Source organism: Pedomonas sp. V897 (genome assembly GCF_051304405.1).
In the GTDB taxonomy this organism is placed as follows: Bacteria; Pseudomonadota; Alphaproteobacteria; order Sphingomonadales; family Sphingomonadaceae; genus Pedomonas.
Genome location: NZ_JBPPGG010000001.1, coordinates 53,514 through 162,680, shown reverse-complemented (window position 1 = coordinate 162,680; position 109,167 = coordinate 53,514). Strand labels below are relative to the sequence as shown.

Annotated in this window: 109 protein-coding genes, 2 tRNA genes and 1 pseudogene (2 of these 112 running past the window's edge); 60 read left to right on the top strand and 52 right to left on the bottom strand. The window is 67.4% G+C overall.

Annotation, left to right across the window (positions count from 1 at the left end; translation table 11 throughout):
• Positions 1-249, bottom strand: the 5' end (the start) of a protein-coding gene (locus ACSJJU_RS00875; RefSeq protein ID WP_435913244.1) for a head GIN domain-containing protein. The gene continues 444 nt to the left of window position 1, outside the view; only the first 249 of its 693 coding nucleotides appear in the window; it begins with the start codon at positions 247-249; its stop codon lies off the left edge, out of view.
• 81 nt (positions 250-330) lie between these two features.
• On the opposite strand from ACSJJU_RS00875, the gene ACSJJU_RS00870 reads away from it, so the two are divergent.
• Positions 331-603, top strand: a complete 273-nt coding sequence (locus tag ACSJJU_RS00870) for a hypothetical protein (RefSeq protein WP_435913243.1) — start codon at positions 331-333, stop codon at positions 601-603.
• Positions 604-630: 27 nt separating this feature from the next.
• Here the strand turns inward: ACSJJU_RS00870 and ACSJJU_RS00865 are convergent, their stop codons facing one another.
• The 5 genes from ACSJJU_RS00865 to ACSJJU_RS00845 all read right to left on the bottom strand — a co-directional run bounded on the left by ACSJJU_RS00865 (position 631) and on the right by ACSJJU_RS00845 (position 5,119).
• Positions 631-1,470 (bottom strand): MOSC domain-containing protein, encoded by an 840-nt coding sequence (locus ACSJJU_RS00865; RefSeq protein ID WP_435913242.1) that lies wholly within the window; start codon positions 1,468-1,470, stop codon positions 631-633.
• A gap of 43 nt (positions 1,471-1,513) precedes the next feature.
• Positions 1,514-2,716, bottom strand: coding sequence for an acyl-CoA dehydrogenase family protein (locus ACSJJU_RS00860; protein WP_435913241.1), 1,203 nt, complete (start codon positions 2,714-2,716; stop codon positions 1,514-1,516).
• 130 nt (positions 2,717-2,846) lie between these two features.
• Positions 2,847-3,836: a 2OG-Fe(II) oxygenase gene (locus tag ACSJJU_RS00855; RefSeq protein ID WP_435913240.1), complete on the bottom strand. Its 990-nt coding sequence runs from the start codon at positions 3,834-3,836 to the stop codon at positions 2,847-2,849.
• A 10-nt stretch (positions 3,837-3,846) separates the two neighbouring features.
• Positions 3,847-4,224, bottom strand: a complete 378-nt coding sequence (locus ACSJJU_RS00850) for a response regulator (RefSeq protein ID WP_435913239.1) — start codon at positions 4,222-4,224, stop codon at positions 3,847-3,849.
• 7 nt (positions 4,225-4,231) lie between these two features.
• Complete coding sequence (locus tag ACSJJU_RS00845; protein ID WP_435913238.1) at positions 4,232-5,119, bottom strand: zinc-ribbon domain-containing protein; 888 nt, start codon at positions 5,117-5,119, stop codon at positions 4,232-4,234.
• Positions 5,120-5,413: 294 nt separating this feature from the next.
• Here ACSJJU_RS00845 and ftsE point away from each other — a divergent pair, with 294 nt between their 5' ends.
• Genes ftsE through ACSJJU_RS00820 form a run of 5 tightly spaced genes read left to right on the top strand, consistent with a single transcriptional unit; the run spans position 5,414 to position 9,373 of the window.
• Positions 5,414-6,151 (top strand): cell division ATP-binding protein FtsE, encoded by a 738-nt coding sequence (gene ftsE, locus ACSJJU_RS00840; protein ID WP_435913237.1) that lies wholly within the window; start codon positions 5,414-5,416, stop codon positions 6,149-6,151.
• Positions 6,148-7,059, top strand: a complete 912-nt coding sequence (locus ACSJJU_RS00835) for a cell division protein FtsX (protein WP_435913236.1) — start codon at positions 6,148-6,150, stop codon at positions 7,057-7,059. The genes ftsE and ACSJJU_RS00835 overlap by 4 nt, the downstream gene beginning before the upstream one ends.
• A 3-nt stretch (positions 7,060-7,062) precedes the next feature.
• Positions 7,063-7,608 (top strand): YdcF family protein, encoded by a 546-nt coding sequence (locus ACSJJU_RS00830; protein ID WP_435913234.1) that lies wholly within the window; start codon positions 7,063-7,065, stop codon positions 7,606-7,608.
• The gene (locus ACSJJU_RS00825) at positions 7,605-8,309 is read left to right on the top strand and encodes a lysophospholipid acyltransferase family protein (RefSeq protein ID WP_435913233.1); all 705 of its coding nucleotides are present in this window, start codon (positions 7,605-7,607) and stop codon (positions 8,307-8,309) included. Before ACSJJU_RS00830 ends, ACSJJU_RS00825 begins: the two co-directional genes overlap by 4 nt.
• A complete protein-coding gene (locus tag ACSJJU_RS00820; protein WP_435913232.1) occupies positions 8,306-9,373 on the top strand; it encodes a DUF2125 domain-containing protein in 1,068 nt (355 codons plus the stop codon). The genes ACSJJU_RS00825 and ACSJJU_RS00820 overlap by 4 nt, the downstream gene beginning before the upstream one ends.
• Here ACSJJU_RS00820 and ACSJJU_RS00815 read toward each other — a convergent pair.
• The 5 genes from ACSJJU_RS00815 to ACSJJU_RS00795 form a co-directional block, all read right to left on the bottom strand.
• Positions 9,294-10,244 (bottom strand): prephenate/arogenate dehydrogenase family protein, encoded by a 951-nt coding sequence (locus ACSJJU_RS00815; protein ID WP_435913231.1) that lies wholly within the window; start codon positions 10,242-10,244, stop codon positions 9,294-9,296. The two genes, ACSJJU_RS00820 and ACSJJU_RS00815, sit on opposite strands and share 80 nt — an antisense overlap.
• A complete protein-coding gene (hisC, locus tag ACSJJU_RS00810; RefSeq protein ID WP_435913230.1) occupies positions 10,241-11,356 on the bottom strand; it encodes a histidinol-phosphate transaminase in 1,116 nt (371 codons plus the stop codon). The genes ACSJJU_RS00815 and hisC overlap by 4 nt, the downstream gene beginning before the upstream one ends.
• Before the next feature lie 154 nt (positions 11,357-11,510).
• A complete protein-coding gene (locus ACSJJU_RS00805; protein WP_435913229.1) occupies positions 11,511-12,245 on the bottom strand; it encodes a class I SAM-dependent methyltransferase in 735 nt (244 codons plus the stop codon).
• A 46-nt stretch (positions 12,246-12,291) separates the two neighbouring features.
• A complete protein-coding gene (locus ACSJJU_RS00800; protein WP_435913228.1) occupies positions 12,292-12,927 on the bottom strand; it encodes a hypothetical protein in 636 nt (211 codons plus the stop codon).
• A gap of 184 nt (positions 12,928-13,111) precedes the next feature.
• Positions 13,112-14,140, bottom strand: coding sequence for an alpha/beta fold hydrolase (locus tag ACSJJU_RS00795; protein ID WP_435913227.1), 1,029 nt, complete (start codon positions 14,138-14,140; stop codon positions 13,112-13,114).
• 118 nt (positions 14,141-14,258) lie between these two features.
• Between ACSJJU_RS00795 and phaR the strand changes: the two genes are divergently transcribed.
• Positions 14,259-14,879, top strand: coding sequence for a polyhydroxyalkanoate synthesis repressor PhaR (gene phaR, locus ACSJJU_RS00790; RefSeq protein WP_435913226.1), 621 nt, complete (start codon positions 14,259-14,261; stop codon positions 14,877-14,879).
• A gap of 61 nt (positions 14,880-14,940) precedes the next feature.
• Here phaR and ACSJJU_RS00785 read toward each other — a convergent pair whose 3' ends face one another.
• The 4 genes from ACSJJU_RS00785 to ACSJJU_RS00770 are packed head-to-tail and all read right to left on the bottom strand — an operon-like array spanning position 14,941 to position 18,560.
• Positions 14,941-15,669, bottom strand: a complete 729-nt coding sequence (locus ACSJJU_RS00785) for an ABC-type transport auxiliary lipoprotein family protein (RefSeq protein WP_435913225.1) — start codon at positions 15,667-15,669, stop codon at positions 14,941-14,943.
• Positions 15,647-16,600: an MlaD family protein gene (locus ACSJJU_RS00780; RefSeq protein ID WP_435913224.1), complete on the bottom strand. Its 954-nt coding sequence runs from the start codon at positions 16,598-16,600 to the stop codon at positions 15,647-15,649. Before ACSJJU_RS00780 ends, ACSJJU_RS00785 begins: the two co-directional genes overlap by 23 nt.
• A 20-nt stretch (positions 16,601-16,620) precedes the next feature.
• Complete coding sequence (locus ACSJJU_RS00775) at positions 16,621-17,421, bottom strand: ABC transporter ATP-binding protein (RefSeq protein WP_435913223.1); 801 nt, start codon at positions 17,419-17,421, stop codon at positions 16,621-16,623.
• A 2-nt stretch (positions 17,422-17,423) separates the two neighbouring features.
• Positions 17,424-18,560: an MlaE family lipid ABC transporter permease subunit gene (locus tag ACSJJU_RS00770; protein WP_435913222.1), complete on the bottom strand. Its 1,137-nt coding sequence runs from the start codon at positions 18,558-18,560 to the stop codon at positions 17,424-17,426.
• A 209-nt stretch (positions 18,561-18,769) separates the two neighbouring features.
• Between ACSJJU_RS00770 and ACSJJU_RS00765 the strand changes: the two genes are divergently transcribed.
• Genes ACSJJU_RS00765 through ACSJJU_RS00755 form a run of 3 tightly spaced genes read left to right on the top strand, consistent with a single transcriptional unit; the run spans position 18,770 to position 21,266 of the window.
• The gene (locus tag ACSJJU_RS00765) at positions 18,770-19,786 is read left to right on the top strand and encodes a CDP-alcohol phosphatidyltransferase family protein (RefSeq protein ID WP_435913221.1); all 1,017 of its coding nucleotides are present in this window, start codon (positions 18,770-18,772) and stop codon (positions 19,784-19,786) included.
• Positions 19,786-20,583 carry an NTP transferase domain-containing protein gene (locus tag ACSJJU_RS00760; protein WP_435913220.1) on the top strand — a complete coding sequence of 266 codons (798 nt, stop codon included), beginning with the start codon at positions 19,786-19,788 and terminating at the stop codon, positions 20,581-20,583. The genes ACSJJU_RS00765 and ACSJJU_RS00760 overlap by 1 nt, the downstream gene beginning before the upstream one ends.
• On the top strand, positions 20,580-21,266 hold the full coding sequence (locus tag ACSJJU_RS00755) for an HAD family hydrolase (RefSeq protein ID WP_435913219.1): 687 nt from the start codon (positions 20,580-20,582) through the stop codon (positions 21,264-21,266). The genes ACSJJU_RS00760 and ACSJJU_RS00755 overlap by 4 nt, the downstream gene beginning before the upstream one ends.
• 85 nt (positions 21,267-21,351) lie before the next feature.
• Here ACSJJU_RS00755 and ACSJJU_RS00750 read toward each other — a convergent pair whose 3' ends face one another.
• Positions 21,352-22,641: a glycosyltransferase gene (locus ACSJJU_RS00750; protein WP_435913218.1), complete on the bottom strand. Its 1,290-nt coding sequence runs from the start codon at positions 22,639-22,641 to the stop codon at positions 21,352-21,354.
• A gap of 256 nt (positions 22,642-22,897) precedes the next feature.
• Here ACSJJU_RS00750 and ACSJJU_RS00745 point away from each other — a divergent pair, with 256 nt between their 5' ends.
• On the top strand, positions 22,898-24,979 hold the full coding sequence (locus ACSJJU_RS00745; protein ID WP_435913217.1) for a TonB-dependent receptor: 2,082 nt from the start codon (positions 22,898-22,900) through the stop codon (positions 24,977-24,979).
• Between the two features lie 293 nt (positions 24,980-25,272).
• Here ACSJJU_RS00745 and ACSJJU_RS00740 read toward each other — a convergent pair whose 3' ends face one another.
• Complete coding sequence (locus ACSJJU_RS00740) at positions 25,273-26,175, bottom strand: N-formylglutamate amidohydrolase (protein WP_435914350.1); 903 nt, start codon at positions 26,173-26,175, stop codon at positions 25,273-25,275.
• Between the two features lie 119 nt (positions 26,176-26,294).
• Between ACSJJU_RS00740 and cpdR the strand changes: the two genes are divergently transcribed.
• From cpdR to ACSJJU_RS00720, 4 genes are all read left to right on the top strand, one after another.
• Positions 26,295-26,654, top strand: a complete 360-nt coding sequence (gene cpdR, locus ACSJJU_RS00735; protein WP_435913216.1) for a cell cycle two-component system response regulator CpdR — start codon at positions 26,295-26,297, stop codon at positions 26,652-26,654.
• Between the two features lie 100 nt (positions 26,655-26,754).
• Positions 26,755-27,792 carry a glycerophosphodiester phosphodiesterase gene (locus ACSJJU_RS00730; protein WP_435913215.1) on the top strand — a complete coding sequence of 346 codons (1,038 nt, stop codon included), beginning with the start codon at positions 26,755-26,757 and terminating at the stop codon, positions 27,790-27,792.
• 124 nt (positions 27,793-27,916) lie between these two features.
• Positions 27,917-27,991: transfer RNA gene (locus ACSJJU_RS00725), tRNA-Val, on the top strand.
• A gap of 436 nt (positions 27,992-28,427) precedes the next feature.
• Positions 28,428-29,201 carry a hypothetical protein gene (locus ACSJJU_RS00720; protein ID WP_435913214.1) on the top strand — a complete coding sequence of 258 codons (774 nt, stop codon included), beginning with the start codon at positions 28,428-28,430 and terminating at the stop codon, positions 29,199-29,201.
• Positions 29,202-29,498: 297 nt separating this feature from the next.
• Here ACSJJU_RS00720 and ACSJJU_RS00715 read toward each other — a convergent pair whose 3' ends face one another.
• From ACSJJU_RS00715 to ACSJJU_RS00705, 3 genes are all read right to left on the bottom strand, one after another.
• Positions 29,499-31,892 (bottom strand): TonB-dependent receptor, encoded by a 2,394-nt coding sequence (locus ACSJJU_RS00715; RefSeq protein ID WP_435913213.1) that lies wholly within the window; start codon positions 31,890-31,892, stop codon positions 29,499-29,501.
• 164 nt (positions 31,893-32,056) lie between these two features.
• Complete coding sequence (locus tag ACSJJU_RS00710) at positions 32,057-32,731, bottom strand: TetR/AcrR family transcriptional regulator (RefSeq protein WP_435913212.1); 675 nt, start codon at positions 32,729-32,731, stop codon at positions 32,057-32,059.
• Between the two features lie 122 nt (positions 32,732-32,853).
• Complete coding sequence (locus ACSJJU_RS00705; protein ID WP_435913211.1) at positions 32,854-33,714, bottom strand: metallophosphoesterase family protein; 861 nt, start codon at positions 33,712-33,714, stop codon at positions 32,854-32,856.
• A gap of 76 nt (positions 33,715-33,790) precedes the next feature.
• Here ACSJJU_RS00705 and ACSJJU_RS00700 point away from each other — a divergent pair, with 76 nt between their 5' ends.
• Both ACSJJU_RS00700 and ACSJJU_RS00695 read left to right on the top strand, forming a co-directional pair.
• On the top strand, positions 33,791-34,711 hold the full coding sequence (locus ACSJJU_RS00700) for a YegS/Rv2252/BmrU family lipid kinase (RefSeq protein ID WP_435913210.1): 921 nt from the start codon (positions 33,791-33,793) through the stop codon (positions 34,709-34,711).
• 3 nt (positions 34,712-34,714) lie between these two features.
• Positions 34,715-35,347: a phosphatase PAP2 family protein gene (locus tag ACSJJU_RS00695; protein WP_435913209.1), complete on the top strand. Its 633-nt coding sequence runs from the start codon at positions 34,715-34,717 to the stop codon at positions 35,345-35,347.
• Here the strand turns inward: ACSJJU_RS00695 and ACSJJU_RS00690 are convergent.
• The 3 genes from ACSJJU_RS00690 to ACSJJU_RS00680 all read right to left on the bottom strand — a co-directional run bounded on the left by ACSJJU_RS00690 (position 35,337) and on the right by ACSJJU_RS00680 (position 38,431).
• A complete protein-coding gene (locus ACSJJU_RS00690) occupies positions 35,337-35,735 on the bottom strand; it encodes a response regulator (RefSeq protein WP_435913208.1) in 399 nt (132 codons plus the stop codon). The genes ACSJJU_RS00695 and ACSJJU_RS00690 overlap by 11 nt on opposite strands.
• Positions 35,735-37,204, bottom strand: a complete 1,470-nt coding sequence (locus tag ACSJJU_RS00685; protein ID WP_435913207.1) for a sensor histidine kinase — start codon at positions 37,202-37,204, stop codon at positions 35,735-35,737. Before ACSJJU_RS00685 ends, ACSJJU_RS00690 begins: the two co-directional genes overlap by 1 nt.
• Before the next feature lie 291 nt (positions 37,205-37,495).
• Positions 37,496-38,431: a LysR family transcriptional regulator gene (locus ACSJJU_RS00680; protein WP_435913206.1), complete on the bottom strand. Its 936-nt coding sequence runs from the start codon at positions 38,429-38,431 to the stop codon at positions 37,496-37,498.
• 101 nt (positions 38,432-38,532) lie between these two features.
• On the opposite strand from ACSJJU_RS00680, the gene ACSJJU_RS00675 reads away from it, so the two are divergent.
• From ACSJJU_RS00675 to mmsB, 3 genes are all read left to right on the top strand, one after another.
• On the top strand, positions 38,533-40,029 hold the full coding sequence (locus tag ACSJJU_RS00675) for a CoA-acylating methylmalonate-semialdehyde dehydrogenase (RefSeq protein ID WP_435913205.1): 1,497 nt from the start codon (positions 38,533-38,535) through the stop codon (positions 40,027-40,029).
• A gap of 118 nt (positions 40,030-40,147) precedes the next feature.
• Complete coding sequence (locus ACSJJU_RS00670; protein ID WP_435913204.1) at positions 40,148-41,287, top strand: acyl-CoA dehydrogenase family protein; 1,140 nt, start codon at positions 40,148-40,150, stop codon at positions 41,285-41,287.
• A 6-nt stretch (positions 41,288-41,293) separates the two neighbouring features.
• Positions 41,294-42,184 carry a 3-hydroxyisobutyrate dehydrogenase gene (gene mmsB / locus ACSJJU_RS00665; protein WP_435913202.1) on the top strand — a complete coding sequence of 297 codons (891 nt, stop codon included), beginning with the start codon at positions 41,294-41,296 and terminating at the stop codon, positions 42,182-42,184.
• A 296-nt stretch (positions 42,185-42,480) separates the two neighbouring features.
• Here mmsB and ACSJJU_RS00660 read toward each other — a convergent pair.
• Positions 42,481-42,555: transfer RNA gene (locus tag ACSJJU_RS00660), tRNA-Asn, on the bottom strand.
• Positions 42,556-42,753: 198 nt separating this feature from the next.
• Entirely contained in the window at positions 42,754-43,206 is a 453-nt protein-coding gene (locus ACSJJU_RS00655; RefSeq protein WP_435913201.1) for an outer membrane protein assembly factor BamE, read from the bottom strand.
• Between the two features lie 130 nt (positions 43,207-43,336).
• Here ACSJJU_RS00655 and ACSJJU_RS00650 point away from each other — a divergent pair, with 130 nt between their 5' ends.
• The 7 genes from ACSJJU_RS00650 (at position 43,337) to ACSJJU_RS00620 (ending at position 47,939) form a co-directional block, all read left to right on the top strand.
• Positions 43,337-43,873 (top strand): ubiquinol-cytochrome C chaperone family protein, encoded by a 537-nt coding sequence (locus tag ACSJJU_RS00650; protein ID WP_435913200.1) that lies wholly within the window; start codon positions 43,337-43,339, stop codon positions 43,871-43,873.
• Positions 43,870-44,424: a YceD family protein gene (locus ACSJJU_RS00645; protein WP_435913199.1), complete on the top strand. Its 555-nt coding sequence runs from the start codon at positions 43,870-43,872 to the stop codon at positions 44,422-44,424. The genes ACSJJU_RS00650 and ACSJJU_RS00645 overlap by 4 nt, the downstream gene beginning before the upstream one ends.
• A gap of 81 nt (positions 44,425-44,505) precedes the next feature.
• Positions 44,506-44,688, top strand: coding sequence for a 50S ribosomal protein L32 (gene rpmF, locus ACSJJU_RS00640; RefSeq protein ID WP_435913198.1), 183 nt, complete (start codon positions 44,506-44,508; stop codon positions 44,686-44,688).
• A 30-nt stretch (positions 44,689-44,718) separates the two neighbouring features.
• A complete protein-coding gene (gene plsX / locus ACSJJU_RS00635; protein WP_435913197.1) occupies positions 44,719-45,762 on the top strand; it encodes a phosphate acyltransferase PlsX in 1,044 nt (347 codons plus the stop codon).
• Entirely contained in the window at positions 45,759-46,742 is a 984-nt protein-coding gene (locus ACSJJU_RS00630) for a beta-ketoacyl-ACP synthase III (protein ID WP_435913195.1), read from the top strand. The genes plsX and ACSJJU_RS00630 overlap by 4 nt, the downstream gene beginning before the upstream one ends.
• A 112-nt stretch (positions 46,743-46,854) precedes the next feature.
• Positions 46,855-47,163: an integration host factor subunit alpha gene (locus tag ACSJJU_RS00625; RefSeq protein WP_435913194.1), complete on the top strand. Its 309-nt coding sequence runs from the start codon at positions 46,855-46,857 to the stop codon at positions 47,161-47,163.
• Between the two features lie 122 nt (positions 47,164-47,285).
• Complete coding sequence (locus ACSJJU_RS00620; protein WP_435913193.1) at positions 47,286-47,939, top strand: MerR family transcriptional regulator; 654 nt, start codon at positions 47,286-47,288, stop codon at positions 47,937-47,939.
• Positions 47,940-48,298: 359 nt separating this feature from the next.
• Here the strand turns inward: ACSJJU_RS00620 and ACSJJU_RS00615 are convergent, their stop codons facing one another.
• Both ACSJJU_RS00615 and ACSJJU_RS00610 read right to left on the bottom strand, forming a co-directional pair.
• On the bottom strand, positions 48,299-49,927 hold the full coding sequence (locus tag ACSJJU_RS00615) for a hypothetical protein (RefSeq protein WP_435913192.1): 1,629 nt from the start codon (positions 49,925-49,927) through the stop codon (positions 48,299-48,301).
• Positions 49,928-50,588: 661 nt separating this feature from the next.
• On the bottom strand, positions 50,589-52,373 hold the full coding sequence (locus ACSJJU_RS00610) for an ABC transporter transmembrane domain-containing protein (protein ID WP_435913191.1): 1,785 nt from the start codon (positions 52,371-52,373) through the stop codon (positions 50,589-50,591).
• Between the two features lie 254 nt (positions 52,374-52,627).
• On the opposite strand from ACSJJU_RS00610, the gene rpmE reads away from it, so the two are divergent.
• Together rpmE and ACSJJU_RS00600 are read left to right on the top strand one after the other, a co-directional pair.
• Positions 52,628-52,855 (top strand): 50S ribosomal protein L31, encoded by a 228-nt coding sequence (gene rpmE, locus ACSJJU_RS00605; protein WP_435913190.1) that lies wholly within the window; start codon positions 52,628-52,630, stop codon positions 52,853-52,855.
• A gap of 426 nt (positions 52,856-53,281) precedes the next feature.
• Positions 53,282-53,545 carry a hypothetical protein gene (locus ACSJJU_RS00600; protein ID WP_435913189.1) on the top strand — a complete coding sequence of 88 codons (264 nt, stop codon included), beginning with the start codon at positions 53,282-53,284 and terminating at the stop codon, positions 53,543-53,545.
• Positions 53,546-54,287: 742 nt separating this feature from the next.
• On the opposite strand, the gene ACSJJU_RS00595 is transcribed toward ACSJJU_RS00600, so the two are convergent.
• Positions 54,288-55,169, bottom strand: a complete 882-nt coding sequence (locus ACSJJU_RS00595; protein WP_435913188.1) for a LysR family transcriptional regulator ArgP — start codon at positions 55,167-55,169, stop codon at positions 54,288-54,290.
• A gap of 86 nt (positions 55,170-55,255) precedes the next feature.
• Here ACSJJU_RS00595 and ACSJJU_RS00590 point away from each other — a divergent pair, with 86 nt between their 5' ends.
• Entirely contained in the window at positions 55,256-55,966 is a 711-nt protein-coding gene (locus tag ACSJJU_RS00590; protein WP_435913187.1) for a LysE/ArgO family amino acid transporter, read from the top strand.
• A 1,283-nt stretch (positions 55,967-57,249) separates the two neighbouring features.
• On the opposite strand, the gene ACSJJU_RS00585 is transcribed toward ACSJJU_RS00590, so the two are convergent.
• Positions 57,250-58,101, bottom strand: a complete 852-nt coding sequence (locus tag ACSJJU_RS00585; protein ID WP_435913186.1) for an ATP-binding protein — start codon at positions 58,099-58,101, stop codon at positions 57,250-57,252.
• 166 nt (positions 58,102-58,267) lie between these two features.
• Here ACSJJU_RS00585 and yajC point away from each other — a divergent pair, with 166 nt between their 5' ends.
• The 5 genes from yajC to bla all read left to right on the top strand — a co-directional run bounded on the left by yajC (position 58,268) and on the right by bla (position 62,663).
• Positions 58,268-58,609 (top strand): preprotein translocase subunit YajC, encoded by a 342-nt coding sequence (yajC, locus tag ACSJJU_RS00580; protein ID WP_435913185.1) that lies wholly within the window; start codon positions 58,268-58,270, stop codon positions 58,607-58,609.
• Between the two features lie 20 nt (positions 58,610-58,629).
• Positions 58,630-60,240 carry a protein translocase subunit SecD gene (gene secD / locus ACSJJU_RS00575; RefSeq protein WP_435913184.1) on the top strand — a complete coding sequence of 537 codons (1,611 nt, stop codon included), beginning with the start codon at positions 58,630-58,632 and terminating at the stop codon, positions 60,238-60,240.
• A 15-nt stretch (positions 60,241-60,255) separates the two neighbouring features.
• Positions 60,256-61,227 (top strand): protein translocase subunit SecF, encoded by a 972-nt coding sequence (gene secF, locus ACSJJU_RS00570; RefSeq protein WP_435913183.1) that lies wholly within the window; start codon positions 60,256-60,258, stop codon positions 61,225-61,227.
• Positions 61,227-61,610, top strand: coding sequence for an Mth938-like domain-containing protein (locus ACSJJU_RS00565; protein WP_435913182.1), 384 nt, complete (start codon positions 61,227-61,229; stop codon positions 61,608-61,610). Before secF ends, ACSJJU_RS00565 begins: the two co-directional genes overlap by 1 nt.
• 195 nt (positions 61,611-61,805) lie before the next feature.
• Positions 61,806-62,663, top strand: a complete 858-nt coding sequence (bla, locus tag ACSJJU_RS00560) for a subclass B3 metallo-beta-lactamase (RefSeq protein WP_435913181.1) — start codon at positions 61,806-61,808, stop codon at positions 62,661-62,663.
• A gap of 108 nt (positions 62,664-62,771) precedes the next feature.
• Here the strand turns inward: bla and ACSJJU_RS00555 are convergent, their stop codons facing one another.
• Both ACSJJU_RS00555 and ACSJJU_RS00550 read right to left on the bottom strand, forming a co-directional pair.
• Positions 62,772-63,326, bottom strand: coding sequence for an outer membrane protein (locus ACSJJU_RS00555; protein WP_435913180.1), 555 nt, complete (start codon positions 63,324-63,326; stop codon positions 62,772-62,774).
• Positions 63,327-63,666: 340 nt separating this feature from the next.
• A complete protein-coding gene (locus tag ACSJJU_RS00550; RefSeq protein ID WP_435913179.1) occupies positions 63,667-64,206 on the bottom strand; it encodes an outer membrane protein in 540 nt (179 codons plus the stop codon).
• 293 nt (positions 64,207-64,499) lie between these two features.
• Here ACSJJU_RS00550 and ACSJJU_RS00545 point away from each other — a divergent pair, with 293 nt between their 5' ends.
• The 4 genes from ACSJJU_RS00545 to ACSJJU_RS00530 all read left to right on the top strand — a co-directional run bounded on the left by ACSJJU_RS00545 (position 64,500) and on the right by ACSJJU_RS00530 (position 67,866).
• Positions 64,500-65,348, top strand: coding sequence for a phytoene/squalene synthase family protein (locus tag ACSJJU_RS00545; RefSeq protein WP_435913178.1), 849 nt, complete (start codon positions 64,500-64,502; stop codon positions 65,346-65,348).
• A gap of 201 nt (positions 65,349-65,549) precedes the next feature.
• Positions 65,550-66,281, top strand: coding sequence for an EF-hand domain-containing protein (locus ACSJJU_RS00540; protein WP_435913177.1), 732 nt, complete (start codon positions 65,550-65,552; stop codon positions 66,279-66,281).
• 506 nt (positions 66,282-66,787) lie between these two features.
• Positions 66,788-67,312, top strand: a complete 525-nt coding sequence (locus tag ACSJJU_RS00535; protein ID WP_435913176.1) for a VOC family protein — start codon at positions 66,788-66,790, stop codon at positions 67,310-67,312.
• A complete protein-coding gene (locus ACSJJU_RS00530) occupies positions 67,309-67,866 on the top strand; it encodes a hypothetical protein (protein ID WP_435913175.1) in 558 nt (185 codons plus the stop codon). Before ACSJJU_RS00535 ends, ACSJJU_RS00530 begins: the two co-directional genes overlap by 4 nt.
• 34 nt (positions 67,867-67,900) lie before the next feature.
• Here the strand turns inward: ACSJJU_RS00530 and ACSJJU_RS00525 are convergent, their stop codons facing one another.
• Both ACSJJU_RS00525 and mobA read right to left on the bottom strand, forming a co-directional pair.
• A complete protein-coding gene (locus ACSJJU_RS00525; protein WP_435913174.1) occupies positions 67,901-68,536 on the bottom strand; it encodes a glutathione S-transferase family protein in 636 nt (211 codons plus the stop codon).
• Between the two features lie 95 nt (positions 68,537-68,631).
• On the bottom strand, positions 68,632-69,291 hold the full coding sequence (gene mobA / locus ACSJJU_RS00520; protein WP_435913173.1) for a molybdenum cofactor guanylyltransferase: 660 nt from the start codon (positions 69,289-69,291) through the stop codon (positions 68,632-68,634).
• 387 nt (positions 69,292-69,678) lie between these two features.
• Here mobA and ACSJJU_RS00515 point away from each other — a divergent pair, with 387 nt between their 5' ends.
• Complete coding sequence (locus tag ACSJJU_RS00515; protein ID WP_435913172.1) at positions 69,679-70,215, top strand: hypothetical protein; 537 nt, start codon at positions 69,679-69,681, stop codon at positions 70,213-70,215.
• A gap of 245 nt (positions 70,216-70,460) precedes the next feature.
• The gene (trpS, locus tag ACSJJU_RS00510) at positions 70,461-71,507 is read left to right on the top strand and encodes a tryptophan--tRNA ligase (RefSeq protein ID WP_435913171.1); all 1,047 of its coding nucleotides are present in this window, start codon (positions 70,461-70,463) and stop codon (positions 71,505-71,507) included.
• Between the two features lie 67 nt (positions 71,508-71,574).
• On the opposite strand, the gene ACSJJU_RS00505 is transcribed toward trpS, so the two are convergent.
• The 3 genes from ACSJJU_RS00505 to soxR form a co-directional block, all read right to left on the bottom strand.
• Positions 71,575-72,456, bottom strand: a complete 882-nt coding sequence (locus ACSJJU_RS00505; RefSeq protein WP_435913170.1) for a GIY-YIG nuclease family protein — start codon at positions 72,454-72,456, stop codon at positions 71,575-71,577.
• Between the two features lie 127 nt (positions 72,457-72,583).
• Entirely contained in the window at positions 72,584-73,996 is a 1,413-nt protein-coding gene (locus ACSJJU_RS00500) for an amino acid permease (RefSeq protein WP_435913169.1), read from the bottom strand.
• Between the two features lie 175 nt (positions 73,997-74,171).
• A complete protein-coding gene (gene soxR / locus ACSJJU_RS00495; RefSeq protein ID WP_435913168.1) occupies positions 74,172-74,690 on the bottom strand; it encodes a redox-sensitive transcriptional activator SoxR in 519 nt (172 codons plus the stop codon).
• A gap of 85 nt (positions 74,691-74,775) precedes the next feature.
• On the opposite strand from soxR, the gene ACSJJU_RS00490 reads away from it, so the two are divergent.
• Complete coding sequence (locus ACSJJU_RS00490) at positions 74,776-75,369, top strand: NADPH-dependent FMN reductase (RefSeq protein ID WP_435913167.1); 594 nt, start codon at positions 74,776-74,778, stop codon at positions 75,367-75,369.
• Positions 75,366-75,785 carry a hypothetical protein gene (locus ACSJJU_RS00485; RefSeq protein ID WP_435913166.1) on the top strand — a complete coding sequence of 140 codons (420 nt, stop codon included), beginning with the start codon at positions 75,366-75,368 and terminating at the stop codon, positions 75,783-75,785. The genes ACSJJU_RS00490 and ACSJJU_RS00485 overlap by 4 nt, the downstream gene beginning before the upstream one ends.
• A gap of 129 nt (positions 75,786-75,914) precedes the next feature.
• On the opposite strand, the gene ACSJJU_RS00480 is transcribed toward ACSJJU_RS00485, so the two are convergent.
• From ACSJJU_RS00480 to ACSJJU_RS00465, 4 genes are all read right to left on the bottom strand, one after another.
• Positions 75,915-77,072, bottom strand: a complete 1,158-nt coding sequence (locus ACSJJU_RS00480; protein WP_435914348.1) for an isovaleryl-CoA dehydrogenase — start codon at positions 77,070-77,072, stop codon at positions 75,915-75,917.
• A 122-nt stretch (positions 77,073-77,194) separates the two neighbouring features.
• Positions 77,195-79,192, bottom strand: coding sequence for an acetyl/propionyl/methylcrotonyl-CoA carboxylase subunit alpha (locus tag ACSJJU_RS00475; protein ID WP_435913165.1), 1,998 nt, complete (start codon positions 79,190-79,192; stop codon positions 77,195-77,197).
• Complete coding sequence (locus ACSJJU_RS00470; protein WP_435913164.1) at positions 79,192-79,977, bottom strand: enoyl-CoA hydratase/isomerase family protein; 786 nt, start codon at positions 79,975-79,977, stop codon at positions 79,192-79,194. Before ACSJJU_RS00470 ends, ACSJJU_RS00475 begins: the two co-directional genes overlap by 1 nt.
• 21 nt (positions 79,978-79,998) lie before the next feature.
• Positions 79,999-81,543, bottom strand: coding sequence for a carboxyl transferase domain-containing protein (locus ACSJJU_RS00465; protein WP_435914347.1), 1,545 nt, complete (start codon positions 81,541-81,543; stop codon positions 79,999-80,001).
• Between the two features lie 249 nt (positions 81,544-81,792).
• Between ACSJJU_RS00465 and ACSJJU_RS00460 the strand changes: the two genes are divergently transcribed.
• Entirely contained in the window at positions 81,793-82,701 is a 909-nt protein-coding gene (locus ACSJJU_RS00460; protein ID WP_435913163.1) for a LysR family transcriptional regulator, read from the top strand.
• Between the two features lie 70 nt (positions 82,702-82,771).
• Here ACSJJU_RS00460 and ACSJJU_RS00455 read toward each other — a convergent pair whose 3' ends face one another.
• The 3 genes from ACSJJU_RS00455 to ACSJJU_RS00445 form a co-directional block, all read right to left on the bottom strand.
• Positions 82,772-83,542, bottom strand: coding sequence for an adenosylcobinamide-GDP ribazoletransferase (locus ACSJJU_RS00455; protein ID WP_435913162.1), 771 nt, complete (start codon positions 83,540-83,542; stop codon positions 82,772-82,774).
• Positions 83,543-83,692: 150 nt separating this feature from the next.
• Positions 83,693-83,968 (bottom strand): hypothetical protein, encoded by a 276-nt coding sequence (locus ACSJJU_RS00450; RefSeq protein WP_435913161.1) that lies wholly within the window; start codon positions 83,966-83,968, stop codon positions 83,693-83,695.
• 91 nt (positions 83,969-84,059) lie between these two features.
• Positions 84,060-84,875: a 3-hydroxybutyrate dehydrogenase gene (locus tag ACSJJU_RS00445; RefSeq protein ID WP_435913159.1), complete on the bottom strand. Its 816-nt coding sequence runs from the start codon at positions 84,873-84,875 to the stop codon at positions 84,060-84,062.
• A 204-nt stretch (positions 84,876-85,079) separates the two neighbouring features.
• Between ACSJJU_RS00445 and ACSJJU_RS00440 the strand changes: the two genes are divergently transcribed.
• Together ACSJJU_RS00440 and yaaA are read left to right on the top strand one after the other, a co-directional pair.
• Positions 85,080-86,303 (top strand): polyhydroxyalkanoate depolymerase, encoded by a 1,224-nt coding sequence (locus ACSJJU_RS00440; protein WP_435913158.1) that lies wholly within the window; start codon positions 85,080-85,082, stop codon positions 86,301-86,303.
• A 262-nt stretch (positions 86,304-86,565) separates the two neighbouring features.
• Positions 86,566-87,333, top strand: a complete 768-nt coding sequence (gene yaaA / locus ACSJJU_RS00435; protein ID WP_435913157.1) for a peroxide stress protein YaaA — start codon at positions 86,566-86,568, stop codon at positions 87,331-87,333.
• A gap of 162 nt (positions 87,334-87,495) precedes the next feature.
• On the opposite strand, the gene ACSJJU_RS00430 is transcribed toward yaaA, so the two are convergent.
• Positions 87,496-89,298: an ATP-binding cassette domain-containing protein gene (locus tag ACSJJU_RS00430; protein WP_435913156.1), complete on the bottom strand. Its 1,803-nt coding sequence runs from the start codon at positions 89,296-89,298 to the stop codon at positions 87,496-87,498.
• Positions 89,299-89,408: 110 nt separating this feature from the next.
• On the opposite strand from ACSJJU_RS00430, the gene ACSJJU_RS00425 reads away from it, so the two are divergent.
• From ACSJJU_RS00425 to ACSJJU_RS00405, 5 genes are all read left to right on the top strand, one after another.
• A complete protein-coding gene (locus ACSJJU_RS00425) occupies positions 89,409-89,753 on the top strand; it encodes a PepSY domain-containing protein (RefSeq protein WP_435913155.1) in 345 nt (114 codons plus the stop codon).
• A gap of 25 nt (positions 89,754-89,778) precedes the next feature.
• Positions 89,779-90,447, top strand: coding sequence for a response regulator transcription factor (locus ACSJJU_RS00420; RefSeq protein WP_435913154.1), 669 nt, complete (start codon positions 89,779-89,781; stop codon positions 90,445-90,447).
• Between the two features lie 13 nt (positions 90,448-90,460).
• Positions 90,461-91,867, top strand: coding sequence for a sensor histidine kinase (locus tag ACSJJU_RS00415; RefSeq protein ID WP_435913153.1), 1,407 nt, complete (start codon positions 90,461-90,463; stop codon positions 91,865-91,867).
• Positions 91,868-91,968: 101 nt separating this feature from the next.
• Positions 91,969-92,457 carry an RT0821/Lpp0805 family surface protein gene (locus tag ACSJJU_RS00410; RefSeq protein WP_435913152.1) on the top strand — a complete coding sequence of 163 codons (489 nt, stop codon included), beginning with the start codon at positions 91,969-91,971 and terminating at the stop codon, positions 92,455-92,457.
• Between the two features lie 331 nt (positions 92,458-92,788).
• Positions 92,789-93,856, top strand: coding sequence for a CobW family GTP-binding protein (locus ACSJJU_RS00405; RefSeq protein WP_435913151.1), 1,068 nt, complete (start codon positions 92,789-92,791; stop codon positions 93,854-93,856).
• A 315-nt stretch (positions 93,857-94,171) separates the two neighbouring features.
• On the opposite strand, the gene ACSJJU_RS00400 is transcribed toward ACSJJU_RS00405, so the two are convergent.
• The 3 genes from ACSJJU_RS00400 to ACSJJU_RS00390 are packed head-to-tail and all read right to left on the bottom strand — an operon-like array spanning position 94,172 to position 97,406.
• Positions 94,172-95,398 (bottom strand): ABC transporter permease, encoded by a 1,227-nt coding sequence (locus tag ACSJJU_RS00400; protein ID WP_435913150.1) that lies wholly within the window; start codon positions 95,396-95,398, stop codon positions 94,172-94,174.
• Entirely contained in the window at positions 95,395-96,135 is a 741-nt protein-coding gene (locus tag ACSJJU_RS00395; protein WP_435913149.1) for an ABC transporter ATP-binding protein, read from the bottom strand. Before ACSJJU_RS00395 ends, ACSJJU_RS00400 begins: the two co-directional genes overlap by 4 nt.
• Positions 96,132-97,406 carry an efflux RND transporter periplasmic adaptor subunit gene (locus ACSJJU_RS00390; RefSeq protein ID WP_435913148.1) on the bottom strand — a complete coding sequence of 425 codons (1,275 nt, stop codon included), beginning with the start codon at positions 97,404-97,406 and terminating at the stop codon, positions 96,132-96,134. Before ACSJJU_RS00390 ends, ACSJJU_RS00395 begins: the two co-directional genes overlap by 4 nt.
• A 320-nt stretch (positions 97,407-97,726) precedes the next feature.
• On the opposite strand from ACSJJU_RS00390, the gene ACSJJU_RS00385 reads away from it, so the two are divergent.
• Together ACSJJU_RS00385 and ACSJJU_RS00380 are read left to right on the top strand one after the other, a co-directional pair.
• Complete coding sequence (locus ACSJJU_RS00385; protein WP_435913146.1) at positions 97,727-98,788, top strand: CobW family GTP-binding protein; 1,062 nt, start codon at positions 97,727-97,729, stop codon at positions 98,786-98,788.
• 4 nt (positions 98,789-98,792) lie between these two features.
• Positions 98,793-99,779, top strand: a complete 987-nt coding sequence (locus ACSJJU_RS00380; RefSeq protein WP_435913144.1) for a WD40 repeat domain-containing protein — start codon at positions 98,793-98,795, stop codon at positions 99,777-99,779.
• 94 nt (positions 99,780-99,873) lie between these two features.
• Here ACSJJU_RS00380 and ACSJJU_RS00375 read toward each other — a convergent pair whose 3' ends face one another.
• From ACSJJU_RS00375 to ACSJJU_RS00365, 3 genes are all read right to left on the bottom strand, one after another.
• Positions 99,874-100,458, bottom strand: coding sequence for a hypothetical protein (locus ACSJJU_RS00375; protein WP_435913143.1), 585 nt, complete (start codon positions 100,456-100,458; stop codon positions 99,874-99,876).
• Between the two features lie 129 nt (positions 100,459-100,587).
• Positions 100,588-100,812 carry a helix-turn-helix domain-containing protein gene (locus ACSJJU_RS00370; RefSeq protein WP_435913141.1) on the bottom strand — a complete coding sequence of 75 codons (225 nt, stop codon included), beginning with the start codon at positions 100,810-100,812 and terminating at the stop codon, positions 100,588-100,590.
• Between the two features lie 3 nt (positions 100,813-100,815).
• Positions 100,816-101,346, bottom strand: coding sequence for a DUF2975 domain-containing protein (locus tag ACSJJU_RS00365; RefSeq protein ID WP_435913139.1), 531 nt, complete (start codon positions 101,344-101,346; stop codon positions 100,816-100,818).
• Positions 101,347-101,428: 82 nt separating this feature from the next.
• Between ACSJJU_RS00365 and ACSJJU_RS00360 the strand changes: the two genes are divergently transcribed.
• The 5 genes and pseudogenes from ACSJJU_RS00360 to ACSJJU_RS00340 form a co-directional block, all read left to right on the top strand.
• Positions 101,429-101,752, top strand: a complete 324-nt coding sequence (locus tag ACSJJU_RS00360) for a hypothetical protein (RefSeq protein WP_435913137.1) — start codon at positions 101,429-101,431, stop codon at positions 101,750-101,752.
• Positions 101,749-103,113: an aspartyl protease family protein gene (locus ACSJJU_RS00355; protein WP_435913135.1), complete on the top strand. Its 1,365-nt coding sequence runs from the start codon at positions 101,749-101,751 to the stop codon at positions 103,111-103,113. Before ACSJJU_RS00360 ends, ACSJJU_RS00355 begins: the two co-directional genes overlap by 4 nt.
• Positions 103,114-103,291: 178 nt before the next feature.
• Complete coding sequence (locus tag ACSJJU_RS00350) at positions 103,292-104,215, top strand: CPBP family intramembrane glutamic endopeptidase (RefSeq protein WP_435913133.1); 924 nt, start codon at positions 103,292-103,294, stop codon at positions 104,213-104,215.
• A 22-nt stretch (positions 104,216-104,237) separates the two neighbouring features.
• Positions 104,238-104,693, top strand: a complete 456-nt coding sequence (locus tag ACSJJU_RS00345) for a nuclear transport factor 2 family protein (protein WP_435913131.1) — start codon at positions 104,238-104,240, stop codon at positions 104,691-104,693.
• A 330-nt stretch (positions 104,694-105,023) separates the two neighbouring features.
• Positions 105,024-105,323, top strand: a pseudogene (locus tag ACSJJU_RS00340) (AprI/Inh family metalloprotease inhibitor); the annotation flags it as partial.
• A gap of 75 nt (positions 105,324-105,398) precedes the next feature.
• Here the strand turns inward: ACSJJU_RS00340 and ACSJJU_RS00335 are convergent.
• Both ACSJJU_RS00335 and ACSJJU_RS00330 read right to left on the bottom strand, forming a co-directional pair.
• On the bottom strand, positions 105,399-107,054 hold the full coding sequence (locus ACSJJU_RS00335) for a M20/M25/M40 family metallo-hydrolase (protein ID WP_435913129.1): 1,656 nt from the start codon (positions 107,052-107,054) through the stop codon (positions 105,399-105,401).
• A 38-nt stretch (positions 107,055-107,092) separates the two neighbouring features.
• Positions 107,093-108,049, bottom strand: a complete 957-nt coding sequence (locus ACSJJU_RS00330) for a LysR family transcriptional regulator (protein WP_435913127.1) — start codon at positions 108,047-108,049, stop codon at positions 107,093-107,095.
• 103 nt (positions 108,050-108,152) lie between these two features.
• Between ACSJJU_RS00330 and ACSJJU_RS00325 the strand changes: the two genes are divergently transcribed.
• Together ACSJJU_RS00325 and ACSJJU_RS00320 are read left to right on the top strand one after the other, a co-directional pair.
• Positions 108,153-108,983 (top strand): oxidoreductase, encoded by an 831-nt coding sequence (locus ACSJJU_RS00325; protein WP_435913125.1) that lies wholly within the window; start codon positions 108,153-108,155, stop codon positions 108,981-108,983.
• Positions 108,980-109,167, top strand: the 5' portion of a protein-coding gene (locus tag ACSJJU_RS00320) for an SDR family NAD(P)-dependent oxidoreductase (RefSeq protein ID WP_435913123.1). It continues 568 nt past the right edge of the window; the window shows 188 of its 756 coding nt (coding positions 1-188); its start codon is at positions 108,980-108,982; its stop codon lies beyond the right edge, outside the window. Before ACSJJU_RS00325 ends, ACSJJU_RS00320 begins: the two co-directional genes overlap by 4 nt.

The following is a 109,167-nucleotide window of genomic DNA, read 5'->3' as shown; positions in this document are numbered from 1 at the left end:
ACGGTGGCGGAGCCGCTCCAGGGAGGCCTCGGTGCCGGAGACCAGGACGCTGGGCGTCTCCCCCTGGGTGACGTTGACGTTGATTGCCCCTTCAAACACCAGCCTGTCGAAGTCCGCGACCTCGATCTGGCGTTGCACCGGGGCGGAGGTGTCCTCCTTCTGCACGGGCTTTGGCATAAGGAAGTATGCGATCCCAGCGGCGGACAGAAGGATGCCGCCGGTGATCAGCAGGATGGTCCTGGAACGCATTTTTCCTCCCTGGAACGGTGTGCTCGACCAACCGGCGCGCTACTATGTTCCGGTGGTCGTATTCTAAGGGTGGACACTGCTATGAAATTGCTCGGAAAGCTAGCCCTCGGCATCGGATGCCTCGCCATTGGCGCTGGTCTGTTTCTCGTCTCCCAGAACCAGCCGGCGGAGGCGCAGTCGTTCGGCGTCGGCAACAGCGGGCCGCTGCATGTGGCGGCGTCGAGCGTCGGCAACGCCAGCCATGCCTGGGCGATTGATCCGCGCACCAGCCTTGTCATCCACTGCGTGGCCTCGGGCGACAAGGCCGACTTCCAGTGCGAAAGCCAGCCCCTGCCGGGCATGGCCCGGCCCTGAGAGGGGCGGAGTAAGCGGAGAAGGGGCTCAGATCGCCGGGCGAATGGGCCAGGGGGCAGGGCGGCGGTCGATCACCTCGACGGCGTCGCCCGCCCGGATGACGCCCGAGCCCTGCGGCACCGCATTCCAGCCGAACAGAGCCCCCTTTACCCGCGGGTCCGCCGAGCGGCGGCGGCGCTGGAGGGTGCGAAGCGGCTCGTGGCTGGCACGCGCTGCGGTTTCCTGATCGGTGGTGGTGACGACGCAGCGGTCGCACGGCTTGACCAGTTCGAGCGTCACCGTGCCGATGCGCAGGGTCAGCCAGCTGTCCTCGCCCCAGGCTTCGCCACTGTCGATGACGATGTTGGGCCGGAAACGGTTCATGGGCACCGGCTCGGCAAGGTGGCGGTTCACGTCCGCCAGCGAGGCGGTGTTGGTGACGAGCACCGGATAGCCGTCCGCAAAGCCGATGCCGTCCGGGCTCGTCGCGAACGCCGTCTGGAGCGGGCGGTTGCTGCCCTCCGGCAGCCAGACCAGCCGCACGGCACGGCCAAGCCAGCCCGACAGCCAGTCGCTTGCCGCGTCCGCCACCCGCGCCTTCGCGTGCGCGCGCCAGATGGAGGCGGTCACCACCTCCGCGTCCGCATCGGGGAAGGGCAGGTCCAGCCCCGCGCGGCCGGGGACGGAGAGGGCAAGGCCCGTCCCGGTCGGCACGGCGGCAAGGAGGGCGAGGCGCGGCTCCTCCCGCTGGGTCACGAAGCGGCCGGCCTCGTCCACGATCATCCAGCGCCGGTCCCCCGCAAGCCCCGCGGGCGAGAGGGCTGCTTCCCCCACATCCACCGCGCGGCCGGATTTGACGGGGTAGAGGTGGAGGCTGGCAACACGCACGGGTTTGAACTCTCGCCGGAACGGGAACGGGAAAAATGCTCGCCTAGTTGTACCGCCGCAATTCCAGTTTGGCGATGGCCTGCCGGTGCACTTCGTCCGGCCCGTCCGCCAGCCTGAGGGTGCGCTGGGCGGCGTACATGGACGCGAGGGGCACATCATCGCTGACGCCGGCCCCGCCGAACGCCTGGATCGCCATGTCGATGACCCGGCAGGCCACATTCGGCGCCACTACCTTGATCATGGCGATTTCTTTCTGCGCCGCCTTGTTGCCCACCGTGTCCATCATGTGCGCCGCCTTGAGGGTGAGGAGGCGGGCCATGTCGATCTGGCAGCGGGCCTCGGCGATGCGCTCGTGCCAGACGCCATGTTCGGCGATGGGCCTGCCGAAGGCGACACGGGACTTGAGGCGCTTGCACATGAGCTCGAGCGCCCGCTCCGCCGCGCCGATGGAGCGCATGCAGTGGTGGATGCGCCCCGGCCCAAGCCGTCCCTGCGCGATCTCGAACCCGCGCCCTTCGCCCAGAAGGATGTTGGCGGCGGGCACGCGCACATTGTCGAACACCACCTCGAAATGGCCGTGGGGCGCATCGTCATGGTGGAAAACGGTAAGAGGCCGCACCAGCCGCACGCCCGGCGCATCCGCCGGCACCAGGATCATGGACTGCTGCTGGTGCTTCGGCGCGGCGGGGTCGGTCTTGCCCATGACGATGAACACCTTGCAGCGCGGGTCGCCCGCGCCGCTGGTCCACCACTTGCGCCCGTTGATGACGTACGTGTCCCCCTCGCGGATGATGGCGGTCTCGATGTTGGTGGCGTCCGACGAGGCGACGGCGGGCTCGGTCATGGCGAAGGCGGAGCGGATCTCCCCTGCGAGCAGGGGCTTGAGCCATGTCTCCTTCTGCTCCTCTGTGCCGTAGCGCTCGAGGATTTCCATGTTGCCGGTATCCGGCGCGGAGCAGTTGAACACCTCCGCCGACCACGGCACCCGGCCCATCTCCTCCGCCAGCGGGGCGTATTCCAGGTTGGTGAGGCCCGCGCCCAGCTCGGAATGGGGCAGGAACAGGTTCCACAGCCCTTCCGCCTTCGCCTTCTTCTTCAGCTCCTCGATGAGCGGCAGCACCTTCCAGCGCCCCCCGGTCTCCACCTGAGCGCGGTAGGCGGCCTCATTGGGGTAGATGTGGGCGTCCATGAAGGCGCGGATGCGCCCGATGTAGGCAAGGGTCTTTGCCGAATAGTCGAAGTTCACGCCGTCCTCCCTGCTTTTTCTCCCGATGGTAGGGCAAAGGCAGACCGATGCCGCGGGCAAAAACAGGGGGTGGTGGGGGTGTGGGGTCGTGGCCTCGGCTCGGAGCTGCCCGGCGTTGGACCGGCCCGGCCTAGGCCTGGAACGGGCGCTCGCGGATCCAGCGGGAGGCGAGCCATTTTTCGCCGGCCGTGACCGGGGCTCCGGCGTGGCGGGAGAGGGGCTCGGGCGCGCCCGCGTCGGTCACGTTGGTGAACAGGAGCGCGTCGCCCACCCGGCCGCGCCAGCGGATGTCCAGTTCGGTGAAGGCGGTGTGGCCGCCCGCGTAGCCGCCGCTCAGCGAGATGAGCAGGGTCTTGATGCGCTGGCCGCTCTCGGCCAGCCGGTCCTCGGGACGGGCGGCGTTCGGCGGCAGGCAGTCGAGATGGGGCCGGTACTCCCCGCCGGGGCCGTAGGCGAGCACGGCGAGCGGTTCGCCCTGCGCCGCCGTGGTGCCGGAGGCCTGCGCGATGCGGCGGTTCACCCAGGCGACGATGGAATCGTAGAAGGTGGGCCCGAAGTTCATGTTGCGGGCCCGGCGCACCGGATGGGGGCGGCTCTGGCCGGTTGTCGGATCGAACACCAGCGCCGGGGCCACCTGGGGCTGGGCGAGACGCAGGATATGCCGGCACACCGCCTCGGGCACCAGGCCGGGCAGGGCGGCAATGCGGGGCGCGTCATGGAGCACGTCCGGCTCCGGCAGGGGCGCATCGAGCAGGGGCCAGAGCGCCGCCTCGGCACGGGCGGACGCATCGCCCTGCTCCGCCGCAAGGCGTGTCCAGCGGTTGGCGTCCGCATCGTCGCCGTCCGGCGCGTCCCAGCGCAGCAGGCAGGCGTACAGCTGCATGGCGGGGGGAAGGCCGCTCTCGGCGGCACGGCGTGCCATCTCCAGCGCCCGGGCGGGATCGCGGGGCAGGCGGCTGCCCGTCGCCAGCCATTCCGCCACCGCCAGCATGGCCAGTGGCACGCCGTCGCGCGCCGCCTCCTGCATGAGCGGCACGGCGTCCTGCACCGCGCCGCGCCGGAAGGCGGAGAGGGCCGCGCTGACGCGCGGGTCGGACGGGGTGGTCGGGCGGGATGCCATATGGCCCCTCTCAGGAAGCGGCTGGGCGGTGCCCGGACAGGATGCGATCGACAGTGGCGGTCAGTTCCTCGAGCGAGAAGGGCTTGTCCAGCACGTCGGCGATCAGTTCCTGGAGATTGTAGGCGCGCTGGCGCTCGTGGGCGTAGCCGGTCATCATCAGCACCGGCATGTCCGGCGCGGCACTGCTGGCCTTCAGCGCCAGCGCGATACCGTCCATGACCGGCATGACAATGTCGGTGATGAGCAGGTCGTATGACTCAAGGCTGAGACAATGGAGCGCTGCCCCGCCGTCCGAGACCGCAACGACCGTATGGCCGAAATGGGTGAGGCCGCGCTCCACGAATTCCCGGACCGCAGCATTGTCCTCGGCGACGAGGATGCGCGCCATAGGCGGCTCAGCTCCCGGCGCCAGTGTCCGGGCCGGTATCGAAGCCGATACGCAGCTGCCGCGCCGTGCTCGGAAAATTCTCGACCGTGGTATCGAACATGACCGTCTGACCCCCGTTCAGCACCAGGGTGGGTGGCGGAAAATACCAAGTGAACACCACATTGCCGTTTTCGTCCAGCATCGTTCCCTTGAGGCTGGGGATGCGCACGGTGCGGTTGGTGGGGTTTTCGATCGAGCCGGTGATCTCCTGCGACAGGTTGCCGTTTTCCAGCAACCGCGCGGGCGGCGGCGGCGGGTAGCTGATCCGCAGCACCTGCGCGCCAAGGCTGGCGTCGTGCGGCACCGGCGTCGCCATGCCCATGGCAGCATAGAAGCTGCGGAACATGTCGCTGCGCTCGATGAGCGCGTCCTTCCAGAGAACAACGTTCAGTCCCAGCGCAAGAACGGCGGTGGTGCCGATGACCACCCACTTGACGGGGAAGCGGCGGCGCTCGCCCGGCTGCCAGGCGGCGGGCTTGCGGCTCTTCTCCGCCCGGCTGCGGCGGCGCGGGGCAACGGCAGCGGAAATGTCCGCATCGTCCTGGGACAGGGCGTCGGCGGGATCGGCCGCCCCGAGGCGCGGCATCGGGCCGGCGGGGAAGGGCGATACGGCCGGGGCGGGGGCTTCGGCAGGCGCGGGCGCCTCGGCAACGGGCGCGGCCACCTGATCCGCGACGACCCCTGCGGCTGCGGTGGCGGCTTCCGCCCCCACCAGTTCGAGTTCGCGCTCTTGCGACGGCGGATGCTGGGTCCAGACATGCTTGCAGGCGGCGCAGCGCACCGCGCGTCCGCCCGGGGGAATCGCCGTGTCGCTGACCATGTAACGGGAATTGCAGTTCGGGCAGGTCAGGATCATGCGCAACCGTCGAACAAGGACTTGCTCGCCTCTGAGAAGAAATCGGAATTCAAGGTTGTACGACGCCCCCAACGGACAATCCTCGCAGGACCCCCCCGAGGACTGACGCCAATATCCACACCTTGACCGTACAGCGCAAGTGAATCGACAGGCCCGGGAAGGGGTTGCCGCCGGGCCGTGCACGGCGCAGGACGGGCGAGAGGGACAAGGCCGCCGCAGCGCCCGATCCCCGTTTGCGTTTGGCTGCAACGCATGTCAAACAAAGGGCAAGTCTCACCATCCACAGGCTTTGCCGTGAATACCGTCGTCCGGTTCGAAAATGTCGGCTTGCGCTATGGCACAGGCGCGGAAGTGCTGCGCGACATCAGCTTCTCGCTTGAGAAGGGCTCGCTCCACTTCCTGACCGGCCCCAGCGGCGCGGGCAAGACCTCGCTGCTCAAGCTGCTGTACCTCGCCCAGCGGCCCTCGCGCGGCCTGATCGAGCTGTTCGGGCAGGAAGTGGTCTCGATGGACCGGGACGGGCTGCCCGCCCTGCGCCGCCGAATCGGCGTGATCTTTCAGGACTTCCGCCTGCTGCCGCACCTGACCGCGCTGGAGAACGTCGCCCTGCCGCTCAGGATCGCGGGCGAGGATGAGGATCGGGCGCTGGCCCATGCCGAGGAAATGCTCACCTGGGTTGGCCTTGCCGACCGGATGAACGCGCGTCCCGCCACCCTCTCGGGCGGCGAGCAGCAGCGCCTCGCCATCGCCCGGGCGGTGATCGGGCGGCCGGACCTCCTGCTGGCGGACGAGCCCACCGGCAACGTGGACCCGGACATGGCGGCCCGCCTCCTGCACCTGTTCCAGGAGCTGAACCGGCTGGGCACCACGCTCCTGATCGCAACCCACGACCAGCACCTCATCGGCATGGCCCCGAGCGCGGGCGTGCTGCGGCTGGAGAAGGGCGAGCTGGCGACGGGCCCCGCACCGGCAGTCCTGCGCGCGCCGACTCCTGCCGGGCCGCCGCCGTTTACCCGGGGGAGCCTGCTATGAGCGTGCGGGGGATCGCCATGCGCGTGCAGAGCCGCCACCGTTTCAACTTCCTGCCGGAGGGGCGCGAGTCCCACGGCGTGCTGCCCTGGGTCATCGCGGTGATGGTCTATCTGATGGTGCTGGCGGTAGCCGGCGGCATCGGCCTCGTGACCGCAACCCAGGGGTGGAGCGGCGGCATGGCCCGCAGCTGGACCGTGCAGATCCTCAACGCCGAGCCGGCGGAGCGGAAGGCGGAGATGGCGGCGGCGGCACGCTTCCTCAAGGGCCAGCCCGGCATCGCCAGCGCCGCCGCGCTCCCCGAGAGCGCGGCCCGGGGGCTGCTCAAGCCATGGCTGGGCGACAGCGCCGACAGCCGCGACCTGCCGGTGCCGGGGCTGATCGAGGTGACGCTTGCCGAGAACGCCCGGGTGGACGCCGCCCGGATGGAGGCGCAGCTGAAGCAGCACGCCCCGTCCGCCAGCATCGACGACCATGACGAGTGGCTGGGCCAGCTGACCGCCTTTGCCCGCGGCCTCCAGGGGCTGGCCTATGTGGTGGTGGGGCTGATGGCGCTGGCGACGGCCGCCATTGTGACCTTCAGCACCCGCGCCGGGCTGTCCAGCCACCACAACACCATCGAGATTCTCCACCTGATGGGGGCGGAGGACCGGCAGATCGCCCGGGAGTTCCAGTGGCGCTATCTGGCCCACGGCCTCAAGGGCAGCGTGGTGGGCGCGGGGCTCGGCATCGCCACGGTGGCGGCCATCGGCGCCATGGCGCAGCGCCTGGGCACGGAAGGGATTCTGGGCTCCCTCAGCTTCCCGGCCTGGGGCTGGGTGCTGCTGGTCGTGTTGCCGCTTCTCGTGGCGTTGCTCACCATGGCGACGGCGCGGTGGACGGTGCACCGCGCGCTGGCGGAGTTCCTCTGACCCGTGCGTATCCTGCTCAAGGCCTTGCTCGCGTTCGTCCTCCTGTGGGCCATGGGGTTCCTGTGGTTCTGGCTCACCTTGCCCAAGCCGGTGCACTATGCCGCCCGGACCGAAGGCATCGTGGCGCTGACCGGGGGCGAGGGGCGGCTGTCCTCCGCCATCGACATGCTGGAGCAGGGGATGGCGCAGCGGGTGCTGATCACCGGCGTGCATCCGACCACCGGCAAGCGGCTGCTGGCCGCCCAGTTGCAGGTCCGCTACGAGATCATGGACTGCTGCGTCGATATCGAGCATGAGGCCGGCAACACGGTGGGCAATGCCCGGGCCGCCACCAAGTGGGTGCGCGAGCAGAAGATCCGCTCGGTGCGCCTGGTGACTTCCGACTACCACATGCCCCGCGCGCTGCTGGAATTCCGGGCGGCGCTGCCGGACGTCGAAATCCTGCCGAGCCCGGTGCCCGGTCCGATCAGCCTGACGGGCCTCTTGGGCGAGTATGTGAAGTACAGCGTCCGCCTGATCACCATCCGCTTCGATGGAGCCCCGATTTGACATTTCTGCGGTCTGTACTGCTCAACATCTTCATTCTGCTGTGGACGCCGCTGATCGGCCTTCCGGGCGGACTGCTCGTGTGGCTCGACAAGCGCAACATCCGGCACGTCACCACCTTGTGGGCCCGGGGCGTGATCTGCGCCGCGCAGAAGCTGACGGGTATCCGCTATCAGGTGCTGGGGCGGGAGCATCTGCCCGCCGCGCCGTTCATCCTTGCCTGCAAGCACCAGAGCGCATGGGAGACCATCGCCATCCTCATGCTGCTGGACAATCCCGCCATCGTGCTGAAGCAGGAGCTGCTGAAGCTTCCCGTATTCGGCTGGTACGCCCGCAACAGCGGCATGATTCCGGTGGACCGGAGCGGCTCCTCCAAGGCGCTGCGGACCATGCTGCGCGCGGCGGAGGAGGCCAAGGCACAGGGCCGGCCGATCGTGATCTTTCCCGAAGGCACCCGCTCCGCCGTGGGCACCCGGCCGAAGCTCCAGCCCGGCCTTGCGGGCCTCTACACCTTCCTCGACCTGCCGCTGGTGCCGGTCGCCCTCGATTCGGGGCGCGTGTGGGGAAGGGAAAGCTTTCTCAAATATTCCGGCATGATCACCGTACAGATTCATCCGGCCATCGAGCCGGGCCTGTCCCGCGCCGAGATCACGGAGCGCGTGCATGCCGCCATCAACAGTCTGGAAGAAGGATCGCCCACGTGAGTTCCCTGTTCGCGCCCCGCTACCGTCCGTTCTGGCTCCTGGGCGTTGTCGTCCTCGGGCTCGTCCTCTACGCCGTCTACTGGTTTGCCCGGCTCGCCGAGTTCAGGGAGACCGTAGAGGCCATGGTGAACGGCCAGGGGCCGGTGCGGGTTGCGGCCGAGGAGATTTCCTACGGCGGCTTTCCCTATCGCCTGTCGGCCACCTTCACCAACGTGACCGTGACGCGGGCGGGCAGTGACTACACCCTCACCGTGGCGTCGCCCGAGCTGGTGATCGAGCGCCAGCCGTGGCGCGCCGCCCTGCATCTGGGCTTCTTCCAGGACCCGAAGCTGACTCTGGCCGCCCCGACGCTGGCGGGCGGCGTGCAGCTGACCGGCACCGGCACGGAGGGGCGGTTCAGCCTCTACCTGAAGAAGGGCAACGTCGAGCGCCTCTCGACCGTGCTGGACAACGCCCGCATCGAGGGCGCGCCCTGGCTGGCGACGCCGCTGACGGCGGAGAAGCTGGAGCTGCACGGCCGCGAGGTGGCGGCGCTGCGCGTGCGCCAGCCGCTGCCGGGTGCGGACGGGGTGGCGGAAGGGCCGGGCGCGTCCCCGACGCCGCCGACGTTCCTCGAAGTGATCGTCAACGGCCAGCAGGTGCAGTGGGGCGAAGGCGTGCCGCTGACCCTGATGGCGAGCCTCGGCGTGACCGGCGAGCCGTCGGCGCAGACGATCGGCAGCTCCTACATCGATGCCTGGCGCGACGCCTCGGGCACCGTCGAGCTGCACAGCCTCAACCTGACCACCGCCGACAAGGATGACATGGTGCTGGCCAAGGGCACCTTCGCCATCGACGGCCAGCGCCAGCTGCTGGCGGGCGGCACCATCACCACCCCGTGCCCGGCGATGCTCGCCGCCCTGTTCGGCCAGGCGCTGGAAGGCGCGCCGGAAGGGCGCGTGCAGGGGCTGATCTCGCTGCCCTTCCAGGTGCAGAACGGCGCGTTTACTTTGTCTCAGCCTCAGACGGAGTGGCCGGCTCCCGCCCGAAATCGGGACGCGGCGTGTCCTGACCTGCGTCGATGATGGTGCGCCGGATGTGGCGCGTCCGGCTGAACAGGTTGAACAGCGTGTCGCCGTCACCCCAGCGGATGGCACGCTGAAGCGCCGTCAGATCCTCGTTGAAGCGCTGGAGAATCTCCAGCACCGCCTCGCGGTTGTTGAGGAACACGTCACGCCACATCGTCGGGTCCGAGGCGGCGATGCGGGTGAAGTCGCGGAAGCCGCCCGCCGAGAACTTGATGACTTCCGATTCCGTGACCTGCTCGAGGTCGGAGGCCGTGCCGACGATCGTGTAGGCGATGAGGTGCGGAATGTGCGAGGTCACCGCCAGCACCCGGTCGTGGTGCTGGGCATCCATCACCTCGACGTTGGAGCCGAGCGCGGTCCAGAAGGCGCACACCCGGGCGACGGCGGTCTTGTCCGTGCCCTCCGGCGGCGTGACGATGCACCAGCGGCCCTTGAACAGGGTGGCGAAGCCCGCATCCGGCCCCGAGTTCTCCGTGCCCGCCACCGGGTGGGCGGGGACGAGATGGCAATGGGCCGGGCAATGGGGCGCCATGGCGGCGATGGCCGAGCCCTTGGTGGAGCCCACGTCCGACACGATCGCCCCCGGCTTCAGGTGCGGGGCCATGGCCCGGGCAATGGCCTCGAAGGTGCCGACGGGCGTGCAGAGAATGACCAGATCCGCGTCGCTCACCGCCTCGGGCAGGGTTTCGGCGACCGTATCGGCCAGCCCCAGCGCGCGCACGCGCGCCCGCACGGCGTCGCTGGCGTCGTAGGCAACGATATGGGTGGGCAGCGCGGCGGTCCTGACCGCGCGGGCAATGGAGCCGCCGATGAGGCCGACGCCGATGATCGCGATTCGGTTGAAATCAGAAGGCAGGGATACGCTCACGATGCTTGTCTTTCGCTCGGCGCGCGCTCGATGAAGGCGCGCAGGGCGGCAATGACGCCGCGGTTTTCCTCCTCGGTGCCAACGGTCAGGCGCAGGCAGTCCGGCAGCCCCTGGCCGGGCAGCCAGCGCAGGATGTAGCCGGCGTCCTGAAGCGCGCGGTTGGCGGCCTCGGCCGTCAGGCCATTGGCCTCGGGGAAGCGGATGAGCAGGAAGTTGCACTGCGAGGGCACCACATGGAGGCCCAGCGCCTCGATCTCCGCCTTCAGCCAGGGCAGCCACTGGTTGTTGTGGGCGCGGGCCGCCTCGATCCAGGCCTGATCCTCCAGCGCCGCAACCGCACCGGCAATGCCGGGGCCGGTGACGTTGAAGGGCCCGCGCACCTTGTTCAGCGTCTCGATGATGGCGGCGGGGCCGTAGACCCAGCCGATCCGCTCCGCCGCCAGCCCGTAGATCTTGGAGAAGGTGCGGGTGGTGACCACGTTCGGCGCCCGGCGGGCCAGCTCAAGGCCGGATTCGTAATCGGGCGCGGTGACGTACTCAGCATAGGCCGCGTCCAGCACCAGAATGACATCGGACGGCAACCCGGCATGGAGGCGCAGGATCTCGCTCTCCGGCAGGTAGGTGCCGGTGGGATTGTTCGGATTGGCGAGGTACAGGATGCGCGTCCGCGGTGTGACGGCGGCCAGCAGCGCGTCCACGTCCGCCGTGTAGTCGCGGTCCGGCACTTCCACCAGCGTGGCGCCCATGCGCTGGGCGGCGATGGGGTAGACCATGAAGCCATGGCGCACGAACATCACCTCGTCGCCAGCCGCGCAGTAGGCGTGGGCGAGCAGGTGCAGGGCCTCGTCCGAGCCGGTGCCGCACATGATCCGGTCCGCTTCGATGCCGTGGTGGCGGGCAATCGCCTCGCGCAGCAGGGTCGCGCCGCCATCCGGGTATCGATGCGCGTTGACGCAGGCCGCCTGCATGGCTGCCACCGCCTTCGGGCTGGGGCCGAGCGGGGACTCGTTGGCCGACAGCTTGGCGGCCGGACGGCCGCTGGCCGTGGTGGCCTTGCCCGGCACATAGGGGGCAATCGCGCTGATCCAGGGCTTCGGCTGGGGAAACGACATGGGACCTCCGAAAATCGTGCCGGCGACCCATACGCCCTGCAAGCCCGGGTTGACAAGAACCAGGCGGGTCAGAAGCACTTCAGAAACCCGTATTCTCGCGCAATTTGTGTGCCCCGGTCCGGGCGGTGCGGGAAAATAATCGTCTGCAGGCGGGCTACACCGACGACGCGGACGTCGGCGCGGACGCGCGGCGGCGCAGGGTCTTGGCCGGTGCCGGAGTGACGGGGACAAGGCCGTTCGTCTTCTGGGCGAGGACGATGTGGACGCCGCCCAGATTGGGCGCAAGCGTGCGGGCGGTGCTCTCCAGCGGCATCAGCCAGCCGCAGGGCGGCATGACGAGGGCGGTCTGCCACGACAGCGGCTCGAACAGGCTCTCCCGCAGCAGGGAGGCCAGCTGACCGCGCCCGTAGGGACGGCCGTTGCCGAAGGGGGTCCTCTCGAAATGGGCCCAGAGGCCAGCGCGGTTGGACGTCACAAGGAGGAGGCGGCCGTTCGGCGCCAGCACGCGCCAGATTTCCCGAAGCAGGCGGCGGGCCGGGTCGACGAACTCCAGCCCGTGGATGACGATCACCTGATCGAACAGCGCGTCGGCAAAGGGCATGGCGGTCTCGTCCGCCAGCAGGGCGCGGTTGGGAGCGGGCGCGCCGCCTTCCGCCCCGGGCCGGGACGGCCAGCGCATCACGCCCTGGCGCGCCGGCATGAGAAGGGCCAGCCGCTCCGGCTGGCCCTCGAAGCCGTCGAGATAGGGGCCGCAGTAGCCCACGGCCAGCACCCGGTCGGTAGCGCGCTGGGCCAGCAGCGGCGCCAGCTTGCAGCGCACCTCGCGCACGGCGCGGCGGCCGAGCGGCGTGGCGTAGAAGGCGGACATTTCCTCGACGCTGGGTCGCATGGCGTCATACCATTGCTGGCCGGGAGGCGGGATCAGGATGAAAGCCTCAGCGCTTGCGGCGGCCCTGGGCTTCCCGGGGCAGCTCGGGACGGTCGATGATTCCGTGGCCAAGCGCGACGAGCTGTTGTTCCAGCGCGTCCGCGTCCGCGTCGGTGAGGCCGCCCACCTGGAAGATGCGATGCACGAGGCCCCGCTCGGGATGGTGGCGGGACTGCACGAAGTCGATGCCGCGAAAACCGCCCGGGCTCTGCCAGCGCATGATGGGCTCCACCTCGTCCAGCATGGCGAAGTCGTCCCACGGCCCGCTCTGGCCGAGGCGGCGGCCGATGCGCTGCGCGGTGAGCGCGAAAACAATGGGCGGATGCAGCCGGCGCAGCACCGGAACCGCCGAGATCCCCATGACGAAGAAGCTGACGACAAGGGCCGCCAGAACCAGCAGCGCCAGCCCGTAGCCGCTGGGCAGGGCCTGACCGGCGCTCACAAACAGCCCGAGCACGACGGCGAGAATCGTCAGCGTCAGGACGACAACCAGCAGGAGAAGGATGCCGAAGCCGCGGCGCATGGCGCGGGCGTCCATGCTCTCCACAAGCACATCGAAGGTTGTCCACTTGGCTTCCGGCCGGGCGGACCACAGCACAGGCTCGGCGTTATCATCCGCCACGAGTTCGGGAGGCGTGGTCATGCCGTCTCCTCTGGTTCCGTTCCAAACACTTGCACACGTCAGCCTCCGCACGGCGGTGCAGAGACCGTTCCTCCCAGAATGGTTCAGGTCGGCGGGGCGGCGCAACCTAGAAACGTCCCGAATGGTTGCAAAGATTGAACGATTCGAGAGTCGCGGTCCGTCGCCCGCCTTGAGCCGTCAACCATCAGGCCCCGGCCAGCCAGCGGGCCAGCGGCTCCCACAGGAGGGACGGGGCGCGGCGGCTGGCCACCATGCCCACATGTCCGGCGTTGACGCATAACGCGGCAGCGCCCGGAATGGCCCCCGCAAGGGCGGACGAACTCTCCTGCGGCACGATCCGGTCCGTCCCGGCGCTCACCACGAGGGCGGGGACCCTCAGACGCGCCGGATCGACAGCCGCGCCGTTGATGGTCCATGCGCCAGCGCCCGGCTCATTGCGACCGAAGAAGGCGTCGAAGCACTGGCGGGCGGCGGGCAGGCTGAGGGGCGGGCCGGAATTGGCCCAGTCCTCCAGCGCGATGAAATCCTCCGCTTCCTCCGAGGCGGGGTCGAACCCGGCGAAGCGGGCGAACTTGTGCTCGAGCAGGTCCGGGTCCAGCGCCCAGAAGGCGATCTGCAGCGCCTCGGCGGGAAAGACGCCCAGGTTCTGCGCCAGCGGGTCCCACTGGTCGGCGAAGGCGGCAAGGCTCTGCCGCTGGTCGTCGCCGTAGGCGTTGAAGTCCCACGGCGCGGCCAGCACCGCCAGCCGCGCGACGCGGGGAGAAAGGCACGCGGCCGCCACGCCCAGCGTGCCGCCAAGGCAGTAGCCCACCAGCGTGACCGGCTCGCCCAGCGCCTCGATGAGGGGCAGGAGGCGACGGGTGATGTAATCATCAAGGCTGAAGCCGCGTTCCTCGGTTTCGGGCTCACCCCAGTCCACCTGGTACGGGCGCACGCCCTGGCCGCCCAGCCAGCGCAGCAGCGACCGGCGGGCCGACAGATCGAGAATCCACGACGGGTTGATGAGCGAGGGCACGAACACGACCGCCGGTCCCGAGCCGCCGTAGGACAGCAGCCTGGCCGCGCCCGACTCCGCAACGGCGGGCGGGGGCGGGAGGTCGCGCCGGTAAGGGTGGCGCTGATAGTGCCGCAGCGCCCCGAGGAAACGCTCCAGCCGGGCGATCTGGTCCGGCTGTGCCGCAGTGCGGGAGACCAGCTGGGAGAGGTAAAACACGAGAGGATGGGGTCCTCTTTCAAAACGCATCGTCGATACTGCCCGTTCAGTTTGGCACTGCACAAAAGTCCATGCTATGAAGCCGGGACTGCCAGCCTCCACGTGAAGAGAGACGTTCATGGTCGACACCGGGCCGACAACGCCGCCTATCATCATCAAGAAGTACGCCAACCGGCGTCTCTATAATACCGATACGTCGAGCTACATCACGCTGGAACATCTGGCCCAGATGGTCCGCGAGAACCGCGAGTTCAAAGTGGTGGACGCCAAGACGGGCGACGACATCACCCGCACGGTGCTGACCCAGATCATCGTGGAGGAGGAGGCGCAGGGTAAGAACATGCTGCCCATCTCCTTCCTGCGGCAGCTGATTTCCATGTACGGCGACAGCATGCAGGCGCTGATGCCCCAGTATCTGGAAGCCAGCATGGAGGCGTTCCGGCGCAATCACGAACAGTTCCGCAAGGCGCTGGAAGGGGCGTTCAGCACGGGGGCGTTCGGCCCGTTCGAGCAGATCGCCAAGCAGAACATGGCCATGTTCGAGGCAGCGGCGGGCATGTTCGGCGCCAAGGCGCCCTCCGAGCCGGCGCGCAAGCCCCAGGCGGCCACGGCCGCAAGCGCGGCGGCGCGGCCCGCGGCCGAACCGGCGGCCGACGAGGGGGCGACCCGGGACGAACTGGCGTTGCTCAAGGAGCAGATGGCCGAACTTCAGCGCCGGCTGGACAAGCTGGGCAAGTAGGGCGCGCGAAGGGCCAGGGGCCCCCGCGCGCACAGGCGGGCAGACATCCGGGAGCCGATTGTTATTCCACGTCCGGGCGGTCACCCGTGTCGGGCGCGGGGGCCGTCGCGGGCGGCAGGGAGGCTGGCGTCTGGGCGGGCGCGTTCACGTTCAGCCCGGCGATCCAGTCGATCAGCTGGGCGGCCACTTCATTGGCGGCGGCGTTCAGCGTTTCGGTGACATGATCGGGCTGAACCGAGCGCAGCGGGCGCTCGGTGGCGAAGCGGGCCGAGGCGATGACCTGCGGCGCGGGCATGTCCTTGGTCGGCGTGCGCAGCAGCACTGCCTCCAGTGCGACGCGGGCGGTGTGCTCCCCGCCCGTTGCGTCCACATGGAAGCCGACGAGCCGGGTGTTGAGCCGGAAATCATAGCCCACATCGAACTGGCGCGGACTCAGCACCATCCCGGAGGAGGCGCGGCGCAGCCGCTCTTCCAGCAGCCGGGCCATGAGGCGGGACGGCGGGTCGATCCAGCGGGAGTTGGGCAGGTAGCTGACCCCCGTAAGCGAGGTGAACACGGCGATGCGCGGCGGGCGCAGCTCGGCAATGGGGTCGGGCGTCGCCACCATCAGGGGCGAGGGCAGGGCGCGCGGGGTCTCGTCCTCCGTCGTCGCCGAGCGCAGGGCATAGAGGCTCGGCGGCGGACCGCTGTTGCCGAACTCGACGAGCGGGCCGCAGGCGGCGAGGCCGAGGGCCAGGGGCAGGCCGAGCGCGGCCCAGGTGGCGGACTTACCGGGATTGCGACGGATCATACTCGGGTACCTTGTTTCCGCTGAGCAGCGAGGAGGCCGGACCGTCCTCCAGACGCTCCGTGACCTGCTGGATGGAGCGCATCAGCTCCCGCATTTCGATGATGAGGCGGGTTGCCTCCGGCAGGGTGACGCGGCTGAACTGGCCGACGGCGGGGCGATTCTCCGCCGCCATGGCGTGCAGCTCCGCCACCAGCTTGTCGGCCCGCTGGGCAACGCCGCGCAGGTCGGAGACCAGCGGGCGGACATCCTTGTCCACCAGGGCGTGGGCGCTCTGGCTGATGCGGGAGAGGTTCTCGGCGGCGGTCCGCACCTCGGCCATGGTGGCGGACAGCTCGACCAGCGTGCGGTCGATCTCGGGGCTGCGGTCCGCCACGGTCTGGGTGAGGCGCTCCACGTTCTTGATGCTCTGGGTGATGGACTGGCTGTTCTCCGGCCCCAGAAGGTCGGCGAGGCGGGTGACGGCCAGCGTTGCCTGCTGGAGCAGCTGGGGCGCATCATTGAACAGCGCCGACAGCGGCGACGGCCGGCTGGGGATGACCGGCACGCCGTAGGGCCCTTCCTCCTTCAGCGGCGGCGCGCCCGCCATGGTGCCCGAGAGCTGCACGATGACGAGGCCGGTGACGCCGAGCGGCTCCAGCGTGGCGGTGGTGCCTTCGAGAATGGGCGCTTCCTCCGTGATGGAGACGCGCACCCGCACCCGGCGGGGATCGTTCGGGAACAGGGCGATGCGCTTCACCTGGCCGATGGGCACGCCGTTGAAGCGCACGTCACTGCCCACGTCCAGGCCGGTGACGGAATCCTGGAAAAAGATGTCGTATTCCTTCGCGTCGGCGCGATCGACCCGCGCCAGCCACAGCACGAAGACGAACAGGACGCCGATGAGCGCCAGCACAAAGGCGCCGATCAGGACGTGGTTGGCTTTGGTTTCCAAGCGGTAATCCCCCGTACGCTTCAGGCCCCGGCGTCAAGCTGCGTCTGCATGGCAGCCCGGCCGCGCGGCCCCTTGAAATACTCTTGAACCCAAGGGTGCTGAAATTCCAGCAATTCTTCCATGGGGGCCACGGCGATGACCCGCTTCTCGGCCAGAACCGCGATGCGGTCGCAGATGGAATGAAGCGTGTCCAGATCGTGGGTGATGAGGAAAACGGTCAGCCCCAGCGTGTCGCGCAGGCGGCGCACCAGATCGTCGATGGCCGCCGCGCCGATGGGGTCGAGCCCGGCGGTGGGCTCGTCCAGGAACAGGATCTTCGGGTCGAGCGCCAGCGCCCGGGCAAGACCCGCGCGCTTCTTCATGCCGCCCGACAGGTCGGACGGATACTTCTCGCCCGCCTCGCGCGGCAGGCCCACCAGCGCGATCTTGAACGCGGCCAGTTCGTCCAGCAGCCTCTCGTCCATGGCGTAATACTCGCGCAGGGGCACCTGAACGTTCTCGGCGACCGTCAGCGAGGTGAACAGCGCGCCGTTCTGGAACAGCACGCCCCAGGAGCGGCGCAGTTCCTTGGCGTCCGCCTCGCTCAGGTTGCGGGCGTCATAGCCCAGCACCTCGATGGTGCCGTCCGCCGGTGTTTGCAGGCCGATGATGGACCGCAGCAGCACCGACTTGCCCGTGCCCGAGCCGCCCACGATGCCGATGATCTCCCCCCGGCGGATGTCGAGGTCGAGATTGTCGTGCACCACCTGGCTGCCGAACTGATTCCTGAGGCCGCGCACGCGGATGATGATGTCGTCGTCGCTCGTCGGGGACCCGGTCATGCTCACATTCCGATTGCGCTGAAGAACACGGCGAAAAAGGCATCCAGCACAATCACCATGAAGATGGATTCAACGACCGATATGGTGGTGCGCTCGCCGACGGACGCGGCATCGCCCGAGACCTGCATGCCCTCGAAGCAGCCGGCAACGGCGATGATCATGCCGAACACCGGCGCCTTGATCATGCCGACAAGGAAATCGTTCATCGTGACGGTGGAGCGCATCCGCGCGAGGAAGGTGTCGACGGGAATGTCCAGCGACGCCCACGCGAACAGCACCGCCCCGATGAGCGCGATCATGCTGGCGTAGAACACCAGCAGCGGCATCAGCAGAATGAGGGCGATCATGCGCGGCAGCACCAGCGTGTCGACGGGATCGACGCCGATGGTGCGCATGGCGTCCACCTCCTCGGTGAGGCGCATGGTGCCGATCTGGGCGGTGAAGGCCGAGCCCGACCGGCCCGCCACCATGATGGCGGTGAGCAGCACGCCCAGCTCCCGCAGGGTGGAGATGCTGACCAGATCGACGACGAACACCTCCGCGCCGAACTTGCGCAGCTGGAACGCGCCCTGCTGCACCAGCACCAGCCCGATGAGGAAGGACATCAGCCCGATGATCGGCAGGGCGTTGAGGCCGATGCGCTCCATCTGGTTGCTGAGCGCCACCCAGCGGATCCGGCGGGGGTGGACGATCTGGCGGCCGAAGCGCGCCAGCACCAGCCCGAAAAAGGCAAGCAGCAAGCCGAATCGATCCGCCACGCGGACGGTGGCCGCGCCGAGGGCGGCCAGCTCGCGAATGATCAGGGACGGCTGCCGGGGATGGTCCGGGCAGCCCGAGTCATGGCTTTCGGCCTGCTGGATGAGGGCCGTGAATTCGGACGAGGCCTGATCGAGCGCCACATCGCTGCCGGCCTTCCGCCACTCCCGCATGAAGCGGTGAAGCAGCCAGGCGCCGGTGGTGTCCATGGCCGAAACGCCAGCCAGATCAAGGATCAGGCGGCGGCTCTTGCCTGCACGGACGCCCTCCAGCCGGGCATAGGCCTCGCCAGCCTCCGCCACCGTGAGGGGGCCGGAAATCTGGATGCGGCTGACGTCGTCGTTCTCCTCGACGGCGATGTCGGCGCCATGCAGTTCAGTCACTTACCCCTCCTGGTACAAACTCGAAGAATCTAATGGACCGAAGCGGAAGGACAAGCCAGCGTTCTTGTGATGACTACCATATTTCGGCCACATGGCGCTGAGAAAGAGCCACTATGGCAGACTATGGAATTATTGTCGGTGATTGTCCGACCCCCATCTGGGGGCTGACGTCCCATGAGCGAATCCGGCGTATCTTCAAGGCGCGGGGCGTGCCGCTGCATACCGGAGAGCCCATAGGCTCAGGGGACCGGGTGTTCCTCGCCGACGCGCGCTTTGCCTTCGATCCGGCATGGATGGGCGCCATCCTCAAGAAACCGACGGTTCTGACCTGGGAGGGGCGGCCCATTCTCGCCCACGTGACCGGCGATTTCGCCGACGTGATCCGGCGGGCGATGGCGGCGGGCGAGCCCTGGTCGGTTCCCGTGGACGTCGAGATCCTCGCCGCCGACGGCGACGCGACGGTCTACAACCACGAGCTGCGCAAGCGCGAGCGTCCGTTCGTCGAGCCGCTGCTGCCGGAGACGGTGCGGAGCATCGAGCGCAAGAGCTACTTCGGCGCCTACAAGGGCGTGACGGACCTGCTCACCAAATACGCCTGGCCGGAGCTGGCGCTGGTGCTGACCCGCTGGGCGGCCAAGCTGGGCCTCACGCCCAACATGGTGACGGCTGTCGGCGCGGTGCTGTGCGTGGGCGCGACCATCGCCTTCTTTGAGGGGCACCTGTGGCTCGGCATGTTGATGGGCTGGATCATGATGGTGCTGGACACGGTGGACGGAAAGCTTGCCCGCTGCACCATCACCTCGTCCGCCATCGGCAACATCTTCGACCACGGCATCGACCTCATCCACCCGCCGTTCTGGTACTGGGGCTGGCTGGCGGGGCTGGCGGCCTATGGCACGCCGGTCGGGGCGGAGCTGTACGGGCTGCTGCTGTGGGTGATCTTTGCCACCTACATTCTGGGCCGCGTCATCGAGGGGATCTTCGAGTGGCGCTACAAGATGCACATCCATGTGTGGCGCAAGATCGACAGCCAGTTCCGGCTGATCACCGCCCGGCGCAACCCGAACGTTCTCATTCTCCTGATCGCGTTGGTCTTTGGCCGTCCGGACGTGGGCATCATTCTGGTGGCGCTGTGGAGCATCCTCTCGCTGGCCTTCCACACCGTGCGGCTGGTTCAGGCCTTCCTCGCGCCCAAGCCCATTGTCTCGTGGATGAGCGAGTCCTGATGCCCGGAGAGGTGACCGCGCTGGTACCGGCAGGGCGGCGCCCGGGGGTCGATCCGCTCGCTGCCCATTTCGAGGCCGACTTCAAGGCGGTGCTGCCCATCCGGGGTGAGCCGATGGTGCAGCATGTGGTGCGCGCGCTGCTCTCCAGCCCGCGCATCGGCCGCGTCGTCATCCTGACGCAGGAGCCGGACAGCTTCCTCAGCCGCCCGGACCTGGCGTGGATGGCGGGCGAGCCGCGCATTCTCTGGCGGCGCTCGTCGGAGTCCGTCAGCGCCAGCGTGCTCGACGCCATTCGCGCGCAAGGGGAGGCGGGTCCGCCCTTCCTGCTGACCACGGCCGACCACCCGCTGCTGGACGCCGCCATGATCGACGCCTTCCTCGATGGCGCCGAGGCCGAGGCGGCGGACATCGCCGTGGGGTTCGTCGAGAGCCGCACGCTGCTTGCCAAATACCCGGAAAACCGGCGCACCTGGCTGAAATTCCGGGGCGGCTGGTATTCGGGCGCGAACCTGTTCTACTTCGGCTCGGCGAGGGTTGAGCCGGCCCTCACGCTGTGGCGGGAGGTGGAGCAGGACCGCAAGAAGGTGTGGAAGCTGTTTGCCCGCTTCGGTCCCTGGCTGTTCGTGCGGGCGCTGCTGCGGTCCATCACGCTGCGGGGGGCGCTGCGCGCCGCCGGAGCCAGGCTGGGACTGAACGTCGCGCCGGTGGTGCTGGACATCCCCGAAGCCTGTATTGACGTGGACAAGGTGGCGGACTTCCACCTCGTCGAGACGATTCTGGCAGAACGTACCCAATGAGCAAGATCGAGCTGGCGATCTATGACATGGATCGCACCATCACCCACTACGGCACCTACACGCCGTTCCTGATGTCCTGGGCCTTGCGCCACCGGCCCTGGCGGCTGGTGTTCGTGCCGCTGGTGGTGCTGTGCCTTGCGGCCTACGCCGCCAAGCTGATCTCCCGCGGGCGGCTCAAGACCCTGATGCTGTTCATGCTGGTGGGCAAGCCGACCCGTCAGCAGCTGGAGCCGGCGATCGAGCACTTCGTGGGGCGGCTGATGGCCAAGGCGGTCTATCCGGGGGCGCTGGCCCAGCTGGCGGCGGACCGGGCGGCCGGCAAGCGCCTCGTGCTGGCGACCGCCAGCTATGACTTCTACGTGGGCGCGATTGCCCGGCGGCTGGGCATGGATGATGTGGTGGCCACCCGCGCCATGTGGGACGCAACCGACGCGATCCGCCCCGGCATCGAGGGGGAGAACTGCTACGGCGAGGCCAAGCTCGTCATGGTGAAGGCCTACCTCCGCGAGGTGCTCAAGGTGGACCGCAAGGACTGCCACATCGTCTTCTACTCCGACCACCACTCGGACCTGCCGATGTTCGAGTATGCGGACGAGCAGGTGGTGACCAACCCCAACCGGAAGCTGCTCGCCATCGCCCAGGCCCGGGGCTGGCCGGTGGTGCGGTGGGGCCGGACGGTCTGATCGTGCGGTCGCGTCAGGGCCCCGGCGCATAGGGACCCGGCGCATAGGGCCCCGGCGAACACTCAGGAACGCCTGCGCTCTGCCCTCAGGCGGCCTGCGCGAGCGAGGCAGGCCGGTCGCGCTGCGTGCGGGTCTCCGCCAGCAGGAGGTCGGTGTAGGCCGCCAGCGCGCGGCCAAGGTCGTATTCCTGGGCGCGGGCAACCAGCCGGTCGGACTGACGCGGCTGGGCCAGCCGCCAGCGCATGGCGTCGGCCAGGGCGTCGGCGTTCTCGATTTCCACCAGCGGGCCGTAGCGGCCGTTGGCCAGCACCTCCACCGTTCCGGTGGGGCAGCGGGTGGAGACAACCGGGCACCCGCAGGCCATGGCCTCCAGCAGCGCGTTGCTCATCCCCTCCCACGACGAGGATAGGACGAAGAGCGCCGCCCGGCGCATGTAGGCGAAGGGATTGTCCACGTAGCCGGGAAGCTCCACATCCTCGCCAACGCCGAGGCTGGCGGCCAGGGCCAGCAGCTCCTGCCGGGTTTCCTCGGGGCCGGTGCCGAGAATCAGCAGCCGCGCGGCCTGCCGCTGCCGCAGCCGGGCAAAGGCGCGGATGAGCAGGGGGAAGTTCTTCTGGCGGTGCAGGCGGCCGGTGCCCAGAATGACGGGCGGTGCACCGGGCGCGAACCAGGGGTGGTCGATCTCCGCGCGCGCCAGTTGACCGATGCGGCCGACATCGATGCCGTTCTTGATGATGGCGATGTTGTCCCGGGGCAGGCCGAGATGGCGGACGAGATCGCTCGCCAGCTCCTCCGAGACGGAGACAACGCGGTCCGCCCGTGCGAACATGGTGCGCAGCAGGGGGCGGGTGCTCAGCGCCAGCGTCCGGGAGAGCACCGATTCCCAGCCGCCGCGGCGGGCATGGGTGATGTCGTTGGACGCCCGCATGACCAGGCGCGGCGCATCCGCCAGCTGGAAACAGGCCATGGCCGCCAGCGGGTGAATGTGGTTGCCTGCCGAGAACAGCACGCGGGGGCGGTACCGGCGCAGATAGGCGCGCAAGGGAACGGTCGCGCTCAAGGTGCCAAGGAACCGGTTGGGGGACGCCTTGGTCTTCAGGGAGACGATGCGGATATGCGGGCAATCGCAGGGGCGGAAATCGCCCTCGTCCTGCACCACCACCACATCGCAGCGCAGTCCGGCTGCCGCCGCGCACTCCGCGATGCGCAGCGCGTTGCGAACGACGCCGGACGCCCGCAAATCATAGATGAGAATGGCCACATCGGGCCGGGAGCCGGACGCGGGCAGGCCGGAGGCCGGAAGCGCGCCGAAGGTCCGGGAAGCCACGCCCATGTCCGGTCGCGACTGCGTGTCGCGGCTGCTGCGGATTTGCACGAGAGAATCCCTCTGCGTTTTCAGACGACGGGGGCAAACGCATACGTCTTTCTGCCCACGTTCATGCGCTGCCGTTGTGGAATTTCTGTGGCAACACCCCGGTGACGGGACGAGTCGAGCCAATTTCGCGGCCCGGCCGATTGCAGCGGTTGACATGTGATAACATAACATTTAAGCCTTCGCTGCGTGTATTTCGGGGGTCGTAGCGATGATGTTTTCTTCCCGCTTTTTTCTGTTCGGTGTGAGCGTTTCCGCCTTGAGTCTGGCCAGTTCGGCTTATGCCGAGGACGCCAAACCGGCCCATGGTGAAGTCGCCGACATCATTGTTTCCGCACCCCTGCGCCGCGAGCGGCTGGAGGCACTTCAGGCCACGTCCGTCCTCAGCGCGGATGCACTTCAGCGCTCCATGCAGGGCACCATCGGCGAGACGCTGGCAGGCCTGCCGGGGGTGAGCGCAACGTCCTTCGGGCCGGGTGCCTCGCGGCCGGTTCTGCGCGGCTTCCAGGGGGAGCGGGTGCGCATTCTCATGGACGGCATCGGCAACGTGGATGCCTCCGGCTCCTCGCCCGACCATGCGGTCTCCAGCGACCCGCTCACCTCGGAGCGGGTGGAGGTGCTGCGCGGACCGGCGACGCTGCTCTACGGCTCGTCGGCCGTTGGGGGCGTCGTCAACCAGATCGACCGGCGGATTCCGACCAAGGCACCGGCGGCCGACATCGAAGGCGAGATGCAGGCCATCTTCGGTACCGCCGCTGACGAGAAGAGCGTGGGCGCGGGGCTGACGGCGGCCCTGACGCCTTCGTGGGTGGCGCATGTGGGCGGCTCCTTCCGCGACACGAACGACATGCGGATCGGCGGTTTCGCGGAATCCCGCGCCTTCCGGGAACAGGAACATGCGGGCGAGGGCGAGGATCACGACCACGGCCACGAGGAAGAGGAGGCCCGCGGCAAGCTGAAGAACAGCGCCGTGCGGACCAAGACGGCCTCGGCGGGCCTGACCCGCCTGTTCGACCAGGGCTATCTCGGCGCGGCGGTGAGCCTCTATGACACCCGCTACGGCGTGCCGGGTCATTCCCATGGAGGCGACGCGGCCGACCACGATCACGACCACGATCATGATCACGATCACGATCACGATCACGATCACGAGAACGGTCACGGCGGCGAGGATGACGTTCGCATCGACCTGAAGCAGGTGCGGGTCGATCTGAAGGGCGGCTACCGCTTCGATACCGGCTTCATCGAGGAGGCGAAGCTGCGCTTCGGCTGGGCCGATTACCGGCATTTCGAGCTGGAAGGCAGCGAGATCGGCACCCGCTTTGACGTGCGCGGTTACGAGGGGCGGCTGGAGCTGGTGCAGCGCCAGCGCGGGGCCTGGCGCGGCGCGATCGGCGTGCAGGGGCTGTCGCGCAAGATGAAGGCGACGGGCGAGGAGGCCTACCTGCCGCGCAACAAGACGGACCAGCTGGGCGTTTTCGCGTTGCAGGAGGGGCAGTTTGGCCCTCTCACCATCGAGGGTGCGCTGCGTTACGAGTTCAACGACATCGAGGCGGAGGGCCGGCGCGGCCGCTCGTTCGATGCCCTGAGCGCGTCTCTCGGCGGCGTTTACCGCCTTGGCGACACCTGGCGCACGGGGATCAGCCTGTCGCGCACCACCCGCGCGCCTTCGGTCGATGAACTGTACGCCGACGGGCCGCATATGGCGACGCGCAACTATCTGGTGGGCGACGATTCGTTCGGCACGGAAAAGGCCTGGGGCGCGGAAGGCTGGGTGCGCACCGAGACCGACCTCTACAGCCTCGGTGTCAGCGTCTACTGGAGCCGCTTCGACGATTACATCTACGAGCAGGCGACCGGCGCGGTCAGGGACGGTCTGCCGGTCTACCGGTACACCCAGACCGACGCCCGCTATACCGGCGTGGAGCTGGAGGGCGCCCTGACGCTGGGCACGGTGGCGGGGTGGACCTTCGTTGCCGATGCGGTGGCCGATTATACCCGCGCCACCAACCTCAAGACCGATACCCCGCTGCCGCGCATTCCGGCCAAGCGGGTGCGGGCCGGGCTGGAGGCCCAGTCGGATCGGCTGGATGCCCGGGCCGAGGTGGAGGTGGCGGACGATCAGAAGCGCGTCGCGCCCAACGAGCTGCCGACGGACGGCTACACCATGGTCAACCTGTCGGCGGCCTGGCGCCCCTGGGGCCACGATCGCGACGTGACGGTGCGGTTGCAGGCCAACAACCTGTTCGACGTGACGGCGCGCCGCCATGCCTCCTTCCTCAAGGATCTGGCGCCGCTGTCAGGCCGCGACATCCGGCTGAACCTGCATCTGGGGTTCTGACCGGCCGGGCAAGGGGACATCCGGCGCGAAATGGTTGCCGTTGCGCAACGATATTGTGTTGCTGATGAATGAATTTGAGAGGAAGTTGCCTTGTAGGCCACAGTAGCGCATCCTATCTAGGAAGCATGGAGCGGCAATGTGCGTTATCGCTCTGGCGTGCTTCAACGAGTGCGCGATTTCCTCCCTGAACCCTGGCCACTTTGCCTCCCGGTAGAGTGGCCTTTTTTTATCCGGTCTTTGTTATTCGGTCGTCCTGTTTTTCTGTCGGCCTTTTGTGGGGCGCGAGGGCGGGCCTACTCCGCCGCCGGGCGCAGGGGCGCGCCCAGGTTGAGCGCCGGCAGCCCATCCCGGATGACTTGGAAAATGCGGGCTAGGTTGCGGCGCAGCGTGGCGAGCCCGGCCGTGCGCGTCAGGTGCAACTCGGACATGTAGAGGCTGCGGTCGATCTCGATCTGCACCACATGAACGTTGCGCTCGGGCTGGCCGTAGATCTCGGTGGTGTAACCGCCCGAATAGGGGGTGTTGAGCGCGGTGCAGTAGCCCTCCGCCTCCATCGCATTCCGCACCAGTGCCAGCACGGACGGCGCGCAGCTCTCCCCCCAGCGGTTGCCGAGGATGATGTGGGGACGGGGTGACCCTGAACCGCACGATTTCGGCAGGGCCGCCGAGGGCATGGAATGGCAGTCCAGCAGCAGGGCGTAGCCATGGGCGCGGCGGGCGTCCTCGATCAGCTGGCGCAGGGCTGCGTGGTAGGGGGCATGGACCGTCTCCACCCGCGCCAGGGCTTCGCCCAGCGGCAGCTTGGTGTGGTAGATGTCGAGGCCGACCCCGGCCACGCGAGGCACCACCCCGAGGCCCGCCGCGACGCGTTCCGTCACGCTGCGGGTATAGGCGGGCAGCGGCTCGGTGAACATGGTCGGGTCCAGCTCGTCGGGCGCGCGGTTCAGGTCCACATAGGCGCGGGCATAGCGCGCGCAGATGAGCGGCAGCCCCAGGGCAGGGGCGTCCGCCACCAGCTCGTCCACGAACGCATCCTCCGACCGGCGCAGCAGCCGGAGGTCGAGACGCGAACGGCGCAGGAAGTCCGGCGGATAAACCGTACCACTGTGAGGGGATGCGATGATCAGCGGAGCACACGCGCCCGCTGGCCGTTGAATCTGATACGGACGGTTTAATGTTTCGGCAGGATGATCCATAACCATGCCAACAGGATGCGGGCCAAAAACTGCACACGCAATCTTAAACTTCCGGTGAGAGGATTTCGGTCGGTGCCAATGCGGATTCTGTCTGGGCAATAACGGGAGCGAGACGTCCGGTGGTTAAGATTCTCTTGGCCGAAGACGATGATTCGATGCGGGCGTTCCTCGCCAAGGCGATCGAGCGCGCCGGCTATGAAGTGGAGGCGGTGGACCGGGGCACCGCGGCCCTGCCTCTGATCGCGACCGGCACGTTCGACCTGCTGCTGACGGACATCGTGATGCCGGAGATGGACGGCATCGAGCTGGCGCAGCGGGCGGCGGCGCTCGCGCCCCACATGCAGGTGGTGTTCATCACCGGGTTTGCCGCTGTCGCGCTCAGCCGGGGGGCGGGCAAGACCCCGAACAGCAAGGTGCTGTCAAAGCCCTTCCATCTGCGCGAACTTATCTCCGAGATCGAACGGATGCTCGCCGCCTGAGTGGCTGGCGGGCGGCCGGGCGGTTTCGCCGCGTTGCAATCGCCGCTATAGGCTGGGCGGGGTCATCTGCCCTGCCGGCAACGCACCATGGGGGACACACGTGAATCGGCCGATCGTCATCGCGCACCGGGGCGCCAGCGCCGAGCGGCCCGAGCACACGCTTGCCGCCTATGAGCGGGCCATTGATCTGGGGGTCGACTATATCGAGCCCGATCTCGTCTCGACAAAAGACGGCGTGCTGGTGGCCCGCCACGAGAACGAAATCAGCGGCACGACCGACGTGGCCCTGCACCCGGAGTTCGCCGAGCGGCGCACGACCCGGATCATCGACGGCCGGTCCGTGACCGGCTGGTTCACCGAGGATTTCACCCTTGCCGAGCTGAAGCGGCTGCGGGCGCGGGAGCGGCTGCCGGAGGTGCGCCCCGCCAACACGGCCTATGACGGGCAGGAGACCATTCCGACGCTGGAGGAGATCATCGCGCTTGTCCGCCGCAAGGAGCGGGAGACGGGTCGCGTCATTGGCCTCTACATCGAGACCAAGCATCCCAGCTACTTCGCCGGCATCGGCCTGCCGCTGGAGCCCGGCCTGTTGCGGCTGCTGGCGGAGCACGGTTACGAGGGGCCGGATGCGCCGGTGTTTCTCCAGTCCTTCGAGGTGGGGAACCTCAAGGTGCTGCGCCGCCAGACCCGGGTGCCGCTGGTGCAGCTGATGGAGGCGGACGGCGCGCCCTTTGACGCCGTGCTGGCGGGCGAGCGCCGCACCTATGCCGACATGGCAAGCCCCGCGGGGTTGGCGGAGATCGCCACCTATGCCGACGCCATCGGTGTTGCCAAGGACATGATGGTGCCGAGGGGGCCGGACAATGACCTTCTGGCACTCACCGCCCTGGTACGCGACGCCCATGCGGCGGGGCTCCTGGTGCACGTCTGGACCTTCCGCAGCGAGAACGCCTTCCTGCCGCGCCGCTGGCAGGCGGGCGCGCAGGCCGATGGGGAGGGTGTCGACCCGGCCGTACGCGGCGACGCAGCGGCGGAGCTGGCGCTGTTCCTGCAACTGGGCGTTGATGGCGTCTTCGCCGACGATCCGGCGGTGGCGGTGCCGGTGCGGGACCGGCTGTTCGGTGCCCGGCACAGCTAGGCGCCGGGGCCGAGGGCAGGGGGGGAAGGGCATGCAAAAAATCTCGAAATCGGGTCTTGCGTTTGAAAGAAACTGGGGTATAAGGCCGACCTCCGGACGGCGCTGCCGTCGGATTGACCCGGGTGGGCGTGTAGCTCAGTGGTAGAGCACTGTGTTGACATCGCAGGGGTCGCAAGTTCAATCCTTGCCACGCCCACCATTTCAACCCCCTGAAATCGCTAAGCATACCCAAGCGTGCTTCGGCGCGCTTTTGCTGTTTCAGGCGAGGGCATTTCAAAGCCGCTAATAAATTTCGAGATTCAGTCAAATGAGTGCGGTTTTACCTGATCGTATCGGGCGATATCGGTCCGGGGTTACTCAATGAATAGCAGCGCAGTTCTTGCTGAACGTAAAAAATATGGTCTCTATTTTCTGCCGCCTGATGATGAACAGGTGGCTTCTCAGTCTGTAGTTCGGCACCCACCCCAAAAAAAATCAAAACGAGTAACCGTTCTGTTAACTAACTTAAAGTATACGGTAGTGCGATGACGGTAGTTGACTCATTCAACCGGTTCGTCTGGTGGGTATGATTTCTTCAGTAGGATGTGGTGTCGGGCGTAGTTAGCAGTAAACCATGTATAAAAGATGGTGGCATTATGGTTTCACTGACATCGAACAGCCTGGCATCTCCGGGTGGACTGGTGATCCTCCAGTCGAAACTGATGCGTTCCGTGCGGCGCTTGAAGGTTACGCCATCGCTTCCGGCAGGGCGAATGCCCAAACTGGGTGCCGCGGACGATCTGCTCCCGGGCGCTGGTGGGCGCGACAAATCAAGAGGATGGGCCGGCTTCGCAGTCTATAGAGATGCAAAAGGCGAGCGCTCCGAGCGGCGCATTACCTGTCGCAAGCTCTCCGGTTATGGCACGATTGAGCTTGTTCACGCATTTTGCCATGAACGGCAGGCTTATCGTAGTTTCCGGGTGGACCGCTTCGAAGAGTTAATGGACATCGCCACCGGCGAACTCCTGGATCCTCTTCCTCACTTCGAAGCATTGCGTCAGCAAGGCGCTCTCCTGATGGAAGACAAGGCGCTTATTCTTGTTTTTATGGCGTGTTGCGATGGCGAATATCATCCGCTGGAGCGAGAGGCGATTGAATACTGTATTAGCCGCTACATGCTGCGTTTCGGCGGTGAGGATCAGGACATAGAGCGCTTGTTGGTCCGCTGTGATTCTCTGGCACCGGACGGATTAGATTTTCTCAATTGTTTAAAGGCTCTGTCGAACCTCAAAAACGGCCCGCATATAGCCCGCTTGGTGCTTGAGGGAACTGGCAGCGTTATTGATGCCGACGGATATCACCACGAAGCGGAGATCGAATGGGGCTTATACGTTGATGAGTACCTCAAGCGCTTGGCAGTAAGGAAATAAGGGGGCAGTTTCGTCCCACGTGTTCAGTTGGTTCACGTATCTTGTAAGCCGACCAGCCTCTCGAAGGAGATAGAATCGAGGGACGGTGGTTGGATCATGGAGCCCTGTCCCGGGCAAAAGAAAACGGTCGTGCAAGGTGAGGGGCAGCACGACCGCTGTGAGTCAGGAAGGCCTTGAGGAGTACCGGTTTTCAGGAATTCCGGTTTTTGGCTTGTTGTGATCCTGTTTCCTGCCCGATCTGTCTTGCGGCGGTCAGGGCAGCGTGCCGCCTGACCGCGCGCAAGCAGAGCCGAGAGATCAGAACCGGGTGGTGAATTGCAGCTGGACCGTGCGCGGCAGCGACACAAAGCCGACCTGGTCCGCCGCGACACCCGCCGCCGTACCCGTGCCGGAGCCGGTGTTCGGCGCATCCACCACGCCGCCCACAATGTAGCGGTTGGTGAGGTTCTTGCCGATCAGCGCCACCTCGAAGCGGGAGTCGTCCGTGCGGACCCGCACCGAGCTGTCGATCGTCAGATACTTCGGCTGACGGGACAGCGGGTGGGCGAAGCTCGACGCCAGGTAGCTGGAGCTGTAGCGGCTGTCGACCGAGATGCCGAACAGCAGCGAGCCGGAGACAGGCGCTTCATAGGAGGCACCCAGCGAGCCGGTCCACTTGGGCGCGACGGCCGTCGGCTTGCCGCTCAGGTCCTGACCCGGCGCACCCTGGAACACGGTGTTGCACCCCTGCGCGATGGTCTGGCCGCCGTAGCAGGGCGCGATGTAGTTCGCATAGCGCGCCTTGTTGTAGTTGATCGAGCCGCGGAAATTCAGCCCATCAACCTCACGCGGCGCATATTCGAACTCGACCTCGACGCCCTTCGTCTTCGCCTTGCCCGCGTTGGTGGTGATGAACGCGAAGGTCTCGGAGTTGAAGAAGTCCACCTGGAGGTCGAGGTACTTGTAGGTGTAGACACCGACGTTCAGGCGGAGCTGACGGTCAAACAGCATCGTCTTGATGCCCGCCTCGAAGCCGCGCGCCTTCTCCGGGTTGAAGGCGACGTCGGTCGGCACGGTCGACGCGCTGACGAAGCCGCTGTTGGAGAAGCCGCCCGACTTGTAGGCGCTCTTGTAGGCGCCGTAGATGGTCACGTTCTCGTCCGGCTTCCAGGAGATGGTGGCCTCGGGCGACCAGTTGTTGAAGGTCTGGTCTCCCTCGATCGGCGAGTTCTGCAGGAACAGCGTCTGCAGCAGCTCGTTCACATAGGGCTGCATCAGGTAGCTGTCCTTGGTCTCATGGATGTAGCGGACACCGGCGGCAAGTTCGACCTGCGGCACCACCTTCCAGGTCACCTGGCCATAGCCGGAAATCGTCTCGCCATCCGTCTCAGAGCGCTTCAGGTAGGCGAGATAGCGCAGGTGTGCCGGCTGGGAGGAATCCTCCACGTTGCCGAAGGCGCCGGTCTGCGTGTGGTCGCGCTTGGTCTTCTGATAGTAGACGCCCGCCAGAACATTCACCGGCCCGTCATAGGTGGTCTGGGCCCGCAGCTCGGACGAGAAGGCGTGGTACTTCGAACGCTCGGACGACGGCGCCGCCGCCAGGTCAGACGAGACGAAGGTGCAGTCGCACGACCAGCGGTTGACGTTGCGGTTGTAGTTGGTGACCCAGGTCACATCCAGCGTGTCGAAGCCGTATTCCAGCGTGCCGGTGATCGCATAGCTGCGGTAGCGGTTGTACAGCGCACCGTCTTTGCGGCTGAACGGCTGATTCCCGGCGATGTCCTCGGGAATGTAGTTCTGGTAGACGTTGAACTTGCGCTCGCAGGGAATGTTCGGGTTGAGGGCGTAGCTGTCACCGACGCAGCCGAACAGGCCGTAGTTCCAGCTGTTGTTGTTGGTCGTGTTCGCGGTGCCGCTCGCCTTGAGCGTGGCGGTCAGCCGGTCCGTCGGTTCCCACTTCAGCGTGACGCGGCCGAGGAATTCCTTCTCGCCCGGGTTGTCGCCGTCATAGGCGCGGGCGAGGTGCGGCGTGGTCTCGCCGGTTGCCACGTCATAGGTCGCGTAGGTCTTGTCCATGCCGCGGTTGCGGAAATAGCTGCCGTACATGTTGGAGCCGCGCACCGCGACGCGGATGCCCAGGTTCTCGCCAAGAGGACCGGAGGCCATGGCCTCGCCGATCAGGTTCTTGGCCTTGAACTCGTAGCCCACCCGGCCCATGAACTCGGGCGTGTCCGTGGGGTCCGCCGAGCGGATCGCAATCACGCCGGCCGTCGCGTTCTTGCCGAAGAACAGGGCCTGCGGACCCTTGAGCATTTCGATGCCGGCAAGGTCGAGGAAGCCCTCGTTGATGATGCGGCCCTGACCGTAATAGACACCGTCCACAATCACGGCGACCGACTGCTCGATGCCGATCGAGGTCGACGACGAGCCGATGCCGCGCAGCGTGAGCTGGGCGCCCGAACCGTTGGAGGCGCGGCCGATCGTGAACTGCGGGGTCTGCGTGGAGATCTTCTCCAGGCTGGTCATGTCGTAGCGCTGAATGTGCTCGGCGGTCATGGCCGTCACGGACACAGGCACGTCCTGAAGGCTTTCCTCACGCCGGCGGGCGGTGACGACGATTTCGGCAAGACCAACGCTTGCCGTCTGTCCGTCGTCCGCCGACTGCGCCAGCGTCGGCGCCGCGGAGAGCAGCGGGAGCGCAAGTGACGTCAATGCTGTAGATACATGAAAAAACGCGAGTGCTTTCATGGTTTCCTCCCCCATCAGCCTCGCATCCGCCGTCTGTTTCAGATTCTGGATTGGTCGGATGGCATTAGGCAATGTCGCCTAGGTGTGTCATGCCGTTCCAGAAATTACAGCCTGCTATAAAAAATAGGTCACGCCCCCAGCTGCCGGTGGGCTTGCGCCAGCTCCCGGTCCAGGGCGGGGATGAGGGTAGGGGCGGCCCACGGCCGGAGCAGGCCGCAGAGCTGAACCAGGATGTGCGGGCGCACCTCGCTGTCGCGCAGCTGCCCGGCGCCCCAGAACAGGATGGACGTGACCGCGGCGATGCGAACCAGCCGCGTGATCATCGGGACCGGCGCTGTGTCCAGAATCGCGCCCGACTGCTTCATGTCCATCAGCGTCGAGCCGAAGAACTCGTCATAGAGCGCGTCGATGCCCACCGCTTCGGCATGGTCGAGCAGGATGGGGATCAGCGTGCGCGCCGTGTTGGGGCGCACCAGCGTACCATCCACCAGGGCGTCAACCAGGGCGACGATGAACCCCCAGCCGGACTCCGCGCAGGCATCGCGCGCCTCCTGGAAGATGGAGGCGGTAATGTCATAGGCGGTGGCCGCGATCAGCCGGTCCTTGCTGCCATAGATGTTGTACAGCGTCTTCTCGGTCACGCCGCTGCCGGCCGCGATCATCCGCATGGTGACCTCTTGCAGCCCATGCGTGGTGATCAGGTTGCGTGCCGTGCGCAGCACCCTTTCCCTTCGGTCCCGCTGGCGGGGGGACAGACGGGGAGACAGGGTGTGCTTTCGGGGCGAAGCCAGAGAGTGAACCATCTCGAGCAAATTCTCAGACCGGAAAACAGCGCAGTCAAATATCAGTTTATAACGTGACGAGATAGAGCCGGGGTGAGGGCCCGGTGGATGGACCGTGCGCAGGGGTGCCCGGCCGCGCTGGGCTACTCCGGGGGCGGGGCCGCCGCTTCGCCGCGCAAGGGGCGGGCCTGCCAGGCGCCTTCGGCATAGGTGTAGTGGACGCGATTGCCATGCCGGAACTCATGGCCGTCCCAGGCGATGACCTGAAGCTCCAGATCGTTGTGCCGCCGGACATCCAGCCAGTTGAAACTCTGCCTCTCCTCGGCCCGCAGGCGTGTCGAGGTGGCGGTTCCTGCCTGAACCACCAGCGCGTGGCCGGCTGTTTCCATCATCCTGCTGGCGGCCTCCGCATAGGTGCGGTGGAAATGACCCGCGAGGGCCAGGTGGACCCCGGCCCGGCCCAGGGCGGCGACCGCATCCTCGCTCCGCCCGACAGCGCCGCCGAGGGCATCGCCCTTGCCGATGGGCAGGGCAAACAGGGGATGGTGGGTGACGAGGATCCGAGTCTTCTGGCTCTCGACGGCGCGGAATCGCTCCTCGATAATCTGCATCTGCGACCGGTTGATGCGCCCGCCGGTCACGGCAAGGGCGCGCGAGGTGTTGATGCCGAGCACCGCCACCTCGTCGTTCTCGAACCAGGGGCTGAGGTCGTGGGTGATGTAGCGGCGGTAGCGCCTCAGCGGGGTGAACAGGCGGCGGGCCACGTCATAGAGCGGCACGTCGTGATTGCCGGGCACAGTCAGCACGGCAAGCCCGGCGGCGCGCAGCCGCTCGAGGTAGGCGGCGGCCTCCCGGAACTGCCGGACGCGGGCCCGCTGGGTGAGGTCGCCGCTGATGACCACCAGATCGGGCCGGTGGCGGCGCAGCCACGCCTCGCTGGCCTCGACGACGCGGGGGTCGTGCGCGCCAAAGTGGACATCGGAGAGATGGGCGATCAGGGCCATCGCAACTGAACGGGTGTCCCCGTAACCAAGTTCCTGTGATACGGAGCCATACTACACCTTCGGGCGTTCTCTGGGGATGTCATCCCAGCCTGTTCCGCGTGAAGCCGTTCTCATCGTCAACGCTCATTCCCGGCGCGGAGAGGCGCTGTTTCAGGAAGCGCGGGACAAACTGCAAGCGGCGGGCATTACCCTTCTGGACGCCCACGGCGTCGACGATCCGGCGCGGATGCCGCACCTGGTGCGGCAGGCCGTGCGGAAGGGGGCACCCATGGTGATCGTGGGCGGGGGCGATGGCACGCTCTCGGGCACCGTGGACGAAGTGGTCAATACGGGCTGCGTCTTTGCCGTCCTCCCGCTGGGGACCGCCAACAGTTTCGCGCGCACGCTGGGGATCCCCCTCGATCTGGAGGAAGCAATCCAGTGCATCGCCACGGGCCAGAGGCGGCGCATCGATCTGGGCATGATCAACGACGACTATTTCGTGAACGCGGCGTCCATCGGCCTGTCGCCCGCCATCGGCAAGACCATCCCGCCCAGGCTGAAGAAATATCTGGGGCGGGTGGGGTATCTGGTGTGGGCAGCGCGCTGCTTCCTGGACCTGAAGCCGTTCCGCGTTGTCATCCGTGACGGTGCGCACGAGCGCCGCCTGTGGTCGACGGAGGTGCGCATCCTCAACGGACAGTTTCACGGCGGCGTTCAACTGACGGACAACACCGACGTTGATAGCGGCGATATCATCATTCAGGTTGTCACCGGCCGGAACCGGATGTCCCTCATTCTGGACTGGTACGCCAAGTTCTTCAGCCTGAGAGACGTCAATACCCATACCGAGGACATCCGCTGCACGGAGATCATGCTCGATACCCGGCCGCGCCGTTATATCTCCATTGATGGTGAAGTGCTGGCACGAACACCGGCCCGGGTGCGGGTGGCCGCGGCCGCGATCGACGTCGTCGCGCCCTGCGAACAACAAGAGGGCCAGCCTGACGAGGGGTGAGGCATGAGGGGAAAGGGCTGGGTGGCAGGGGCAGGGCGCGCCTTGCCGTTTGTCCTCTCGCTGCTGGTGTGGGCGGGCGCCTTGCTGTCGGGCGGGAAGGGGTCTGATCTGGACCGGGAGATCCTGTCCGCCTTCTATCTGGGAGAGGGGGCGGACTACCTGCTGCCCTGGGTGGTCGTCACGGAACTTGGCGGCTGGAAGGCGCTGATCCCGCTGGCCGGCTGCGCCTCGGTCTACCTGTTCATCAAATGCCGGACTCGGGATGCCTTGCTGCTGATGGGGCTGGTTTTGGGGGTGCGGATTCTGGTGGAGTGGCAGAAGATCCTCGTTGGCCGGGTGCGGCCTGACTACGGGCATCTGGTCGATGTCACGTCGCTGTCCTTCCCGAGCGGTCATGCCGCCAACGCCCTTGCCACCTATCTGGCGCTGGCGATCTTCCTGCTGCACAGCCGGATCGCGGTTGCGGCGGCGGTGGCGCTCTCGCTGCTGATCGGGCTCAGCCGCCTTTTCCTTGGCGTGCACTGGCCAAGCGATGTGCTGGGCGGGTGGGCGTGGGCCCTGATGTGCACCCTTGCCGTGCTGCGTTTTGCTCCGCCCGATCCGCGCCAGCCCGGTCCGGGCGGCATCAGGCGCTGAGGCGCCGGGCGAGCGCCTGCTCCATCGCGTGTTGCAGGTCCGCTATCTGGTAGGGCTTGTGCAGCACCGGCCGGTCCTGCCACTCGGGCGTTATGGAGTCCTCGCCATAGCCGGTGGCGAAGATGAAGGGGATGCCCCGCTGCTTCAGGGCTTCGGCGACGGGGTAGGCGCTCTCGCCCGCGAGATTGATGTCGACGATCGCCATATCGAGCGGAAGCGAGTCGACAAGGGCGAGGGCGCGATTCACATGCCCGGCGCATCCGGCCACGGTGCAGCCCAGCTCCTCCAGCAGGTCTTCCAGAAAAATGGCGACGAGGGTTTCGTCCTCGGCAATGAAAACGCGCAGACCTTCCAGCCGGGCGGGCGGCGCGGCGAGGCGGGAGGCCATCAGGCGGTTCTCTCCCCGGTCTCGCTGCCGGGGCCGAGGGGGATCTCCAGCCGGCAGTTGAGGCCCGTGGTCAGGTAGGCCATGTGAACGCTGCCGCCGAGCTGGTCGCGGATGCTGCGCTCGATGAAGGCCGATCCGAAGCCGAGGGCGCGCGGCGTCCGGGCGGGCGGCCCCCCGCTCTCCTGCCACAGCAGATTCAGCACGGGAGGCCCGGTATCGGGGGCGGAGGCCGCCACCTGCCAGTTCACCCGGACCCTGCCGGAGGGCCAGGACAAGCTGCCGTGCTTGATCGCGTTGGTCACCAGTTCATGGAACACCATGCCGAGCACCACGGCCTGGTCGGCGGTCAGCGCCACGGCCTCGCCGGTGAGAATGATGCGCCGCCCCTCGTCCTCGCGGTAGGGCTGCACCTGCTCCTCGATGATGTCGCGCAGCGCGGCGCCGGACCATTGGTCCCGGGTGAGCAGGCTGTGCGCCTTGCCCAGCGCCATCAGGCGGCCCTGAAACTTTTCGCAGAAGCTGGCGGCATCCGGCGTTTTCCGTGCTGTCTGCCGGGCCAGGGACTGGACCGTGACCAGCGTGTTCTTGATGCGGTGGTTGAGCTCCCCCATCAGCATCTGCTGGCGCTCCTGCTTCCGCTTGTGCGTGCTGATGTCCTGGAGGGTGCGGACACTGTAGAGAAACGCGCCATCGGCCCCATGCACGGCGGAGGAGGTGATTGCCACCCACTGCGGCGCGCCGTCCTTGCGCACCTGGCGCTTCTCGATCGTATAGCTGTTCCGCAGGCCGGCGGTCTGTTCGGCATAAAGGACCAGCTCTCCGGCGCGATCGTCCTCCAGCGCCAGATCGGAGAAGGTCATGCCCAGCAACTCCTGACGGCTGTAGCCGGTGATCGCGCAATAGGCCTCGTTCACCCGCAGCAGCCTGCCTCTGGCGTCGGTTTCGCCGATGCCGATGCCCGCATGTTCGTAGGTGGCTGCCAGACGCTGCCCGGCCTCGGGCACGGCCTCCGGCACGCTCGGGTCCGGCGGCAGGGGCGGGGGGATCTCCTCCGCGCAGACCATGGCCCCGACGATGTGGCCGCCGCTGCCGTGGATCGGGGTGGCGCTCAGCCTTGCCGGACGGCGCGTGCCGTCGGGACACTCGACGAGAAACACCCGCTCCCGCGTGGAGAGGCCGTGCTTCAGGGCCAGCGCCAGAGGCGCGGCCTCCGGCGGGACCGGTGCCCCGTCCGGCAGAAACAGGCAGGCGGAGAGGCAAGGGGCGTGCTCCGCCTGGTCCGGGGCGGCCGGGGACTGCCAGAAATCGGCAGCGCGCCGGTTGTGGCGCGCAACGCGGCCCTCCGCATCGCAAAGGCAAACGGCGCCGGGCAGGATGTCGAGCAGCTCCTGCGTTGCCGCCAGAAAGGTGTCGAACGGGGCCTCGGCAGATCTGGCGGGGCAGTCGAGCGTGGCGCCGGGTTCATACATGCCGATAGCCATTCCTGTTCCGCAATAATAAAGGCGCTTCAGGCGCTGCGTAGGAAGGATAGGGTAACTTATCGGAAGTTGATTATGCAATGGCGCAAACGTCGAAAAGCGGAGCCTGCGTTTGGATTGTTTAATGAAATAAGAAAAAGAAATATTTTCTGCTATTATCGAGCTTCGGTGTCGTTGGTGATGTGAAATATTTATTTTCGATGCGGGACTTTTTTGTCTGGTCCGTGAGGGTATATCTGGAATTATTATGATTTATTCCGGGCCCGGGCTGCGGGTTCGTCCTTACCCGGTCCGGGCGACCGGCAGCGCCTCGTCTTCCATGCGGCCGGGGCCGTACAGGGCGTCCTGTTCCGCTTCGACCACCCGTTGCAGGAACTCCGCCACCGCCCGCACCCGGGGAATGGAGCGCAGGTCGGCGTGCAGCACCAGCCAGTAGGCGCGCTCCAACCGGATCTGGTCCGGCAGCACCGGCACGAGCCGCGGATCCCGGCAGGCGGAGAAGTGATGCAGGAGGCCCAGTCCGAAGCCGGCCCCGACCGCATTCTGCTGGGCCATGACCGAGCTGGACCGGAACGTCACGGTGGGATCGTTCACGATGTCGGAGACGAACTTGAGCTGGGGCAGGGCGATGAGATCCTCGATGTAGGAGACGAACTCCTTGCCCTTCAGATCCTCAACCGTGCGGATCGGGCCGCAGCGCTCGAGATAGTCGGCGGAGGCGTAGAGGCCGAGGCCGTAGTCGGTGAGCTTGCGGGCGTAGAGGCGGCCGGAGGGCGGCCGGCCAAGCATGATCGCCAGATCCGCTTCCCGCTTGGAGAGGCTGATCGCCTGGTTTTCCGCCACCAGCTCCAGATTGAGCTGGGGATAGGCCTGCCGCAGCTCGCGCGCATAGGGCGCGACGAGATAGGCGCCGAAAGCCTCGGGCGTTGCAAGCCGCACGGTGCCGGAAATCTGGAAGTCCTGCCCGGCAAGGTCGGCGCTGATCGCAGCCGTTTCGCTCTCGATGCGTTCCGCATGTACCACCAGCCGCTGGCCGCTTTCCGTCAGCGTCAGGCCGCGCGGCGACCGGTGAAACAACAGGCAGCCGATCGCCTGCTCCAGCGCGGTGATGCGCCGGGCAACGGTCGTATGATCAACGCCCAGCCGGCGGGCGGCATCCACCAGCCGCCCGTGGCGGGCAACAGCGAGGAAGAAACGCAGGTCGTTCCAGTCGAACATGATATTTCTGCACATTTGATCGGCACAAAACCGATCTGTTATGAACATGATTGCACAGACTATAGCTTGGGGGAACGATTTTTGACGAGGGGAAACCAGTCATGCGGGACATCACCCACTTTATCTCCGGCAAGTTCGTGACCGGCACGTCCGGCCGCTACAGCGACGTGTTCAATCCCAACACCGGCGAAGTGCAGGCACGCGTGGCTTTGGCCTCGCCCGAGGAGCTGGACGCCGCCGTGCAGTCCGCCCTGAAGGCGTTCCCCGCCTGGGCGGCCACCAACCCGCAGCGCCGTGCCCGCGTCATGTTCAACTTCAAGGCCCTCGTCGAGAAGCACATGGACGAGCTGGCCGAGATGCTCTCCCTCGAACACGGCAAGGTGCTGGCCGACGCCAAGGGCGACATTCAGCGCGGTCTGGAAGTGATCGAGTTCGCCTGCGGCATCCCGCACCTCCAGAAGGGCGAGTTCACCGAAGGCGCCGGCCCGGGCATCGACGTGTTCTCCATGCGCCAGCCGCTCGGCGTGGTGGCGGGCATCACCCCGTTCAACTTCCCGGCCATGATCCCGATGTGGATGTTTGGCGTGGCGATCGCCTGCGGCAACACCTTCATCCTGAAGCCGTCGGAGCGTGACCCGTCCGTGCCGGTGCGCCTGGCCGAGCTGTTCCTGGAAGCGGGCGGCCCCGAGGGCGTGCTCAACGTGGTGCACGGCGACAAGGTGGCGGTCGATGCCATCCTCGACCACCCGGAGATCAAGGCGGTGAGCTTCGTCGGCTCGTCCGACATCGCCAACTACGTCTATCAGCGCGGCGCAGCCAACGGCAAGCGCGTGCAGGCCATGGGCGGCGCGAAGAACCACGGCATCGTGATGCCGGACGCCGACCTGGACCAGGTGGTGCGCGATCTCGTCGGCGCGGCCTACGGCTCGGCGGGCGAGCGCTGCATGGCGCTGCCGGTGGTGGTGCCGGTGGGCGCCAAGACCGCCGACGGCCTGCTCGAGCGCCTGCTGCCGGAAGTGCAGAAGCTGAAGGTCGGCACCTCGACCGATCCCGAGGCCCAGTATGGCCCGGTGGTGACCGCGGCGCACCGCGAGCGCATCAAGTTCTACATCCAGATGGGCGTGGACGAGGGCGCGAAGCTGCTGATCGACGGCCGCGACTTCCAGCTCCAGGGCTATGAGAAGGGCTTCTTCATCGGCCCGTCGCTGTTCGACCACGTGAAGCCGACCATGAAGAGCTACCAGGACGAGATCTTCGGCCCGGTGCTCCAGATGGTCCGCGCCGAGACGCTGGAGGAGGCGATCGAGCTGCCGAGCAAGCACCAGTACGGCAACGGCGTCGCCATCTTCACCCGCAACGGCAACACCGCCCGCGAATTCGCCCAGCGCGTGAACGTGGGCATGGTCGGCATCAACGTGCCGATCCCGGTGCCGGTGGCCTACCACACCTTTGGCGGCTGGAAGCGGTCGGCATTTGGCGATACCAATCAGCACGGCATGGAAGGCGTGCGCTTCTTCACCAAGATCAAGACGGTGACCCAGCGCTGGCCGGTGGGCGACGTGGGCGACCAGTCCTTCGTCATCCCGACCATGCGGTAAATCGGGGCGCCAGAGTTATCCCCTGGGGGGAGGGGAGCGTCCGGCCTTGCCGCAGGAGGGGGCGGCGGGCCGGACGTGCTTTGCCCAGGCAAGTTCTTGAAGGGGATGGTCACCGCTTATGGATTTTCAGCTGTCCGAAGACCGGATCATGATCCAGGACATGGCCCGCAAGTTCGCGAGCGAGCGCTTGCGGCCGAACGCCATGCGCTGGGACGAGGAAAAGACGCTGGACCGCGACGTGCTGCAGGAGGCGGGAAGCCTCGGCTTCGGCGCGATCTACGCGCGCGAGGACGTGGGCGGCTCGGCGCTGACGCGCCTGGACGCGGCGCTGATCTTTGAAGCGCTCTCGGCCGGGGATGTGAGCCACGCCGCGTTCCTGTCGATCCACAACATGGCGACGTGGATGATCGACACCTACGGCAACGAGGAACAGCGCCAGAAGTGGGTGCCGCGCCTCGCGCCGCTGGAGCTGATCGCCAGCTACTGCCTCACCGAGCCGTCCTCGGGCTCGGACGCCGCCTCCCTGCGCACCCGCGCCGAGCGGGACGGTGACCACTATGTGCTGAACGGCTCCAAGGCGTTCATCTCGGGGGCCGGCTTCTCCGATATCTACGTGGTGATGGTGCGCACCGGCGAGCCGGGGCCCAAGGGCATCTCGACGCTGGTGGTGGAGAAGGACACGCCGGGCCTCTCCTTCGGTGCCAACGAGAAGAAGATGGGCTGGAACGCCCAGCCGACCGGCATCGTCAACTTCGACAACTGCCGGGTGCCGGTGGCCAACCGCCTGGGCGAGGAAGGGCAGGGCTTCAAGATCGCCATGTCCGGCCTCGACGGCGGGCGCATCAACATCGGCGCCTGCTCGCTGGGCGGGGCGCAGGAAGCGCTGGACCGCGCGGTGGAATACGCGAAGACCCGCCAGCAGTTCGGCCGGGCCATCGCCGACTTCCAGGTGAACCAGTTCAAGCTGGCCGACATGGCGACCGAGCTGGAGGCGGCGCGGCTGCTGCTCTACCGGGCCGCAAGCGCGCTGGATGCGGGAGACCCCGCCAAGACCCGGCTCTCGGCCATGGCCAAGCGCCTGGCGACGGACACCGGCTTCCGCGTGGCCAACGAGGCGCTCCAGATCCACGGCGGCTACGGTTACCTGAAGGACTACGAGATCGAGCGGATCGTGCGCGACCTGCGCGTGCACCAGATCCTTGAGGGGACCAACGAAATCATGCGCGTGGTGATCTCGCGCGAAATGTTGAGGGGGTAAGGGACCATGGCGACTGTTGCATTCATCGGTGTCGGCAACATGGGTGGCGGCATGGCCGTCAACCTGGCCAAGGCCGGCCACCGCGTGCTGGCCTATGACCTGCTGCCCGCCAATCTGGAAAAGGTGGTGGAGCAGGGCTGCGAGCAGGCGGAAAGCGTGGCATCCGCCGTGGCGCAGGCCGACGCGGTCGTCACCATGCTGCCGGCCGGCAAGCATGTGCGGCAGGTCTACGAGACCGAGGTGTTCCTCAGTGCCCGCCCGGGCACGCTGATGATGGATTGCTCCACCATCGACGTGGCGACTGCCCGCGACGTGGTGGAAGCCGCCACGGCCAAGGGATTCGTGATGGTGGACGCCCCGGTCTCCGGCGGTGTGGCCGCTGCTGCGGGCGGCACGCTCACCTTCATGGTGGGCGGCACCGACGAGGCGTTCAAGGCGGCCGAGCCCTATCTCACCTGCATGGGCAAGGCCGTGATTCACGCGGGCGACGCGGGCGCGGGTCAGGCGGCCAAGATCTGCAACAACATGCTGCTCGGCATTTCCATGATCGGCACCTGCGAGGCCTTCAACCTGGCGCAGAAGCTGGGACTGGACCCGCAGCGCTTCTTTGACATCTCCTCCAAGGCGTCCGGCCAGTGCTGGTCCATGACCAGCTATTGCCCGGTGCCCGGCCCGGTGCCGACCGCGCCGTCCAACCGCAACTACGAGGGCGGCTTCGCCGCTGCCCTGATGCTGAAGGATCTGCGCCTCGCCATGGAGGCGGCGCAGAAGGTGGGCGCGCCGACCCCGCTGGGCGCGGAGGCGGAATCGCTCTACGCCATCTTCAGCGGCATGGGCGGGGCCGGAAAGGACTTCTCCGCCATCATCAAGATGCTGGCCGGAGAGTGGAAGGGCTGAGGCCGGCAAACAGGCCCTACAGGCAACCAGACATAACCTGCGCGGCGGCTCCCAAGGGCCGCCGCTTTTGTTTTGGCCGTGACTTTTGTTTTGCCGGTGATTCGTGCGGACAAAAGCGATTCGATTCGAATCCCGTGCGTTGGGCGTAGACGGGCGTCTGGCTTGGGGCTGGGGGAGGTGCGGGGCAGCTGCGATTCTTCGCGAAAACCGCCGGAAATCCGCGGGATAGGGCTCCAGGAACGACCCCAGGAACGGCAAAGGCCCAGATGACTGGGTCATCTGGGCCTTCGCGTAGGTGGCTCCCCGGGCCGGATTCGAACCAGCGACCAACCGGTTAACAGCCGGTTGCTCTACCGCTGAGCTACCGGGGAACGAGGCGCTTCGTTTCTCTCGTCTCGGCGCCCCCGAAACTCGTGGGCCGCTCTATAACGATCTGCGCCGTGCCTGCCAATACCGTAATTCTGTTTTTCGTCACTTTTTTGGGGCCGGGGCAGGGGAGGCCCGCGAAAAAACAAGGCGTTGGCGGGCGGGACGTGTGAGTTGCCCCGCGTCCGCCCCGCCGTTGCCTGTTACTGCGGCGTGCCGCTGGCCGGCGAGAAGCGGCCGATGTTGCCGAATAGCTGCTGCCAGATCGAGACGTCGCGGCCGCGGGTCGGCGTCTTGTCGCCCGACGGCTTCACATTGACCAGCTGGTCCATGCCCAGCTTCTCGACGTTGGCGACCACGCCCTTGTCGTTGAAGCTGACCACCAGCACCTCGTGCTTCACCGGCTTGGGCTTGAGGAAGGCCAGCTGCTCGGTCTGGCGGGAGACATAGTACCAGGTGTTTTCGTCAAACTCGGACTGGAGCGAGGGCCGCCCCAGGGTGCGGGTGACCGAATCTTTGTTGTCGATGCCGGGCTGGATGGCGGCCACCAGCTGCGGATCGGCCAGGTAGCCCTTCGTGTCCTTGATCCGGGTGCAGCTCGCCACATTGACCGCGAGGGCGGCAATAAGCAGGGTTTTGGCAAGGCCATGCAGCATAATCGACTCGATCTCCGTTGCCGTCGCGTTGACGATGGATCAAGAGCCTTGCATATCCGCCCCTGAGCGCCGGGGCAAGCATCTGACACAGATGAGGTCCGGCCTGTTTGATTCGATGAGGAACATTCTCTTGAGCTGGTTCAGGACACTTTTTGGGCGGGGCGGCAAGCGCCGGCAGGCGGAAACCCTCTATGCGGCCGTGGTGGCCATGGTGCGCCAGCCCGACTGGTATGTCCGCGGCCGGGTGCCCGACACCGTGGACGGCCGCTTCGACGTTCTGGCGCTGGCGCTGTCGACGGTCTTTGCGCGTTTGCACAAGGAGGGCGAGGCCGGCGTGCCGCTGTCGAAGGGGCTGCTGGAGCTGTTCGTCGACGACATGGACAACGCCCTGCGCGAGATGGGCGTGGGCGACCTGTCCGTCGGCAAGCAGGTGCAGAAGATGGTCGAGGCCCTCAACGGGCGCCAGCAGGCCTACCGCACGGCCTTGGCCGAGCCGGATGCCGCCGCGTTGCGCGCCGCCCTGGTGCGGAACGTCTATCGCGGCGAGGACCCGGGGCCGAAGGCGCTGGACTGGCTGGAGGAGCGGATCCGGGCGCTGGACGCCCGCCTGTCGGCCCTCAGCCTCGACAACCTGAAACGCGGCCAGATCGGAGAGGAGCGGCCATGAGCGACACAGACATGACTTCGCCGGAGATGTCCCGCCTGGTGGAGACGGGCCGAATCCCGCTCCACGGCCTGAGGATGACGGTGGACGCCACGCCGCAGGAGCGCGAGGCGCTGGCCCGGCGCTTCCAGATCCCTGAAGTGCGCAGCCTGCACGCGGACGTGGAGATCAGGCCGCTGGGCACCGGCTACCTGCTGACGGGCGAGCTGGCCGCCGAAGTGGTGCAGACCTGCGTCATCTCCAGCTACCCCGTGGAGCAGAAGGTGGCCGAGACGCTGAACCTCCAGTTCTCGCCCGATGGCGAGGCGGCCGAGGAGGAGGTGGAGCTGTCGGAAGGGGATCTGGACGTGCTGCCGCTCACGGGCGATGCGCTCGACGTGGGCGAGGCCATCGCCGAGACGCTGGCGCTGGCGCTTGATCCCTACCCGAGGGCCTCGGACGAGCAGATGGCCGAGGTTCGCCGGTTCCTCATGACCGAGGAAGAGGACAGGCTGGCGCGTTCCCCCTTTTCCGCCCTCGCACAAAATCGCAATAATCCCGCTGACAAGGGTTGAATCTGGCCGCTGAATGAGTATTGTCGCGCGCTCATGTTAGCGGTCGGTTTCCCGGCCCGAGAAGATATTTTTAGGTGTGCCATGGCAGTACCCAAGAGGAAAACCACTCCGTCGCGTCGCAACATGCGTCGCAGCCATCATGCCCTGACGCCGGTCGGCCATCAGGAATGCCCGAACTGCGGTGAGCTGAAGCTGCCGCACAACGTCTGTGTCGCCTGCGGCCACTACAACGGCCGCGAGGTGATCTCCGAGACGTCGGCCTGACGTTAGGTTTCAGCGGCTCAGAATCTCGAAATGGCTGAGGGTCCGACGATCGCGCTCGACGCCATGGGCGGCGATCATGGGCCGACCGTGGTCCTCGCCGGCGCGGAGCTTGCTCGCGTTAGATTCCCGGAAATCCGGTATCTGATTTTCGGCCGCGAAGACGAAGTCAGGAAGGTTCTCAAGCAGTATCCCAAGCTTGAGGCCTGCTCTGAAGTCATACACACGGACGACGTGGTTCTTGGTTCGGACAAGCCGAGCCAGGCGCTGCGTCGTTCGCGTACCGCCAGCATGGGCGTGGCCATCCAGTCGGTGAAGGACGGGCGGGCGCAAGCCGCCGTCTCCGCCGGCAATACGGGCGCGCTCATGGCCATGGCCAAGTTCATTCTGCGCACCAATGAAGGCATCGACCGGCCGGCGCTCGTCGCGCTGATGCCGAACATGCGCGCGGAGTCGGTGATGCTGGACCTGGGGGCGAACACGGAATGTTCGGCCGAAAACCTGGTTCAGTTCGCCATCATGGGTGCGGCCTTTGCCCGCACCGTCCTCGGTCTGTCGCGCCCCAAGGTCGCTCTCCTCAACATCGGGGAGGAGGAGCTGAAGGGCACGGATGACCTGAAGGAAGCTGCCGCACGCCTGCGCGACACCGACCTGCCCATGGAATTCGTGGGCTTCACCGAAGGCGACAAGATCGGCGTCGGGGACGTGGACGTGATCGTGACCGACGGATTCAGCGGCAATATCGCGCTGAAAACCGCCGAAGGCACGGCGAAGCTGATCTCCGGCCTGCTGCGCAGGGCGTTCCAGCATTCCCTGTGGACCAAACTGGGCTATCTGCTGGCGCGGTCCGGCCTCAAGGCGCTGAGGTCGCACCTTGACCCCAACAATCATAACGGCGCCGTGTTTCTTGGTTTGAACGGGCTTGTGGTAAAGAGCCATGGCGGCGCCAATGCCGCCGGTATGGCCGCGGCCATCAGCCTGGCCTATGATCTGATTACGGACGACATCAGCCGCAGGATCGCGCAGGATCTGGATAACTTCCGCGCGAAGCCCGCGGCGCCCACGGAGGAAGCATGAGCGGCGCGTTGCGGTCCCGGATTATCGGTTGCGGCTCGTATCTGCCGCAGCGGGTGATGTCCAACGACGAACTGTCCGAAATCGTCGAGACGTCTGACGAATGGATCGTGGAGCGGACCGGCATCCGCCAGCGTCACGTGGCAGCAGAGGACGAGAAGACCTCCGACCTGGCCACGAACGCCGCCCGGGCCGCGCTTGCCCACGCGGGCATCGATGCCTCGGAGGTGGAGCTGATCGTGGTGGCAACCGCCACCCCGGACGATACCTTCCCGGCCGTCGCCACCCAGGTTCAGCGCAAGCTGGGGATCACCCACGGCGCGGCCTTCGACGTGCAGGCCGTCTGCTCCGGCTTCATCTATGCCCTGTCCGTGACCGACGCGATGGTGCGCGCCGGCCAGGCCAAGGTGGCGCTGGTGATCGGCGCCGAGACCTTCAGCCGGATTCTCGACTGGCAGGACCGCACCACCTGCGTGCTGTTCGGCGACGGCGCCGGCGCGGTGGTGCTGAAGGCCGAACCGGCGGGCGACATCCGCACCGACCGGGGCGTGCTGGCCAGCCGCCTGCACTCGGACGGGCGCTATCGCGACATGCTCTACGTGGATGGCGGGCCGTCTTCCACCCGCACCACCGGCTTTCTCCGCATGAAGGGGCGGGAGGTGTTTCGCCACGCCGTCGAAAACCTGGCCTCCGTTGTGGGCGAGGTGCTGAACGAGGCGGGATTCGAGGCGAAGGATGTCGACTGGGTGGTGCCGCATCAGGCCAACCGCCGGATTCTGGAAAGCACCGCCAAGAAGCTGGGCCTGCCCATGGAGCGGGTGGTGGTGACCGTCGATCGTCACGCCAACACCTCGGCGGCCTCCGTGCCGCTGGCGCTGGATACCGCCGTGAAGGACGGCCGCATCAAGCCGGGCGACCTGCTGATGATGGAAGCCATGGGCGGCGGCTTCACCTGGGGCGGCGCGCTGGTGCGTTGGGGATAAAGCGTTTTTCGCTCAATCCCTTGGCACCGAAACATTCGGCCAGCGTTGTTATTCACGGTCCAGTCATGTAGGCTCACTGCTTCGGTGGTGACAAAAGGGCAAAGGCGACGTCATGTCCAGCAACACAGTCACGCGCGCCGACTTGAGCGAGGCCGTCTATCAGGAAATCGGCTTGTCCAGGGCTGAGTCCGCCGCGCTCGTCGAGCAAGTTCTCGCCCTGATCTCCGATACGCTGGTATCGGGACAGAACGTGAAGCTGTCCTCCTTCGGCAGCTTCGTTCTGCGGCAGAAGGGCGGGCGGGTCGGACGCAACCCCAAGACCGGCGAGGAAGTGCCGATCGAGCCGCGTCGGGTGCTCACCTTCAAGGCCAGCCAGGTGATGCGCGACCGCATCAACAGCGTCAACCCGGAGCAGGAATAACGGCGCAACGTCCCCTGGCGGAATACGGCAGGGCGGACTCCCGGGAACTTCCATTCATTCGGGCGCAAGCTGGCGCATGCTAGACGGCCCGGGAACGATTGAGCGTGGGGACCAGTGCAGGAATGAGCGAGGGAAAGTCTGCCAAAGCCTATCGCACCATCAGCGAGGTGGCCGAAAGCCTTGGCGTGCCCCAGCATGTTCTGCGCTTCTGGGAAACCAAGTTCCCCGCCGTCAAGCCGCTGAAGCGGGGCGGCAACCGGCGCTACTACCGGCCCGAGGACGTGGAGCTGCTCCAGGTCATCCACAGGCTGCTGCACGTGGAAGGCTACACCATCAAGGGCGCGCAGAAGCTGCTGAAGGAGCGGGGCGTGCGTCCGCTGGTGGACGCCTTGCTGAACAGCACGACCGGCGCCTCCGGCCAGCCGGTGCCGCTCGCACTGGCAGCCGCCGGGGCCGATCCGGGAGCGGCCGCTCTCGCGACCGATGACATCACTCCGGCTCCGACACCGACACCGACACCGACACCGACACTGCCTCCGTCACCGCCTCCGGCAATGATGACCGCCGCCGCCACCGCTGCCGAAGTCGCCGCCGAAGCCGCCGGGGACGATGCCGGGCCGGTGCACGAGCACCTCAATGGCGAAGGGCTCGGCGCGGGCGAACCGCCGGTCGCTGACGCAGCGGCTGCCGGGCGCCAGCACCGCGCGGCGGTGGTCGAAGAGCTGCGGGCCATCCGCGCCCGCCTGGCCGAAGCGCTGGGCGCTGCATCCGCCTGACGCCGTCTGATTTTTTGATTTTGAAGGTTTTTTTGCAGGAGGGGCTTACCCCTCCTGCACCTCCCTTTTGTTGAAAGGGCCATTCGTTGAAAGGGCTGTGTCCGTGATGCCGGGCGCGGCCCTTTCTCTTGCCGGATCTATCGGGACGTGCGGGTGATGACAGCCGCGTCCCGAAAAACGAACAGGGGGTGGCAGGGGGATCAAGATCCCCCTGCATTTCTTGTTTGTGCGCCTCCGCGCACGGGGGGATCAAGATCCCCCTGCATTTCCTGTTTGTGCGCCTCCGCGCACGGTCTTGTTTGTGCGCCTCCGCGCACGGGGGGATCCAAGATCCCCTGCAAAATCAAAAAGACCGTAACCTACCCCCGCCGGACCGGCTGGCGGCGGGAGATGTCTTCCAGCACGCCGACGATCTGCATTCGGGCTTCGGTCTTGCCGAGGGCGCGGGAGAACATGGAGGACAGGCTGTTCTGGGTTGGCTCCTTGCCGATTTCGCCGAACAGGGCGCCAAGGCCTTCGGCCGAGACGCCGAAGGTGGCCGCGCCGGCCAGCATGCCGCCGAGGCCGGGGATGCCGAAGCCGGCTCCGAAGCCGATCAGCACCTGGCTGGCGATGCGGCTGCCGATGCAGCTCACCTTTTTCACCGCCGTTTCCATTTCGCCAAGGATGAGGCTGGTGTCATAGCGATTGAGCGCCTCGGCGTAGGCGCGGGCGGTGGTGAGGCTGTCCGCCTTCACCCGGTTTTGCTCCAGGAGGGAGGCGCGGACCGCCGAGATGAGGTCGTCGCGGTAGGCCTGGATGTCGTCGGTGATGGGTTTGGCCTGGTTGAGGATGTAGTCGATGGTCTCGTCCTTCACGTCGGACTGGCGCTGGATCATCGACCACACGGTGCTGACGGAGCTGGAGAGGCGGCGTTCTTCCTTGCGCACGTTTTCCGTGGCGATCCACTCCCAGATCTCGGCCTCGGCGTCGGTGACCGCCTTGTGGTTCTGCACGCCGTGGACGCGGTCGTGCACCGTGCTGGCGGTGATGTAGTCGAGCATGGGCGCGTATTCGGACAGGCGCATGTTGTAGGTGCCGCCGAAGGCTCCGGTGATCGGCGCGGTGAAGCGGTGGTGATAGAGGGTGGCCAGGCGGGCCAGCTCGGCCAGCTCCTCGGGGCGGGGGTCCTGCACGCGCAGGAGGGCGTCGATGGCTGTCTCGGTCACGTCCGAGAAGATGTCGCGGTAGGCCTGGTAGTAGGCCAGCCGCCAGGCGAACTGGCGCGGGTGGATGAGGTGGCCGCCGCGCACCTCGGCACCCGCCAGGCGCGCGCGCTCCTCGGGCGAGCGGGCGCTGCGCCAGGCCTCCTCGAGGCGGGGGTAGTATTCGGCAATGCGCTGCTGCTCGCTGCCGTGGTAGCGCTTCAGGCGCAGGCGGTCGTGCGGGCGATTCTGGTCCGCCAGCGAGAACAGGATGTTGCGCCGCGCGGCCAGGCAATAGAACAGGCCGTTGTCCTCAAGCTCCTGAAGGATCAGGCCGATCGACTCGGTCTGGGCGGCGTAGGCGTCGAAGGTGGCGGGGACATCGGGGTCGAGGTCCCGCAGGTTGATGTGGATGCGCTTGTGGTTGCGCTGGAACCACTTCACGATGGCGATGAACTGGCCCACCGTGCAGCTGTAGATGGCGGGGAAGTCCTCGGGCGCGACCGGCAGCAGATCCACCAGCACCGCCCGGTTCGACAGCACGGCCGTGGTGAGGGGCTGGCCCTCGATCCACGAGCCCCAGTCCGGCGCCAGCGCCGCCTGTTCCAGCGTCTCGCCGGTGGTGCGGACGTACTGGGTGTCCCCCGTCAGCAGGGAGGCCGCCAGCGCGCGCATCTCCTCGGTGGTGATGGTGTCGAACTCGATGCGCGAGAGCAGCCGCTCGTCCGCCGCCTGCATGTCGAGAATGATCTGGTGGAGGCGGTAGCCGATCTGACGCGGCGTCAGGGTGGACTTGAGACGCATGGTACAGGAACTCGTCACGGTAAAGGAACTGAACCGGGAGAGTTAACCGGCGCCGGATTGCAAGGACAAGGTTGTTTTCGGGTTTGGGGGCAGAATGGGTTTGCAGGAGGGGCGCGGACCCTCCTGGCAACCTCCCTGACTCTCATCGGGCCGCGCCTTGCTGCGCGGGTGCGCGCGAGCGGAGGCGTGATCGCGCGACATGGATGTCACTTATGACACTTTGCCAGAAGGGCGGCTGGGGGTGGGTATGGCCGGGGTGGGGGTGAGGTGTTGTGCGAGATGAGCCGGGTACGGTGCGTGCCGAGGTGGTTCTGGCCTGGCAGGGCCGGGAGGTCCGGTCCGGCAGAGGACTGCTCGCGGCGTGAAAGACGGGGCGGGGTGCGTTCCGCTCGCGCGTCCTGATCAGCCCTGTAAGGCGCTGCTCTAGCGACCGGGCTCGGGGTTGAGGAAAGGGCGCTGCGCGCCTGCCAGATGCGCCCCGTTCAATTCCGAAGAATGTGGCTCTAGCGACCGGGCGCGGCCCGAGAAACGAAAAGGGGGTGCAGGGGGATCAAGATCCCCCTGCATTTCCTGTTTGTGCGCCTCCGCGCATAGTCCTGTTTGTGCGCCTCCGCGCACAGTCTCCTTTGTGCGCCTCCGCGCACAGGGACAACCCTGGCAATCAGGACACCGCCTCGGCGGCGGCGTCGAACTGGAGGTTGGCGAGGCGTGCGTAGAGCCCGCCCTGAGCGAGCAGTTCCTGGTGGGTGCCTTGGGCAACGATGCGGCCCTTTTCGAGCACGATGATGCGGTCGGCGCGCACCACGGTGGCGAGGCGGTGGGCGATGACGAGGGTGGTCCGCCCGGCCATCAGCTTTTCCAGCGCCTGCTGGACGAGGCGTTCGGACTCGGCGTCGAGGGCGGAGGTGGCTTCGTCCAGCAGCAGGATGGGCGCGTCGCGCAGGATGGCGCGGGCGATGGCAAGACGCTGGCGCTGGCCGCCCGAGAGGCGCACGCCGGACTCGCCCAGCCAGGTGTGGATGCCCTGGGGCAGGGCGCGCAGGAACTCGGCGGCGTTGGCGGCCTCGGCGGCGGCCCAGACTTCCGCCTCGGTGGCGTCGGGGCGGCCGTAGAGGATGTTCTCGTAGGCGGTAGCCGCGAAGATCACCGTCTCCTGCGGCACCACGGCCATGCGCGCGCGCAGCTCCTGCGGGTCGGCCTGGGGGAGCGGCACGCCATCGATGCGGATCTCCCCGCCCTGGGGGTCGTAGAAGCGCTGGATCAGCTGGAACAGGGTGGACTTGCCTGCGCCGGACGGGCCGACCACCGCCACGGTCTCGCCCGGGCGCACCGAGAGGGTGAGGTCGTGCAGGGCCGGGGCGTCGGTGGCGGTGGGGTAGGCGAACTCAACGTGGTCGAATTCCACCTCGCCGCGCGCGGGCACGGGCAGGGGGACCGGGTTGGCCGGGCGCTTGATGATCGGGTCAGCGCGCAGCAGCTCGGACAGGCGGCTGGCCGCGCCCGCCGCCCGCATCACGTCGCCGAACACTTCCGTCAGCGAGCCGATGGCCCCGGCCACCAGCGCGGCCCACAGCACGAAGGCGGTGATCGCCCCGCCGGAGAGGTTGCCGGCGATGACATCGCGCGCGCCTTCCCACAGCACAAAGGTGATGGCCGAGAACACGAGGAGAATGACCAGCGCCGTCAGCACCGCGCGGGCGGTGAAGCGGCGGCGGGCGGCCCCGAACGCGCCCTCGACGATGCGGGTGAAGCGCTGGGCCTCGCGCTGCTCCTGGGTGAAGGCCTGGACGACGCGAATGGCCCCGAGGGCCTCGTCGGCGAGCGTTGCCACCTCCGCCACCGCATCCTGGCTGGTGCGGGAGAGTTTGCGCACCCGGCGGCCGAGCACGATGATGGGAACGACGGTGGCCGGGATGACCAGCATGAGGAGCGCCGCGTGCTTGGGGCTGGTGATGAACAGCAGTGCCACCCCGCCGATGCCGGTGATGAGGTTCCGCAGCGCCACGGAGACGGACGTGCCCACCACCTGCTCGATGATGGTGGTATCCGCCGTGAGGCGCGAGGCGATTTCGGACGGGCGGTTTTCCTCGAAGAACTGGGGCGAGAGGGTGAGCAGGTGCCGGTGCACCGCCGTGCGCAGGTCGGCGATGACCCGCTCGCCCAGCCAGGTGACGCAGTAGAAGCGCGTGGCTGTTGCCAGCGCCAGAACCCCGACGATGCCGAGAAGCCCCAGGAAGTAGGGGGTGATGGCGGCGGGGTCCTGCGCCCCGAAGCCGTGGTCCACCACGTAGCGGAAGCCCTGCGGAATGGCGAGCGTCGCGCCGGAGGCGAGCAGCAGGGACAGAACCGCAACGGCCAGATGGCCCGGATAGCGCCGGACGAACTGCCAGACCGTCTGAAGATGCGCCAGGCGGCGGCGAATGGAGACAGGGGGGTGGTCGGTCATGCGGGCACCCTTATCAGCCTCCCTTGCCCAGCACAATCGCGCGGGAGATCCTCCCCGCCGGCGCGACAGCGCAGCGCACCCCGGCCGGGGCAGACTCGGGGGCGCGGAAGGGCCCGCCGGGTGCAGGCCGCGCGCCGGAGTCGCCCGGGCGGCACGATCGGTGCGCCGCCCCCTTGCGTCGGCGCGCCGCTTCGAGTAGAAGCCCGCTTTCTTTCAGATGGACTGGTCGGCAACCAGCCGAAGCGAGGCACGCCATGAAGCAGAACATTCATCCTGACTATCACATCATCACTGTCCAGATGACGGATGGCACCACCTACCAGACCCGCTCCACCTGGGGTAAGGAAGGTGACACCATGGTGCTGGAAATCGATCCGAAGTCGCACCCGGCCTGGACCGGCGGCAACCAGCGCGTCATGGACCATGGCGGCATGATCTCCCGCTTCAACAAGCGTTTCGGCAACTTCAAGCTGGGCAAGTAAGTCCGGCCGTCCCCTGCCGGGGAGAGGGCGACCGCCGCGTTGCCCTGAAGCTGAACGAATTTGGAAACGGGCTGGCCTCACGAGGCCGGCCCGTTTTCGTTTGTGCGGCGGGTGGAGGCGCCGGGGAATGACAAGACGATTGCTTTAAAACGATATTGTGCGGGAATTACCTATTGACCATTGTCACGATGGCAGGCATGATCCGGGACAGTTCTGAAAGATGCGCCAGCCGAACGCTCCGGCTGGCAGTTCAACACACTCCCGACGGTCTGACGCCCCGAAGTTTCGGTGTTCCCTGGTTTCAGGTTCTCAGTTCCCAGTTCCCAGTCTCTGGCGTTTCGGTGGTCTGATGCTCCGGCACCCCTGACGGACGGTGGGAATGCCGGCGAGTCGCTCCCGTTCCATGGGCGTGAGCGGTTCTGTCCCATGGCGGTATCCCATGGTGGTGTTCCATGGCGGCGTATCGGCGGGCGTAATTTGGCAGGCGTATCGGCCGGGCCTTCACCATCGCCCTGGTGGGCCTTCACCATCACCTGCGCCATCACCCTGCCGGGCCTGTTCCTGCTGTTGTTTCTCGTGCTCTTCCTCAACCGGGACGTGCTTCCTGAAAGGCACGACCACGGCGCTGGTCAGCCGCCGCTCGGGCCGCACCCGCACCGTGACGCTGGGGCCGTGACGGTGGGACCGTGATGGTGGGGTGGGGGCTCCGGTTCGGCCTCGATCCTCGCCTGTGGTTGCGGGCGGAGGGGGTGCGATCTGCGACCCGCCGCAGGCCGGTGGGGCGGGGATGGGCGATAGCGTGGCGGAAATCGGCGTAGTGGACATCAGCGTGAGGCGTAAGGGAGCGGGTGCGGGTGCGCCTGGCGGTGGCGTGGGGCATAGCGGTGCCGGGGGCGCGATGTGGCCGTCGCTCATTAAAATCATTCAACGAACGGGAATGGGGGCAATGTTGGGGACGTGGGGCGATGCAAAGAGGATCGAGCAATGCAGAGGGGAAACAGGTGATGCAGAGCGGGGCAGGAGGTGCAGAGCGGCCGGGAAATGAAGGGAGCCAGAAGATGAAGGGAGCCAGCAGATGAAGGGGCCGGAGGCCCCATTCAAAGTTTGCCCATTCAAAGGATCTCCTGTTCAAAGGATCCCCTGTTCAAAGACCCACCGCGTTGAGACGGCCCCGGTCCGTTGGCTTGGGCCGTCCCCAGGGTGAACGTGGGGTGCCAAGGCGGGTGAAGGGCGCGTCCCAATCATTCCAATCATTCATGGTCCAGAAGATGCATGATCCAGAAGATGCATGATCCAGAAGACGGGCGCGTCCCAGTCAACACTGATCCAGAAGGCACGCCGGTCATGCCGGGTGCGGCAGATAAAAAGGAGGGGGTGCAGGGGCCTCAGGCCCCTGCGAAAAACAAAAATTACAACGCCTTAAAACCAAAACCTAACACGCCAGATGACGATCGGCAGCGGCAAGAACGGCGGCGGTCATGGGGGCGAGGGCAGTGTCGATGGCGCGGGACCACTGCCAGAACAGGGGCACGTCGAGCGCGGTGCCGGGCTGGAGTTCGACCAGACGTCCGGCGGCGAGGTGGGGGCGGGCAAGGGGCTCCGGGTTCATGCCCCAGCCGAGCCCGGCAAGGGCGGCGTCCACAAAGGCGTGGCTGGAGGGCAGCCAATGGGTCGGCGGCGCGATGGCCCGGCCGGTCACGCGGGCGATCCAGCGGGACTGAAGCGCGTCCTTGGCGTTGAAGCACAGGCACGGGGCCCGGGCGAGCGCGTCGTCGTCGAGGCCGTTCGGGAACCAGCGGCGCATGAAGGCCGGGCTGGCGGTCGCCAGATAGCGCATGGCCCCGAGCGGCCGGCTGCCGCACCCCTGCACCGGCTCGGCATGGGCGGTGACGGCCGCGCTCACCTCGCCCCGCCGCAGCCAGTCCGCGCTGTGGTCCTGATCGTCCAGCACCAGATCGAACAGCAGTCCATCGGTGGCGGCCATGGCGTCGATGAACCAGGTGGCGAGGCTGTCCGCATTGACGGCAATGCGCAGCGTCGCCGGGCGGCGGCCGGGCAGCAGGCTGGCGAGGTCAGCCTGAAGGCCATACTCCAGCAGGCCGACGCTCTCCACATGGCGGCAAAGGCGCGTGCCAAGGGGCGTGGCGGTGCAGGGCTGGCCGCGCACGATGACGATCGCCCCGAGCCGCTCCTCCAGCAGCTTCACCCGCTGGGAGACGGCGGACGGCGTGATGCCGAGCTGGCGGGCGGCCTTCTCGAAGCTGCCGGTCTGCACCACGGCGGCCACCGCTTCCAGGCTGGGGTAGTCGAGCATGGATTAGAATTGCTTAATAGACCTAAGGAACTTTAGTTTTTCTAAGAATCGCAGCCGGGCTAGTCAATCCGCGAAAGGAGAAGCGGATGACAAGCGGGGAGTCCTTCAGCGCTTACGGCGCAGGTCTGATGCTGGGGCTGGGGTTGATCGTGGCCATCGGCGCGCAAAACGCTTTCGTGCTGCGGCAGGGGCTGCGGCGCGAATACGTGCTGCCCGTCTGCCTTGTCTGCGCCCTGTCCGATGCCGCGCTCATCAGCGTGGGCGTGGCCGGCTTCGGCGCGCTCATCGCCCGCCTGCCGTGGCTGGAACCCGTCATGCGCTTCGGCGGCGCCGCGTTCCTCCTGTTCTACGCCGCACGGAGCCTCCGCTCGGCCCTCCAGAACAGCAACAGCCTCAACCCGGCCGAAGGAGCCGGGCTGGGGCTCGGCGCAACCCTGCTGACATGCCTCGCCTTCACCTGGCTCAACCCGCACGTCTACCTCGATACCGTCCTCCTGCTGGGCTCCATCTCCACCCAATACGAAGGCCGCAAAATCCCCTTCGCCCTCGGCGCAATGTCCGCCTCGTTCCTGTTCTTCTTCGCCCTCGGCTACGGCGCACGCCTGCTGCGGCCGCTGTTCGCCAAACCCGCCGCATGGCGCGTGCTCGACGCCCTCATCGCCGCAACCATGACCCTCATCGCACTCGATCTGGTGGCAGGGTACGGGACCTTGAGTGAAGGGTCGTGGGCCGAAGGTTCTTGGGGTGAAGGTTCACTTGGGGTGAAGGTTGGTGGGGTGAGGGTTCTCTTGGGGTGAAGATTCTTGGGTGAAAGGGGGTCTTGGACCCCCTTTCGATCCCCCATTCGTTTGCAAGGACCGCGTCCGGCATGAGCCGGTACTGCCCTTTCTGGGGGAGTGGGAGAGGTAACGGGTCGCACCCGGTCTTGCTGGCGGTGCGTAATGGAGAGGCGTGCTGGAGGGGGCAGTCGCTCCTTAAAATCATTCAGCCTTGTGGACGAACAGCCAGAGGGGCTGGGGAAGGGCGAGGGGCTTGGGCCTTCCAGCCTGAGGGCGAGGTATAGGGGGAGTAACGGGCCGCACCTGGTCTTGCTGGCGGCGCGTGCTGGAGGGGGCGCCGCAGTCGCTCCTTAAAATCATTCAACCTTGAGGGTGAACAGCCAGAGGGAGGTTGGGGAGGGGTGAGGGGCTTCGGTCTTCTCGCCTGAGGGAGAGGTATAGCGGGGGTATCGGGCCGCACCCGGTCTTACTGGTGGCGGGGGCTGGCGGCGCGGGCTGGTGGGGCGTCGCAGTCGCTCCTTAAAATCATTCAACCTTTCGGACGAACAGCCAGAGGGGCTGGAGAAGGGTGAGGGGCTGGGGTCTTCCTGCCTGAGGGCGAGGTATAGCGGGGGCAACGGGCCGCACCTGGTCTTGGCGGCGGTGCGGGCAGGAGGGGCGTGCTGGAGGGGGCGTGGCAGACGCTCCTTAAAATCATTCAACAGACTGTTGAGCACTCTTGAGCTTGGGCTTGGGCTTGGGCTTGGGCTTGGGGTTGGGGTTGGGGTTGGGGTTGGGGTTGGCTGTTGTTTGACGGATGTTGGTCGGGCTGCGATTCCGGGTGGGGCGTCTGGCGAGGGGGCAGGGGTGGCAGGGGTGGCGAGGTTCGCGGGCTTCGTGCGGCTTGCAAGGTTCGCAGGGTTCATGAGGTTTGCACGGTGAGGACGACCGGGTGCGGTCCTTTCAAACCTTGAGGCAGTCAGGCGCGACAGCAGTCGGAACCCATGGCTGTCAAACCCCATGGCTGTCAAACCCCGTGGCGGTCAATCCCTCTGGCGGTCAAAGCCTGGGGCACGCGATCCTTGCGGCAGTAGAACCCTCGATGGGCTTAAACCCATGACAGGGAGAAGGGCTGCGCATGTTGATCCCGCGCCTATCCCCCGCTCCTATCTCCCGCGCGGGGCCCGAAAACGCATGGCCCGAAAAACGAATGGGAGGTGCAGGAGGGTCCAAGACCCTCCTGCAAAATCAAATGCTTGATAAAAATATCTAAACGAAAAAATAAAGTTTGCCCCGGGCAATCTATGAGGGCGTCCCTGAGCTTACCCGAGGCGCACGCCGAGGCTGCCGGCGAGGTCCTGGATGAACTGCCAGGCGACGCGGCCGTTGCGGGCGCCGCGTCCGGCGGACCATTCGATGGCGCGGGGGCGGGCTTCGTCCATGGTGATCGGCAGCTGGTAGTAGGCGATGTAGCTTTCGATCATGGCGAGGAAGTTGTCCTGGTCGCAGGAGTGGAAGCCGATCCAGAGGCCGAAGCGGTCGGAGAGGGAGACCTTTTCGTCCACCACGTCGCGGGGGTTGATGGCGTCCCGCTTCTCGTTCTCCATGATGTCGCGGGGCAGCAGGTGGCGCCGGTTGGAGGTGGCGTAGAACAGGCAGTTGGCCGGGCGGCCTTCGAGGCCGCCTTCCAGCACCGCCTTCAGCGCCTTGTAGCTGCTGTCGCCGGCGTCGAAGGACAGGTCGTCGCAGTAGAGCAGGAACAGTCGCTGGCTCGTGGCGAGGCGGCGCATCAGCTCGGGCAGGGTCTCGATGTCGTCCCGGTGGATCTCGACGAGCGCGAAGTCCAGCCCCTCGTTGGCCAGCAGGTGGCCGTGCACCGCCTTGACCAGCGAGCTCTTGCCCATGCCGCGCGCGCCCCAGAGCAGCGCGTTGTTGGCGGGAAGCCCCCGGGCGAAGCGGCGGGTGTTCTCCAGCAGCATCTGCTTCTGGGAGTCCACGCCCTTCAGGAGGTCCAGCGGTACGCGGCTGATCCGCGCCACGGCCTGGAAGGTGCTGGTCGTGCCGTCCCACACATAGGCCGGGTGGGCGGCGAGGTCGGCCTCGGGCGGCGGCGGCGGCGCGAGGCGGTCCAGGGCGTCGGCGATGCGGGCGAGAAGGGGAAGGATGTCGGTCATGGCCACTTGCTCGTAACGGATACAATCCCCACCCGCCGCGTTTGCACCGCTCGGGTGATCCGGCGGCCAGTGCCTCTCATGGCGCGGGCCGTCGTCAAACATTGCGAAATGGGGCGTCGTCTGTATAGTCGCCGCCACATCCCTTACCAATTGGAAACCGTGGACGATGTTTATTTCTACTGCCTACGCCCAGGCCGCGAACGGCGCACCCGGCGGCGCTTCGGCCTTCATGCAGCTGCTGCCGCTGCTCGCCATCTTCGTGATCTTCTACTTCTTCCTCATCCGCCCGCAGCAGAAGCGGATGAAGCAGCACCGCGAAATGGTGAACAACGTGAAGCGCGGCGACACGGTCGTGACCTCGGGCGGCCTCATCGGCAAGGTGACCCGCGTGGACGACGCTGAAGTGCAGGTGGAGATCGCCAACGGCGTCCACGTGCAGGTGGTGAAGTCGACGCTGGCTGACGTTCGCACCAAGGGCGAACCGGCCAACGACGTCGCCAAGAACTAATTCGGCCGCTGGCCCCGACGATGCTGGACTTTCCTCGCTGGAAGATCTGGGCGATCGTGCTGACGCTGATTGCGGGCACGATCTTCGCCCTGCCGAACCTGTTCCCCGAAGCCCAGGTGGCCCGCTGGCCCTCCTGGCTGCCGAACAAGCAGATCAACCTCGGGTTGGACCTGCGCGGCGGCTCGCACCTGCTGCTGGCCGTCGACACCAATGCGGTGGTGAAGCAACAACTCGAATCGCTGGAGGATTCCGTTCGCGCCACCCTGCGCGAGACGCGCGACGCCGGCGGTGGACGCATCGGCTATGGCGACTTCGAGAGGGGGCCGAACGCCGTCAGCTTCCTGATCCGCGACGCCACGGACGTGGACGCGGCCGTGGAAGCGCTGCGCAGCCTCTCCCAGCCGGTGGGCGGCAGCTTCTCCGCCCAGCGCAACCTGGAGGTTTCGGTCTCCGACGGCACCCGCGTGACGGTGCGTCTGACCGAAGCGGGCATCAACGAGCGCAAGCGGCTGGCGGTGGAGCAGTCCATCGAGATCGTGCGCCGCCGCATCGACGAGATGGGCACGCGCGAGCCCACCATCGTGCGCCAGGGCGATGACCGCATCCTCGTGCAGGTGCCGGGCCTCAAGGACCCGCGCCAGCTGAAGGAAATCCTCGGCAAGACCGCCAAGCTGGAGTTCAAGCTGGTCAACACCGACGTCTCGCCCGAGGACGTGATCAGCGGCCGCGTGCCCCCGGGCACCGAACTGCTGCCCATGCAGGGCGCGGAGGGCCAGAAGGTGGCCGTGCGCCGCCGGGTCATCATCTCCGGCGAGGAGCTGGCCGACGCCCAGCCCACCTACAACCAGGGCATGCCGGTGGTTTCCTTCCGCTTCAACGCCGCGGGCGGCCGCCGCTTCGGCCAGGTGACCACCGAGAACGTGGGCAAGCCGTTCGCCATCATCCTCGACAACGAGGTGATCTCGGCCCCGCGCATCAACGAGCCCATCCTCGGCGGCTCGGGCATCATCTCGGGCGGCTTCACGGTGGAGCAGGCCAACAACTTGGCCGTGCTGCTGCGCGCCGGCGCGCTGCCGGCGCCGCTCCAGATCCTGGAAGAGCGCACGGTGGGCCCGGACCTGGGCGCGGACTCCATCCGCGCGGGCATCATCGCCTGCGCGATCGGCACCGTGCTCGTGCTGGCGCTGATGTTCGTGAGCTACGGCCGCTTCGGCATGTTCGCCAACGCGGCGCTGGTGCTGAACGTCATCCTCATCATCGGCGTCATGACCTTCCTCGGCGCGACGCTGACCCTGCCGGGCATCGCCGGCCTCGTGCTGACGATCGGTACGGCGGTGGACGCCAACGTGCTCATCTTCGAGCGCATCCGCGAGGAACTTCGCGCCGGGCGGAACACTCTCTCTGCCGTGGACGCGGGTTACCGCGAGGCCAGCCGCGCCATCTGGGACGCCAACATCACCAACGTGATCGCGGCGGTGCTGATGATGTGGTTCGGCTCCGGTCCGGTGAAGGGCTTCGCGGTGGTGCTCACCATCGGTATCATCACCTCGGTGTTCACCGGCGTGACCGTGTGCCGCATGTTCAACGTGCTGTGGCTGAAGCGCGCGCGCCCGGCCAAGCTGGTTCTTTAAGGGGAGGGACGTTCCATGCTTCTCAAGCTCGTCCCCGACAACACCAACATCAATTTCATGCGGTGGAAGACCGTCAGCATCGTCGTCTCGGTGCTGCTGATCGTCGCCTCCATCGCGCTGGTGGCCGTGCGCGGCCTGAACTTCGGCATCGACTTCAAGGGCGGCATCCTCATCGAGGCGGGTTTTACCCAGAAGCCCGACCTCGATGACCTGCGCAAGGAACTTAACGGCCTTGGCCTTGGTGCCGTCAGCCTGCAGGAGTTCGGCGGCGACCGGCAGATCGCCATCCGCCTGCAACAGCAGGAGGGCGGCGAGGAGGCCCAGCAGGCGGCCGTCACCAAGGTGCGGCAAACGCTGACCGCCAGGCACGGCGAGGAGGGCGTCTCCTTCCGCCGCGTCGAGACCGTGGGCGGCAAGGTGTCCAACGACCTGATCTGGGACGCCTCGCTCGCCATCGGCCTCGCCATGGTGGCCATCGCCATCTACATCTGGATGCGCTTCGAGTGGCAGTTCGGCATGGGCGGCCTCATCAGCCTGGTCCACGACGTGGCGCTGGTGGTGGGCTTTGTCGCGCTGTTCAACCTGGAGTTCGACCTCAACATGGTGGCGGCGCTGCTCACCACCGTGGGCTACTCGCTGAACGATACGGTGGTCGTCTATGACCGCGTGCGCGAGAACCTGCGCAAGTATCGCAAGATGGACATGGAGCCGCTGCTCAACCTCACCCTCAACGAGACGCTCTCGCGCACCATCATGACCTCGCTCACCACGTCGCTGGCGCTGCTGGCGCTGCTGATCTTCGGCGGCGAGGTGCTGCGCGGCTTCACCGCCGCCATGCTGGTGGGCGTGATCGTGGGCACGTTCTCGTCCATCTACGTGGCCGCGCCGCTGCTGATCTACATGAAGGTGGGTCCGCACACCTTCCTCCAGGCGGAGGAAGCCAAGGCCGGCAGCAAGGTGGAGAAAACCGGAAAGGCGGCGCTCTGATGCCCAAGCTGGAAGCAACCCCGCCGCGCCCGGGCGTCCTGTCCATCCAGGGCTACAGCGCGGGCGGCTACCGGGTGGGCGGCACCGTCCAGCCGGGCGGCGTGATCGTCACCCCGGAGCGGATGGAGGCCTGGCCGGTCACCGACCTCGCCAGCGCCCGGGTGGAGGACTTCCAGCTGGTAACCACCGAGCAGCCGCCGATCGAGGTGCTGCTGCTGGGCACCGGCCCCGCCATGCGGCGCCCGCCCGCGGCGCTGCTGGAGGGGCTGAAGGCAGCGGGCCTTGCCGTCGACTTCATGGACAGCCGCGCCGCCGCCCGCACCTACAACGTGCTGGTGGCGGAGAACCGGCGGGTGGCCGCCGCCCTGCTGCCGCTGGACTGAGGTTTCAGGTCTCCGGTAATCACGGAAAACGCGGTCCCCGAGGGGCCGCGTTTTTCGTATCCGGTGCGCGCTCTGGACGGGGGGGGCGCACGGCCCGCAAAACAAAGGGGGTGCAGGGGACCGAAACCCTTGCGAAAAGAAACGACATCGAAAACCGGCAGAGGGGAGCAGGAGATGCATCGGGGGGCATGGGGAATGGCTGTGGCGGCAGGGCTGCTGAGCCTGATGGCCAGTGCGGCAGAGAGCGGGGACGACCCGCTGCTGCGGCCGATCGCGCCGGACTTCGCCAACCAGTGGCTGACGCCGGTGGCACCGGGGCGGGTGTTCGGCAACACCTATTCCGTGGGCTTTGGCGGGCTGAGCGTGGCGCTGATCGACACGGGCGAGGGGCTCATCCTGGTGGACGGGGCGGTGCCGCAGGCGGTGCCCGCCATTGAGGCCAACATCCGCGCGCTCGGGTTCCGGCTTGAGGACGTGAAGCTCATTCTCAGCACCGAGCCGCACTATGACCATGCGGGCGGGCTGGCGGCGCTGGCGCGGGACACGGGCGCAACGGTCGTGGCAGGGACCCTGGCCGCCCCGGTGCTGGCCGCCGGGCAGAGCGGGGCGGACGACCCGCAGCGGCCCTGGCTGCCGCCGTTCCCGGCGGTGCGGGACGTGTGGGCGGTGGCGGACGGCGAGACCATCCGCCTCGGCAGCGTGACGGTAACCGCGCTGGCAACGCCGGGCCACACGGCGGGCTCCGTGAGCTGGACATGGCAGAGCTGCGAGGCGGCGCGCTGCCAGACCGTGGTGTTTGCCTCCAGCCTCAACCCGGTGGCGCCGGACGAGTTCCGCTTCTCCGCGCCCGCGAACCGGGCGCTGGTGGAGACCTACGGGCGCAGCTTTGCGCGGATGCGCGGCGTGCCGTGCGACCTTCTCATCACCGCCCATCCCGATTTCCATCCGGGCGAGACGCCGGACGGCACCTCCGCCTGCGCGGCCTATGCGGAGGCGGCGGAGGCGCGGCTGGAGGCGCGGCTGCACCGGGAGGCCTCTGGCGGGGGCGCGTAACGGGGCGGGCGAGGAGGGCGGCCAAACGGAAACGGCCGCCCGGACGGGGGTCCGGACGGCCGCCTGCTTCCTTCTCTCCCAACGGGGGGGCAGGGAGAGAGGCGAAGACTAGAAGTGGTAGGCCACGCCCGTCTTCACCTGGTGGCGCTCGTAGCCGGCTTCGCCGTTGGCGTAGTCGTAGGCGACGCGGAAGGTGATGTTCGGGTTGAAGGCGTACTCAACGCCGCCGCCCAGAACGAGGGCGTCGTTGTTGGTGCTGCGCTCGATGTCAACCCGGCGGGACTCGTAGTCGTACTTGGTGCGGATGTTCTCGTAGCCGACCTTGCCGTAGAACATGGTGCTCGGCGCAGCCAGCACGCCGAGGCGGGCGGCGACGCCCAGCGAACGGCCGGCCTTCAGCTCGGCTTCTTCCTCGCGGGTGTCGATCAGGGTGGTGTCGGCGGTGGAGAGGGCCGCCTTGGCCTCGACACCCAGCACCAGGCGCTCGTTGAGCTTGTAGTTGTAGCCGGCGATCAGGCCGTAGGTGAAGCCGTCACCCAGACCCTTGTTGTTGTCTTCCCAGCCCAGCTCGACGCCGCCGTAGGCGCCGTTGAAGGCCTCGGCGTGGGCAAAGGCGGGGGTCAGCGAAAGCGCAGCAACCGCTGCAAACAGATAGGTCTTCATAAGTCGAACTCCTTAAACCTTGGGAGGCACTCCTCCTCGGGGGACCTCTGACATTGGCTTTGATTGTGGCGGCAAAAGGCCGAAATGAGGCACGCCTGCCTCAATTCGTTAAAGGGACGATGAATCGTTGCGTTTGAGCGACAGAGTGATGCGTTTTCGCGACATCGTCCGTTCGGGCGATTATCATAAGTCCATGAAATCATTCATGTCGTGTTCAGATTGGCGGCCGGAGGACTGTTGCGAGAAAAACTGCGTTGCCAAAAAACGAACGGCCGCCCGGGGGTGCCGGGCGGCCGCTGTCGCTCGTCCTCTCCCGGCGGGCGGGAGGAGGCGCTGAAGACTAGAAGTGGATGGCCACGCCCGTCTTCACCTGATGGCGGCGGAAGCCGTCCTCGCCGTCGGTGTAGTCATAGCCGAGACGGAGCGAGGCCTGCGCGGTGACGGCGTATTCAACGCCCGCGCCCAGAACCAGGGCATCGGTGTTGAAGCTGTTGCGGAAGTCGCCGTTGCCGTTGAGGCCGAAGATCTTGGTGCGGACGTTCTCGTAGCCGATCTTGCCGTAGATCATGGTCGACGGGGTGGCGAGAACGCCAACGCGGGCGGCAGCGCCCAGCGAACGGCCGGCGTCAACATCCACGCCGCCGATGTTCTTGCCGGCGGTGGACAGAGCGGCCTTGGCCTCGACGCCCAGCACCAGCTGGTCGGCGACCTTCTTGTTGTAGCCCGCGATCAGACCGAAGTTGAAACCGTCGCCCAGGTTGGCGCGGTTGGTCTCCCAACCGAGTTCGGCACCGCCATAAGCGCCATTGAACGCTTCGGCATGGGCAAGAGCGGGGGTCATGCCGAGAACGGCGGCAGCCGCAAGCAGGCAGGTCTTCATGTTCGTTACTCCTTAATCAACCTACAGGAGGATGTGCCTCCAGCGGGAGCGCGGGTGATGGCGGCGGAATGTGGCGGCAAAGGGTCAAAATCGCGCAATTTCTGCCTCATTTCGGTCTCAGTACGACAATGCGCTCCGCAGCGGCGGCCGGTGGAGGGGGGCGGCGTCCGGCGGCCGGGCGTTGAGAGGGGCAGCAAGAGGGGCAGCGGGAAAGGGCGGCGGGAGACGCACCGGGAGGGGCGGCGCGTCAGGGCGCTGTTGCATGACGGCGGCGAGGCGTTTAGGTGCGGCGTATGCAGAAGGCTGACAACCATTGCGCGGCGCTTGTCCGCGAGCAGGACCACGACCGCTACCTCACGGTGCTCTACGCGCCCGAAGCCGTGCGGCCGGCGCTGTTCGCCCTCTACGCCTTCAACGTGGAGCTGGCCCGGGTGCGCGAGCAGGTGAGCCAGCCGATGCTGGGGGACATCCGCCTCACCTGGTGGCGCGAGGGGGTGGAGGCCGCCTATGCGGGCACGCCCCGGTCCCATCCGGTGCTGGAGGCGCTGGCCGCCCATGTGGCCACAGCCGGGGTGCCGCAGGCGCTGCTGGAGAGCTGCATCGAGGCGCGGCTGACGGATGTCTACGGCGAGCAGCCCTCCAGCGTGACCGAGCTGTGCGCCTATGCGGACCTGAGCGGCGGCGCGCTGGCGGAGGCCGCGCTGTGGCTGTGCCTCGGCCGCGAACCCGAGTCCGGTCTGGCCCGGGCGGTGCGCTGGGTGGGCCAGGCCTGGACGCTCACCGGCATCCTCCGCGCCATCAGCTTCCACGCCGCCATGCAGCGGGTGATGCTGCCCGCCGACGAGCTGGTGAAGGTGGGCCTTGAGCCCGAGAGCCTCTACCAGGGCGAATTCGGCGACGCGGTGGCCGAGGTGGTGCGGGTGGTGCACGACACCGCCACCGAGGCGCTGGCCAGCGCCCGCCCGGTGCTGCGGCGCGCGCCGGGCGCGAGCCGCGCGGCCTGGCTGCTGGCGCCCATCGCCGGCGACTACCTCGACCGCATCCGGGCGGCCGGCTACGACGTGCGCCATGCCGCGCTGGAGCAGGGGCAACTGCGCCGCCAGGCCCGCCTGTTCTGGGCCGCCTTCACCGGGCGCTACTGACGCCCCGCCCCAGACCCCGCGACGGGGGAACCCCCACGCTCTACGACCCCACGGCCGCTGACGGCGGCGCTGCTGTCGGCTACTCTGCCGCACGGCAGGCACGCACCGATTCGAAGGGCAGGCACCCGATTGGAGTCGGCGCAGGAAGAAGCGGCGCAGGAAGAAGCGGCGCCGGGAAAAGCGGCGCGGAAGAGGGGCGTCATGCGGGGCCAGGCCATCACCGGGGCGGTGCCGGAGTCCGAACGGGATCTGGTATTTGAACGGGATCAGGAGTTTGAACGGGAGCTGGAGGCGGGTCCGCCTCTGGAGTCCGGGTGGGATCTGGCACCCACCCGTCGGGGGCGGGCAGAGCCCGACGTTGGCCGGGCCCCGCGTTTGGGGGCGCACGCCTCCCGCTGGCTGACGCCGGGCGCAGGCGCGGCGCTGATCGCGGCGGCGGGGCTGGTCTGGGGGACGGCGCCCCATCCAGAGCCGATTGCCCCGGAGGCGATTACCCCGGAGGTGATTCCCGCAGTGGTGCTTCCCCCGGAGTCCCGGGGCCCGCCCGAAGCCCCGGCTGTGCCGGCGCCCGGTGTGCTGCCGGAACCACCGGCGGCGCTGGCCGGGGAGGGGCCGGGTCAGGCGGAGAAATCGGCGCAATCAGCGCCCGGGGCGGCGCACGCCAAGGCTTCGGACGGGGCGTCGCCTGCCGCGCAGGAGGCCCGGCGGTTCCGCCGCCTCGACCGGGATCGGGACGGAGCGGTGAGCCGGGAGGAGTTTCTGGCGCTGCGCCGCAAGGCGTTCGACCGGCTGGACCGGAACGGCGACGGCCGGCTCGACTTCGAGGAATATGCCGCTGCGGCGGCGGCCCGCTTCAGCGCGGCGGACCGGGACGGCAACCGCCAACTGGACCCGGCGGAATTCGCCGCGACGGGCCAGCACCGTGCCCGCTGATCCGGTGGCCGGGGCGGCGGCGTTGCGCGTCCGCACCCTGCACCGCGGGCCGCCATATTCGACCATGAGCCGCTTGAAGGTGTTCGCGAAATGTTCCAGTTTCTTCCCGGTTGGAGGAAGGGGCAGGGCCGGAACCACCGCCTGACGCAACACCCCGGCGTTACACCCCGGCGTTACACCCCGGCGTTACATCCCGGCGTTATACCCCGGCGCAACTTCCCCGGGAGCTGATCCCGGGTGCGGAACGTTTCTCCCTGTCGTGTTTTTGTCGTGTTTCCTCGGGCGGCGCGTCCGGGGACGGGGGCCTCCGGTCTGCGGCGGCTGCGTTTCTTCGGCCCGCGCGTGGTCCCGTCGGGCCGGGCAGGGAATGCCAAGGGCAAGGAGCGGCCAGGGCACGGAGCGGTCAGGGCACGGAGCGGTCAGGGTAAGGAGCGGTCAGGGTAAGGAGCGGTCGTAAGGAGCGATCTGGGTAAGGAGCGGTCAGGGTAAAACGTGGGAGGAGAGCGATGACAGTCGAGTCCATCGATGGCGGGCCGGGCGGTTCCGACCCCGTCCCGGCGGCAGAGGCCGGTTCCGGCGGCGCACGCGTCGGCCCGCGCGCGCCGCAGATGCCGTGGCTGGCGGTCTACCTGACGGTCAAGGACGCCGAGGCCAGCATCGACTTCTACAGCCGCGCCTTCGGCTTCACGCCGGGCATGGTGCTGCGCAACGAGAAGGGCGAGCCGCAGCATGTGGAGATGCAGTACCACGGCGAAATCCCGGTGATGTTCTCGCCCGAGGGGGCGGATGACTGCCCGGCGCAGAGCCCGGCCACGCTCGGCATCATCATGCCGGTGACCTTCTACCTCTACCATGAGGACGTGGACGCGCTTGCCGCCCGGGCGCGGGCCGCTGGTGCCACGATTGAGGCCGAGCCCGAGGACATGTTCTGGGGCGACCGCATGGCCGCGTTCCTCTGCCCCAATGGCTACCGCTGGAGTTTCGCCACCCACACGGGGCGGTTCTCCGCCCCCATGCCGGGGGTCTCATGAGCCGGGAGCCGCGGCCGGGCCGGGGCGAGTCAGGCGGAGGCGACGCGGCCCTCACCTTCGACCTGATCGAGACCTACGTCTTTCTCGGCGCGGACGGGCGGGCGGCGACCCTGCCGCTCACCCAGGCCTTCTGGGAGGAACTGGCCAGCGGGGCGGCCCGGTCGCATCCGGCTGGAGGCGGCGCAACTGGAAGCGGCGCGGCAGGAGGAGAGGCAGCGGGCGGCAGCAGGGCAGATCGGGGCGCGGTGCCGCATCCCGCAGCCACGCACCCGGGGCTCCACGAGCGCGGGTGGTTCGTCTCCGCCTACTGGCTGGAGGCGGACATGGCCACGTGGGAGCGGCACCCCAACGGCGACCGGCTGGTCATCGCCCAGACCGGCTCCTTCACCCTGATCCTCGACCACCAGAACGGCGGCCGCCGCCAGCGCCTCCCGCTCGATGCGGTAGGCTCCGTGCTGGTGCCTAGCGGCTGCTGGCACCGGCTCACCGTCAACACGCCGGGGATGGTGCTGTTCATCACCCCGACGCGCGGCATGGAGCACCGGCCGGTCTGAGGCGGCGCTCGCGGTTGCGTTGCGGGGCGCCGGGTCAGGGCGCGGACTGGTCGCCGAAGTGGCGGTCGAACACCGGGGCGAGGCGCGGGTCGCTCTCCACCCGGCGGGCGAGGGCGGCAAGGGCGGGGCAGTGGGCGTCGAACCACGTCCGGCGCGGCCGCCAGTGGCGCATTACCGCGATGTAGAGGTCAAGGAGGGTGCGTTGCTTCCCCAGAAACCAGGGGGCGCCTGCGGCCGCATCGAGCTGGCGCAGCATGGCCTTGCGCGTCTCGGCGAGGCGGTCGCGCGCTTCCGCCTGGCTCTGGGCCGAGCTGACCAGCCGTTCGGGGCGATCCTCGAAACGAAACAGGGCATAGATGCCGGCATTGATGAAAAACAGCCAGCGCAGAAAGGTGGGGCGCAGCGGGTCCCCGGCGGCAGGGGCGAGGCCGGCCTCCGGGTGACGCTCCGCCAGCAGCAGGGCGATGGCGCCGCTCTCGGTTATCACCGTGCCGTCCGCCAGCACGAGCGCCGGCACCTGTCCCAGCGGATTGAGCCGGTGCAGCGCCTCCAGATGCGGCCCGTCTTCCCAGGGCGGGGCGTCGATGAGCCGGGCTGGCGCGTCCGCCAGCGCCAGAGCCGCTTCAATCACCGCGCCGCCGGAGCCTTGTGCCGTCCAGAGTTCGTACATCGAGGCGTCTCCTCCCGCCATGCCGGACAGGTCGCCAGTGTGCCCCTTGGGCGCGGCCTTGCCAAGGCAGGCGGTCCGAAGGGTCCGGCGCGGGGCTAGGGGGTGGTCCGGGCGAGGGCCGCCAGATCCTCCGGCGTGTTGATGTTGGCGAGGCAGCCATCGGGCAGGGTGACCGCGACCGCGCCGATGCTCCCGGCCCAGCGGCGGATGGCCCGCTCCCGCGGCGGGCGGTCCACGGCGAGCCAGGCGTTCAGCGCGGGCGCGAGCGCGGTGGACCACAGGCCGAAGGTGGGGTGGTCCCGCCCGTCGGTGTGGGCATAGGCGGCGGGGGCTGAGGCGGTGTGGGCATAGGCGGCAGGGCCTTCAGCGGCGGGGCCTTCAGCGGCGGGGCCTTCAGCGGCAGGGCCTGCGCCGAGCCCCCGCATCAGCCGCTCGGCCAGATCGGGCGGCAGGCGGGCGGCGTCGCATGGGGCGGTGAGCACCCAGGCAAGGCCGCGGCGCGCTGCCTCGTGCAGCGCCGCGTTGAGTCCGCCCAGCGGGCCGAGGCCGGGGGCAGGCCGGTCGGGCAGGGCGTCATAGCCCGCCCGCGCCGGACCGCCGACCACCACCAGCGCGTCCACCTGCGGGGCGAGCTGCCCGGCCACATGGTCGAGCAGGCGTTTGCCCGCCAGGCGCGCTTCCGCCTTGTCGCGCCCGAAGCGGCGGGACTCGCCCCCCGCCAGAATCGCGCCGAGCCGCCCGGTCGAATTGTGCACGCGTTTTCCGGGCGCGAGGTTGTCAGGCGCGGGTTTTCCGGGCGCGAGTCGGGCGGGGGACGGCGCGGCGGGCGGGGGCGGCGAGTGGCGACTGTCCGGCATCGGCGGGCCCTGTCTTTCCTCTGGCGGGCGGCTGTCCAAGGGGTAGGCGGATCACCCGTCCGGTTCAATGGCGCAGAAGCGCAACGGCACGCCAAAATTCTGTGGATAGATGCATGATCCCTGCGCGCTGCCGCTTCACAGCTCCCGAATTCAGGTTAGATTTTGAAATGTGCGGACTTTGTAGTGGGAGCGGACATGGCGATCGACGCCCGCGCGCGCTGGCCCCTGGCCCTGGGGGCAACTGCGGTTTTGCTTGGCGCTTGTGCGCGGGGCAGCGGGCCCGGAATGGAGACGGCGCCGCCCGCCGCCATGGCGGATCTGGGCGGCCTGATCGTTTTCGCCAACCCGGCGGAATGCGAGCCCGGCGAACCGCTGCGGCAGCTTTACGATACCATGGCGGTCTATGACGACCACCACCAGCCCCAGCCCAGCCAGCCGGTGGTGCCGCCGCGCTATGCGGGCGCGGTGGGCCCGGCCGAGGTGCTCGCCCGCGAGAGCGACCATGCGGTATTTTCCGTTCCGGTTCGCGGGCGCTGGCAGGGCCTGCCGGTGCGCGCCGTCGAGGGCATTTACGGCATCGAGAGCGACGCCTTCGGGATGGCCATCGTGTTCGACGCGCCCGTGCCCGCAACGCTGCCGGTGCTGGAGGCGCAAGGCTTCCGCCCCGCTGCTGCCGGGTCCATGGGCGCCGGGTCCATGGGTGCCGGCCCCGATGCGGCCGCGCCTGCCGCGGATCTGCCGCCCGAGCAGATGCCGTTCGGCCGGGCGGAAGTGACGGGGGATGCCCGAACCTCCCGCCTGGTGTGCGACTGGGGGCTGTAGGCGGGCGTTTCGCCGCATACGACCGCAACCCGCTTGCGCCGCACCCGGCCGCCGTGTCATGAACGCGGCCATGACGCACACCGCCCATCCTGTCGCCCTGCGCTGGTGGCGCTCCTTCTAGGGAGCGGCGCGTCGTCATTTCTTGTTTCGCAAACGACCATCGCCGCCGGGATGAGGCTGGCATGGTCCGTTGATCGAATTTCCCTGCACCCTCTCGCGGCGGCTCCCACCAAGGAGAGACCGTCATGCTTCCCGAACCTGCCCCGTCAGAGCCGCCGCTTGCGCCCGAGGCCCGGCGCCCCGTCATCCTCACCGGCGACCGCACCACCGGCCCGCTGCATCTGGGCCATTATGTGGGCTCGCTGAGGAATCGCGTCGCGTTGCAGGACACCCACGAGCAGTTCCTGCTGCTGGCCGACGCTCAGGCGCTCACCGACAATGCCCACGATCCCGAGAAGGTGCGGCGCCACGTGCTGGAGGTGGCGCTGGATTATCTGGCGGTGGGGATCGACCCGGAGAAGTCCACTCTCTGCGTGCAATCGCTGCTGCCCGCGCTGGCGGAGCTGACCATGCTCTACCTGAATTTCGTCACCGTGGCGCGGCTGGAGCGCAACCCCACGGTGAAGGAGGAAATCCGCGCGCGCGGGTTCGAACGGGACATTCCCGCCGGGTTCCTCTGCTATCCCGTGGCGCAGGCGGCGGACATCACCGCCTTTCGCGCGACGGTGGTGCCGGTGGGGGAGGACCAGGCGCCGATGATCGAGCAGTGCAACGAGGTGGTGCGCCGCATCAACCGTCAGGCCGGGCGCGACGTGCTGCCGGAGGCGCGCGCGCTCATTCCGAACGTGGGCCGTCTGCCGGGCATCGATGGCAAGGCGAAGATGAGCAAGTCCCAGGGCAATGCGCTGGCGTTGTCCGCCGCGCCGGACGAGATCAGCCGGGCGGTGCGGCAGATGTACACCGACCCCAACCACCTGCGCGCCAGCGACCCCGGCACGGTGGAGGGCAATGTGGCGTTCGCCTGGCTCGACGCCTTTGACGAGGACAAGGCGGAGCTGGAGGCGCTGAAGGCGCACTACCGGCGCGGCGGCCTCGGCGACATGGCGGTGAAGCGGCGGCTTGAGGACATTCTCCAGGCCTTGCTCGCCCCGATCCGGGAGCGGCGGGCCCGGCTGGCGCGCGATCCGGGGTACGTCATGGCCGTGCTGAAGGCGGGCACGGACAAGGCCCGCGCCCGCACCCAGGCGACGCTGGAAGAGGTGCGCGACGCGCTCGGCCTGTTCCGGCTTTAAGCGGTCGGGCGATGTGAAGGGAGATGGAGGTCCTAAGCCAAGGCAACCGATACGGCCTCCACCCCCCTCAGCCCAAGAGCGGCAGCAGGGTCTCCGGCACAGCGAAAAACTCGCCGCTGATCCAATAACCGTGCTTTTCAAGAAGGATGTGGAGGTTGCGCTCGGCTGTGTCGGCCTCGTTGACCGTTGGGTAAATATGCGTTTCCTCGACGACCCAAGATAGCAAACAGCCGTATGGAAAGCCGTTGTTCAACTCCCGGCAGCGACGGGAGACGTTGTTGGATCTGCCAACCTTTATAACGGCGTGGTTCGGAGCAAGGTCAGGAAACACGGCACCAAGCGGGCCGGCGAGGCGCATGACATAAACGCACGTTTCTGCATCCGTGACTTTGAATGTCCGCTCGCCGATGAAAGGCACCGGCCCATGTCGAAACACCGGGGGAGGTGGCTCCCGGACAACGGCCGCGGGTGACGGGGGCGTTGGATGCTGTTCGAGGGCGGAGTCATGGTCGACGGCGGAGTCAAAAGCCCAGGTGATTCGAACAGGCGTGGTATCCTGAATGTCGTATGGCGAGGCGAGTCCGGCGTAACGGAAGGGAGCCCGGTCGTCGCGTCGCCAAAATAGATGAACCGGATAGCGACCCGAGATCATGGCCTGGATCAGGGGTTGCCGCAAATTGGAAGCGGTCTTGCCAGACCAGTTCAACAGGTTGCCGTTCCAATGATTGGCGTAATCATGGCCGGTGCGCCCAGGCGTATCGATGTTGCAGAAGATGAAGAAGGCATCCTGCCAGCGCATATAGCCGGTATTCCATGAGCCGCCTTTGCGATGGCTTTGCGGCAGGCCAATGAGATCGGCAACCTGATTGCGCGTATATTCGCCGCGCACGCGAAATGGCGTGACGTGGGCATGAGGCTCGGCGCTCTCGGCACTCCCGTGCAGGACCATGAGGACTCTCCAGGAAGCGCCGCCTGTTGGCGGCGCATCGCAAGATCCTCATGTAACGAACTAAGCTGATAATATTCAATTATTCGCTGAGGAAATCTCCGCCCTAAAAGACACCTCTCCCCCGGTCTCAGCGGACGGCGCCGGGGCCGGAGGGCGGGGCGTCCTGCGGGGCGGTGCGCTGCGGGCCGAAGCGGCCGGTCTGGATGTGCAGCACCGCCATCATCACGAAGCCGAGCAGAAAGATCAGCATGCTGATGTAAACGGCGAACTGGCCCGAGCCCGCGATCATCCAGAAGGTGAACACAAGGGCGAGGGCGGCGACGATCACCTCGCGCGGGAAGGTGGCCGGGTTGAGGCGGCGGCCTTCGGTACAGAGGTAATAGAGCTGCACCAGCACCGAGAAGAAATAGGGCACGCCGACAGTGACGCCCGAGAACATCACGATCTCGGTGAAGGCATCGACGCCACCGCGCGCGCCAAGCGCCAGCGCGACTGCGACGGAGGCCAGAACGGCAGAGCTGATGATGCTGAATGCGGGCATGCCGTGGCGGTTGGTGCGGGCAAAGGCGGCGGGGAACAGCCGGTCCCGGGCGGCGGCGTAAGGCACCTCGCCGCAAACCAGAGTCCAGCCGTTGAGCGCGCCAAGCCCCGAGATCACCGCGAACAGGGCCACCAGCTTGCCGCTCCAGGTGCCGCCGAAGATCGCGTCGAACGCGTCCGTAAACGGCGCGCCGGTGGCGCGGAGCGTCTCGTTGGGCACGATGCCGAACACGGCCACCGTGACGAGGATGTAGAGCACGGCCGTTGCCATCGTGCCGTAGACCGTGGCGCGCGGCACATTGCGCTGCGGGTTGCGCACCCGCCCCGCGCCGATGACGGCCGCCTCGATGCCCACATAGGCAAAGGTGGCGACGGTGAGGGCGGAAGACAGGGCGAACAGGGTGTTGCCGCCCGCCGGGTTCCACGCCGGCCAGTTGCCCCGCGCAAAGGCAACCACCAGACCGACCGTGGCGAGAAACGCCAGCGGCAGGAACTTCAGCACGGTGGTGACGATCTGGAAGCGGCCAAGGCTCTTCGCGCCGCCAAGATTGACGAACACCGGCAGCCACAGGCCGACAAGGCCGATGAGAATGGCCTGCCCCCGGTTGGCGGGATCAAGCCCGAACAGCGCCTGCACGTAGAACACCCACGAGATGGCAATGCCCGCATTCCCCGGCCAGGCGGAGCACCAGTAGGAAAAGGCGTTCCAGAAGCCCGCCATGTCGCCGAACCCCTCGCGCGCGTAGGCATAGGGGCCGCCCGGCGCGGGGTAGAGCCGGGAGAGGGCGCCGAACACCATGGCGACCGCCAATGCACCAAGGGTCGCCAGCACGAAGCCGGTCAGTCCCGCAAGGCCATACTGGGCCAGCGCCGCGGGCAGGGTGAAGATGCCGGTGCCGATGACGGTGCCCACCACAAGGGCAACGGCAGCGGGAAGGCCAAGGCCGCTCTCGGGTTCAGGCGCGCCGGCGGGCGGAAGGGGTGCGGTCTGTGCGGACATGGTGCCAATCTTGACGTTACAGGATGCGAACGTGCCGGAGCCGTTCCGGTTCCGGACCGGAGGCGTCCGGTCTGCGGGCCATGGCCAGCAAACCGCCGGGCCGCGATCGTTTAGTCCCGTCCCGCTGCAAACAGAAGCAGAGTTTTGGACGGATCGGAGCGCCCGGGCCGGGGCGTCAGGCAGGCTCCGGGCTTCCGTTGCCCGCCGGGTCCGCCGCCGGGCGGACGGGCGGGGTCACGCCGGGCTCCAGATAGAGCGCACCCGGCCCCAGATCGCTCGCCACGTCGTCCGGGTTGCGCAGCGGACAGTGGCTGACGGACAGGCAGCCGCAGCCGATGCAGCCCTCCAGCCGGTCGCGCAGCAGGGTGAGGCGGGCAATGCGGTCGTTCAGCTCGTCCCGCCAGGCGGCGGAGAGCTGGGCCCAGTCTTCCGTGGAGGGCTTCTCGCGCGGCAGCGCCGCCAGCGCCTTCCGGATGTCCCCCAGCGGTATGCCAACCCGCTGCGCCGCCTTGATGATGCCGATGCGCCGCAGCACGGCCCGGTTGTAGCGGCGCTGGTTGCCCGCGCTGCGTTCGCTGCTGATGAGACCCCTGGCCTCGTAGAAATGCAGGGTGGAGACAGGCACGCCGCTGCGGGCGGCAACTTCGCCAACGGTGAGGGGCCGTTGGTGCGCGGCCGGGTCAATCGTCGTCATGGAAACATTTCCTCTTGACCTCAAGTTAGGTTGAGGTTTTACCAAGCGGGCTCCTCGAACAAAAGCAAAAGAAGGAGCACCTCCCATGCGACCCGGATTCAATCCGGCCAGAATCAATCTGGCCATCATCTATGGCAGCGCCCGGGAAGGGCGTCTGGCGGACACCATTGTCGATTGGGCCGCCGAGCAGATCGCGGAGGACAGCCGCTTCGAGATGCAGATGATCGACCCGGCGACCATGGCACCGCCCATCTGGCATGTCCGCGAGGACTCGCCCGAGCGCTGCATGCTGATCGATCGCATCGGCCGGGCCGACGCCTTCCTGGTGGTGACCCCCGAGTACAACCGCGGCTACCCGGCGCCGCTGAAGCATCTGATCGACTCCATCACCGAGCAGTGGCACGCCAAGCCGGTGGCGTTCGTCGGCTATGGCGGCATGTCCGGCGGCATGCGGGCCATTGAACAGCTGCGGCAGGTGTTCTGCGAACTTCACGCAGTGACCCTGCGCGACTGCGTGGTGCTGCCCCAGGCCTGGACCCTGTTCGATGCCAGCGGGCGGATGCGCGAGCCGGCTGGCCCGAACAGGACGTTGCGCTTCGTGCTGAATCGGCTGCACTGGTGGGCGCAGACGCTGCGCACCGGACGCGAGGCCCTGTCCTATACGGATCTGGCCGCATGACGGCGGGACCGGGAAGCTGGGCGCTGCTGCCCGTTCCCGGTCATGGCCGCGCATTGTTGCCGGTGCTCGGCAAGGGGTGGGCGCTGGTCTCAGCGCACCGCCGGAGCCGGGCGCTGGTGACACTGCCCGGCCAGTGCCGGGCGCTGGTGCCGGTCTCCCCCCGGAGCCGGGCGCTGGTGCCGGTCTCCCGCCAGGGGCGGGCGCTGGTGCCGGTCTCCCGGCAAAGCCGGGCGCTGGTGCCGATGCCGGAGCAGGGCGCGGACGGGCTGCCGGCGCCCCTGCGCCGGCGCGATCTCTGGCGGGCCCTGATGTGGCTGCTGGTGGAAACCCTGAGGCGCGTGGTGTTCGCACCCGCCGGCCTGGCCCTGTTGCTGCTGACCGCGATTGCCCTCAGCCTTGCGGCGTCCCGGGCCTGAGCCGCCCCGGGGCGAGGGATAAAAAAAGAGGCCGGGGGACCTCCGGCCTCAAAGGAAGTTCGTGAGTTTGCACAGGTCGCACACAAACAACGCAACAGAACGGGGGGCTGACCACCGGACCGGGCCGCCTTATGCCGTCTCCTCGAACAGCTCGCGGCCGATGAGATAACGGCGGATCTCCGACGTGCCCGCGCCGATCTCGTAGAGCTTGGCATCGCGGAGCAGGCGGCCGGTCGGGTATTCGTTGATATAGCCATTGCCACCCAGACATTGAATGGCATCCAGTGCCACCTGCGTTGCTTTTTCGGCGGCGTAGAGGATGCAGCCGGCGGCGTCCTTGCGGGTGGTCTCGCCCCGGTCGCACGCCTGCGCCACGGCGTAGACATAGGCGCGGCAGGCGTTGAGGGTGGTGTACATGTCCGCCAGCTTGGCCTGAATCAGCTGGAAGGTGCCGATGGGCTGGCCGAACTGCTCGCGCTCGTGCACGTAAGGCACGACCACATCCAGCGCCGCCTGCATGATGCCGAGCGGGCCGCCCGCCAGCACCACGCGCTCATAGTCGAGGCCGGACATCAGCACATTGACGCCCTTGCCCTCTTCGCCCAGCACGTTCTCGAAGGGCACCTCGCAATCCTCGAACACCAGCTCGCAGGTGTCCGACCCGCGCATGCCCAGCTTGTCCAGCTTCTGGGCGGTGGAGAAGCCCTTGAACGACTTCTCGATCAGGAACGCGGTGATGCCGCGCGGGCCCGCGTCGGGGTCCGTCTTGGCGTAGACCACCAGCGTGTCGGCAACGGGCCCGTTGGTGATCCACATCTTGTTGCCGTTGAGCACGTAGCGGTCGTTGCGCTTCTCGGCGCGCAGCTTCATCGAGACCACGTCCGACCCCGCACCGGGCTCGGACATGGCGAGCGCGCCCACATGCTCGCCCGAGATCAGCCTGGGGAGGTATTTCTCCTTCTGCGCCTTCGTGCCCCAGCGGTTGATCTGGTTGATGCACAGGTTGGAGTGCGCACCATAGGACAGGCCAATGCTGGCGGAGGCGCGGGAAATCTCCTCCATCGCCACGCAGTGGGCCAGGTAGCCAAGCCCCGAGCCGCCGAACTCCTCCGGCACCGTGATGCCGTGCAGGCCCAGCGCCCCCAGCTTCGGCCACAGATCGCGGGCGAAGGTGTTGGTGCGGTCGATCTCGGCGGCGCGCGGCGCAATCTCGTCCCGCGCGAAGGAAGCCACCGTCTCGCGCAGCATGTCGATGGTCTCGCCGTGGTCAAACCGCAGGCTGTTCATGGTCATCTCTTTCGTTCCCCCCAAGTCGGGTTTGCCTTGTTCGTTTGATTTCATGCAGGGGTCTCGGACCCCTGCACCCCATTCGTTTTTCGGGCCGCGTTATCCTTGCGCGCCGGGCACCCTCATGCCGATGCGGCCTCCACATCCAGCTCGATGAGCAGGCGGCCTTCGGGCACCTGGTCGTTCTCGTCCACGTGCACGGCCTTGATGATGCCTGTGGCCGGGGCGGTGAGGCGGTGCTCCATCTTCATCGCCTCCAGCACCAGAAGCCGCTCGCCCGCCGCGACGCTCTGGCCGGGCTTGACGAAAATGCCGAGCACCTTGCCGGGCATGGGGGCCGTCAGCTTGCCGTCGCGCGGCAGGGCGCCCTTGTCGCCGGCGGCTTCGTCGCGCAGGCCGAAATGGAAGGTGAGGCCGCCCACGCGCACCTCCAGGCTGTGCTCGTGGGTGAGCACCATGGCGCGGGCCAGACTGCCGGAGAAATCCACCTCGAAGCGGTAGGCGTCGCGCCAGGCGGGCAGGCCGGTCAGGGGCTCGTCCAGCCCGCCAACGGCAATCGCGCCGTCCGCCTGCCGGGTGAGGGTGACGGTGTGCTTCGCCCCATCGGGCAGGAACAGGTCGATGCTCTGCCGGTAGGGCAGGTTGAGCCGCCAGGGGCCGAGCGCGGTCCACGGCGAGGACATGTCCGGCTTCTCGCGCGGCGTGGCGGCGGCCAGCGCCGCCAGCGCCAGCAAGCGGTCCGGCACCTCGGTGATGGGGGCCAGATCCTCCAGGTGGCGCTCGATGAAGCCGGTGTCGATGTCGCCCGTGCGGAAAGCCGGGTGGCCGATGAGGCGGGCGAGGAAGCTGCGGTTGGTCTTGGGGCCAACGGCAATGGTGGCGTCCAGCGCCCCGATCAGCCGGTCGATGGCGACCGTGCGGTCCGTGCCGTGGGCGATGAGCTTGGCGATCATCGGGTCGTAGTGGACGGTGATCTCCTGCCCTTCCACGACGCCGCTGTCCACGCGCACGCCCGCCAGACCCTCGGGCAGGTGCAGCCGCTCCAGCCGCCCGGTGGAGGGGAGGAAGCCGCCCTCCGCATCCTCCGCATAGAGGCGCACCTCGACGGCATGGCCGTTGATGCGGATGTCTTCCTGCCGGGCGTGCAGGGGCTCGCCGCGCGCCACGCGGATCTGCCACTCCACCAGATCATAGCCGGTGATCAGCTCGGTGACCGGGTGCTCCACCTGAAGGCGGGTGTTCATTTCCATGAAGTAGAAGGGCGCCTTCTCCACGCCCTCCGACACGTCGAGGATGAACTCGACCGTGCCCGCGCCCACATAGCCGATGGCCTTCGCGGCCGTGACCGCCGCCTCGCCCATGGCGCGGCGCAGCGCCTCCGGCAGGCCGGGGGCGGGGGCTTCCTCCACCACCTTCTGGTGACGGCGCTGGAGGGAGCAGTCGCGCTCGAACAGGTGCACCACGTTGCCGTGGGTGTCGGCGAACACCTGCACCTCCACGTGGCGCGGGCAGGTGAGGTATTTCTCGATCAGCACGCTGTCGTTGCCGAAGGCGCGCTGCGCCTCCCGCTTGGCGGCGAGCAGGGCGTCGGCGAAGCTGGCGGCGTCGTCTACGCGGCGCATGCCCTTGCCGCCGCCGCCCGCCACCGCCTTGATGAGAATGGGGTAGCCGATGGCGTTGGCGCTGCGCTGGAGCCGGTCGAGGCTCTGGTCATCGCCCTGATAGCCCGGCACGATGGGCACGCCCGCCTGGCGCATGAGCTTCTTCGCGCCGTCCTTCAGGCCCATGGCGCGAATGGCGTCCGCGCCCGGCCCGATGAAGATGAGCCCCGCCTGCTGGCAGGCATCGGCGAAGGCGGCGTTCTCGGAGAGGAAGCCGTAGCCGGGGTGGATGGCGTCCGCCCCGGTCTTGAGCGCGGCCTCGATGATCTTCTCCGCCCGCAGGTAGCTCTCCGCGGCGGGCGCGGGACCGATGTGCACGGCGAGCGTCGCTTCGGCCACGTGGGGGGCGTTGGCGTCGGCGTCCGAATAGACGGCGACGGTCTCGATCCCCATGCGGCGGGCGGTGCGGATGATCCGGCGGGCGATCTCGCCCCGGTTGGCAATCAGAATTCGACGCATCAGTGCACCCAGCTCGGACGACGCTTTTCAAGAAATGCGGAAATGCCTTCCTGACCCTCCTGCGAGGCGCGCAGCGAGGCGATGCGGCGGGCGGTCTCCGCCCGCAGCTCGGGCGTGATCGGCCGCTCGGCCACGTCGTGCACCAGCTGCTTGGCCTCGGCGACCGCGCCGGGCGCGTTGCCGAGGAGAAGGCCCACCATGATCTCCACCTGATCGTGCAGCGCGTTCTCGTCCTCCACCACCTGGTGGACGAGGCCGATGTCCTTGGCGCAGGCGGCGGTGATGGGCTCGGCGGTGAGGAAATAGCGCCGCGCCTGACGCGGGCCGATGGCCTTCAGCACGAACGGCGAGATGGCCGCCGGGATGAGCCCCAGCCGCACCTCGGTGAGGGCGAAGCGGGCCGTCGCCACCGAGATGGCGATGTCGGCGCAGGCGATGAGCCCGACGCCGCCGCCGAAGGCGTTGCCGTGCACCTTGGCGATGACCGGCTTGGGGCAGCTGTCGATGAGGAACAGCATGTCGGAGAGGCGCAGGGCGTCCTCCCGGTTCTTCGCCTCGTCGTAGCGGGCGGCGCGGCGCATCCACTCCAGGTCCGCACCGGCGGAGAAGGAGGCGCCGTTGCCTTGCAGCACCACGACACGCACCCGGTCGTGCGAGGCGAGATCGGTGAAGGCGTCACTCAGCTCGTTGATCAGGTCCTCGTTGAAGGCATTGTGGAGGTCCGGGCGGTCCAGCGTCAGATACGCCACGCCGCGCTCGTCGATCTGGTAGAGAAGGGCCGTCATTTGCGCGTCTCCTGAGCGCCATTACATGCGAAACACGCCGAACCGCGTCGTCGGAATCGGCGCGTTCAGCGCTGCGGCGAGCGACAGGCCGACAACATTGCGAGTCTCGGCGGGGTCGATCACGCCGTCATCCCACAAACGCGCGCTGGCGTAATAGGGATGACCCTGCCGTTCATATTGCTCCCGAATCGGCATTTTAAAGGCCTCCTCCTCGGCGGCGGACCAGCGCTTGCCCCGGGCCTCAAGGTTGTCGCGGCGGATGGTGGCCAGCACGTTGGCCGCCTGCTCGCCGCCCATCACCGAGATGCGGGCGTTGGGCCACATGTAGAGGAAGCGGGGGCTGTAGGCCCGGCCGCACATGCCGTAGTTGCCAGCGCCGAAGGAGCCGCCGATGATGACGGTGATCTTGGGCACCTGGGCGCAGGCAACGGCGGTGACCAGCTTGGCCCCGTCCTTGGCGATGCCCGCGTTCTCGTACTTCTGGCCCACCATGAAGCCGGTGATGTTCTGGAGGAACAGCAGCGGAATCCGCCGCTGGCAGCACAGCTCGATGAAGTGCGCGCCCTTGAGCGCGGACTCGGAGAACAGGATGCCGTTGTTGGCGACGATGCCCACTGGCATGCCCCAGATGTGGGCAAAGCCCGTCACCAGCGTGGTGCCGTAAAGCGGCTTGAACTCGTCCAGCACGGAGCCGTCCACGATCCGCGCGATCACGTCCCGCACGTCGTAGGGGGTGCGGCTGTCGGCGGGGATGATGTCATAGAGGGTCTCCGGCGCGAACTTCGGCTCCACCGGCGCGCGCACGGCCACGTCCGGCTGGTGGGGCGCGGGGAGGGTGCCGACGATCTTGCGGGCGATGTCCAGCGCGTGCAGGTCATTGCGGGCCAGATGGTCCGCCACGCCCGACTGGCGGGCATGGACGTCGCCGCCGCCCAGATCCTCCGCCGACACCACCTCGCCGGTCGCCGCCTTCACCAGCGGCGGGCCGCCGAGAAAGATGGTGCCCTGGTTCTGGACGATGACCGCCTCGTCCGACATGGCGGGCACATAGGCCCCGCCCGCCGTGCACGAGCCCATCACCACCGCAATCTGCGGAATGCCCTCCGCCGACATGGTGGCCTGGTTGTAGAAGATGCGGCCAAAGTGGTCCCGGTCCGGGAACACCTCATCCTGGTTGGGCAGGTTCGCGCCGCCCGAGTCCACGAGATAGAGGCAGGGCAGGCGGTTCTCCCGCGCGATGTCCTGCGCCCGCAGATGCTTCTTGACGGTAAGCGGGTAGTAGGTGCCGCCCTTGACGGTGGCGTCGTTGCACACGATCACGCACAGCCGGCCCGCCACCTGCCCGATGCCGGTGATGATGCCCGCCGCCGGAACCGGCTCGTCGTACACCTCATAGGCGGCGAGCTGGGAGAATTCGAGAAACGGCGTGCCGGGGTCCAGCAGCCGCTCCACCCGCTCGCGGGGCAGCAGCTTGCCACGGCTGACATGACGCTCCCGCGCCTCGGCGGAGCCGCCCTCGGCAATGGCGGCGATCTTCGCCTTCAGGTCGGCCACCAGTTCGCGCATCACCGCGCCGTTGTCGCGCGGTTCGGCTTCGGAAGATGTCGCCCGCTTGCTCTTTGCCATGCACCTTCGTCCCATTGCTTGCCCGGAAGCCATGATCCTTGCAGCCCCGTTCCCAGGGCGCGGCGCTGTTTGCGTCGGAACAAAGCTCCCGAGCGTCGATCCGATCATTGCGGTCGATGCGGCAGGTTTAATGGCCTGCTTCTCATAGGTAAAATTGATATTTATGGCCCCATGCCATAGATAACTTCTATGGTTGAGCTCTATCTGATTCGGTATTTCGTGGCAGTGATCGAGGCGGGCGGTTTCACCAAGGCCGCCGCCAGCCTCAACATCACCCAGCCTACCTTGTCCGCTGGCATCCGCAAGCTGGAGGAGGGGCTGGGGGTGACGCTGTTCGAGCGCTCCGGCCGCCGCGTGTTCCTGACGCCGGCGGGAACCCGGTTCCTGATGCGGGCGCGGGAGATCATGCAGCTGTGCAACGCGGCAGTACGGGAGGCGGCGGAGACCGGACAGCCGACCGTCGCCCGGCTCGGCGTGCTGGTGACCATCCCCGCGGCGCTGGTCGCGGCGGTGGTGGCGGAATACCGCCGCTCGCCCACGGCCCTGCCGCTCGATCTGGTGGAGGGCACCGAGCACGAGCTGGCCAACCGCCTCAAGGACGGCAGCCTGGACTTCTCCCTGACGCTGGACCGGGGCGAGAACCCCGGCGTGGCGGTGGGCCCGGTGTTCGAGGAAGGCTACACGCTGGCGCTGCCTGCGGCCCATCCGCTGGCGGAGCGGCCGGTGCTGAGCGCGGAGGACGTGATGCACGAGCCCATGATCGTGCGCCAGCGCTGCGAGGTGCTCTCGGAGACCTCCCGCCACTTCACCGACCGCAACGTGCGCCCGCGCTTCGCCTTCCGCTCGGTGAGCGACGAGCGCGTGCTGGCGCTGGTGGGGGCCGGGCTGGGGCTCACCGTGATGCCGGACAGCTACACCCACCCCCGGGTCGCCCGCGTGCCCATGGCGGGCTTCGACCTGCGCCGCCGCCTCGTGCTGCTGCGCTCGCCCGCCACGGCCGGGCTGTCGGCGGAGGATCACGTGCGCCCGCTGGTGGAGGCGGTCGAGACGGTGTTCGGGAGCGTGTCCGGCACAGCGTCCGGGCGGCCCGCCGGCTAGGGGCGGGAAAGGGGGCGCGGGGCGTTCAGAACCCGGGGGGCTATGCCATCCCCGCCTGTTCCATCCCCGCCTACTCCATCCCCAGCGGCGAGAGCATGGCGCGCACGATGACGGCCGCGAGGGTTGCGCCTTCGACCACCGCAACGCCCGCCAGCACGCCGGTGACGGTGAGGTTGCCGGTGCGGCGCAGCCACCCCTGCCAGGCCATGAGGGCGAGGGGCGCGGCGAGCAGGGCGTAGTCGACGAACAGGCTCGCGACGAACAGGGCCAGGGCCCAGCGGGCGGTCATGGCCCGGTCGGCGGGCCAGAGCACGGCGGCGTCGCCCTCGCGCAGGCGGGCCGAGGTGTTCACCCACACCAGCGGCGCGAACCGCGCCCAGCCGAGAACCAGCGCCAGCGTGAGCCAATCGGTGTAATCCATGCGCACCGTGAGCAGCATGAGCAGCACCAGCTGGGTGATGAGCATCAGGGTGACGGCGATGGTGGCGACCGGCGCGCCGATCGGCGAGGGGCGCGCGGCAAGGCCCGGGCCCCCGACGTCAGACCAGACATCCGCCCGGCGCGCGGCGGCGCCGTCCGCATCGTCGGTGGCGACGAAGGCGGCCAGCCCCGCCAGGGGGCGGGCGCGGGTGAAGACTGTCCATGCGATCACGCAGCAGAGCGCCGCGAACCAGATGTCGATCACCGAGGCAATCCACATCACCATGCCGAGTCCCGCGCCGAAGGCGAGTCCGACGGCCGGAAACCAGACGGAGACGCCGTCCGGCAGGGGGCGGGCTTCCTCCGCCGTGGCGGGCATGCGCGTCAGATACTGGGCCGCAAAGAAGAACTGACCGGCCATAATTCCCTGCGTGGATTTCGGGTTGTGGTGGGTTTCCTCGCCCTCCCTTCGCCCATGAGCGGCAAAGGGTCAAGCTGCGTAAAGAGGCCGGATGAAGACGGTTGGCGAGGGTGTCAGATTCGCAACGCTTTCCCCGTTTCGGGCCAGAACTCAGCCGCTCGGCGGGGGATTGCCGGGAGTGGGGACGGTCTGGTCCGGCCCGTCGGGCCGAGCGGGCTGGCCCGTCTGGCTGGTTGTCTGGTCGGTTGTCTGGCCGGTTGTCTGGTTGGTCATGGGGCCGGGCAGGGGATCGGGCGTCGGGTCCTGCCGGCAGGCCGCCAGCACGCCCCCCGCCAGCAAGCCCCCCGCCAGCAGAGTCGGGGCGAGAACGGCGGCCGTCATGCGGCGCAGGCGTCCTGTGGTCAGCGGGTGCGGAACCATCTCCATGCCGGGCCCTCGCGCAAGTCATCGACGGCTAGGGGCGCATTCCCCAGGTGGCCGAACGCGCGGGGGCGGGCGGGGGTTTCCCCGGCCGGGGTCAGCGGGCGGTCCAGCCGCCGTCGAGGGAGAGGGGCACGCCGGTGATCGATGCGCCCGCGGGCGAGCAGAGGAACAGCACCGTCGCGGCGATCTCTGCCGGCTCGACGAACCGCTTGCTGGGCTGGGCGGCGAGGATCACTTCCCGCACCACCCGGTCCTCGGACATGTTGTGGGCGACGGCCTGATCCCGGATCTGACCCTGAACCAGCGGCGTGTTCACATAGCCGGGGCAGATGGCGGTGCAGGTGATGCCGGTCTCGGCGCATTCCAGCGCCACCGTCCTGGTGAAGCCGATGAGGCCGTGCTTGGCCGCCACATAGGCCGACTTGAAAGGCGAGGCCACCAGACCGTGGGCCGAGGCGATGTTGATGATGCGGCCCCAGCCGCGCGCCTTCATGCCCGGCAGCGCCGCCTTGGTGGCGTAGAAGGCCGCCGACAGGTTGAGCGCCAGAATCAGCTCCCACCTGTCGTCGGGGAAGTCCTCCACCGCCGAGACATGCTGGACACCGGCGTTGTTCACCAGAATGTCCACCGCCCCGAACGCGGCGATGGCGTCCTCGATGTAGGCCCTGACCTCGGCGGGCTTGCTGAGGTCGCCGCTGTTCAGCGTGACCTTGACGCCGTGGTCCGCCTCCAGCCGCGCCCGCAGCGCCTCGTTCGCCGCCGGATCGCCAAGGCCGCTCAGCGCCACGTTGCAACCGGCGCTCGCCAGCGCCTCCGCGACGGCAAGGCCAATGCCGCTGGTGCTGCCGGTGACGGCGGCGGTCTTGCCCCTGAGCGACTCTGGAGACAGCAGGCGGGAGGCTGAGGTCATGAAGCGTCCTTTCCTTCTCGGTCAGCGGCCGTCCGGGCGTTGCGCCCGGTGGGCCTATTCATGGCGGTTTCCCGGCTCCAAATGCAAGTTGAATCAATATTCATGTTTGCGGCGCACCGTCGCCATGGCAAATTTATGCTGCAAGTGCGAAAAGAATGGTTCATAGAAGCGGGCGACAGGGAGGCTGTACAGGACAGTATGTCGATGTTGTACCAGTGGTACGAGTTGAACAGGCAAGCCCTGGCGCAGGCGAGTGCGCTGGCGAAAGTGAGTTCCTCCTTCTGGCAGAGCCCGCTCAATCCTTTGTCCTGCACCGAGGCCGGCACCATGGCGGCGGCGGCGCTGGATGTGTTCGCTCACACCACCCAGCTCTACGGCAAGCCCAGATTCGGCCTGACCGAGACGATGATCGACGGCCAGCCGGTGGCGGTGACGGAGGAGATCGTGCTGCGGCTGCCGTTCGGCCAGCTGAAGCGCTTCCGCCGCGACACCGACCGGCAGGACCCCCGGGTGCTGGTGGTCGCGCCCATGTCCGGCCATTTCGCAACCCTGCTGCGCGGCACGGTGAAGGAGCTGCTGCCGGATCATGATGTGTACGTCACCGACTGGCGCGACGCGAAGCGCGTGCCGGTGACGGACGGCCGGTTCGATCTGGATGACTACATCGACTACGTGATCCGGTTCCTTGAGGAAATCGGGCCGGGGGCGCACGTGATCGCGGTGTGCCAGCCTTCGGTGCCGGTTTTCGCCGCCCTCGCGCTGATGTCGGAGGACGGCAACCCGGCAACGCCCCGCAGTGTCACGCTCATGGGCGGGCCCGTCGATACCCGCCAGAACCCGACGGCGGTCAACGATCTGGCCCAGCGCCGCCCGCTCGCCTGGTTCGAGCAGAACGCCATCGCCACCGTGCCCGCCAACTACCCGGGGGCAGGGCGGCGGGTGTACCCGGGCTTCCTGCAACTGGCCGGGTTCATGTCGATGAATCTGGGCGACCACCTCATCAGCCACTGGGAGATGTTCAACCACCTGGTGGAGGGCGACGGCGAAAGCGCCGAGGCCAAGATGAAGTTCTACGAGGAGTACCGCTCCGTCGCCGACATGACGGCCGAGTTCTACCTGCAAACGGTCGAAACCGTGTTCCAGACCCACGCGCTGCCCAAGGGCGAAATGCTCTATCGCGGCACGCGGCGCATCGATCCCTCCCGCATCACCCGGACGGCGCTCCTCGCGGTGGAAGGGGAGAAGGACGACATCTCCGGCATCGGCCAGACGAAAGCCGCGCTGACGCTGGCAAGCACCCTCGATGAGGCGAAGAAGAAATATTTCCTCGCCGAAGGCGTTGGCCACTACGGCATTTTCAACGGCCGCAACTGGCGCGAGCGCATCGCGCCGGTGGTGAAGGCGTGGATTGCGCAGAATAACGGGTGATTTTTTGCCAGGAGGGGCTTGCCCCTCCTGGCAACCTCCCATTCGATTTGAAGGGCTGTGTCCGTCATCAAGGGCGCGGCCCTTTGATTTTTCCAGTGTGCCCGGGAAATGCGGCCGTAAAAACGAAAAGGGGGTCACAGGGGGATCCGCGATCCCCCTGTAAAAATATCAAACCATCAGTGAACATCCCCAAACATTGCGAACGGCTCAGGCTCGCTTTACAAGCCTGCGGAAACCCGGTTGCCTGACGCGGATTTTTGCCATGCTGACGTTGCTTTCGCCTGCCAAGTCTCTTGATTTCGAAACGCCGCTGCCCGCTGGGGTCGCGCCGACCCAGCCGCAGTTGCTGGAGCGTTCGGAGGATCTGGTGGAACAGGCGCGCAAGCTGTCCGCGCAGGATCTGAAAGACCTGATGGGCATCTCCGACGCGCTGGCTGAACTGAACGTGGCGCGCTTCCGGAATTTCTCGACGCCCTTCACGCCGGAGAATGCCCGGCCCGCGATCTATGCCTTCAACGGCGACGTCTACACCGGCTTCGACGTGAAGACGCTGGACGCGGAGACGGTCGCGTTCGCGCAGGATCACGTGCGCATTCTCTCCGGCCTTTACGGCGTGCTGCGGCCGCTCGACCTGATGCAGCCCTATCGCCTCGAAATGGGGGTCGCCTTCCGCACGCCGCAGGCAAAAACGCTCTACGGCTACTGGGGCGACACCATCACCAACGTGATCAACGAACACCTTGCGGGCCACGACTCCCGGGTGGTCATCAACCTTGCCAGCCAGGAATATTTTGGCGCGGTGCAGCCGAAAAAACTGGAGGCGCCGGTCATCACCCCGCTGTTCAAGGAGCGGCGCGGCAACCAGCTCAAGGTGATTTCCTTCTCCGCCAAAAAGGCGCGGGGCATGATGGCCCGCTACCTCTGCGAAAACCGCATCGACCGGCCCGAGGGGCTGAAGGATTTCGCGGAGGATCAGTACCGCTTCGACCCCGCCCTGTCGGACGAAAACACCTGGGTTTTTGTGAGGTGATTTTTTGCAGGAGGGTCCTGGGCCCTCCTGCACCTCCCTTTTGTTTTAAAAGGCCGTGTTTCGGGGGGGGGGGCTCCGGAAACACGGCCGGAAAAACGAACCGGGGGTCGCAGGGGGATCAGCGATCCCCCTGCAAAAAATATCCCCCGAGAAAGAAAAAACTTACCCGCCGAGGCTTTCCGCCAGTTCTTCCAGTTCCAGCCAGCGTTCCTCGCGCTGGGCGAGCTTTTCGCGGGTGGCTTCCAGTTCGGCGGTGAGTTTGGCGAAGGTGTCGGGGCTTTTGGTGTAAAGCTCCGGGTCGGCCAGCCGGGCTTCGAGTTCCTGGATTTTCGTGCCGAGCGCCTCGATTTCGGCGGGCAGGCTGTCCAGCTCCCGCTGGTCCTTGTAGGACAGCTTGGTCTGCTTTTTCGGCTGCGCCGGAGCGGCGGCGGCGGGCTTCTTCGCGTCGCTGATGGAGCGCACGTTGGAGGCGGCGGGCTGGCGCTTGGCCTCCCAGTCCGAGTAGCCGCCGACAACGATGTCCGCCTTGCCCGAGCCGTCGAGGCCGATGACCATGGTGACGGTGCGGTCCAGAAAATCGCGGTCGTGGCTGACCAGCAGCACTGTGCCCTGATAGTCGGCGATGATTTCCTGAAGGAGGTCCAGCGTTTCAAGGTCGAGGTCGTTGGTGGGCTCGTCCAGCACCAGCAGGTTGGACGGCTTGGCGAACTCGCGCGCCAGCAGGATGCGGGACTGCTCGCCGCCCGACAGGGTCTCGATTTTCGCATCGACGAGGCCGGGGTCGAACAGGAATTCCTTGAGGTAGCCGGCCACGTGCTTCTTGACGCCGTTCACCTCAATCCAGTCGCCGCCGTCGGCGAGGATGTCGCGCACAGACTTGCCCGGCTCCAGCAGGCGGCGGGCCTGATCCACAATCACCCGGTCGAGGGTCTTGGCGATGCGGATCGTGCCTTCGGTCGGCTGCAACTCACCGGTCAGCAGCTTGAGGAGGGTGGTCTTGCCGACGCCGTTGGGCCCGACGATGCCGATGCGGTCGCCCTTCTGGATCTTGATGTTGAAGTTCTTCAGAATCGCGCGCTCGCCAAAGGCGATGGTGACGTTCTCGGCGTCGATGACGGTGCGGGACTTCTGCTCGGATTCGTTCAGCGCCAGGTTGGCGACGCCCTGCGGCCCGGTCATGGCGCGGCGGGCGGCGCGCATCTCCTGAAGCTTCCTGAGGCGGCCCATGTTGCGCCGCCGCCGGGCGGTGACGCCGCGCTGGAGCCAGTGCAGTTCCAGCTTCAGCTTTGCGTCCAGCCGCTCCGCCGCCCGGGCTTCCTCCTCCTCCGCCTTTTCCTGCCAGGCCTCGAAGCCGCCGAAGCCCACCTCGGCGCGGCGCACCGTGCCCCGGTCCAGCCACAGGGTGGAGCGGGTGAGGCGGGAGAGGAACATGCGGTCGTGGCTGATGACGATGAACGCGCCCGCGAACTGGCGCAGGCGGCCCTCCAGCCAGGCGATGGCGGCCAGATCCAGGTGGTTGGTGGGCTCGTCCAGCAGCAGCACGTCCGGCTCCAGCGCCAGGGCGCGGGCGATGGCAGCGCGGCGCTTCTCGCCGCCGGACGCGGTGGCGGCGGGCCGGTCGAGATCGACGCCCAGCTCCTCGGCCACCTTGGCCACCTCATGCGGGGCCGGGGGCAGGGGCTGGTCGCCCTCATCCAGCGCGAAGTCGCGCAGGGTGGCGAAGCGCTCCACCGGCGGGTCCTGCTCCAGCAGCACCACCCGGGCGCGCGGGCGCACCACGCGGCGGCCTTCGTCCAGCTCCAGACGGCCGGCGATCACGTTGAGCAGAGTGGACTTGCCGGCCCCGTTGCGGCCCACCAGAGCCAGCCGGTCCCTTTCCCCGACGAACAGGTCCAGCGAGCGGAACAGCCAGCCTTCGCCGCGATGAACACCGATGGATTCAAGTGAAAGAATTGGAGCAGACATGTTACGAACCTGATACAAATACTGCTATAGGCAACGCAGGCGCCATTGACCATCCGGGGGAGGATATGTTCATGGCCAGTTCACTGGCGCAAGGGTAGTTTTCAAGGGACATGAAAAACCGCCGACTTCTCCCTTTCTTCGCAGTTGCAGCCTTCGTCTGCGTGGCCGGCTTCCGGGCGGACACCGGAGCGCCGGTGCGGGTGCTGGTTCGCACGGCCGAGCAGGATGCCGCCTACAGGGGGGTCAGTTCCGGGCGGATGCTCTCGCTCGACCAGATACGGGCCATCGTCTCGCGCCGGGTAAAGGGGGAGTATCTGGGCGTCGAGATCGATGAAGGCTCCCTCCAGGAAGGGATTTACGTCTACCGGTTGACCTATCGCCGCCCCAACGGCGCTATTGTCCGGGTGGACGTGAACGCTCAGAATGGACAGATACTGGCCGTTCACGGCAGCTGACCGTTCGAGGAGAGCAGGGGGACGCATGCGTATTCTGGTGGTGGAAGACGAGCCGACGCTGCAGCGCCAGCTGAAAAGCGCGCTGGAGGCCGCGGGGTACGCGGTTGATGCCGCCGGCGACGGCGAGGACGGACACTTTCTTGGCTCCACCGAATCCTATGACGCGGTCGTGCTGGACCTGGGGCTGCCCAAGATGGACGGCCTCAAGGTGCTGGAATCCTGGCGGCGGGAAGGCCACGCCATGCCGGTTCTGGTGCTGACAGCGCGCGATTCCTGGTCGGACAAGGTGGCGGGACTCGACGCGGGCGCGGACGACTACCTGGCCAAGCCGTTCCAGATCGAGGAACTGCTGGCCCGCCTGCGCGCGCTCATCCGGCGCACCAGCGGCCACGCCACCTCGGAGATCGAGGTGGGGCCCATGCTGCTGGACACCCGCTCCAGCCGGGTGACGGTGAACGGCGAGCCGGTGCGGCTGACCGCGCAGGAATACAAGCTGCTGGCCTATCTGGTGCACCACAAGGGCAAGGTGATCTCGCGCACCGAGCTGACCGAGCACATCTACGATCAGGACTTCGACCGGGATTCCAACACGATCGAGGTGTTCGTCACCCGCATCCGCAAGAAGCTGGGCGTCGATCTGATACGGACCGTCCGGGGACTGGGCTATTGCCTCGAAGACCCCGGTACGGCCTGAGCAGGCGCGGCGCGTGAGCAGCCAGAAGCAACAGCTGCATTTTCTGCTGTTCCAGCCGGGGTCGCTTTCGCGGCGCCTGGTGCTCATGGCGGCGGCGTGGATCATCCCCATGCTGATGGCGGGCGGCTTCGCGCTCGACCGGGTGCTGGCGGACAACCTCACCCAGGGCTTCGACACCCAGTTGCGCCAGTTCCTGCGCTCCTCCATCGCAGCGGCGGAGATCGATCCGACCGGCGAGGTCCGCAGCACCCGCGCGCTGGGCGACCAGCGCTTCTTCGAGCCCTATTCGGGCCTCTACTGGCAGGTCTCCGCCCCGGGCATGGAGCCGTTCCGCTCCCGCTCCCTGTGGGACCGGGCCTTGCCCTACGATCCCAACGTGCCGGCGCGGGAAGGTGTCATCCGCACCATCACCGCCTTCGGCGGCGAGGAGCTGCGCATCGCCGAGCGCGACGCCATGCTGCCGGGCTCGGACAAGGTGTTCCGCTTCGCCGTCGCCATCCGGGTGAACGAGCTGCACGAGCAGATCGCCGCCTACCGCCGGGTGCTGGTGTGGTCGCTCTCCATCCTGGCGGTGGGGCTCCTGACCATGGGCGCGCTGCTCGCCACCTACGGCCTCAGCCCGCTGCGGCAGGTGCGCAAGGCGCTGGCGCAGATCCGCTCGGGCGCGGCGACCCGCATCGACGGGACACTGTTCCCGCCCGAGATCCTGCCGCTGGTGGAGGAAATGAACGCGCTGCTCGCCCACACGGAGGCGCAGGCGGAACACGCCCGCACCCACGCGGGCAATCTCGCCCATGCCCTCAAGACCCCGATGAGCGTGCTGATGAACGAGGCGCAGGACCCCGGCAGCCCGAACCTGCGGGAGACGGTGCTGGCGCAGGTGGCCCTGATGCGCCGCCACGTGGACCACCACCTGGCCCGCGCCCGCGTGCTCGGCCGCCGCGCCGACATCCGCGCCCGCACGCCGGTGTGGCCATCCCTGCACAGCCTCAAGCGGGCGCTGGAGCGCATCTACGTGGAGAAGGCGTTCCATGTGGAGATCCGGGGTGACGACTCGCTGGAGTTCCGGGGCGAGCGGCAGGACCTGGAGGAAATGCTCGGCAACCTGCTCGACAACGCCGCCAAATACGGCAACGGCAGCGCCCGGGTCACCGTGACGGCGGAGGAGGCGGCCGAAGGAGACCGGCGTTTCCTGCGTATTGTCATCGAGGACAATGGACCCGGCATTCCGGTCGAGAAATGGAGTCTGCTGTTCGAACGCGGCGTGCGGCTCGACCAGAGCTCCAAGGGCACCGGCATCGGCCTCGCCATCGTGCGCGACATCGCGGACATCATGGGGGGCAAGGTCTGGCTCGACCAGTCGAAAGATCTGGGCGGCCTCGCCGTGGTCCTGGTTCTGCCGCGCGCGGCCAGCGCCTGACAGACCGGTCCCCCGCGAAAGGCGTGTTCAGCCGCAGTTCAGTCGAACGCGCCTATCGTGCCGGTAGTGAACCAAATTGGCGTAAAAACGGAGAAGTCGTTATGCAGTTTCGGGGGTTTTCTCGGTGGGCGCTGGTGCCGGCGATTGCCCTGGCACTGCCGCTCGGGGCGTGCCAGGACTACGGCACCAAGGAAAGCATCGGCACGCTGGCGGGTGCAGGCCTCGGCGCCTGGGCCGGCTCGGCCATCGATAACGACGGCGCGGGCGGCGTCGTCGCCATCGCGGCCGGTACGCTGATCGGCGGCTTCCTCGGCAACCAGATCGGCCGCGGCCTCGACAAGGCCGACCGGCTGGAAGCCGAACGCGCCCAGTACCAGGCGCTGGAATACGGCCGCTCCGGCACCCGCACCGAATGGGTGAACCCGGACAGCGGCCACAGCGGCTGGGTCGAGGCCAAACCCGCCTACGTGGCCGACAACGGCCAGAACTGCCGCGAATACACCCACACGGTGAACATCGGCGGCAAGCAGGAGCAGGCCTACGGCACCGCCTGCCGTCAGGCGGACGGCTCCTGGAAGGTGGTCAACTAAACGGTTTTTTCCTGATGCAGGAGGGTCTCGGACCCTCCTGCACCTCCCTTTCGTTTATCGGGCCGCGCCTTGAACAGATCGAGGCGCCCCCTGATAAGAGGGGATTGAGCGGGCCGTGTCTGGCACGTCCGGAGCAGGCGTCTGGAACGGGCGGGAGGCTCGCAATCACGCGCGATACACGCGCGGCCCTGTAAAACCAGTTCCATCCAGCACCCCCATTTTCCGACGCACGCTCCAAGGAGAAAGGGAGGTGCAGGAGGGGTAAGCCCCTCCTGCAAAAAGGAAAGCAAACGCGCTTTCCTTTCGGCTGATGTAATTTTATATCATCAGCATGATGATCCCCGTCACCATTCTCACCGGCTTTCTCGGCGCGGGTAAAACCACGCTGCTGAAGCGTCTGCTGGCCGATCCGCGCTTCTCCGATACGGCTGTTGTCATCAACGAGTTCGGCGAGGTGGGGCTCGACCACATGCTGGTGGAGGCCGCGCCCGAGGCGATCATCGAGATGACGTCGGGCTGCCTGTGCTGCACGGTGCGGGGCGACGTGCGCCGCACGCTGCTGATGCTGATGGAGCGCTCCGAGCGGGGCGAGATTCCGCTGTTCTCCCGCCTCGTCATCGAGACGACCGGCCTTGCGGACCCGGCGCCGGTGATCCACACCCTGCTGCTCGACCCGCGCCTTGCCCGCCGCTACCGGCTGGCGCAGGTGGTGACGGTGGTGGACGCCGTCAACGGTCCGGGCACGCTCGACCGCCAGCCCGAGGCGGTGAAGCAGGCGGCCGTCGCGGACCGGCTGCTGGTGACCAAGACCGACCTCCTGAGCGAAGGTGAGGGGGCCGCCCTGTTCGAGCGGCTGCGCGCGCTGAACCCTGGCGCGGTGATCGCGGACACCGGCGCGCCCGACTTCGACCTGCGCTCGATCGTGGACGACACGCTCACCTTCCGCCCGGACCTGAAGCCGGACCAGGTGCGCGGCTGGCTGGCCGCCGAGGTGGTGGAGGCGGCGCATGACCATGGCCACGACCACAGCCACGACCACAGCCACGATCACGACCATCACGACCACCACCATGACGTGACCCGGCACTCGGAGGACATCCGCTCCTTTGCGCTGGTGCTCGACCAGCCGATCAGCCGCTTCGCCTTCGCCATGGCGATGCAGCTGCTCACCGCCAACCAGGGCGAGGACCTGCTGCGCGTCAAGGGCATCATCAAGCTGGAGGAACACCCGGAGCGGCCCGTCGTCATCCACGGCGTGCAGCACATCCTCCACGACCCGGTCTACCTCGACCGCTGGCCGGACGACGACCAGCGCACCCGGCTGGTCTTCATCACCCGCAACATCCCCCGCGAAACCATCGAGGGCTTCTTCCGCGCCTGGTCGCAGGTGTCGCAATAGGGGTGTTTTTGTCGGGGTGTTTTTTTGCAGGAGGGTCGCGGACCCTCCTGCACCTCCCATTCGTTTTGACGGGCCGCGTTTGAAACCGGCCGGGGTGCGCTCTGTACAAGGGGGTGAGCGGGCCGCGTTTGGCAGGGCTTGTCGCGTTCACTGGAGCGGCCGGGAGGCTCGCAACCACGCGCGATACAGGCGCGGCCCAGTAAAATCAGATCCAGCCCGCACCTCCCATTTCCGACGCACGCCCCAAAGGGAAAGGGAGGTGCAGGAGGGTCCGCGACCCTCCTGCAAAATCCAGCAAATCCCGAAAGAAAAAACTCAATCGTAGCGCAGTGCTTCGATCGGGTTGAGCCGGGCGGCCTTGCGGGCCGGGTAGTAGCCGAAGACGATGCCGACGAGTCCGGCGAAGAATAGGCTGACCAGCACGATCTGGGGGTTCAGCGTCACGTCGAACGCGCCGAGCAGGCTGATGGCGAACACCAGCAGCAGCGAGATGGCGACGCCGATGAGGCCGCCGACCAGCGAGAGCAGGGCGCTTTCGGTGAGGAACTGGCTGAGGATGTCCTCGGGCCGTGCGCCGACGGCCATGCGCAGGCCGATCTCGCGGGTGCGCTCGGTGACCGAGACCAGCATGATGTTCATGATGCCGATGCCGCCCACCACCAGTGCGACGGAGGCGATGGCGCCCAGCAGGGCGGTCATGGTGCGGGTGGTCTGGGTGCGCAGGGCCATCATCTCGGTGAGGTTGCCGATGCGCACGGGCGACTCCCCTGTGGCGGCGGTGTGCTTGCGCTCGCGCATCAGGGTTTCGATTTCCTGCTGCACGCGGGGCATGATCTCGAGGCGGGACGTCTTGACGAAGATGGCGTCGATTTCGCCCGCGATGCGGTTGCCCGCGCCCATGAGGCGGGACTGGGCGGTCTTGAGCGGCACGATGACCACGTTGTCCTCGTCGCGCTGGCCGCTGCCGCTGCCTTTGGGGGCGAGCACGCCGATGATCTTGAGCGGCACGCGGTTGACGCGGATGGTGGCGCCGACGGCGCCGCCCTTGGGGAAGAGTTCGCGCCGGACGGACTCGCCGATCAGCACCACCTTGGAGGCGCTGCGTTGTTCGAGCGGCCGGAAGTTGCGCCCCTCCGCGACGGCCCAGTTGCGGGCGATCAGGTAATCGTTGGTGGAGCCGAGGAGCTGGGCTTCCCAGTTGGTGCCGCTCGCGACGATCTGGCCCGAGCCGAAGCGCACCGGGGCAGCGGCGGCGACGCCGGAGATGCGCTTCTGCATGATCTCCGCGTCGCTTTCCACCAACGGGATGGCGCTCTCCGCGCTGCGGACAGGCCCGCGCCCGCCGGCGGGGAAGATGATCATCAGGTTGGTGCCCATGGCGCGGATTTCGCTGTCGATCTTGTCGCGCGCGCCCTGGCCGATGGAGACCATGGTAATGACCGAGGCCACGCCGATGATGATGCCGAGCATGGTCAGCGCGCTGCGCAGCTTGTGCGCCTTGAGCGAGAGGTAGGCGAGGCGGAGGGAGGGAATCAGCTTCATGACGTGCGGATTTCCTGGTCTTGGGCGAGGGGGCGCCAGATGTCTGTGTTGGCCTCGTCCGACTCCACCCGGCCGTCGCGCATGCGGATGATGCGGTTGCCCGCATGGGCGACGCGCTCGTCGTGCGTCACCAGCACGATGGTGAGGCCGCCCGCGTTCAGGGTCTGGAACAGGGCGATGATCTCCGCGCCGGTGCGGCTGTCGAGCGCGCCGGTGGGCTCGTCCGCCAGCAGGAGCAGGGGATCGTTCACCAGCGCGCGGGCGATGGCGACGCGCTGCTGCTGGCCGCCCGACATCTCCGAGGGCAGGTGGTTCATGCGGTTGGCGAGCTGCACCCGCTCCAGGCAGCGGCGGGCGCGCTCCGGGCCGTCCGTCACCGGCTCGCGGCGGTAGATGAGCGGCATGGCCACGTTCTCCAGCGCCGTCAGGCGCGGGAGCAGGTGGAACTGCTGGAACACGAAGCCGATGGTGCGGCCGCGCAGCTCGGCCAGTTCGGTCTGGCTGGCGGCGCGCAGCTCGGTTCCGCCGATGGTGATGGAGCCGCTGGTGGGCGTGTCCAGCGCGCCGATGAGGTTCATCAGCGTGGACTTGCCCGAGCCGGACGGCCCCATGATCGACACGAACTCGCCGCGCCCGATGGTGAGCGAGACATCCTGCAGGGCGTTGACGGTCTCCTCGCCCATGCGGAACTGCCGGGTGAGCCGCTCGCAGACGATGATGGGCTCGCCTGTGGTCACGATGCGGCACTTTCGCTGATGATGACCTTCTCGCCGGGCTGGAGCTTGCCCCCGACGACGGCCACCTCCTCGTCGGTGCGCACACCGGTGAACACGGGGCGGCGCTCCGGCTTGCCATCGCGCGCCAGCACCCACACGGTGCCCGGCTGGCCCTTGACGCCCGGGGGCGGCTGGTCCGCCGGTTCGGCCGCCTCAGGCGGCGGGGCGGTGCGGTTGCCGCCGCGCGGCGGGCCCATCGGCGGGCCGAAGCCGCCGGCGGGCGGCGGCGCGCGCCGTGCCGCCTCGGCGGCAATGGCGGCGGGCTCGTAGCTCAGCGCCATGATCGGCAGCTTGAGCACGTTCTTCACCTCGCCAAGGTAGATGGTGGCGTTGGCGGTCATGTTGGGCAGCAGCTTGCCGTCCTTGTTGGGGGCGGTGATGATGACGGTGTAGGTGACAACGCCGGTGGAGGTGGCCTGGGTCTGCCCGGTGTCGCCGCTGGCGAGGCGCACTTCCTTCACCTCGCCGTGAAACACCTGGTCGGGGTAGGCGTCCACGGTGAACTCGGCCCGCTGGCCGGGGCTGACGGCGCCGATGTCCGCCTCGTCCACCTTGGCCTCCACCTGCATCTCGGACAGATCCTCGGCGATGGTGAACAGGGTGGGGGTCTGGAAGCTGGCGGCGACGGTCTGGCCCACGTTGATGGCGCGGCTGATGACGATGCCGTCCACCGGGGCGCGGATGTAGGTGCGGGAGAGGTCGATGCGGGCCTGGTTGAGGTTCGCCCGGGCCTGGAGCAGGTTGGCCTCGGCCAGCTTCACCGCGGCGCGGGCCTTGGCCAGAGTCGCCTCGGCGGTCTCGGTGCCGCGCGCGGAATACCACCCGCTGGTGGAGAGCTTGCGCTTGGTCTCGTAGTCGCGCTCGGCTTCCTTCAGGTCCGCCCGGGCCTGCTCCAGCTGGGCGAGGGCGGTCGCCTCCTGCGCCTCGCCCTGGAGCACCCGCGCCTCGAAGGTGCTGGGGTCGATGCGGGCCAGCACCTGGCCCTTCTTCACGGGCGTGTTGAAGTCCGCGTACAGCTCCTTGATGAGGCCGGAGACCTCCGAGCCCACCTCGACCGTGCCCACCGCCTGAAGGCTGCCCGAGGCGGTGATGCGGGTGACGATATCACCCTGCTCGGCAACGACGGTCTGGTAGACCGGCCGTTTGGAGGCGCTGAAGGTCCAGGCGGTAAAGCCCGCGGCGGCAATGGCAAGAAGGCCGCCGATGAGAAGAAGGCGTCGCCGGGATGTCATGAATTCTCTCGATTACCAATGAATTGACCGTTGAAGGTGACTGGACCGTGGAAGAAGGTGATCGTCCGCGCGCGTTTCCTGCGAACCCTTGAAATGTGTTCATACATACGGACGAGTGAGGATACTTCCTTCGAGCGGCCGGAGGAATGTTTATACACTTGAATTACATTCGCTCCACATGCCTCCTGTAGCCCCGGGACGGGCGGGAGGGAAGGCCGCGGGCCGTCCGGCCCCGCCAGAATGACGCTCCCCCTAGACGAAGCGGCTGTGGATCGCCAATTAGCAGGGGGCTAACACGTGTTACAAAGGTGAACAGACGCATGGCGCAGATCCCCGTGACCGTTTTGACCGGCTATCTGGGTGCCGGCAAGACCACGCTCCTCAACCGCATCCTCACCGAGCCGCACGGCAAGAAGTATGCCGTGATCGTCAACGAGTTCGGCGAGATCGGCATCGACAACGACCTGGTGGTCGATACGGACGAGGAAGTGTTCGAGATGAACAACGGCTGCATCTGCTGCACCGTCCGTGGCGACCTCATCCGCATCATCTCGACCCTTCTCAAGCGTCCGGGCCGGTTCGACGGCATCATCGTCGAGACCACGGGCCTTGCCGATCCGGCGCCCGTCGCCCAGACCTTCTTCGTCGATGAGGATGTGCGCGCCAAGACCCGGCTGGATGCGGTCGTCACCGTGGTGGACGCCAAGCACCTGCTGCTGCGTCTTGCGGACTCGCAGGAAGCGCAGGAGCAGATCGGCTTTGCCGACATCATCCTCATCAACAAGATCGACCTGGTGACGCCGGAAGAGCTGAAGCAGGTGGAAGCCGCCGTGAAGCGGATCAACCCGTATGCGGTGGTCTACCATACCGAGAAGGCGCAGATCGACGTGAACAAGCTGCTGGATCGCGGCGCGTTCGACCTCGAACGCATTCTGGAGGCGAACCCGGGCTTCCTCGCCGAGGAGGATCACCACCACCACGATCACCATCATCACCACCATGATCACGATCACGAATGCGACGAGCATTGCGATCATGACCACCACCATCACGACCACCACGCCGCGCCCAACGTCATCCACGACAAGGGCGTGACCAGCGTCTCCCTGCGGTCGGAGAAGCCGCTGATCGGCGAATTGTTCACCCGCTGGATCAGCGACCTCACCCAGGAGAAGGGGCCGGACATCCTGCGTCTCAAGGGCATCCTCAACTTCCAGGGCGAGGAGCAGCGCTTCGTGGTGCAGGGCGTGCACATGATCCTCGACGGCGACCTCCAGAAGCCGTGGGGCGAGAATGAGCCGCGCGTGTCGCGCCTCGTGCTCATCGGGCGGAACCTCGACCCGAAGGCACTGAACGAACAGTTCCAGGCCTGCGTGGCGTAATCCCATGCCGCTGATGGACGACAACGGGCAGGCGCTCAATCTGGGCGCCTATGTGGAAGCGGTGGTGCCGACGGCGGGCGGGCTCGCCTTTGCCACCACCGAGGGGCAGGTGGCGTTCGGCGCCACGCCGCCGCGCCGGATTCACGACGGCGGCATCCTGTGCGCTGCTGCCTTCGACGGCGGCATCGCCACGGGCGGCGACGACGGCTGCGTGAAGCTGGTGAAGGCGGACGGCACGGTCGTTGATGTGGCCGAACTGCCGGGCAAGTGGATCGAGAAAATGGCGGCGAGCGACGGCGGCGGCATCGCCTTCGCCACCGGCAAGACGGTGCACGTGGCCCGGCCGGTGAAGGGCATTTTCCGCACCATCGCCCACGAGCACACGGTGCAGTCGCTGGCGTTCGATCCCAAGGGCAAGCGGCTGGCGGTTGCCCACTACAACGGCGTCTCGCTGTGGTGGGTGAACTCGGATGCCTCAAAGCCGATGGTGCTGGGCTGGAAAGGCGCGCACACGCTTGTCACCTGGAGCCCGGACGGCAAGTTCGTGATGACCGCCATGCAGGAAAATGCGCTCCACGGCTGGCGGCTCGCCGACCTCGCCGACATGCGCATGGGCGGATACCCTTCCAAGACCAAATCCTTCGCCTGGGTGGACAAGGGGCGCTATCTCGCTACCTCCGGCGCGGAGGCGGTGGTGCTGTGGCCGTTCACGGACAAGAACGGGCCCATGGGGAAATCCGGCTTGCAGCGCTTCGGCCTCGGCGCGCTGTGCACGGCGGTTGCGGCGCATCCGAAGCAGGGCATCCTGGCGGCGGGCTTCGCTGACGGCGCGGTGCTGCTCTATCGCACGGACGACGAGATGGAAGTGCTCGTGGCGGGCCGCACCGACGAGGAAGTGCCGGTGACCGCCATCGCCTTCTCCCGCGACGGCAAGCAGCTTGGCTTCGGCCGCGAGGACGGCACGGGCGGCCTGGTCGAGCTGCCGGGCTGAGCGTGGCACACATTCGGACATGAGAAAGCCGCCGTCCCCTCGAGGGGCGGCGGCTTTTTCGTGCTGACGGACCGGGTGTGCCGATCCGGGCGCGTCAGAGCGCGGTCTTGCGCGGGCGCCCGCGCTTGCGCGGCGCAGTGGCGGCAATGACGGCCGCTGCGGGCGTTTCCTTCGGAGCGGTTGCGCCGTTGGCCTTGGACGCGGGTTTCTTGGCAGACGATTTTTTTGTCGCCGTCTTTTTGGCGGGCTTTTTGGCAGCAGGTTTGGCGGCGGGCTTGCTGGTTGCTGCCTTGGTGTCGGCCGCAGCCTTTTTCCCGGTGGTCGCCTTCGTGTCGACGCCGTTGGCCTTGGCGTCGGGCTTCGCCTTCGTCGTCGCCGCCTTTGCCTTCGGCTTGGCCTTCGCTTTCGCCTTCACAGGCTTGGCCGGCTTCTCCGCCGGCGCCGCGGCGGCTGCCGGAGCGGCGGATTTTTTCGCCGCCTTTTCCAGCGCGGCAATGCTCTTTGCGAGTTCGGAGAGTTTCGCCTTCTGATCGGCGATGACTTTTTCCGCCTTTTCCAGCCGCTTGGACAAGCGCTCGATCAGCTTGTCGGTGGTGGATGGCTTGGCCGCCGTCTTGTCGCTCGCGACGGAAGTGGACTTGGGCGCAGCCTTGGCACGAACGGTTGTGGCTTTGGCCATGAAATCCCCCTTTCGGTTCCCGTGTGCACCCTGAACAGTCACAAATTAATAGTCTTTATGCAAGAAGGGTTTTTATGACCAAAAGAGGGGTGTGGACTGCGCCCGTCAGCTCTTTTTCAGGGCGCAGACTTATGGGACCGTCGCGTCGTCATCCGGCACATATTCGAGAATATCGCCGGGCTGGCAGTCCAGAAATTCGCAGATGCTGTTCAGCGTCTCGAAGCGGATGCCTTTCACCCGCCCGGATTTCAGCAAGGAGAGATTGGCTTCGGTGATGCCGACGTGCGCCGCCAGATCCTTCGAGCGCACCTTCCGCAGCGCCAGCATCACATCAAGACGGACAACAATGGCCATGGCTCAGACAATCTGCTCGTTGTCTTCGGCGATGCGCTGGGCCTCGCCCAACAGGCGCGCCAGGAAGAACAGCAGCACGCTGACCAGAAGCGCAAAGAAATCGCCGCCGTCGAAGGTGAGGGTGACGGTCCGGGTGTCCGCGTCGCTCGCAAGGGCTGTGGCAATGTCGAGAACCGGCAGCACGAGAATGGAGGCCAGCGCCGAGATCATGACGAACAGGGCAAAGCCCCGCAGCTCCGCCACCGTGGTGCCGGTGAAAAGCTGCCCCCGCTCGATGGCGCGCAACATGCGGATGAGCCGCCACAGCGCAATCGCCAGCGGCAGGCCGGCAATGGCGGCGGCGATCAACTCGTTCCGGTTGGCGGGTGTGCCGCTGTCGCTCGCGCTGGAGATGTGGACTTCCCCCGGCTGGCCAAGGCCCGCCAGCCCGGCAATGGCGGCGTAGAGGCAGATGCCGACGACCACCACCAGCGCGAGAGCGGTGCCGATCCGCAGCCGTCGCGCGCCAACTGACACGTCTTTCGAAAAAACCATATTGCCTCGTCGAAAAAAATTATCGTATTACGATAAATACTGTTCGTGATTCAGTGTAGACGGGTTTGGGAAGGCCAGCAAGATGATTGATCGGCGGCAACGCGCATCTGGAAGCCGTGTGGTGCGCCCGGCCTGGGGTCTGGCTGTCCTGCTGCTTGCAGCGGGTTGCAACGTGGACGGACCACGGCCGGAGACCCCCTGGCAGGAAGCGCAGAAGCAGGCGTTCCAACGCGATCGCGACCTGTGCCGCTCGGTGGCCGAGCGGAAGATCCCCTACGTGAATCCGAAAAAGGACGGCGCGGTTGCGGCCCGCTCGCAACGCGTCGAGGCCGAGACGCAGGGCTGCATGCTCGCGCGCGGCTGGAACAACCCTGAATTCGATGGCTGGAAGGACGGTCGCCAATGATGAAATCCATGCGTCCCCTGTGGGCCGCCCTGGCGGTGGCGGGTGTGTTTACCCTGCACATGCCCGCCACCGCGGTGGCGATGATCGCAACGGGCGAGGCGCCCGCTGCAACGGATGGGCAGGCGGCACTCGACGCGCTGCAACGGGCACGCATCGGCGACCTGCGGCAGGTGGAGGCGCTGCTGCAACGCGGCGGGCTGGGTCCGGCGAAGGCGAGCCTCCTCGAGGCGCAATATGCGGCCGCCCATGGCCGGGACGCCGTCGCCCGCGACGCACTGGCCCGCTATTTCGCGAGCGCGGACGCGGACCCCGCCCGCATGACCCGCGCCTGGGAAGTGGCGTCCGAGACGGCCTTCGTGGCGGGCCGCTATGAGGAGGCGGCGCGCTATGCCGATCTGCTCCTGACCCGCAGCCAGAACAGGAACCCGTTCCTTCAGGACGGCACCCGCCGGCTGCTGGAAATCGCAACCCTCCTGGCGCGCGAGCCCGGGCAGGTGCTGGAGCGTCCGGGCAATGGCCAGCCCGTGCCGTTGAAGCGGGACAAGGTTGGCCTCTTGCGCGCCGAATTCTCCACGGGTCAGAGCCGCGAGGAGGCGCTGCTCGACACCGGCGCCAACCTCTCCGTCGCCAGCGCCAGCGCGGCGGCGCGCCTGGGGCTGCGGATCATCGATGGCGCGTCCTCCGTCGGCAATTCGCTCGGCGGCAGCGTTGACGTGAAGCTCGGCATCGCGGACCGGCTGGAATTCGGCGGCGCGGTTCTGCGCAATGTGGTGTTCGTCATCATGGACGATGCGGCGCTCGAATTTCCGGTGCCCGGCGGCTACAGGATTGACGCCATCATCGGCCTGCCGGTGATGCGCGCGGTGGGGCGGATGGACTTCGGCCCGGGCGAGACCCTGCGGATCACCGGCTCGGAGGCTACGGCGGAGGCGCCGGGCAACCTGCGGCTGATCGGCAGCAATCCCTTTGTGGTGACCACCATCGCGGACCAGACGCACGCGCTGTTCCTCGACACCGGCGCAAACCGCTCGTCCCTCAGCAAACTGTTTGCCGCGGCGCGGCCCGATCTGATGCCCGAGGATACGGGAGAGGTGGGCGGCAAGGCGGGCGTGGGCGGCGCGGAGAAGGTGCGCCATGCCCTTTACCGCGCACTGCCGGTTGCCATCGGCGGGCCGGCCGCCACGGCCATGGACCTGAAGCTGGAACTGGCGGACAGCGAGGACCCCGACCAGCCGGAAGGCATCATCGGCGCGGATATCCTGTCGCGGTTCGAGAGTTTCAGCATCGATTTCGGCAGCATGACGCTCAGCGTCGGTCAGCCCCGCGTCGCGGCGGCACGCCCGGCGACCCATGCCCGGTGAGGCGAACGCGGCCGTGCGGCCATCGTGCGGCCGCAACGCCCGGTCGTGAACGCGGCTGATTTTGTTGCACACTCGTATCAAGATCGGGAAGATTGGATAGGAAACGTAACGCGTGCGGACGCCCGGTCGATCGCCTTCCGGTTCGGCCGGGCGTCCGCATTTTGCGAGGACTTGTCGTATGATGGCTTTGACGATGGAGACGCGCGCCCGGCTCGTGCGAGAGCTGCGCTGGTATCTGATCGCCGCTTTCGTGCCGACGATCGCTCTGGCCGTTCTCGCCTGGACACAGGGCGGGCTCGCCCGGTTTCCGGCGGCCGTGCTCGCCATGCTGGTTCCGATGATTGCGGCAATGCTCGTGCAGAAGCGGGTGGTGAAGAAGCCCGTCTTCAAAGGCGGGCTGCTCGGCTTCCGCAAGGGGCGCCTGCTGTGGTGGCTGATCGCGCCGCTGGCGGCGGGGCTCATGGTCGCTCTCGCCTTCGTGTTCACCTTCGCGATGGAGCCCGCCTTGCTGGCGACGGGGGCGAGGGTGGCGGACAATCTCGACAACCTCGCCAACCTGCCCGACCTGGGAGGCTCACCGGCGGCGCGTCTTGGCGCGCTCGTCGTCATCGGCCTGCTGGCGGGGCCGCTGCTCAACCTGCCGGTCTATCTGGGCGAGGAGGTGGGCTGGCGCGCCTTCATGACGCCGCGCCTCACGATGCTTTACGGCCGGCGCGGCGTTGTGCTGGCCGGGCTGATCTGGGCGGTGTGGCATACGCCGCTGATCCTCCTTGGCCATAACTACGCGGAGCATCCGCTCATCGGCCATCTTGTGTGGCTGCCGCTGTGCGTGTGCCTGTCGATCCTGTTGCAGGCCGCCTACCGGGCGGGCAACTCGATCTTCGTGGCGGCGCTGGCCCATGGCGCGATCAACCAGGCAACGGGCATTCTCTTTGCCGTCTTCGTGACCGGCGACGGCTTCATCGACTGGCTGCACGGACCCGCGGGGCTGGCGGGCCTACTCGTCGCGCTGGGCCCGGCGCTGTGGATTTATCTGCGCCGCCCGGACCTCCTGGAAGCGGAACCGGTCGGCCCGCACGACATTCGGAACGATCAGCACTAATGGTAGCGCAAGGAAAACGACCGTGAACCGACTGAAAGCCCTGTTTTTCGCCCTCTGCCTCGCGGTGCCGGGGGCGGCCCATGCCGAGGAGGCGGCCGACGCCCGGACGATCGCGGCCATCGAGGCGGTCGCCTATGATTATGTGGACGGCCAGCTGGAGGGCGACCCGGAGCGGGTGGCCCGTTCGCTGCATCCCGATCTCGCCAAGCGGGCCGTGCGGCAGGCGGGCGAGGGGGCGGACGAGGTCTTTCCGCTGCGTCGCATGACGCGGGACGAACTGGTGGCGCTGACCCGGCAGGGCGTGCTCAAGACGCCGCGCGAGCAGTGGTCCCGCTCGGTCAAGGTGCTGGACGTCTACGGCGATGCGGCCGTCGCCCGGGTGGAGACGCCCTGGTTCGTCGACTACTTCCACCTCGGCCGCTATGGCGACCGCTGGCTCATCGTCAACGCCCTGTGGTACCCGAAATCCTCACGATAGGGGAAAGCAGCCGGTTCGGTGCCGTCATGATCTTGGCGGCGTCGCGGACGGGGCAGTATAGGGGACAGGCCCCGTGTCGCCGCTGCCGAGAGAGGACGGATAAAGCCATGCCGATGCACAGTCGCCTTCGCCGATGCGGATTGATGTGCAGCGTCGTGGCATCGATGCTGCTGGCCGCATGCGACCCGTCGCCCCGGCAAGAGGAGGCAGGTCAGGCGGACGCACAGACAGCCGCCGACACCACCCCCCACTGACGCTCAAACCGATGCATCTGCCGCCGAAGACCCGGTCGCGTCCCGAACGGACCCGGTCGTCAGCCGTCTCAAGGGGCACTATGTGCTCTGGGAGGATTTCGAGGGCGGGTGGGGGTGCGAGATCACGCTGACCGACACCCCGACCATTGGCGGATTTGCGGCCACCACCGACGACGCCTGTCTGCGCCAGCTGGACATTCCCGAAGACGTGTTCGCCTGGTTCATCGCGCCCGACGACGGCTGGCTGGTGCTGATCGATGTCACGCGCCGCATCCTGCTGCGGCTTGAGCCGCATCAGGACGGCACCTTCTATGCCGTGCGCAGGGAGCTGCAATTGCCGAACCTGGTCCTCTCCGTGCCGGTGGAATCCCGCTGACGCAAAAGAAAACGCCGGCGCCGAATGTGCCGGCACCGGCGTTGTCTGTCTCAAACGTCTCTTGCGTGCGGCCGGTTATTTCCCGGTCGCGCTCTGCGCGCGGATGCCGCCGAACTCGGAGCCCGGCTTCCACTGCGGCCAGCGGTCGGAATTGGCGAGGTCGCGTCCGATCTCGTAGGCCAGCGCCACGTCGTCCGCCGCGCCGCGGAAGTCCAGCTCGGGCGTCCAGCGGTCGCAGGTCTGGTGATAGCAGGCCATGTAGGCCTTCAGCCAGGCCTCGCCCGCGGCGCGGCCGCCCTCCACCAGATCGGGCGCGCCGCTGATCGCCATGAACAGCAGGGTCGGCACGCCCCGCCGCGCAAACGGCAGGTGATCGGCCCGGTAGAACAGGCCGCGCTCAGGCAGGGCTTCCGGCGTGACCGTGCGCCCCTGCGCGGCGGCGAAGCGGGCGAGGTCGTCCTCCAGCTCGTTCTGGCCGTGACCCACCAGCAGCACGTCACGGGCCGGACCGCCGGTGTTCATGATGTCGATGTCGATGTTGGCGACGATCTTGCCCGCGCGGGACGCAATGGCGTCCGCATAGGCTTCGGAGCCGAGCAGGCCGCGCTCCTCGGCGGTCCAGAAGCCGAAGGTCACGGTGCGCTCGGGCTGCGGCCCGGCCTTCAGCGCCCGCGCGATTTCCAGGAGGGCGGCCACGCCCAGCGCATCGTCGTTCGCGCCGGCGCGAACGGTGCTGCCGTCCGCCGCCGGGGCGCCGATGCCGTGGGCATCCCAGTGGACGCCGTAGAGAACTTCCTCGTCCGGCCGCGACTTGCCCGGAATCTTCGCCAGCACGTTGCGGCTCATGACGCGGGTGTGCTGGACCGGAATGTCGGCGGAGAAGGTCGCGCCCTTGAGCGGCACCGGGCGGAAATCCTTCTGGCGCGCCTTGACCCGCAACGCCGCCAGATCCTCGCCCGCATCGGCGAACAGGCGGGCGGCTGCCGCGCCTTCCAGCCAGCCTTGCAGCAGGATCCGCTGGTCGGCGGGCACATCGGCCAGGTCGTAGTTCTCGCCACCGGGGGCGATCACGGTCTTCCAGTCATAGCCTGCGCCGGGCGTATCGTGCACGATGAGCGCGCCGATCGCGCCGCGCCGTGCCGCTTCCTCGAACTTGTAGGTCCAGCGGCCGTAGTAGGTCATGCGGCGGTTGCCGAACTTGCCGGCCGCATCGTCGGCTTCGGTCGCCTCGAAGTCCGGGTCGTTGACCAGAAACACGGCGATCTTGCCCTTCAGGTCCACGCCCTTGAAGTCGTCCCAGTCCTGCTCCGGGGCGGTGACGCCGTAACCCACGAACACCATGGGCGCGTTGTCGATCGTCACCCGGTCAACCGGGCGCACGGTGCTGACGAAGACTTCCTTGCCCTGCGCCAGCGGGATCACCTTGCCATTGAGGCTGGCCTGCATCGTGCCGGGCTGAACCTGGGTGCGCACCAGCGGCACGTCCTGCGTCCACTGTTCGCCGGGGGCGGCGGGTTCGAGGCCGATGGTCTCCAGTTGCTTCACCAGCCAGTTGAGGGTGATGGTCTCGCCTTCGGTTCCCGGCGCGCGCCCCTGGAACTCCTCGGATGCGAGGATCTTCACGTCCTGCGACAGCCGCTCGGGGCTGATGGGCGGACGGGCAAGGGCGGCGGTGGAAAGGCTGGTGGCGGCCAGCAGGGCAAACGCCATGGCAGGGAAGAATTTCGTCATCGTCCAACTCCTGAACCGTTGGGTCAGGTGTGCAACAATCAGCCGGACGGATCAAAAGGATTCTGGCCGACCGTTTTCGGCGCGGGGCCTCTGACGGGGCGGAACCTGTCCTTGAGCGCGTCCACGAGGGCGCGAAGGGCCGGGGGCATGACGCTCTGGCGCGGATAACAGAGGTAGAAGCCGGGAAACGGCGCGGACCACTCCTCCAGCAGGGCGACCAGGCGCCGGTCGGCCAGGTGGGCGGCAACCGACTTTTCCTCAAGGAAGGCGATGCCCACACCGGCGAGCGCCGCTTCAATGGTGAATGACCGGCTGCTCGAAATCACGGGGCCATCGACGGAGACAGCGAACCAGCGCCCGTTCTCGTGAAACTCCCATGCGTAAGGCGTGCTTTGCCCCGGCCAGCGCCACTGGATGCAGCGGTGCTTCAGAAGTTCCCTCGGTGTCGCCGGCGTGCCATGCTCCGCCAGATAGGCAGGGGAGGCGACGGCAATCTGCCGGATCTCCCTGCCGAGCGGGATGGCGACCATGTCGCGCTCGATGACCTCACCGATGCGGATCGCCGCGTCGAAGCCTTCGGCCACGAAATCGATGACCCGGTCATCGATCGTGAGATCGAGCACAATGTTCGGATAGCCCCGCGTGAAATCGTGGAGGATGGGCGCGATGAACTGCCTGGCAGCGGAGTGGAAACAGTGCAGCCGTACCGTGCCGCCCGGCTCCCGGCTCGCCTGGCGCACACTGTCGAACGCCTCGGCGAGCGTCGCCAGCGCCCCGCCGACGTCGGCGAGGAGTGCCGCGCCCGCCTCCGTCAACGACACGCTTCGGGTGGTGCGGTTGAGCAGGCGCTGGCCCAACCGTTCCTCCAGCCCGCGAACCGTCTGGCTGAGCGCAGAGGGCGAAATCCCCAGGCTTTCAGCAGCGCGCGAGAAACTGCGCTGCTCCGCTACCGCGACGAACGCGCGCAGCGCCCCGAACTCGCTGGGATGGATCATGGTTGGAACGCTCCATTGTTTAGCTGTGCTTACAAGCTTCTGTGGAACTTCGCGGATTATCTCGGAAACAGCCTCATCCATAATGGCCTAAAGGAGACTGATTATGAAGACATGGTTCATTACCGGCATCTCACGCGGTCTTGGCAAGGCGCTGGCCGAGGCGGCGCTCGCGCGCGGCGACACCGTGATCGGAACAGTGCGCGACGCAGCGCCCGCAATGGACGCAGGCGCGGGCGCCCTGCATGTTCTGACGCTCGACGTGGCCGATCCGGGCGCCGTGCGCCAGGCCGTGACGGAAGCCTTCGGGATCACCGGCCGCATCGACGTGCTGGTCAACAATGCGGGCTACGGCCTGCTCGGCGCCATCGAGGAAGCGGACGACGCGGCAGTCGACCAGCTGATGGCCGTCAACCTGCTGGCCCCGTTCCGCATCATCCGGGCGGCGCTGCCTGCGATGCGTGCGCAGGGTGCCGGACACATCCTCAACATCACCTCGATCGCCGGCCGCGCGCCGATGGCGGGGTCGGGCCTGTACGCGGCCGCCAAGGGGGCAGTGGAGATGATGTCCGAAGCCCTGGCGCAGGAGGTCGCGCCGTTCGGGCTCAAGGTGACGGCGATTGCGCCGGGCGCTTTCCGGACCGATTTCCTGTCGGACCACTCCATCCGGCGCAGCCGGCAGACCGATGCCTACGCGGACAGTGTTGGCGCGGCTCTCAACTATCTCGACGAGATGGCGGGGCGTCAGAAGGGCGATCCGGCGAAGGCCGCGCAGGCAATCCTGACGCTCGTCGATGCACCCGAGCCGCCGCTGCACCTTCTGCTCGGCAGCGACGCGCTGCGCCGCGCGCGCGTGAAGATCGACGCCCTCATCGAGGAGATCGACCGCTGGGAGGATCTCACCCGCTCCACCGACTTCGAGGAGAGCCTGGGGTGACCGCGCTGCCGCACGCCTGGAACCTCGAAAGCAAGGTTGCCATCGTCACCGGAGCGGCGCGCGGCATCGGCCGGGCCACCGCCGAGCTGCTGGTCCGTCGCGGCGCCCGGGTCGTCGCGACGGACCTCTCCGACGCTGTTCATGAACTCCGGGCAGATGGGTGCGCCACGCTGACGGGCGATGT

What these genes read in the sequence shown, in the direction of transcription:
- ACSJJU_RS00695 (WP_435913209.1), top strand. Translation starts at nt 34,715, where the DNA reads ATGAGGGGAAAGGGCTGGGTGGCAGGGGCAGGGCGCGCCTTGCCGTTT.
- ACSJJU_RS00630 (WP_435913195.1), top strand. Translation starts at nt 45,759, where the DNA reads ATGAGCGGCGCGTTGCGGTCCCGGATTATCGGTTGCGGCTCGTATCTG.
- ACSJJU_RS00555 (WP_435913180.1), bottom strand. Translation starts at nt 63,326, where the DNA reads ATGAAGACCTATCTGTTTGCAGCGGTTGCTGCGCTTTCGCTGACCCCC.
- ACSJJU_RS00760 (WP_435913220.1), top strand. Translation starts at nt 19,786, where the DNA reads ATGCCCGGAGAGGTGACCGCGCTGGTACCGGCAGGGCGGCGCCCGGGG.
- ACSJJU_RS00325 (WP_435913125.1), top strand. Translation starts at nt 108,153, where the DNA reads ATGAAGACATGGTTCATTACCGGCATCTCACGCGGTCTTGGCAAGGCG.
- ACSJJU_RS00535 (WP_435913176.1), top strand. Translation starts at nt 66,788, where the DNA reads ATGACAGTCGAGTCCATCGATGGCGGGCCGGGCGGTTCCGACCCCGTC.
- ACSJJU_RS00440 (WP_435913158.1), top strand. Translation starts at nt 85,080, where the DNA reads ATGTTGTACCAGTGGTACGAGTTGAACAGGCAAGCCCTGGCGCAGGCG.
- yajC (WP_435913185.1), top strand. Translation starts at nt 58,268, where the DNA reads ATGTTTATTTCTACTGCCTACGCCCAGGCCGCGAACGGCGCACCCGGC.
- ACSJJU_RS00595 (WP_435913188.1), bottom strand. Translation starts at nt 55,169, where the DNA reads ATGCTCGACTACCCCAGCCTGGAAGCGGTGGCCGCCGTGGTGCAGACC.
- ACSJJU_RS00620 (WP_435913193.1), top strand. Translation starts at nt 47,286, where the DNA reads ATGAGCGAGGGAAAGTCTGCCAAAGCCTATCGCACCATCAGCGAGGTG.
- ACSJJU_RS00480 (WP_435914348.1), bottom strand. Translation starts at nt 77,072, where the DNA reads ATGAACAGCCTGCGGTTTGACCACGGCGAGACCATCGACATGCTGCGC.
- ACSJJU_RS00355 (WP_435913135.1), top strand. Translation starts at nt 101,749, where the DNA reads ATGATGAAATCCATGCGTCCCCTGTGGGCCGCCCTGGCGGTGGCGGGT.
- ACSJJU_RS00645 (WP_435913199.1), top strand. Translation starts at nt 43,870, where the DNA reads ATGAGCGACACAGACATGACTTCGCCGGAGATGTCCCGCCTGGTGGAG.
- ACSJJU_RS00700 (WP_435913210.1), top strand. Translation starts at nt 33,791, where the DNA reads ATGTCATCCCAGCCTGTTCCGCGTGAAGCCGTTCTCATCGTCAACGCT.
- ACSJJU_RS00670 (WP_435913204.1), top strand. Translation starts at nt 40,148, where the DNA reads ATGGATTTTCAGCTGTCCGAAGACCGGATCATGATCCAGGACATGGCC.
- ACSJJU_RS00870 (WP_435913243.1), top strand. Translation starts at nt 331, where the DNA reads ATGAAATTGCTCGGAAAGCTAGCCCTCGGCATCGGATGCCTCGCCATT.
- ACSJJU_RS00680 (WP_435913206.1), bottom strand. Translation starts at nt 38,431, where the DNA reads ATGTTCGACTGGAACGACCTGCGTTTCTTCCTCGCTGTTGCCCGCCAC.
- plsX (WP_435913197.1), top strand. Translation starts at nt 44,719, where the DNA reads ATGGCTGAGGGTCCGACGATCGCGCTCGACGCCATGGGCGGCGATCAT.
- secF (WP_435913183.1), top strand. Translation starts at nt 60,256, where the DNA reads ATGCTTCTCAAGCTCGTCCCCGACAACACCAACATCAATTTCATGCGG.
- ACSJJU_RS00755 (WP_435913219.1), top strand. Translation starts at nt 20,580, where the DNA reads ATGAGCAAGATCGAGCTGGCGATCTATGACATGGATCGCACCATCACC.
- ACSJJU_RS00675 (WP_435913205.1), top strand. Translation starts at nt 38,533, where the DNA reads ATGCGGGACATCACCCACTTTATCTCCGGCAAGTTCGTGACCGGCACG.
- ACSJJU_RS00835 (WP_435913236.1), top strand. Translation starts at nt 6,148, where the DNA reads ATGAGCGTGCGGGGGATCGCCATGCGCGTGCAGAGCCGCCACCGTTTC.
- ACSJJU_RS00590 (WP_435913187.1), top strand. Translation starts at nt 55,256, where the DNA reads ATGACAAGCGGGGAGTCCTTCAGCGCTTACGGCGCAGGTCTGATGCTG.
- rpmF (WP_435913198.1), top strand. Translation starts at nt 44,506, where the DNA reads ATGGCAGTACCCAAGAGGAAAACCACTCCGTCGCGTCGCAACATGCGT.
- ACSJJU_RS00375 (WP_435913143.1), bottom strand. Translation starts at nt 100,458, where the DNA reads ATGGCCAAAGCCACAACCGTTCGTGCCAAGGCTGCGCCCAAGTCCACT.
- ACSJJU_RS00540 (WP_435913177.1), top strand. Translation starts at nt 65,550, where the DNA reads ATGCGGGGCCAGGCCATCACCGGGGCGGTGCCGGAGTCCGAACGGGAT.
- ACSJJU_RS00385 (WP_435913146.1), top strand. Translation starts at nt 97,727, where the DNA reads ATGGCGCAGATCCCCGTGACCGTTTTGACCGGCTATCTGGGTGCCGGC.
- ACSJJU_RS00615 (WP_435913192.1), bottom strand. Translation starts at nt 49,927, where the DNA reads ATGCGTCTCAAGTCCACCCTGACGCCGCGTCAGATCGGCTACCGCCTC.
- ACSJJU_RS00420 (WP_435913154.1), top strand. Translation starts at nt 89,779, where the DNA reads ATGCGTATTCTGGTGGTGGAAGACGAGCCGACGCTGCAGCGCCAGCTG.
- ACSJJU_RS00685 (WP_435913207.1), bottom strand. Translation starts at nt 37,204, where the DNA reads ATGTATGAACCCGGCGCCACGCTCGACTGCCCCGCCAGATCTGCCGAG.
- ACSJJU_RS00400 (WP_435913150.1), bottom strand. Translation starts at nt 95,398, where the DNA reads ATGAAGCTGATTCCCTCCCTCCGCCTCGCCTACCTCTCGCTCAAGGCG.
- yaaA (WP_435913157.1), top strand. Translation starts at nt 86,566, where the DNA reads ATGCTGACGTTGCTTTCGCCTGCCAAGTCTCTTGATTTCGAAACGCCG.
- ACSJJU_RS00485 (WP_435913166.1), top strand. Translation starts at nt 75,366, where the DNA reads ATGACGGCGGGACCGGGAAGCTGGGCGCTGCTGCCCGTTCCCGGTCAT.
- ACSJJU_RS00500 (WP_435913169.1), bottom strand. Translation starts at nt 73,996, where the DNA reads ATGTCCGCACAGACCGCACCCCTTCCGCCCGCCGGCGCGCCTGAACCC.
- ACSJJU_RS00370 (WP_435913141.1), bottom strand. Translation starts at nt 100,812, where the DNA reads ATGGCCATTGTTGTCCGTCTTGATGTGATGCTGGCGCTGCGGAAGGTG.
- ACSJJU_RS00805 (WP_435913229.1), bottom strand. Translation starts at nt 12,245, where the DNA reads ATGCGACCCAGCGTCGAGGAAATGTCCGCCTTCTACGCCACGCCGCTC.
- ACSJJU_RS00655 (WP_435913201.1), bottom strand. Translation starts at nt 43,206, where the DNA reads ATGCTGCATGGCCTTGCCAAAACCCTGCTTATTGCCGCCCTCGCGGTC.
- ACSJJU_RS00465 (WP_435914347.1), bottom strand. Translation starts at nt 81,543, where the DNA reads ATGCGCGAACTGGTGGCCGACCTGAAGGCGAAGATCGCCGCCATTGCC.
- ACSJJU_RS00410 (WP_435913152.1), top strand. Translation starts at nt 91,969, where the DNA reads ATGCAGTTTCGGGGGTTTTCTCGGTGGGCGCTGGTGCCGGCGATTGCC.
- ACSJJU_RS00405 (WP_435913151.1), top strand. Translation starts at nt 92,789, where the DNA reads ATGATGATCCCCGTCACCATTCTCACCGGCTTTCTCGGCGCGGGTAAA.
- ACSJJU_RS00525 (WP_435913174.1), bottom strand. Translation starts at nt 68,536, where the DNA reads ATGTACGAACTCTGGACGGCACAAGGCTCCGGCGGCGCGGTGATTGAA.
- ACSJJU_RS00625 (WP_435913194.1), top strand. Translation starts at nt 46,855, where the DNA reads ATGTCCAGCAACACAGTCACGCGCGCCGACTTGAGCGAGGCCGTCTAT.
- ACSJJU_RS00600 (WP_435913189.1), top strand. Translation starts at nt 53,282, where the DNA reads ATGGCGGTATCCCATGGTGGTGTTCCATGGCGGCGTATCGGCGGGCGT.
- ACSJJU_RS00505 (WP_435913170.1), bottom strand. Translation starts at nt 72,456, where the DNA reads ATGGTCCTGCACGGGAGTGCCGAGAGCGCCGAGCCTCATGCCCACGTC.
- ACSJJU_RS00455 (WP_435913162.1), bottom strand. Translation starts at nt 83,542, where the DNA reads ATGGCCGGTCAGTTCTTCTTTGCGGCCCAGTATCTGACGCGCATGCCC.
- ACSJJU_RS00705 (WP_435913211.1), bottom strand. Translation starts at nt 33,714, where the DNA reads ATGGCCCTGATCGCCCATCTCTCCGATGTCCACTTTGGCGCGCACGAC.
- ACSJJU_RS00475 (WP_435913165.1), bottom strand. Translation starts at nt 79,192, where the DNA reads ATGCGTCGAATTCTGATTGCCAACCGGGGCGAGATCGCCCGCCGGATC.
- ACSJJU_RS00490 (WP_435913167.1), top strand. Translation starts at nt 74,776, where the DNA reads ATGCGACCCGGATTCAATCCGGCCAGAATCAATCTGGCCATCATCTAT.
- ACSJJU_RS00585 (WP_435913186.1), bottom strand. Translation starts at nt 58,101, where the DNA reads ATGACCGACATCCTTCCCCTTCTCGCCCGCATCGCCGACGCCCTGGAC.
- rpmE (WP_435913190.1), top strand. Translation starts at nt 52,628, where the DNA reads ATGAAGCAGAACATTCATCCTGACTATCACATCATCACTGTCCAGATG.
- ACSJJU_RS00515 (WP_435913172.1), top strand. Translation starts at nt 69,679, where the DNA reads ATGGAGACGGCGCCGCCCGCCGCCATGGCGGATCTGGGCGGCCTGATC.
- bla (WP_435913181.1), top strand. Translation starts at nt 61,806, where the DNA reads ATGGCTGTGGCGGCAGGGCTGCTGAGCCTGATGGCCAGTGCGGCAGAG.
- ACSJJU_RS00430 (WP_435913156.1), bottom strand. Translation starts at nt 89,298, where the DNA reads ATGTCTGCTCCAATTCTTTCACTTGAATCCATCGGTGTTCATCGCGGC.
- ACSJJU_RS00565 (WP_435913182.1), top strand. Translation starts at nt 61,227, where the DNA reads ATGCCCAAGCTGGAAGCAACCCCGCCGCGCCCGGGCGTCCTGTCCATC.
- ACSJJU_RS00335 (WP_435913129.1), bottom strand. Translation starts at nt 107,054, where the DNA reads ATGACGAAATTCTTCCCTGCCATGGCGTTTGCCCTGCTGGCCGCCACC.
- ACSJJU_RS00855 (WP_435913240.1), bottom strand. Translation starts at nt 3,836, where the DNA reads ATGGCATCCCGCCCGACCACCCCGTCCGACCCGCGCGTCAGCGCGGCC.
- ACSJJU_RS00800 (WP_435913228.1), bottom strand. Translation starts at nt 12,927, where the DNA reads ATGACCACGCCTCCCGAACTCGTGGCGGATGATAACGCCGAGCCTGTG.
- ACSJJU_RS00845 (WP_435913238.1), bottom strand. Translation starts at nt 5,119, where the DNA reads ATGATCCTGACCTGCCCGAACTGCAATTCCCGTTACATGGTCAGCGAC.
- hisC (WP_435913230.1), bottom strand. Translation starts at nt 11,356, where the DNA reads ATGTCGTTTCCCCAGCCGAAGCCCTGGATCAGCGCGATTGCCCCCTAT.
- mmsB (WP_435913202.1), top strand. Translation starts at nt 41,294, where the DNA reads ATGGCGACTGTTGCATTCATCGGTGTCGGCAACATGGGTGGCGGCATG.
- ACSJJU_RS00450 (WP_435913161.1), bottom strand. Translation starts at nt 83,968, where the DNA reads ATGGAGATGGTTCCGCACCCGCTGACCACAGGACGCCTGCGCCGCATG.
- ACSJJU_RS00775 (WP_435913223.1), bottom strand. Translation starts at nt 17,421, where the DNA reads ATGACCGGGTCCCCGACGAGCGACGACGACATCATCATCCGCGTGCGC.
- trpS (WP_435913171.1), top strand. Translation starts at nt 70,461, where the DNA reads ATGCTTCCCGAACCTGCCCCGTCAGAGCCGCCGCTTGCGCCCGAGGCC.
- ACSJJU_RS00425 (WP_435913155.1), top strand. Translation starts at nt 89,409, where the DNA reads ATGAAAAACCGCCGACTTCTCCCTTTCTTCGCAGTTGCAGCCTTCGTC.
- ACSJJU_RS00445 (WP_435913159.1), bottom strand. Translation starts at nt 84,875, where the DNA reads ATGACCTCAGCCTCCCGCCTGCTGTCTCCAGAGTCGCTCAGGGGCAAG.
- ACSJJU_RS00785 (WP_435913225.1), bottom strand. Translation starts at nt 15,669, where the DNA reads ATGATCCGTCGCAATCCCGGTAAGTCCGCCACCTGGGCCGCGCTCGGC.
- ACSJJU_RS00460 (WP_435913163.1), top strand. Translation starts at nt 81,793, where the DNA reads ATGGTTGAGCTCTATCTGATTCGGTATTTCGTGGCAGTGATCGAGGCG.
- ACSJJU_RS00850 (WP_435913239.1), bottom strand. Translation starts at nt 4,224, where the DNA reads ATGGCGCGCATCCTCGTCGCCGAGGACAATGCTGCGGTCCGGGAATTC.
- ACSJJU_RS00530 (WP_435913175.1), top strand. Translation starts at nt 67,309, where the DNA reads ATGAGCCGGGAGCCGCGGCCGGGCCGGGGCGAGTCAGGCGGAGGCGAC.
- ACSJJU_RS00380 (WP_435913144.1), top strand. Translation starts at nt 98,793, where the DNA reads ATGCCGCTGATGGACGACAACGGGCAGGCGCTCAATCTGGGCGCCTAT.
- ACSJJU_RS00390 (WP_435913148.1), bottom strand. Translation starts at nt 97,406, where the DNA reads ATGACATCCCGGCGACGCCTTCTTCTCATCGGCGGCCTTCTTGCCATT.
- ACSJJU_RS00550 (WP_435913179.1), bottom strand. Translation starts at nt 64,206, where the DNA reads ATGAAGACCTGCCTGCTTGCGGCTGCCGCCGTTCTCGGCATGACCCCC.
- ACSJJU_RS00470 (WP_435913164.1), bottom strand. Translation starts at nt 79,977, where the DNA reads ATGACGGCCCTTCTCTACCAGATCGACGAGCGCGGCGTGGCGTATCTG.
- ACSJJU_RS00690 (WP_435913208.1), bottom strand. Translation starts at nt 35,735, where the DNA reads ATGGCCTCCCGCCTCGCCGCGCCGCCCGCCCGGCTGGAAGGTCTGCGC.
- ACSJJU_RS00720 (WP_435913214.1), top strand. Translation starts at nt 28,428, where the DNA reads ATGGTTTCACTGACATCGAACAGCCTGGCATCTCCGGGTGGACTGGTG.
- ACSJJU_RS00545 (WP_435913178.1), top strand. Translation starts at nt 64,500, where the DNA reads ATGCAGAAGGCTGACAACCATTGCGCGGCGCTTGTCCGCGAGCAGGAC.
- ACSJJU_RS00710 (WP_435913212.1), bottom strand. Translation starts at nt 32,731, where the DNA reads ATGGTTCACTCTCTGGCTTCGCCCCGAAAGCACACCCTGTCTCCCCGT.
- ACSJJU_RS00365 (WP_435913139.1), bottom strand. Translation starts at nt 101,346, where the DNA reads ATGGTTTTTTCGAAAGACGTGTCAGTTGGCGCGCGACGGCTGCGGATC.
- ACSJJU_RS00360 (WP_435913137.1), top strand. Translation starts at nt 101,429, where the DNA reads ATGATTGATCGGCGGCAACGCGCATCTGGAAGCCGTGTGGTGCGCCCG.
- phaR (WP_435913226.1), top strand. Translation starts at nt 14,259, where the DNA reads ATGGTCGACACCGGGCCGACAACGCCGCCTATCATCATCAAGAAGTAC.
- ACSJJU_RS00330 (WP_435913127.1), bottom strand. Translation starts at nt 108,049, where the DNA reads ATGATCCATCCCAGCGAGTTCGGGGCGCTGCGCGCGTTCGTCGCGGTA.
- ACSJJU_RS00350 (WP_435913133.1), top strand. Translation starts at nt 103,292, where the DNA reads ATGATGGCTTTGACGATGGAGACGCGCGCCCGGCTCGTGCGAGAGCTG.
- secD (WP_435913184.1), top strand. Translation starts at nt 58,630, where the DNA reads ATGCTGGACTTTCCTCGCTGGAAGATCTGGGCGATCGTGCTGACGCTG.
- soxR (WP_435913168.1), bottom strand. Translation starts at nt 74,690, where the DNA reads ATGACGACGATTGACCCGGCCGCGCACCAACGGCCCCTCACCGTTGGC.
- ACSJJU_RS00740 (WP_435914350.1), bottom strand. Translation starts at nt 26,175, where the DNA reads ATGGATCATCCTGCCGAAACATTAAACCGTCCGTATCAGATTCAACGG.
- ACSJJU_RS00610 (WP_435913191.1), bottom strand. Translation starts at nt 52,373, where the DNA reads ATGACCGACCACCCCCCTGTCTCCATTCGCCGCCGCCTGGCGCATCTT.